The following is a 115343-nucleotide window of genomic DNA, read 5'->3' on the forward strand; positions in this document are numbered from 1 at the left end:
ATTTTGTCAGCCTTTCCTCAGGGAACTGCAAGGTTGGGTATTTATAATAGGCAATATCCAAGGAGCCAGTCCGCTCCCAACCTTTTGAAAGTTCATCCATGACCTATCCGGCGTTTCATGCCAGTGTGCGCAGCGCGGGCCTTGCCCGGCGCCCCGCGCCACGACGCGCACGCGGTTTCACGATGGCCGAGTTGCTCATCACCGTCGTCATCGTCGGTGTCGCCACCGCCGTCGGCTTGCCGCTCATGAAAGATTTTGTCGATGACTCGGCGGTGTCGGCCCAGGCCGAGCAACTGCTGGCCTCGGTCAACTACACCCGTTCCGAAGCGGTCAAGCGCAACGGCCGGGTCAGCATGTGCCGCAGCGCCGACGGCGCCGCCTGCGGCGGCGGCACCGCCGGCGACTGGCATGCCGGCTGGCTGGTGTTCGTCGATGGCGGCACCGTCGGCGTCAAGGATGGCGATGACGAGCTGCTGCGCGTGCAGCGCGGGGTGCCCGGCAAGGCGATGTTGACGGCCACCGGCGATGTTGCCAATTTCATTTCATACAACGGCAGCGGCCAGACCCGCACCGCCGCCAATGCCGGGCAAAACGGCACGATCTATTCCTGTCAGTCCTCGCTCACGGCCAAGCGCCGGGTGCTGGCCTTCCGCCCGGGCACGGGTTGGGTCGGGGTCACGATTGTTAATGGAGCAAGTTCATGTTCAGCTTAAGCAAGGAGAAAACAATGCGGCGCCAGCAGGGATTTTCGCTGATTGAAATTTTGATCACGATGTTGATCATGAGTGTGGGTTTGCTCGGCATTGCCGGCATCATCCTGACCAACCTGAAAAACAACCAGAGTTCCCAGGCGCGCGGCCAGGCCACGGTGCTGATCAACGACATCATCGACCGCATGCGCGCCAACCGCACCACCGCCCAGACCCTGGTGGGCGGCGTGTATCCGTATGATCTTGCCATCAACGCCCAGGCGCCGACCGACACCAGCGTGGCCTCGGTCGACCTGACCCAGTGGCGCGCGGCGGCGGCGCAGGCGATACCGAACGGCACCGGTTCGGTGAGCTACACCCCCGCCACCCGCAAGTTCGTCATTGTCGTGCAATGGGACGATTCGCGCGTCAAGGCCAGCGCCACGACGAACGGCCTGGCTGCCCAAGCAATTTCCGTGGAGACGAAGTTATGACCGGTCCTATGTACTCGCCGCCGTTCAGGTCGCCGCTCGCCGGCGCCCGCGGTTTTGGCCTGATCGAGGTGCTCGTCGCCATGACCCTGGGCCTGGTGTTGCTGGGCGGGGTAGGTTACCTGTTCATCGGCAGCAAGCAAATGTCCGTGGCCCAGAGCGATGGGGTGCGCATGAATGAATCAGTGCGCAATGCCATGGATGTCATGGGGCGGGCCTTGCGCCAGGCCGGCTACAAGCTCAACGTGGACATGCCGCTCGTGCCGGGCCCGCTGAGCGGCGCCGATGGCGGCGGTGCGGCGCAGACGGCCGGCTCGGATATCCTGATTGTGCGGCATGACCCGGCATGGACGGCGACCTCGGCGGCCACCGGCTTGCGCAGCGGATCGGAAGTCAATTGCGAAGGCGTGACGGTGGCGTCGAACAATCCGAATGCCACCGGCACCGGCGCACCCGGCCCCAATGTGGCGCAGGTGGTTTACCAGTTCCGCGTGGTGGGCACCCAGCTCAAGTGCTTCGCGACCGACAACCAGGCGGTCAACCTCACCGGCGGCGTGGTGGTGGCCGAAAATGTCGAAAACATGCAGGTGTCTTACGGGATCGGCAGCGGCAACGAAGTCGTCACTTCCTATGTCAACAATCCGACCCAGGCCGAATATGGCCAGGTTTCGGCGGTACGGATCACCCTGCTGGTGCGCGGTCCTTCCACCAAGGGCGTGGTCGGGGTGCAATCGATCAATTTCAACGGCGGCGTTCTGGCCATTGCCGATGGCCGTCTGCGCAGTGTCGCTACCAGCACCTTCATGGTGCGCAACCAGACAAGGTGGGATTAATGAGAACAAATAACACGCGGCGCACGCACGCCTCGCAACAGGGCGCGGTGCTCGTCAGCGGCCTGATTTTCCTGGTGGTGCTGACCATGTTCGTGCTCGCGCTGGTACGTGGCGGCACGCTCGAAGAACGCCTGGCGCGCAACTCGCGCGACCAGCAAGTGGCGCGCGAAGCGGCTGAAACGATGCTGCGCTTTGCCGAAGAAACGGTGTTCAACCAGGCCCCGTTCGACCCGTTCGACAGCACCCAGTTCAGCGTGGCGTGCACAAACGCGCGCTGCCGCAACCAGGTGGAAGCCGACAATTTCCTCACCGTCAATTGGAAGGACGACAAGGTGACGTCCAGCTTCATCAACGCCGTCGATCACACCAAACTGACGGTGCAGCCGCGTTACATCATTGAATTGATCAAGGCGCCCGAATTTATCAATTCGGACACGCCATGCTCGCCCGGGATCGCCAAAGTGACGGCGCGCGCGACGGGCAATGGCGGTGCGGTCGCGATCGTGCAATCGACCTACCGTTTTCGTGTTTTCAGCAAAATTTGCGACTAGTGCAGTACTCACAACCGTCGGAGAATCATCATGCAACTAAGAACTAAATTACTAGCGGGTGCAAGCCTGGTGGGCCTGGCTGTCGCCGCGCTCGTCGCGGTGAACGCGGCCGACCGGTTTGAGCCGACGCAGCAGCCGGTCGGTTACATCGGTCGCCCAACGCCGTCGAACATCGATGTCTCGAACGGCACCGAAAAGATGTTTTCGATCGACTATAATTCCTTCGATTGGAGCGGCAATCTGCACGCTTACCCGATCACCAAAACCGGTTCCATCGGCACCGTCGATTCCTGGACCGGCGGCGCCGGCACCAAGATCCGTGCCCAGAGCGCGACACAGCGCATCATCGTCACCCGTAACGACGCCAGCGGCGCGGCCGGCATCCCGTTCCGCTGGGCCAGTCTGGCCAAGGGCGACACCGGACACCGCGCGCTGCTCGACAAGCCTGCCATGGATGCGACCAGTTCGGACATCCTCGACTATGTGCGCGGCGATTCGGCCAAGGAGATCAAGAACGGCGGCACCCTGCGTACGCGTTACAGCGGCTTGGGCGACATCATCCACTCGACCCCGGTTTACCATGACGACGGCACGAATAAAACCGTGTTTGTTGGCGCCAACGATGGAATGTTGCACGCAATCAACGCGGCCGACGGCACCGAGCGTTTCGCCTATATTCCCGGCGCAGTCATGGGCGAGCTGGCGAAGCTGGCGAGTAAAGACTATACCCACCGCTATTACGTCGATGGCGGCATTGCCTTGCGCACCATGGACAAGCAGACGATTCTGGTCGGCGCGCTGGGCGGGGGCGGCAAAGCCCTGTTCGCGCTCGATGTGACCAGCATGCCCACGGATGAGGCCTCTGCCGCGTCGAAGGTCATGTGGGAAGTAAACAACCAGAAAGCCGGTTTCGAGGACCTGGGCTACACCTACAGTGCCCCGGTCCTGGCCAGGGTCAAGCCCAACGCCACCGACGCCGCCATCCCGGTGGTGGTGGTCGGCAATGGCTACAACAGCGACCATCCGAGCGCCACCGGTCATGCCGTTCTCTACGTGATGAACGCCAAGACCGGTGCCATTATCCGCACGATCGACACTGGCGTGGGCGCCAAGGCGACTCCGAACGGCCTGTCCTCGCCTTCCGTGCGCGACACCGATAACGACGGTTACAGCGACACCGCGTTTGCCGGCGATATCGAAGGCAATATGTGGAAGTTCGACCTGGTCAACGGCGGTACGCCGAAGAAACTGCATGCGGGAGGCACCGCCGCGCGCGCCATCACCATGGCGCCGGCCCTGGCGGCCCATCCGGCTGGCGGCACGATGGTACTGTTCGTCACCGGGCGCCTCCTGACGCCGACCGATATGGTCTTGAGCCCGGCCGATACGACCAATCCGCACTATGCGTATGGCGTGTGGGACCTTGCCGACGTCACCAAGGCAAGCTACGTCGAGCAGACCTTGAGCGAGTTGGAGTATCAGCCGACGGGTGCGAAATTGCGGGTTCGCAGCGTGACCAATAAACCATTGAACTACTCGAATGATGTCAACAAGGGCTGGCAAGTCGCCTTGCCCCCGGGCGAACGCGTGGTGGGCAATGGCGCCTACGTGAACGGCAATGTGTTCCAGTTCTTCAGCACCAACCCGACCGTCACGCCGACTATCAAACCGCCGGGCGAGAACTGGTGGATGCAATTGAACTACCTGACCGGTGGCGACACCCGCGCGGTGGTATTCGACTTGAACGACGACCGCAAATTTACCGCCGACGACCTGATCGATGTGACCGTGGGGACCACCACCACCACCATGTACCCGGTCGGACGCCACATGGGCGGCGGCGTGCGTTCGCAACTGGTTGGCGTAGCGGCCGGCGGCGTTGACGTATTCCAGGCAAGTTTCGACCGCAATGGCGCGGCCACGCCACCGATCATTACCGAAGTCGATCCGATCGTCATGAAGGGTGAGCGCGGCGTGTCCGGCGGCCACTTCGATACCGACTTTTTCTGCTACACCCTGTGCGGCGGCGCCCAGAGCAACGATAAAGGTACGGCGCAGTACGGCTATCTGAAAGTCGCTGGCGGTTACTACGGCTTAGGTCGCGCCTCCGACACGGCGTCGGTGGGTGCCAAGCTCAATTACATTCACGTGCATGAATACGATGATATCTACGATGTCACCGGCATCAGCATGATCAATCCGAGCCAGGATCTGCAGCGTCTGCACAAGGCGTTCAGCGCCACCAGCACGAGCACCACGTACTCGGTCGATACGCCAGGTTATAAGGCGACGAAGACGTATCCGTCCAGCGCCATAGTGACGGCCGGCCCGACCAAAACCGAGACCCTGGTGAACTCCGACAATCAGAAAAACCAGATCAGTTACAACGCCGATACGGCCTACGAGTATGTGTCGGGACCGGTACCGGCTCTGGTTGGCGGTAAGTTTGCCATGGTGACGACGAGAAAATACACATCGACCGTGGTGTTGAACAACTACAGCTTCGCGCCTTCCGGCAACAGCAAGTATCCGTACAAACAAACCCGCGAGAGGATCGAGAAATCGTGGGACACCGTCGTAACGGAGAACGTGTTCGCGGAGAACAAGGAGTTCAAGTTGTTGATGGCAAACCAGGAAAATTCGCCGGCAATCAACTTCAATGTCCTCGGTGCGCTGGTGGCGGGCAAGCAGGCGGAGTATAACGGCAGGGTCACCGGATTCCAGACTGAGGACAATTTGAAAGTGTCTGAAATGACGAAATATTCGATGGCGACCGTGAAAGAGATGATGTGGTCGATGCCCTTGAATGCGTTTAACGTCAAGGAATGGGTGCCGGGTCCGGTCCGTACCGGCGTCCATCCGATGAGTCCAGTCTGCGCCGGTATCAGCGTGGCTGAGCCGCGCGAGGGCAAGGATAAGTCCTGGCGCAATGGCGCGCTGACGCTGCAAGTGGTCTCGGCCAACATTACCCAGGACGACATCCAGATGAATGTGCCTGGCCAGCCGGCGCTCGGCTACCGCCTCAAGTCAACCAGCTACGGCGAAAGCAAAGGCAAGCTGATTGCGGAGTACCTGATCTATTGGCACCATCCAATCGTTACCTGCATGACCGATGCCGGCTTTACGATGGCGCCGGAAAAGACCGACAAAATCGTGGGCGCCGTCGCCGTGGCCGCCAGTCCGGCGCAGGGCTCGAAAGATCCGCACGGTGTATTCGTTCCAGGCACCGGTGAAACACCGTCGACGATTCCACCGCCTCCGGAGAATACCGTGATCAAGAACGACAACGGCAGCATCACCACGATCGTCTGGCGGCATGAGGCGTCGGGGCCGGATGGCGGCTACATCCGCACGGGCACGCAGACGATTTCGTGGCCGAATGGCGGTCCTGGCACGGGAAGCGGTGGCGAGGCGCCTGGCGCGTCGGACGGTGGTGGCATCCTGGTCGGTGGCGAGCAGGTCCCGCCTGCCAAAGCATGCAAGGACGATTGCGAGCAGGTCGATAAAGATGGCGGCAATGCACAGTCGCCCAACATTGGCCGCATCAACTGGCGGGAGCTGCAGCGATGATGGCAACAGCACGCATGATGCCGGGGCGTCGCCGCTCCGGCGGCTTCACCCTGATCGAGTTGATCGTGGCGTGCGCCGTGGTGGGCATCTTGTCCGCCATTGCGTACCCGTCATATACCCAGTACGTGTATTCCTCGCACAGGTCGACCGCCAAGGCCATCCTGAGCGAGCAAGCGCAGTTCATGGAGCGCTACTACACGACCAATTCGACCTATGTGGGTGCGACGGTCTTGGCAGCGCAGTCGCCGAAAACGGGGCAAGCCAAGTATGTGATCGCGCTCACCCCGGTAGCGACAGCGACCACGTTCAGCGTGACCGCCACGCCGCAGGGGCAGCAGGCCAACGATAAATGCGGCGTGCTGACGCTCGACAGCACCGGCTTGACCAAGGTCAGTACCACCGCCACCGGCTGCTGGTAAGCCAGCGGCAGGCGGCAGTAACAGGCGCGGCTCCCCGCCGCGCCTGAATCAGTTCACACGAGCAGGGCAAGTATCGGTAAAATCGTGGGTTTTGTGCGAGGCCATGTTATGGCTGAGAATATGGCCAACGATACCGATACTTCCCTTCCCGCTTCAGACCTTCCCGATTCCGACACGCCCGCACCCGGCGCGACGCTCGCCCCGGCGGCGATTGCCCGCGAAGTGGCGCGCCGTCGTACCTTCGGCATCATTTCCCACCCCGACGCAGGCAAGACCACGCTGACCGAAAAGCTGTTGCTGTTTTCGGGCGCGATCCAGATGGCCGGCACGGTCAAGGCCCGCAAAAGCGGCCGTCACGCCACCTCCGACTGGATGGAGATCGAAAAGCAGCGCGGCATTTCCGTGGCCAGCTCGGTGATGCAGTTCGAGCACCGCGACCACGTCATCAACCTGCTCGACACCCCCGGCCACCAGGACTTTTCGGAAGATACCTATCGTGTGCTCACGGCGGTCGACTCGGCCCTGATGGTGATCGACGCGGCCAAGGGCGTCGAAGCGCAGACCATCAAGCTGCTGGCGGTGTGCCGCATGCGCAACACCCCGATCGTCACCTTCATGAACAAGATGGACCGCGAAACGCGCGATCCGCTCGACCTGCTCGACGAACTCGAATCGGTCCTGAAAATCCAGTGCGCCCCGGTGACCTGGCCGATCGGCATGGGCAAGAACTTCCGCGGCGTGTACCACCTGCTGCGCGACGAAATCATGCTGTTCAAGGCCGGCGAAGAAAAGGCCGACGGCGCCTTCGAGATCGTCAAGGGCATCGACAATCCGAAGCTGGCGGCCATGTTCCCGCTCGAAATCGAGCAGCTGAAAATGGAAGTGGAGCTGGTGCACGGCGCCTCGCACCCGTTCGACCTGGATCAGTTCCTGGCCGGCGTGCAGACCCCGGTGTTTTTCGGTTCGGCGATCAACAACTTCGGCGTGCGCGAAATTCTCTCGGCGCTGGTCGACTGGGCCCCGGCTCCGCGCGAGCGCGACGCCACGGTGCGCGTGGTGGGCCCGGGCGAACAGCCGTTTTCCGGTTTCGTCTTCAAGATCCAGGCCAATATGGACCCGGCCCACCGCGATCGCATCGCGTTCCTGCGCGTGTGCTCGGGACGCTTCGAGCGCGGCATGAAGATCAAGCACCTGCGCCTGGGGCGCGACATCAAGGTCTCGTCGGTGGTCACCTTCATGGCGTCCTCGCGCGAACAGGTCGAGGAAGCCTATGCCGGCGACATCATCGGCTTGCCGAACCACGGCAACATGCAGATCGGCGACAGCTTCTCGGAAGGCGAGATGCTGCAATTTACCGGCATTCCGTATTTTGCCCCGGACTTCTTCCGCTCGGTGCGCATCCGCAATCCGCTCAAGATCAAGCAGTTGCACAAAGGCTTGCAGCAACTGGGCGAAGAGGGCGCGGTGCAAGTCTTCAAGCCGGTCCAGGGCGGCGAGCTGGTACTCGGCGCGGTCGGGGTGCTGCAGTTCGAAGTGGTGGCCAGCCGCCTGCTCAACGAGTACGGCGTCGACGCCGTGTTCGAAGGCACCAGCATCAGCAGCGCGCGCTGGGTCAGCGGCGAAGACAAGCGCATCCTGTCCGACTTCGAAGCGGCGCTCGGCCACAACGTCGCCTACGATGCGGCCGGCAACATGGCGTACCTGGCCACGTCCAACGTCAACCTGCGCCTGACCGAAGAGCGCTGGCCCAAGCTGACCTTCCACGCCACGCGCGAACACGCCGTCAAGCTGGCCTAAGCCGCCTGCCGGCGGCTACCCCCGCAACCGTCGTCCCGCATCGCCGCGGGCGACGGTTTTTGCGTTTACACCACAACGGTTGCGCCACAACCGCCCGCCGACGCTTACCTGGCCGGCGTGGCGAGCGGCTGCTTCCTGTCGACCATGAACACGCCGACCAGGCGCATGCCGGCGCTGCCCGGGTTGTGGGCGTCATGCACCACCCCGGCCGGCACCACGAAGGCGTCGCCGGCGCGCAACAGGCGCGCTGGCGCCCCGTCTATGAGCAACTGGCCTTCGCCTTCGAGCACGTAGCCGATTTCATCGCCCGGGTGGGTGTGGCGCCCGGCGCGCGCGCCGGGCGCCAGTTCGACCCGCATCACCACCGCATCGGTGCCGGGAAACGAGGATGCGGCCCGGTGCACCGGCGTGCGCACGATGCCGCCCGCCGCCGGGGTAGGCGTGGGCGTGGGCGCGGCGCAGCCGGCCAGGCCCAGGCCGAGCAGGCAAACCAGGGCGGGGCGCCTCATGGCGTCGCTTTCGCGTCGCGCGCGATGGCGCGCGCCAGCAGCCAGGCGTCGACCACGCTGGCCAGCCAGCACACCAGCATCACGCTGGCGGCCAGGTTCATCATGGGCGAGGCGGCGTCGCCCTGCTGGTGCAGGCGTTCGGCGATCAACACCGGATCGGCCGGCAGCGCGCCGCGCAGGACTTCATCGACCAGCGCCGAGGCGCTGTCCATCACCTTTTTGAAAAAATAGATGGCCGCCATCAGGGTCGGCACGATGAACAGGCAGGCGCGCGCGCGCCGGCGCAGGTAATACTGGCCGGCGCCCGGAAACACCAGGCCTGACAATAACAGGGCGACAACTGAACGATCCATCTCTCTTCCTAGACTGGTTGGCGCGGTCCGCACGATTGATCCTGCGCAAACCGGCGCCCCGCGCGAACGCGTAAATTTACCTATGCGCTCAGGAAACATTGCGCAAACTCATTTTGCGCAGGCCGGCGGGCAGACAATGATACCTGCGCCGGCGCCGGAATGCGCGTTCATCGACGTTGAAGGACATCATAGTGAAGATTCTCATCAAGGCTGGCGTCTGGCTGGCCTGTTTCTGGGGCGCGGCGGGGGCATGCGGCGTGACGGCGGCGGCCGAACCGAGCGAAAAGGATGCGGTCGCGCTGGCCGAAAAGGGCGCGCGCTTCATGCGCCTCAAGGGGAAGGAAGAAATGATCCGCCTGATCATTTCCCGTGACCCCGAGTACAACCAGGGCTCGCTGTACCTGGCCATGCGCGACCTGGGCGGCATCACGGTAGCCCATCCGACCGTGGCCCTGATCGGCAAGGACCTGCGCGATGTCCCGGACGCCGATGGAAAACTGTTCCGCCACGAGATGATTGCGGTCGCCAACGGTCCGGGGCGCGGCTGGGTCGACTACAAGTTCAAGAATCCGGTCAGCGGCAAGGTCGAGGCCAAGACCACGTATGTGTTGCGCATTGGCGACGTGGCCCTGGAAGCCGGCGTCTACAAGCACTGACATGCTCGAGCGCCTGCGTATCGGTCCCAAGCTGCTGCTCGCACCGTGCATGGTGCTGATGCTGCTGATCGCCTCGTCCGGCAGCGCGTGGCATGCGATGGCGCGCCAGAACCAGGCGTTCGAGATCATCGTCAACGAGCGCGCCGCGCGCATCCGCGAGGCCGGCGAACTGGCCAGCGACGCCCAGCAGGCGCACGCGCGCATGTATCAGCTGCTGACCTGGATCGGCGCCAGTTTTTCGGCGCCGCGCATCGATGGGCTGGGCCAGGATATCTATCGGCGCCACGCCGCCATCGAACACAGGTTCGCGGCCCTGACGCGGCGCACCGGCGGCCATGGTCCGGAGCAGCGCTTCATCGCCCAGGCCGGGGCCGCGCACGCCACCTACGTGCGCGCCATCCTCGACGTGATCGAGTTTTCGCCGGTCGATCATTCGATGAGCGCGAACGCCATGTCCAAGGCCGAACAGGCCTTCGCCGTGGTGACGCAGCGACTGGCCGAACTGGCGCGCTTCGAGCAGGAACTGAGCGAGCAGGCGGCCAGCCGCGCGGCCGCCGATCTTGCCGCCTTGTCGGTGCTGATGCCGCTGCTGGTGGCGCTGTCGATGGTGGCCACGTTCGGCATCAGCATGCTGGTGCGGCGCGCGCTGTTGCGCGGCGTGGCGGGCATCAGCGCGGCCGCCGGCGAACTGGCCAGCGGCAACCTGACCCCAAAAAACCGCAGCTACGGGCGCGACGAAATCGCCGACAGCGCGCGCACGCTCGACGCGGCCGTCGGCGCCCTGAACGCCACCCTGAAAAGCATGCTGGCCTCGGCGCGCTCGATCGACACGGCCTCGCGCGATATCGCCACCGGCAGCGCCGGACTGTCCACCCATGCCAGGGCCCAGGCCGGCGTGCTGCGACGCGCGGCCGGCACGGTGGGCGCGCTTGGCGCGGCGGCCGGCGGCGCGCTCGAGGGCGCGCGCGGCGCCAACCGGCTGGCCGACGAAGCGTCGATGCAGGCCCTGTGCGGCGGCGGCGTGCTGGACCGCCTGGTCTTGTCGATGGCTGCGCTGCGCGGCAGCGCGCAGCGCATGGCGCAGGTGGCGGGGGTGATCGACAAGCTGGCTTGCCAGACCAATGCGCTGGCGCTCAATGCGGCGGTGGAAGCGGCCAGGATCGGGGAGCAGGGCAGCGGCTTTGCCGCGCTGGCGGGAGAAGTGCGCGCGCTGGCGCAGCGAACGGCTGGCGCCGCGCAGGAAATCGAGGGCCTGATCGCGCATTCGCTGGCCGACATCGACGGCGGCAGCGCCATCGCCTCGGAGGCGGGCGCGCGCATGGCCGGCATTGCGCAGTCGGTGCAGCAGGTGGGGGACATGGTCGGCCGGATCGGGCAAGCGAGCGTGGGCCAGGCCGGCGTGATTGGCGCGGTGAGCGAGGCGATCGTCGAGATCGACCAGATGACGCGCCACAATTCGGTGCTGGTGAAAGAGGCCGCAGCGGCGGCCCGAAGGCTGCAAGGCCAGGCTTCAAGCCTGTCGACAGCGGTCGGCGGGTTCCAGCTTGAGGACAGCGTGCCCGAGATGGAAGGGCCGCCGAAGAAAGCCGCGCCGCATCTGCGGCTCGCTTCCCGGCGGCCCTGACTTTACTCGTAGTCGCTGATCGGCGCGCAACCGCAGAACAGGTTACGGTCGCCGTACACATTGTCGGCGCGGCCGACCGGCGGCCAGTACTTCTGCTTGCGCAGCGACGCCACCGGGAAGGCGGCCGCCTCGCGGCTGTACTTGTGCTCCCAGACGTCGGCGGTGACCACTTCGGCCGTGTGCGGCGCACCTTTGAGCGGATTGTCCATGCGGTCGTACTCGCCGCGCTCGACCTTCACGATCTCGGCGTGGATGGCGATCATGGCGTCGATGAAGCGGTCCATCTCGGCCTTCGACTCGCTTTCGGTCGGCTCGATCATCAGCGTTCCCGGCACCGGGAAGCTCATGGTCGGCGCATGGAAACCGAAGTCCATCAGGCGCTTGGCCACGTCTTCGTTGCTGATGCCGGTGGCGTCAGTGATCGGACGCAGGTCCAGGATGCACTCGTGCGCCACCAGGCCGTCGTGGCCCGTGTACAACACCGGATAGTGCGGCGCCAGCCGGCGCGCGATGTAGTTGGCGGCCAGGATCGCCGTTTCGGTGGCGGCGGTCAGGCCTTCGCCGCCCATCATCGCGATGTACATCCACGAAATCGGCAGGATGCTGGCCGAGCCGAAGGGCGCCGCGCTGACCGCGCCGATGCCCGCTTCGTCACGCGTGTAGCCGGTCGAACGCTGGTTCGGCAAGAATTTGGCCAGGTGCGCGCCCACGCCGATGGGACCGACGCCGGGGCCGCCGCCGCCATGCGGGATGCAGAACGTCTTGTGCAGGTTCAGGTGGCTGACATCGCCGCCGAAGCTGCCCGGCGCCGCCACGCCGACCAGCGCGTTCATGTTGGCGCCGTCGATGTAGACCTGGCCGCCGTGCGAATGAATGATCTCGCACAGCTCGGCGATGCCTTCTTCGAACACGCCGTGGGTCGATGGATAGGTGACCATCACGCAGGCCAGGTTGGCGCTGTGCTGTTCGGCCTTGGCCTTCAGGTCCGCCAGGTCGACGTTGCCGCTGGCGTCGCAGGCGGTGACGACCACCTTCATGCCGACCATATTGGCCGACGCCGGGTTGGTGCCGTGCGCCGACGAGGGGATCAGGCAGATATTGCGATGGCCTTCGCCGCGCGATTCATGGTAAGCCTTGATCACCAGGAGGCCCGCGTACTCGCCCTGCGAGCCGGCGTTCGGTTGCAGCGACACGGCCGCGTAGCCGGTCAGCGCGCACAGCATGTCTTCCAGCTGGCCGATCATCTCGCGGTAGCCGACCGTCTGCGCGTCGGGTGCGAACGGGTGGATGTTGGAGAACTCGGGCCAGGTGACCGGGATCATCTCGCTCGTTGCGTTCAGTTTCATGGTGCAGGAGCCGAGCGGGATCATGGTGCGGTCCAGCGCCAGGTCCTTGTCGGCCAGGCCGCGCAGGTAGCGCAGCATTTCGTGTTCCGCGTGGTAGCGGTTGAAGGTCGGATGCGTCAGATACGTGCTGCTGCGCGCCAGCGCTTCAGGGAAGCCGTCCTGCGCGCTCGCATCAAACGCGTCGAAATCGGGCGACGCCGGGGCGTTCGGGACGCCTTGCGAGAAGATCGTCCACAGCAGCGCGATATCTTCGCGGGTGGTGGTTTCGTCGAGCGAGATGCCGACGTGCTTGTCATCGACCTTGCGCAGGTTCACGCCGTGTTCGATGGCGATGGTGTGCAGTTCGGCCGCGCGCGCGCTCTTGACGGTGAGCGTGTCGAACCAGGTCGTGTTGACGATCTCGTAGCCGAGCTGGCCGAGTTTGGCGGCGGCGATGGCGGTGAAGCGGTGTACACGTTGGGCGATGCGCTGCAAGCCTTTGGGGCCATGGTAGACGGCGTACATCGAGGCCATCACCGCCAGCAGGACCTGCGCGGTGCAGATGTTGGAGGTGGCTTTTTCGCGGCGGATGTGCTGCTCGCGCGTTTGCAGCGCCAGGCGGTACGCCTTGTTGCCTTGCGCGTCGATGGTCACGCCCACCAGGCGGCCGGCCATGCTGCGCTTGAATTCGTCGCGCGTGGCCAGGTAGCCGGCGTGCGGGCCGCCGAAACCGAGCGGCACGCCGAAGCGCTGGCTGTTACCGACGACCACGTCGCAGCCCCAGTCGCCCGGAGGCGTCAACAGGGTCAACGCCAGCAGGTCGGCGGCGGCGACGACCATGGCGCCGGCCGCGTGCAGTTTTTCGACGGCGGCGCGGTAGTCGCGCACATCGCCATTGACGCCCGGGTACTGGATCAGCACGCCGAAGCAGGGCTCGGTCAAGGCGCCGATGTCGGCCGCCGCGATCGTGCGCACTTCCACGCCGATCGGCTGGGCGCGCGTCTGCACCACTTCCAGCGTTTGCGGCAGCACGTCGTCGGCGACGTAAAACACGTTCGAGGCCGACTTGCCGACGCGCTGGATCAGGGTCATGGCTTCGGCGGCGGCGGTGCCCTCGTCGAGCATCGACGAGTTGGCGATGCCCATGCCGGTCAGGTCGGTGATCATTTGCTGGAAGTTCAGGATCGCTTCCAGGCGGCCTTGCGAAATCTCGGGCTGGTAAGGCGTGTAGGCGGTGTACCAGGCCGGGTTTTCAAAAATATTGCGCAGGATGACGCCCGGCGTGTGGCTGTTGAAGTAGCCCTGGCCGATCATCGACTTCATGACCTTGTTCTTGGCGGCGAGCGCCTTGAGTTTGCCCAGCGCCGCCTGCTCCGGCATCGGCTCGAAGAACTGGCCCAGTTCCAGCTTGCTCTTCTTGCGGATATTGGCGGGCACGATGGCGTCGATCAGCGCCGCGCGCGACGGATAGCCGAGCGTGGCCAGCATGGCTGCCTGTTCGGCGGTGGACGGGCCGATATGGCGCGGGATGAACGAGTCGCGTGCTTCGAGTTGGGTCAGGCTGGTGCGGGTCATGGTAGTTGGGGGCCGGTAGTGGAGCCGAAAAAGGGACTGCCGCCGCTGGACGCGGCGGCGGACTGAAAAGAAAGGCCGCCGCGATGGTCATCGGGGCGGCCAGGAGTTTTACTCTGCGGTGGCTTTGCCGTAAGCGGTGGCGTCGAGCAGGCCGTCGATGGCGCCGGCGTCGCTCGGCTTGATCTTGAACAGCCAGGCCGCGTAGGCGTCGGTGTTGATCGAGTCCGGCGCGTCGGCGACACTGTCGTTGACGGCGATGCACTCGCCCGACACCGGCGAATAGATGTCGCTCGCTGCCTTGACCGATTCGACCACGGCGGCGTCGTCGCCGGCGGTGAAGACCTTGCCCACTTTTGGCAGTTCGACGAAGACGATGTCGCCCAGCGCGTCCTGCGCGTATTCGGTGATGCCGACGGTGAGGGTGCCGTCAGCTTCGGCGCGTACCCATTCGTGGGACTCGGTGTATTTCAGGTCGGCTGGGATGTTCATAGTGTTTGCTCCAAAAGGTCGCGGTCGATGTAAATACTGCTCATTAGTGTAGGTGCCAGGAATCAGGCAGCGAGGATTTTACCGTTTCGCACGAACGGCAGCTTGATCACGCTGGCGGCCAGCTTCTTGTCGCGGATTTCGACGTGCACGGTGTCGCCTACGGCCACGCCCATCGGCACGCGCGCCAGCGCGATCGCTTCCTGCATGGTCGGGCTGAAGGTGCCGCTGGTGATCTCGCCGGTGGTGCCGTCGGCGGCGAGCACTTTCTGGTGCGCGCGCAAGATGCCGCCTTTTTCGCGCAGGATCAGGCCCACGTACTGGGCATTCTGGCCCATCGCCTTGAGCGCGGTCTTGCCGATGAAGTCGCGCTCGGCGGCCAGGTCGATGGTCCACGCCAGGCCGGCGTCGAGCGGGTTGACCGTGTCGTCCATGTCCTGGCCGTACAAATTCATGCCCGCTTCCAGGCGCAAGGTGTCGCGCGCGCCCAGGCCCGCCGGCTTGACGCCGGCCGCCACCAGCGCATTCCACAGGTTCTCGGCCTGCGAAGCGGGGAAGGCCAGCTCGAACCCGTCTTCGCCGGTGTAGCCGGTGCGCGCCACCATCACGTCGCCGAAGGCGGTGTCCTTGACGATGACGGCGTTAAATGGCTTGAGTGGCTCGGAGGCGGCCTGGGTGGTTGGCAGTACCTGCCACACCTTGGCGCGCGCGTTCGGGCCCTGCACGGCGATCAGCGCCATTGGTTCGTTGCCGTCGCGGCGCTCGGTGATCGTCACGCCGCTTTTGGTGGCGTCGTTCTGGGCGCTGATCCAGGCCACGTCTTTTTCGGCGGTGCCGGCGTTGACGACCAGGCGGAACCAGGTCTCGCTGAAGAAGTAGACGATCAGGTCGTCGATGACGAAGCCCTGCGGATTGAGCATGCACGAATACAGGGCCTTGCCGGCCACTTGCAGCTTGTCGACGTTATTGGCCAGCAGGGCGCGCAGGAAAGGGCGGGCGTTCTCGCCTTCGATATCGACCACGCACATGTGGGAGACGTCGAACATGCCGACATCGCCGCGCACGGCGTGGTGTTCTTCGATTTGCGAGCCGTAATTGACGGGCATGTCCCAGCCGCCGAAATCGACCATCTTGGCGCCGGCGGCGCGGTGTGCGGAATTGAGCGGGGTCGCTTTAAGCGTCATGGAATCCTCAAGGCAGAGTGAATGGGGGTACGACGAGCAGACGTGGCGCGCCCAAGGGAGTACCTTTGGCCGTTCCGTCTTGCTTCGCGCCCCTCTGTCCTTGGTACCTGAGAGATAGCGGATGATGCTCCGCCTGCCCCTTCGGTGGGCCGCCGGCGTGGTGCCGCGGCCGCTCTCCAGAGTTCAGTCGTTGGCGCTGTGCGCCGCCGACCCCTGACCGGTCCTTTTGCCTGAGAGTTTTTGGGTGATGCCCCTTCGGCGGCAGCGTGCGCTGCCCTCTCCCGATCAAGACTGTGGAGGATATGCCAGCAGGGCGGAACTGTCAACCTTGCCAGGGGTATGCGCGGGTGCGCACGAATGAGATGCGCGGAAAACCATGCTTGGCCCGATTTGTTAAAATAATTCATCTACTTTGCGAGCAGACAGCCATGAGCGAAGAAAAAACGACCCCATCGACGGATGCCTGGTTCACTTTGTCGGGCGATGTCAACAGCGATATGGTGCACCGCGTGTTCGATGCGGTGGCCGGCATGAGCGAAAACGGCGTCGAAACGGCGCACGTCTTGATCCAGTCGAACGGCGGCTATGTCAGCGACGGGCTTTGCCTGTACAACTTCCTGTCGAATGCGCCGGTTAAGTTTGTGATGTACAACGCGGGAGCGGTGGCGTCGATCGCCGTGATCCTGTTTTTGTCCGGCACGCGGCGCTACGCCAGCGAAACGGCGCGCTTCATGGTGCACAAGTCGCATGCCACGGCCTCGCCGGGGGCGCGTCCGGATGCGCTCAACATCATTGTCGAAGGGTTGCGCGCCGACGACGCCCGCACCGAATCGATCTTGCGCAAGCATATAGAACTGTTGCCCGAGCAGTGGGCGATCCACCAGTATTCCGACCTGCACCTGACCGCGCGCGACGCCAAGGTGGCGCGCATGGTCAATGACGTGGCCGACTTTTCCCCGCCCAAGGGCGCGCGCATCCGCAATATCTAGGCCGGTGCAGCCGGTCGCCGGGCCGGTGTGCGCCCCAGGGCCGCAAGCGCGCAAAAAAAAGAGCCTGTCAACGGCCAGGCCGAGGCAGACTCTTTCTATTGCTTCCTGTTGGTTTGGTGCATGGCGCCGCCCGGAAACCCGGCGACGCCAGCCGGGGTCACGCTAATCAGCTTTTGCTGCCGCTGCCGCCGCTTTTGCTGCCGCTGCCGGAAGACGTACCCGACTGTTTGCTGCCCGAGCCGGAACCGGACTGTTTCGAATTGCTGTCGTCATTTTTGTGGCTTTGACGGCCCGCTTCCACATGCTGCTCATGGGTACCGCCCTGGGTGCCGCCGCTTTTGCCGCCCGAGCCGCTGCCGGAGCCTTGCGAGCCCGATTGCTTGTTCGAGCCGGAGCTATCGCTTTGCTTGTTGCCCTGACCGCTTTTCTGATTCGAGTTCATGTTCATTCCTTTTCAAAGTTTGAAAATGTCGTGCTCGCCGGTGGAGCTGAAGAGGCGCTCTCGTCTGCGTTTCCGGTGACACAATCATGCGAGCCGCACTGTTGAAGAGGTATCGGAATGCGCCTTGAACTCGTGTAGGATTAGTTCCTACAAAATTGAAACAAATGCTGACAGGAATGGTCTTAACGATTCGGCGGCATGCGGCTGCCGCGTTGCGCCTCGACGGCGGCGTTGACCGCCAGCAGGGTGGTCTGGAACGCCAGGTTGTCGATGATGCGCGCCAGCCGCACCGAAGTCTCTGCCGAGCACGACGATGCCGGCCGGCTGCGGATGGCGGCGCGCGGGGCGCTGTCGATACAGGCGCCGTGCGCGCCGCCGCTTTGCATTGCCCGTTCGATCAGGTTGCCGCGCGGCGCCGGCAGCGTTGCGGGCAGGCGGCGCGCGGGGGCGGCCGGGGCGCTCATGCTGGCCCTGAGCCACAGGCCGAGCAGGGCCACTCCGGCGCCGTTGGCCATGATACAAAACCATACCCACAGGCGCGCGGTGGTGTAGCTCGCTTCGGTCCCGGTGGCGATCGTGCCGGAGGCGGCGAAGCGCAGGGCGTCGCTATTGTCGGCTAAACTTTGGGCGGCCGGCGCCGTTACCGGTTCCATCAGGGCAAGCTGGCTCAGCAGTACCACGGCCAGCCAGGCGCTGAGCGCGACCAGGATGGCGAAGCAGAGCGTCAGGGTCAGCTTGAGGTGGGCACGGCGGCTGCTTATCATGGCATGGTCCTTGAGAAAGGGGTTGCTCTATGGAATTGTTATTATGTTAGAGAAACTCTCAGGCTCGGATTTGTTTTTAATCAACAGTTGAAATGACGATTTGGAGCTCCTTATTGAGGGAAAAGCAAGAATGAGCATACTCACCATGCGATTAAACAAAAAATAACACTTTGTTTCAAACTTTCCGGTTGCCGGTCGGCAATAATGTGAGAGAATGTTTGTTATGGCAAAAGATCTTTAACCCCGAACGAGCAGACAATGGCTCCACCTTCACCCTCCACAGCTGCTAGGAAGACAGGTCCGTCACGCCACGAGTTGCTGGAAACGCTGCTGGGTAGCGTGACCAAGCACGTCAATGACCAATTGATGGCGGTAGCGACACGTCTCGTTGCGGCGTTGCTGGATGTGACCGATCCCGCGCTCGATGCGCGCACGGTATTCCTGCGGGTGAAGTCGGGCAATCTGCTGAAAAACAACACTTACGCCTTCTTTCATGTTGCCGCTTCCGGCATCGTGCGTTCCATGCGCGCCGAAATCGAATTACTGGCGCCATCGCCCAAGAAGACCTTGGCAAGCTTGCCAACCACGCTCGAACTGGTGCCCTACGAAGAGATGGACAGCCGGGTCGCGTTCGACGCCATCAGCCGCCCCTTCGAAATGCAGTATGCGACCCAGATCGCCACGCTCAATGTCCGGCTCGGTTTCCTGCTCGAACGCGACGTGCTGCGCATCAGCCAGAATCCGTTCCGGCCCGAGATGTTCCTGTCGGCGCTACAACAGGCCTGGCGCGAGTTCGAACCGGATATCGAGGCCCATGGCCTGATCCTGCCGATGCTGCGCCCCTCCTTGCTGTTCGACTTCGCGCCGATGTACGACGCCCTGTGCGACGTGCTGATCAACAAGAACGTGCAGCCAGGTTCGGTGGAAGCGTTCAAGATCAAGAAAACCGAAAGCGCGGTCGCCGCCAAAAAAGCGCGCGCCAGCAGCCAGGCCGAGCTGGCCAAGCAATTGCGCCAGTTCCTCAGCGATGAAGAAGAAGCGCCGGCCGCGTCGTTCGACATTCCGATGATCCCCGACCTGCCGGCCATGGCGCCGGCCGCCGGCGGCTGGCGCCCGAGCGGCGCGGCCGCGTTCCAGGGCGCGCCCGGCGCCGACAGCGTCGCGGCCAGCGTGCCCGCGCCGTGGCAGGGCGGCGCGCCGGCCCATGGTGGAGCTGCAGGGCCGGGCGCGCATGCCGCCGCCGGCTTTGCGGCGCCGCAGTTTGCCGGTGGTGGTGGTATCGCCGCGGGCGCTTTCGGCCACCCGGCCGAGGCAGGCCAGGTGATGGTGCCGGCCTCGCTGATCGAGGTGCTCAAGGGCTTCCAGGGTTTCCAGGGCGGCTTGCCGGCCCAGTTCAGCAACGTCGCCCCGACCCCGGTGGAAGCCCAAACGGGGAATCTCTTCTATTTGCCACGCTTGAAGGAAAGCATTCCAAAAGGAACACTTTCGCGCGGCGACGAGAGCACCATCGACCTGCTGTCGAAGATTTTCGAGACGGTGTTCCTCGACCCTAACATTCCCAAGGATTCGCGCGACCTGATCCAGTCGCTGCAAATTCCGGTGCTCAAGGCCGCGCTGGCCGACAAGAATTTCTTCTTCGAAGAAACGCACCCGGCGCGCCGCATGATCGACCTGATGTCGACCATGGGCCTGGAGCAGCGCTCCGGCCCGGACGATCCGCTGTTCCAGGTGATGCAGCGCGGCGTCGAGCGGGTCGGGCGCGACCAGGACGAGGGCAGCGAGCCGGCCGATGTGTTTTCGGAAGTGGTGGCCGAGCTCGAAGAAACCATCAAGGCCGAGGAGCACGCGGCGGCCACCGCCATTGCCGCCCCGATCGCGGATGCCTTGCGCAAGGAAAAAGTCACCGCCGCCACGCGCTCGGCCAGGACCGCGGTCGCGGCCCGGGTCGGCAGCGGCCAGGTGGTCGCCATGCTGGAAACCTTCCTTGAAAAGAAGTGGACTTCCGTGATGACGGTCGCCTACAGCGTCGAGGACGACAAGCCGGGGGCGGTCGGCAACGCCACCAAGACCATGGATGAGCTGATCTGGAGCGTCAAGCCGAAGATCACGCACGAACAGCGGCGCGACCTGATCGGCAAGCTGCCGAGCCTGCTGGCAACCCTGAACAAATGGCTCGACGTCATCAAGTGGCAAGACGCCGACCGCATCCAGTTTTTCGCCGACCTGGCCGAGTGCCACGCGTCGATCGTGCGCGCGCCTCTCGACATCACCCCGGAGCGCCAGCTCGAAATCGCCGTCGAAGTTGCCCAGCAAGACGCGATGCGCCGGCTGGACAAGGAGAACGAAGCGCTGGCCGAGGCCGAACAAGCCGCCCATGCCGAGCTGGACGACGCGGAACTCGGCGTCGACGCCCTCGAACGCAATATGTGGATCGAATTTACCGATCCGGACGGCAGCATCCGCAAGGTCAAGCTGGCCTGGATCAGCCCGCTGCGCACGCTTTACATTTTTTCGACCGGGGCGCGGCAGGAAGCGTTTTCGCTCTCGTCCGACAAGCTCATCGAAGCTTACCGCGCCCAGCGGGTGCGCGTGATGACGGTCGAAGGCGTGGTCAGCCGGGCGCTGTCGCAAGCCATGGACGAGGCGCTCAGCGACTCGGAGAAGGCGCAATCGGTCGCCGCCTGAAGAGGTCGCGCACGCGAGGGTGTTCCGTTAGTATCCGCACATTGTTAACATTCGCGTATCATTCGGGCCGGGCTTGTGCCGTGCTGCGGCGCCGGCCTTGCCCGGCTTTATTCACTTCCGGCTTTTGTCTATGAATTGGTATCACCTTAGTGCGCTGGGCGGCATTGCCGTCACCGCACCCCTGGGCGTGGCGATCGCCGTCTGGCTGGCCGCCGCCCATTGCCGCCGCCGCGCCCTGTACTGGTGCCTGCTGTTCGGCGCCACCCTGCTGGTGGTCATCGGCAGCAAGATCGCCTTCCTCGGCTGGGGCGTCGGCATCGAAGCGGTCCATTTCGCCGGTTTCAGCGGCCACGCCACGCGCGCCGCCGCCGTGTTCCCGGTGGCCGCTTACCTGGCGCTGTGCGGACGGACCAAGGCCTGGCGCTACGTGGCCGTCGCCCTGGGCGTGGCGCTGGCCGTGGCGGTGACGCTCTCGCGCGTGATGGTCGGCACGCACAGCGCTTCGGAAGCGATCCTCGGCTGCCTGCTGGGGCTGGCCTGCGCGGCCGCTTTCATCGCCCTGGTGCGCTCGAACCGCCAGTTCCAGCCAAGTCCGGTCCTGATCGCCGTGAGCCTGGCGCTGCTGTGCATTCCCTACAAGGGCGAGGCGCACAGTTCCCAGCAATGGATGACGGGCCTGGCGCTCGGCCTGTCCGGCGCCGACCGCGTCTACACCACGGCCACCTGGGGGCCGACCCGCAATCCCTACTCGCCGCCATGCCCGAAGGCTGAACGCTACTTCAATTACGTGTGTTTTTGACGCCGCAGTCGCAGGCCCGCCCGGCGGGCGCCGCGCAGGGGTGGTTTCGCGGGCCGTACCGACGGCTCATCCCCGAAAACATGACAACAAATGGTATGATGGACACCTTTAAGATTCCCGAGCTATCTATACAACGTGCGCCTGTCTTCCATTAAATTGTCGGGATTTAAGTCATTCGTCGATCCCACCAATTTCCAGGTGCCGGGGCAGCTCGTTGGCGTGGTCGGTCCTAACGGTTGCGGCAAGTCGAACATCATCGACGCGGTGCGCTGGGTGCTGGGCGAATCGAAAGCATCCGAGCTGCGCGGCGAGTCCATGCAGGACGTCATTTTCAATGGCTCGACCCACCGCAAGCCGGCCGGGCGCGCCTCGGTCGAACTGGTGTTCGACAATAACGACGGCAAGGCGTCCGGCCAATGGGGCCAGTACGCCGAAATCGCCGTCAAGCGCACCCTCACGCGCGATGGCACCTCGACCTACTACATCAACAGCCAGCCGGTGCGCCGGCGCGATATCCAGGACATCTTCCTCGGCACGGGCCTGGGTCCGCGCGCCTACGCCATCATCGGCCAGGGCATGATCTCGCGCATCATCGAATCGCGCCCGGAAGAACTGCGCGTGTTCCTGGAAGAAGCGGCCGGCGTATCGAAGTACAAGGAACGCCGGCGCGAGACCGAAAACCGGCTGGGCGACACGCGCGAAAACCTGCTGCGCGTGGAAGACATCTTGCGCGAACTGAACGCCAATCTCGAAAAACTCGAGGCCCAGGCGGTCGTGGCCAACCGCTTCCACTCGCTGCAGGCGGACCAGGAAGAAAAACAGAAGCTCCTCTGGCTGCTGCGCAAGAACGAAGCGCAAACCGAGCAGAATCGCTACTTCCGCGAGATGGAACAGGCCCAGACCGACCTGGAAGAGCAGACCGCCAAGCTGCGCCACGTCGAACTCGATCTCGAACACCTGCGCCAGGCGCACTTTTCGGTGGGCGACCGCCTGCATACCGCACAGGGCCACCTGTACCAGACCAACTCCGAAATCGGCAGCCTGGAAGCGCAGATCAAGTTTGTGATCGAATCGCGCAGCCGCCTGCATAACCAGTTGCTGGCGCTGAACGCCCAGCGCAACCAGTGGCAGGCGCAAAGCGGCGACTACCAGCAGCAGATCGAAGAAGCCGAGTACCTGCTCGAAGAACTCGGTGGGCGCGTGGAGCAGTCGCAGATGAACGCCGAAGCGCAGGGCGAACGCTTGCCCGAGCTCGACGCGGCCTGGCGCGCGGCCCAGCACAAGACCACCGAATCGCGCGCCCGCATCATGCAGGCGCAGCAGCAGATCGAACTCGAATCGGCGCACCAGCGCAACGCCTCGAATATCCTCAATGGCCTGCAAACGCGGCGCGAGCGCCTGCAGCAGGAAAAGAACGGCCTCAATCTGCCCGACAGCAGCCACCTGGCCAACCTGCGCATGCAGTTGGAGGAAAAGCAGCAGGCGCTGGAAGAGCAGACCATGTTGCTGGAAGAAGCGAGCGAACAGCAGCAACGCACCGAGGAAGAACGCGCCGCCGCCCAGGCCCAGGTGAACGCCGAGACGGCCGCCAACGCGCAGCTCGAAGCGCGCCTGTCGGCCCTGAAGCAGCTGCAGGAACGCGTGCAAACGCAGGGCAAGGTCCAGCCCTGGCTGCAAAAACACGAACTCGATGCGCTGCCGCGCCTGTGGCAAAAGCTGGGCATCGAACAAGGCTGGGAAACGGCGCTCGAATCGGTGCTGCGCGAGCGCACCGGTGCGCTCGAAATGTCGAACATCGAATGGGCCAAGGCTTTTTTCAGCGATGCGCCGCCGGCCAAGCTGGCGCTGTATGCGCCCTCCATCGCCAGCGTCGCCGTGGCGCCCGATACGCCGGGCATGAAACCCTTCGCCAGCCTGCTCAAGCTGAACGAGCCGGGCCTGCGCGGCTTGATGCAAGACTGGCTGCACAATGTGTTCGCCGCCGACGACACGGCCAGCGCCTTTGCCGAGCGCGCGCGCCTTCCCCAGGGCGGCGCCTTCATCACGCGCCAGGGCCATATGGTGACGCAGTCGAGCGTGCGCTTTTACGCGGCCGATAGCGAACAGGATGGCATGCTGGGACGCCAGCAGGAGATCGACAACATCGGCAAGCAGCTGCGCGCGCAGACCATGCTGGCCGACGAAGCGCGCGCCCGCGCGGTGTGCGCCGACGCCGCCATGTCGGACCTGACGCGCCGCCTGCAGGATGCGCGCCAGCGCGTCGCCACGCTCACCCAGGGCGTGCACGCGCTGCAGATCGAGGTGGTCAAGCAGTCCGAAGTCGAGGCGCGCTTCAACCAGCGCAGCACGCAGATCCACGCCGACCTGGCCGAGATCGCGGCGCAGGAAGAAGAGCAGCAGCAGATCCGCATGGAGTCCGAAGAAAAATTCGAACAGCTCGACATGGAACTGGCCGAACTGCAGGGCGCGCACGAAGATGGCCAGACCGAATTCCTGGCGCGCGAACAGGCGCTGGCCGACGCCCGCGAAAAACTGCGCGAGCTCGAACGGGCCGCGCAGGAAGCGCAGTTCGCCGAAAAATCCCAGCGCAGCAAGATCGAAGAACTGCGCCGCAGCATCGCCACCGCCACGCAGCAGGCCAGCCAGGTGGGCGAATCGATCGCGGTCGGCCAAATGGAGCTCGAAGCGCTGGAAAGCGGCGCCGCCAGCGACGGCCTGCAAGACTTGCTCGAGCGCCGCACCAACCAGGAAAAGGCGCTGTCGGACGCGCGCCATGAACTCGACCAGATCACGCAGCAACTGCGCGCGGCCGAAGACGCGCGCACCCAGTCCGAACGCAGCCTGCAACCGCAGCGCGACAAGATCATGGAAATGCAGCTCAAGGAGCAGGCCGCGCGCCTGAACCAGGAGCAGTTCGCCGACGCGTTGAAGACGGTCGACGCCGACGAAGCCGCGCTCAGCGAAAAGCTCCATCCCGACATGAAACCATCTTACCTTCAGGGCGAGGTGACGCGTTTGACGAATGCCATCGCGCTGCTCGGGGCGGTCAACCTGGCCGCGCTCGACGAGCTGGCGCAGGCGTCCGAGCGCAAGAATTTTCTGGACGCCCAGAACAACGACCTGGTCGAGGCGATCAACACGCTGCAAGACGCGATCGCCCGCATCGACAAGGAAACGCGCGAACTGCTGCAAGATACCTTCGACAAGGTCAATCACCATTTTTCGGAACTGTTCCCGATCCTCTTCGGCGGCGGCAACGCCAAGCTGGTGATGACGGGCGACGAGATCCTCGACTCCGGCGTGCAGGTCATGGCGCAGCCGCCGGGTAAAAAGAACGCCACCATCCACTTGCTGTCGGGCGGCGAAAAAGCGCTGACCGCGACCGCGCTGGTGTTCTCGATGTTCCGCCTCAATCCGGCGCCATTCTGCCTGCTCGACGAGGTCGATGCGCCGCTGGACGACGCCAACACCGAGCGCTTTTGCCGGATGGTGAAACGGATGTCCGACCATACTCAATTCCTTTTCATCTCGCACAATAAAATTGCGATGGAAATGGCCAATCAACTGATCGGTGTGACGATGCAGGAGCAGGGCGTATCGCGCATTGTGGCGGTGGACATGGAGTCCGCCGCGAATTTTGCTACCGAGGCACAAGCAGCATGACAGATTTACAAATGAGCCTGATCGGCGCGGCCGGCGTATTCGTCGCCGGCGTCTTCGCGTATAACAAATGGCAGGAGCACAAGGCCAAGAAGAGCGTCGAACGCGCCTTCGCGTCCGAGCACGACGACGTGCTGCTGCGACCCGGCGACATCGTGCGCAACGAACCGACCCTGGACCCCAATCCGGCGCCGGTGCTGACCGACGTCGTGGCGCCGGTAGCGGCGCCTGTTTCGGCTCCGGCTGGCGCCAGCGCGCCGGTGGCGGCGCCGCCCGCCGCGCACGCCGACGACGCCCCCGTGGCGCCCCCCGTTCCGATGGCGCCCGTGGCGGCGCCGGTGGAGTTGATCACGCCGGCCGCCGAACAGGCCACCAGCCTGGTCGACCCGCTGATCGATGTGCTCATTCCGCTGGCGCTGGAAGCGCCCGTGCGGGGCGATAAAATCCTGCCGATCCTGCAGACTTTGCGCCACGTCGGCAACAAGCCGGTGCACTTCATCGGCCTGCACGTCAACGGCGACTGGGAGCCGATCGTCCACGGCGGCGTCTACACCAAGCTGCAGGCCGGCGTGCAGATGGCCAGCCGCACCACGGCGCTGAACGAACTCGAATACTCCGAACTGGTCACGCGCCTGCGCGCGCTGGCCGACGATATCGGCGCCGAGCCGGAAATTCCGGACATGATCGAAGTCATGGGCGAGTCGCGCACCTTGCACCGCTTCGTGGCCGGGCACGACGCGCAATTGGGCGTGAACCTGATGTCCTACGGCGCGCCGTGGTCGATCGCAACCCTGATCGGGGCGCTCGAAAAGCAGGGCTTCGACGTGCGTCCCGACGGCCGCTACATCATGCCCGACGGCGATGGCGGCCAGCTGTTCACCCTGACCACCAACGTCACCCTGGGCGCCGACACCACCTCGCGCCTGACGCTCCTGCTCGACGTGCCGTGCGTGGCGCCGGCGCGCAACGGCTTCGGCGCCATGCTCGATTGCGCCCGGGCGCTGGTGGGCCGCCTGGACGCCGTCATCGTCGACGACAGCGACCAGCCGCTGACCGACCAGGCGCTCAATGAAATCAACAGCCAGGTGCTCGATTTCTACCAGGAGATGGACGCGGCCGACATTCCGGCCGGTTCGACGCGCGCCATGCGCTTGTTCAGCTAACAGAAGAAGATCATTGTGACCACAACAACAACAACGACAACAACGCAGGACAGCGATTACCTCGGCCGCATGGCGCAGCTGACGGCCGAATTGAATCGCCATATTTTCTCGTATCACGTGCAGGACGCGCCGACCATCCCGGACGCCGAGTACGACCGCCTGTTCCGCGAACTGCAGGCGCTCGAAGCGGCCCACCCGGAAGCGGTATCGGTCGATTCGCCCACCTACCGCGTGGGCGCGACCCCGCTGCCGGAGTTCAAGCAGGTCACGCACAGCATTCCCATGCTGTCGTTGAATAACGGCTTCGAAGACGACGACATCGTCAACTTCGACCGCCGCGCGCGCGAAGGGCTGGAGGCGGACGACGTCGAGTATGCCGCCGAACTCAAGTTCGACGGCCTGGCGATCAGCCTGCGCTACGAAAATGGCGTGTTCGTGCAGGCCGCCACGCGCGGCGACGGCGCCACCGGCGAAGACGTCACCGCCAACATCCGCACGGTGCGCGCGATTCCGCTGCGCCTGCACGGCGAGACGGTGCCGGCGGTGCTGGAAGTGCGCGGCGAAGTTCTGATGTACAAGGCCGATTTCGCCAAGCTCAATGCGCGCCAGCGCGACGCCGGCCAGAAAGAATTCGCCAATCCGCGCAACGCCGCCGCCGGCAGCCTGCGCCAGCTCGACTCGCGCATCACGGCCACGCGCAGCCTGCGCTTCTTCTCGTACGGCGTGGGCGCGCTGGAAGGCGCCGACATGCCCGAATCGCATTCGGCCCTGCTGGACTGGTACCAGACGCTCGGCCTGCCGGTATCGAGCGAGCGCGCCGTGGTCACCGGCGCCCAGGGCCTGATCGACTACTACCGCGACATCGGCAAGCGCCGCCCGACCCTGGCCTACGAAATCGACGGCGTGGTCTATAAAGTCAACCGCCTCGAACACCAGCAAAAACTCGGATTCGTGTCGCGCGCGCCGCGCTTTGCCATCGCCCATAAATTCCCGGCCGAAGAAGCGCTGACCCAGGTGCTCGACATCGAAGTGCAGGTCGGCCGCACCGGGGCCATTACCCCGGTGGCGCGGCTGGCGCAGGTCAATGTGGGCGGCGTGAACGTGACCAACGCCACCTTGCACAACGAAGGCGAAGTGCGGCGCAAGGATATCCGCATCGGCGACACGGTCATCGTGCGCCGCGCCGGCGACGTGATTCCCGAAGTGGTGTCGTTCGTGGCCGAGCGCCGCCCGGCCGACGTACGCGAGTTCGTCATGCCGGCCAATTGCCCGGTGTGCGGCTCGCCCATCGTGCGCCTGGACGACGAAGCCGTGGCGCGCTGCTCGGGCGGCTGGACCCATTGCAGCGCCCAGAAGAAGGGGGGCCTGATGCACTTCGTGTCGCGCCGCGCGATCGACGTCGAAGGGCTGGGCGACCAGTTGATCGAACAACTGGTCGACAAGGGCCTGGTCAACACCGCCGCCGACCTGTACACGCTCGACAAGGCCAAGCTGGCGGGCCTGGACCGCATGGCCGCCAAGTCGGCCCAGAACGTGATCGACGCGCTCGAAAAATCGCGCGACACCACCATGGCGCGCTTTATCTACGCGCTCGGTATCCGCAACGTCGGCGAGTCGACCGCCAAGGCGCTGGCCCAGCACTTCGGCAACCTGGAGGCGCTGCTGCACGCGGCCAGCTTCGAAGCCGGCCTGCAACTGCTGGAAGTGCCCGACATCGGCCCGATCGTGGCGCGCTCGATCAGCGAATTCTTGACCGACGCCGACAACCTGGCGCTGGTGCGCACCATGGCCGGCGTGCTGCGCTGGAAGGAAGGCGAGCATGTGATGAAAAACACCGGCGCCATGGCCGGCAAGACGTTTGTCATCACCGGCACCCTGCCGACCCTGTCGCGCGACGAAGCCGGCGCACTGGTCGAAGCCGCCGGCGGCAAGGTATCCGGCTCGGTATCGAAAAAAACATCGTACGTCGTTGCCGGGGCGGATGCCGGCAGCAAACTGGCCAAGGCGCAGGAGCTCGGCATCACGCTCCTCGACGAAGCGGCCCTTCTTTCACTGCTGGCGACAGCATCTTCCACGGAACCGAATCAAGATGAATCCAGTTAGAAAAGCAGTCTTTCCCGTAGCCGGTCTGGGTAGCCGTTTTCTGCCGGCCACCAAGGCCCAGCCGAAGGAAATGCTGCCGATCGTCGACAAGCCACTGATCCAGTATGCGGTCGAAGAGGCAGTCGCCGCCGGCATCACCGAAATGATCTTCATCACGGGCCGTAACAAGCGCGCCATCGAAGACCATTTCGACAAGGCCTACGAACTCGAATCGGAACTCGAAGCGGCCGGCAAGGAAGCGCTGCTCGAGTTGGTGCGCAACGTCATCCCGAAGAACATCAACTGCATCTACATCCGCCAGTCGGCGCCGCTGGGCCTGGGACATGCGGTGCTGTGCGCGCGCCCGGTGGTGGGCGACGAGCCGTTCGCGGTGCTGCTGGCCGACGACTTCATGGACACCGATCCGGGCGAGCGCCCGGTGCTGGCCCAGATGACCGACGTCTACGCCTACGAGCAATGCAGCGTGCTGGCGGTGCAAGAGGTACCGCGCGCGAACACGCGCCAGTACGGCATCGTGAAAGCCACCTCGTACCGCGAAAACCTGGAGCTGGTGTCGCAGATCGTCGAAAAGCCGATGCCGGAAGTGGCGCCGTCGACCCTGGCGGTGGTGGGGCGCTATATTTTGTCGCCCAAGATTTTCCGCTACCTGGAGCACATCGGCACTGGCGCCGGCGGCGAAATCCAGCTCACCGACGGCATCGCCGCGCTGATGGCGGCCGAACGCGTGCTGGCCTACCGCTATGCGGGCCAGCGCTACGATTGCGGCTCCAAGCTGGGCTACCTGACGGCGATGACGGCCATGGGCCTGAAGCACCCTGAAACCGGCGAGGGCTTCCGCACCTTCCTCGAACAACTTCACCGCGAGCAGAACTTCTCATGACGGTCCGCGAAATTCTCAAGATGGGCGATCCGCGCCTGCTGCGCGTGGCCGAACCGGTCACCGAGTTCGGCACGCCGGCCATGGACGCCCTGATCGCCGACATGTTCGACACCATGCACCATGCGAATGGGGCCGGGCTGGCGGCGCCGCAGATCGGCGTGAACCTGCAGCTGGTGATTTTCGGCTTCAAGGACAATGGCCGCTATCCCGACGCGCCGGCGGTGCCGCAGACGGTGCTGATCAATCCCGTGCTCACGCCGCTCTCCGACGAACAGGAAGAGGCTTTCGAAGGCTGCCTGTCGGTGCCGGGACTGCGCGGCAGCGTGCCGCGCTTTACCCGCCTGCGCTACGAAGGCGTGGACCAGCATGGCAATCGCATCGAGCGCGAAGTCGATGGCTTCCATGCGCGCGTGGTGCAGCATGAAGTCGACCACCTGCTCGGCATCCTGTATCCGATGCGGATCACGGATTTCAGCAAATTTGGCTATACGCAGGTCATGTTCCCCGACCTCGATCCCGACGAAGACGATTAATCACCATGATATTGAAAAATTTGACAGCCCTTGGCCTGGCGCTGCTGGCCTGCGCCCCGGCGCTGGCGGAGGATGCGGCCACGCCCGAGGCCAAGGCGTTCGACGGCAGCGCAAAACGCAGCCAGCTGTGGCTGACCAGCGGCTTTGCGACCTACCACTTCCAGAGCGACAAGGACCTGAACGGGCGCAATCCCGGGCTTGGCGTCGAGTATCGCCTGTCGGAAGACTCGGCGCTGACGGCGGGGCGCTTCTTCAACAGCGACCGCCAGCACTCGAAGTACGCAGGCGTGTATTACCAGCCGCTGTCGTATATGGGCGTGCGCTTCGGCGCGGTGTTCGGCGGCTTTGACGGCTATCCCAAAATGCGCGACGGCGGCTGGTTCCTCGCTGCGATTCCGACCGCCACGTTCGAATACAAGCGCGTGGGTGTGAACGTGGCGGTGGTGCCGACCTATAAAGACCGGCTGCATGGCGGGATTTCGGTACAGCTCAAACTCAAGCTGTTCGAGTAAGCCTTACTTGAGATGCTGCGCGAAAAATGCCCGCGTCCTGTCGTTGGCCTGCGCTGCCGCTTGCGCGTCGAAGTGCATCCCGTTCCAGCGCGCGAAGGCGTGGTTCTGGCCGGGATAGGTAAACAGGTGCACCAGCGGGTTGCCCTCGGCGGCCCTGGCGATGGTGGCGCGCGCGTCCGCCGAAATGTATTCGTCGGCTTCGCCCAGGTGCATCATGAGCGGGCAGGCGAGCGTCTTGAAGGCGTCGACGTGCTTCTCGGTGCCGCCGCCGTAGTAGGCCACGGCGGCGTCGGGTTTGGCGCGGGTGGCCGTGAGAAAAGTCAGCAAGCCTCCCATGCAAAAGCCCATCACGCCGGCCTTGCCGGTCGCACCGGGCAGCGCGCGCGCCGCCGCCAGCGTGGCGGCGATGTCGTCGACGCCCTTGTCGATGTCGAACGCCTTGTACAGCGCCATGGCTTTTTTCCATTCGGCGTCGCTTTTGTCGGTCAGTTGCACGTTCGGTTCGAGGCGCCAGAACAGGTCGGGGCAGACGGCGATGTAGCCTTGCGCGGCCAGCCGGTCGCAGGTCTCGCGCAGGTCGGCGTTGATGCCGAAGATCTCCTGCAGGACGACGATGATTGGTGCCGGCGTGGCGGCCGGGCGGGCGACATAGGCGCCAAAACCGCCATCCGGCGTGTCGATGGTGATGCGTTCGTTCATGTGCTGCCTCCTCTCGGTAGTGAGGAGGCGATCATGGCACAAACCGGCAAATCGGCTCGCCCGCCTAGCAGGCGGGAATCCTAGGCCAGCGTTATGCAGACCGACTTGGGTTCCCGCCTGCGCGGGAACGACGCTCTAGCGCTTGGTTCGCCCCAGTGGATCGCCCTTGTTCCAGGTCGGCATGCTTGCCGCATTCGCCACGTCGTATCCCAGGTTGAGCGTGAACTGCGCCTGCTGCACCATGCCGCGCAGATCCCAGGCCGGGTTGTACTCGTCGCTGACCTGATGGTAGTGATCCTTGAAGCCCACCATCTTCGCGCTGGACGCGCCGTGGTCATGATCGAACTCGAAGCTGCCGTCGCCCGAGAACACGGCCGATCCCACATTAAACGCCGGCACGCCCGCTTTCGCGAAATTGAAATGGTCGGCGCGGAAGTACGCTCCTCCCAGGTCGGGCATCGGCGGCGCCAGACGCAGCCCCATCGCCCGGGCCACCTTGGCGGCGCTCGCTTGCAGGCTGCTGCGCTCCGCGCCGGCCACGCCGATGTCGCGCGTGAGGCCCACAAAATTCATGCTGTCCAGGTTCAGGTCCGCCGCCGTTTTCGCCAGCGGCCAGAGTGGCTCGCGCACGTAAGCGAGGCTGCCGATCAGGCCTTGTTCCTCGGCGCACGGCCACAGGAAAATCTGGGTGCGCCTGGCCGGCTGGCGCACCGCCGCCTGCGCCATCGCCAGCAGCGCCGCCGAACCGGAGGCGTTATCGACCGCGCCATTCCAGATGTGGTCTGGCTTGCCGTCACCGCTGTCGATGCCGAGATGGTCCCAGTGCGCCGAGTAGATCACGGCCTGCTCCTTGAGCTTGGGATCGGTGCCGGGCACGATGCCGGCCACGTTGAACTGTTCGACCGGGCGGATCGCGCTGTCGACGGCGACCTTGGCGCGCGCGTTCAGTTCGACCGCCTTGAAGCCGCGTACTTCGGCCTTGGCCCGCAGCGCATCGAGATCCTGGCCGGCGGCGGCGAACAGGGCGCGCGCGGTGTCTTCCTGCAGCCAGCCTTGCAGCGCGTTGCCGGCGCCGGCCAGGTGGAACTGCTCCTTGCTCATGCCGTTGGCGGGCACGCTCCACGGGTAAGATGCCGACTCGGTGGTGTGGATCAGCAGCACGCCGGCCGCGCCACGGCGCAGCGCCTCGTCGTACTTGTACATCCAGCGCCCCGGATAGGTGAGCGACTTGCCGCCGAAGCGGTTCGGTTCCGCCGCCGTCGGCTTGGGATCGTTGACCATGATGATCAACAGCTTGCCCTTGACGTCGACGCCTTTGTAGTCGTCCCAGTTTTCATCGTCGGCGCTGATGCCGTAGCCGACGAACAGCACCGGCGCATCGAAGCGCACCCTGGACTTGCCGCTGGCGTTGTTGAAGACGATCTCCGTACCCAGTTTCGGCGCGAGCGTCTTGCCGCCCACCTCGAAGCTGACCGCGCTGGTCGGCAGCGTCCTGGTGCCGATCATTTTCACGGACTGGCGGTAGCTCTTGCCGGCGCCGGGCAACAGGCCAATGGCGGCGGCTTGCGTTTCGAGGTAGCGCACGGCCAGTTCGCCGCCGCGCTGGCCGGTGCCGCGCCCTTCGAGCATGTCGTCGGCGAGGAAGGACAGGTGCGCGCGCAGCGGCGCTTCGGCGACCGTCGGCGTGGCGGCCGCGCCGGCGGCGCGTTTCTGGGCGAGGGCCGGGGCGCTGGCGAGGACGAGGCCGATGGCGAGTGCGGAAACGCGGCGCATTGATGCTCCAATGAAAATGTACAGGGAAAGCATCCTGCCATGAATGTGGCAGGGAAGCAATGCGGGTTCGCCGCAGGCGCGGGTCGCCATGCGGGACGCTACGCAACTTGGTATTTACTTACGCGTCGTTTATCAATTACAATTTTGCAACTTTGGCGGCCCGTGGGCATGCCAGGAGATTGCCCCATTCCCTTGTCGCCATTTATGCCGTAGCCAGCCTGATCGGAAAACCCGCATGATTCATCTCTCCGCCGCGCTCGTGACGACCTACGGCCTGCTGGCGCTCGCTGTCTGTTCGCTGTGGCTCGCGCCCGTCAAGCTGCGCTCCGGATGGAGCGTGGCGCCGTGGCTGTGCTTGCTGGTACTGGCCTGCGCCAGCGGGGTGGTGACCGGCCTCTTGTCGCTGCCAGCGATCGGGGCCATCGTCGTCCTGGGCGCGCTGGCGTATGCCGCGCGGCGCAGTCGAAGCGGGCCGCCGCAGGTGCTGTTGATGGTGGCGATGGGGTGCATGATGGTGGCGATGTCGATGCACCTTTTTCCGGGTTTCGTCAATCCGCCGCTGGTGACCGACCTGCTGATCAGCGCGGCGGCCAAACCAGTGACGCAGCGGCTCAATTTCGATACGGCCGCCGCCGGCCTGATCCTGTTCGCGCTGTTTTGCGTGCCCGCGCGCACCCGCGAGCAGTGGCGCGAAGTCGGGCGGCATTACTGGATCATCCTCGGCACGCCACTGCTCGTGCTGCCGGTCGGGCTGCTGGTCGGTTATGTCGATGTCGACTTCAAGCTGCCCGCGTACACGCCGCTCTTCGTTGCGCTCAATCTGCTGTTTACCTGCGTGACGGAGGAAGCGTTTTTCCGTGGCTTGATCCAGGGCCAGTTGACGCGGGCGCTGGGCCGCTGGAAGGCGGGTCCGCTCATCGCCATGTGCGTGGCGGCGCTCCTGTTCGGGCTTGCGCACGCGCGCGGAGGGTGGCTGTTCGTCGGCCTCGCGACCCTGGCCGGGCTCGGCTACGGCTATGCCTACCTGCGCTCGCAGCGCATCGAAACGGCAATCCTGGCGCACTTGGCGCTCAACAGCATTCATTTCCTTGCATTTACCTACCCACGGCTGGAGGCGGTGTGATCTTGCGGGCTCGCGCGACGACCCGTTTCGCATGATCAATTCCCCAATTTTATTGTTGCGATAATTCTTTATCGCTGGCAACATGCTTTCTAAGCGGGCACTGCTTTAACTGTCGCGCCGGATGCCTTTTTTCGAAACCATGTCAGTGATAAGGATAATTTTATGAAACAGTACAGCGCCGAGTTTCTCGGTACATTCTGGCTCGTGCTCGGCGGTTGCGGCAGTGCCGTGCTGGCGGCGGCGTTTCCGGGCGTCGGCATCGGCTTGCACGGCGTCTCGCTGGCCTTCGGCCTGACGGTGCTCACCATGGCCTACGCCATCGGCCATATCTCGGGCTGTCATTTGAACCCGGCGGTGTCGATCGGCTTGTGGGCCGGTGGGCGCTTTCCGGCCTCCAAACTGCTGCCGTACATCGGCGCCCAGGTCATCGGCGCCATTGCGGCCGGTGGCGTGCTGTATATCATCGCCAGCGGCGCCGCCGGCTTTGATGTCAGCAAGGGTTTTGCGTCGAATGGCTACGGCGCGCATTCGCCGGGCGGTTACTCGATGCTGGCCGCGCTGGTGACGGAAGTGGTGATGACGATGTTCTTCCTGATCGTCATCATGGGTGCGACCGACAAGCGGGCGCCGGCCGGCTTTGCGCCACTGCCGATCGGGCTGGCATTGACCCTGATTCACCTGATTAGTATTCCGATCACCAACACCTCGGTCAATCCGGCGCGCAGCACCGGCGTGGCGCTGTACGTGGGCGATTGGGCGGTCGGGCAACTGTGGCTGTTCTGGGTCGCGCCGATCGTTGGCGCCGTGCTGGGCGCGCTGGTCTACCGCTTCATTGCGAGCGAAGAGCCGCAAGCCGCCGCTTCCGCGGCGAACAAGCCGGCCTGATCGCCAGCCTCCTCCCGCTTGCGCCTGTGTTGCCGCGATCGATGCCGATCAACAGCCGCGCACAGGAAAACAGCCCAACTGTTTGACGATGCGTTGCGGTTTTCGTTATCGAATCACAGAACACTGGGGTGAGGAATCAAAAACCGATGCTGGTCTTGCGCGCGATAATTGACGCGGCCATCCAGTGCGGCATCCGCCTCGGATACGCCGTTCTGCCCAGAACGTTTCCTGCAGTTGCACAGGCAGTAGCGAATCGGATGCACGCTTGTGGCGTACACCCGCGGTTATTTCATAGGTGGAATTGGTTGATGACTACGAGCTTTCAAATAGTTTGCGGTCCAGTTATGCGAACCGCATTGCGCGAAGCGAGGTCGGCGCTTGCGTTTGAGGTGGAGGGCGGTTCGGCGATGCGATGAGTGGAACCGGGTATCATTCCGCCAGGGAGCAATAACGCACCGCGAACAAGAGATTGGATTTTTTATGGTCATAGTGACTCACAGCGGCAAGTTTCACGCCGACGACGCATGGGCTGTTGCAGTGCTGAAGATATTGTTTCCGCAGGCGGAGGTTGTACGCACGCGCGATGCGGCACGGGTCGAGGCGGCTGACTTTGCCGTCGATGTCGGCGGTATCTGGGACGCCGCCACGGGGCGCTTCGACCATCACCAAAAGGGTTTCAGCGGCGCGCGCCAGACGGGCGTGCCCTACGCAAGCGCGGGATTGGTGTGGAAGGAATACGGGGCACGCTGCGTGAGCGCGCTGGCGGCGGCGCATACGGGCCATCGCTTGTCGGATGACGAGGCGGCCGAGATGGCATGTTCAATCGACGCCGATGTCGTGCAGTACCTGGACCTGTCCGACGTGGGTGCGGCCAAGAATGCGCCGGGCGGCTATGGCCTGTCGGCGGTGGTGTCCGGGTTTAATCCGAACTGGCTCGACGAACAAAGGCTGGGCTACGGCGACGCCGATGATGCCTACCGGCTCAGTCAATTTACCCGCGCCATGGACATGCTCACCGACATCATGACCAATGCCGTGAAATACCGCGTCGGCGTTTTGCTCGCGGTGGAGCAGGTGAGGCAGGCCGAAGTGCTGGAGGAGGGCAGGGTACTGTTCCTGCAAAATGGCGCAGTGCCATGGGGGCAAGTGGTGCGCGAGGAAATGCCGGCACTGCTGTTCGTCATGAGTCACAATATTGCCGAGCAGCGCTACATGATCCACACAATTCCGGTCAGCCCCGACAGCTTCAAGGCGCGCGCGGATTTGCCGGAGGCATGGGCCGGCTTGCGTGACGCGCAGCTGGCCGCGGTGACCGGGGTTGAAGATGCCGGCTTCTGCCACAATGGCCGGTTCATTGCGTCGGCCAAGTCGTATGAAGGTATACGCCGCATGGCGTCCCTGGCGCTCGAAGCGCTTAAGCACCAGCGCGACGTCTAAGTAAGTGCGCATAAATTCTTGTAATTTCTAGCTTCCATAAGCGGCGCCTTGCTGCGTTGCCCACCGCTAGCAGTGCTCGCACTGCGTCGCGGCGTGCGCCTTGCAAGGCATCCGCTTCTGTTCGCTATAAATCACAATAATTTCTGCACACTTACTTAGCACTTCACCATGGCTGCCACGCAATTGCTCGATCGCGTCAGAACTGCTCGTCGGGCCGCAGGTAACGCCACTGCCCGACCGGCAAATCGCCGAGCTTGACCTTGCCGATGCGCACGCGCTTGAGGCCGATTACTTTCAAGCCCACCATGTCGCACATGCGGCGGATCTGGCGCTTCTTGCCTTCTCGTAATGTGAAGCTGAGCTGGTCGTCGTTCTGCCAGCGCACCTTGGCCGCCAGCAAGGGTTTGCCGTCCATCCAGAGTCCGAAGCACAGTTTCTTCAGGTCCGATTCGGGCAGCTTGCCTTCCTTGGTGTACTGCACGCGCACCAGGTATTCCTTTTCGATGGCGGTATCCTGCCCGATCAGGGTCTTGGCCACGCGCCCGTCCTGGGTGAGGATCAACAGGCCGACCGAGTCGATGTCGAGCCGTCCGGCCGGCACCAGCGAGCGCAGCTGGGTCGGGTGGAAGGTTTCCGGCGACGGGTCGTCGGCCCAGCGGTTCTCGGCCTTGATCAGCGCGATCGCCGGTGTGTAGCCGTCCTCGGCCTGGCCGCTGACATAGCCCATCGGCTTGTTGATCAGTACGGTAACGCGCTTGGATTGCTCGGCCGCGGCCTGGCGCTCGACCGTGATTTTCTGGTGCGGCAGCACTTTGCTGCCCAGTTCGGAGATGACCTGGCCATCGACCCGCACCCAGCCGCGTGCGATCCATTCATCGGCTTCGCGGCGCGAAGAGAGCCCGAGTTCGGACATGCGTTTGGAGAGGCGTACTAATTCAGTCATGGCTTGCTTTGCTAAGGTTACGTAAAAGGGTTTCTGGAAAGGGAATTCTGCAACGCTACACGCGCAGCACGTCGATCAGGTCGGTTTCGAGCTGGATCTGGTTGCGCGCGTTGTTGAGCACGGCGCCATCGACCAGGAACACGTCTTCGACCCGCTCGCCCAGGGTCATGATCTTGGCCGTGTGCAGGTTGATGCGGTAGCGCGTGAGCACGTTGGCGATCGCGTACAGGAGCCCGGTGCGGTCGTTGGCCGCGATCGAGAGCAGGTAATACTGGCCGCGCTCGTCGGGCCGCAAATCGACCGTCGGCGTGATCGGGAAGGTGCGCGACAGGCGCGACAGGCGTCCGCGCGTCGGGGCCGGCAAGGGCGCCTGCGAGGTCAGCAGTTCGCAGATTTCGTGCTCGATCAGGTTGATGATGTCGCGGTAGCTCTTGGCGAAGCTTTGCTCGGTCACCATGAAGGTATCGAGCGCGTAGCCGTGTCTTGTCGTGTGGATCTTGGCGTCGAGAATGCTGAAATTCTTGCGGTCGAAATAGCTGCAAATGCGCGCGAACAGGTCGGGCTGGTCCTTGACATAGACCGCCACCTGCAAGCCTTCGCCGATCGGCGCCAGGCGGCATTTGACGACCGGCTTGCCGCTGTTGAACTTGTCCCACAGGCAGCGCGTCTGCCAGGCGATGTCGGAGGCGTCGTGGCGCAAGAAATAGGCGACGTCGAGTTGCTTCCAGAAGTCGACATGGGCGATGTCGGGCAAGCCGTACAGGCGCAGGGTGGCCATCGCTTCTTCCTGGCGGTTCTTCAGTTCGCGGTCGGCCGAGTGCGGCTCGCCGCCCAGCACGCGCAAGGTGATGCGGTACAGGTCTTCGAGCAGCTTGGCCTTCCACGCATTCCACACCTTGGGGCTGGTGCCGCGAATGTCGGCCACCGTCAGCAGGTACAGCGCGGTCAGGTGGCGCTCGTCCTTGACCACTTTGGCGAAGGCTTCGACCACGTCCGGGTCCGACAGGTCCTGCTTTTGCGCGACCTGCGACATGGTCAGGTGATTCTCGACCAGGAACACCACCAGTTCGGTGTCTTCCGAGCCGATCGCGTGTTCTTCGCAGAACTGGGCGGCGTCGACCGTGCCGAGCTTGGAATGGTCGCCGCCGCGGCCTTTGGCGATGTCGTGGAACAAGGCCGCCACATACAGCAGCCAGGACTTGCGGAAGTTGGCGATCAGCTGGCTGCAGAAGGGATACTCGTGCGCGTGCTCGGTCATCGTGAAGCGGCGCATGTTACGCACTACCATCAGGATATGCTGGTCGACCGTGTACACATGGAACAGGTCGTGCTGCATCTGGCCCACGATGCGGCGAAAGTTCGGCAGGTAGCGCCCCAGGATGCTGGTGTCGTTCATGCGCCGCAGCGCGTGCACCAGGCCCACCGGCGCTTGCAAGATGCGCAGGAAGAGGGCGCGGTTGACCGGGTCTTCGCGGAACTTGGCGTCGATCTCGAAACGCGCATGCCACAGCGCGCGCATGGTGCGCGCCGTCATGCCCTTGAGGTGCGGGTGCCCGGTCATCAGCACGAACACTTCCAGCACCGTCGAGGGCTGCCGGGTGAAGGTGTCGTCGTGGGCGATGTCGATCAGGCCGTTGACATCGTTGAAGCGCTCGTTGATCGCCTCGGCCTCGTTGGCCTCGGGGAATAGCTGCGCTTCGATATTTTGCAGCATGATGGTGTTGAGCTGGGTGACCGTCTTGGCCGCCCAGTAGTAGCGCTGCATCAGGTATTCGCTGGCGCGGCGCGCGTTGATGCCTTCGCCGGTGGTTTTCAGGCCGAAGCTTTCGGCGATCGGCGTTTGCACGTCGAACACCAGGCGGTCTTCGCGCCGGTTGGCGTGCAGGTGCAGGCGCACACGGATATCTTTAAAGGCGCGTTCCTTTTCCATCAACTGGCGCGCTTCGGTCTGCGTGATCAGGCCGCGCGTGGCCAGCTGGCTCCACGAGTTGGCCAGCCCGGCCGCCTTGGCCACCCACAGGATCACTTGCAGGTCGCGCAGGCCGCCAGGGCTTTCCTTGACGTTCGGCTCCAGGCTGAAGGCCGTGTCTTCGTACTTGGCGTGGCGCAGGCGCATTTCGGCCGCCTTGGCGTGGAAAAACGCTTGCGGGTCGAGCGCGTCAAGGTAGCGCTCCTGCAACCGCCCGAACAGGAGCGCATCGCCGCACACCAGGCGCGCCTCAAGCAGGCTCGTTTGCACGGTGATGTCGGCCTTCGACTCGCTCATGCACTCGTCGATGGTGCGGATGCTCGAGCCGATTTCCAGGCCCAGGTCCCACAGCATCTGCACCAGCTCTTCCAGCTTGGCCTGGGTGATGGCGTCGGCCGGTTCCGACAGCAGGATCAGCAGGTCGACATCGGAAAACGGGAACAGTTCGCCGCGCCCGTAGCCGCCCACGCCCACCAGCGCGGTGGAGGCGGGCAGGCCGATCGTTTGCCACGCTTCGCTGAGCACCTCGTCGACGCTGTGGCGCAGGCCGCGCAGCAGCTTTTCGGGCTTGCCGTCGGCGCGGAAGGCGGCGATCAGCAGGGCCCGCTCCGCCTTCAGCCTTTGCTTGAGGAGGTCGCGGGACTGCTTCTTGAGCGCGGCGGCGGGCATGGCGGTGGGCGCTTTACGCCACTGCGGGCGCGGCGGCCTGGGTGATGAAGGCCGGCGGCGGCGGCGAGCCGGCCGAAACGGTCAGCACTTCATAGCCGGTCTCGGTCACCAGGATCGTGTGTTCCCACTGGGCGGACGGCTTCTTGTCCTTGGTCTTGATGGTCCAGCCATCACCCATTTCCTTGATTTCGCGGCGGCCGGCGTTGATCATCGGCTCGATGGTGAAGATCATGCCCGCTTCCAGGCGCTCCAGGGTGCCCGGACGGCCGTAGTGCAGCACCTGCGGCTCTTCGTGGAAGACCTTGCCGATGCCGTGCCCGCAGAATTCGCGCACCACGCTGTAGCCATTCTTTTCGGCGTGCTGCTGGATCACGTGGCCGATGTCGCCCAGGTGCGCGCCCGGCTTGACCTGGGCAATGCCGAGCCACATGCATTCGTAGGTGACTTCGTTGAGGCGCTTGGCCAGGATCGACGGTTTGCCGACCAGGAACATGCGGCTGTTGTCGCCGTGGTAGCCGTCCTTGATGACGGTGATGTCGAGGTTGACCATGTCGCCATCCTTGAGCGCCTTGTCGCCCGGGATGCCGTGGCAGATCACGTCGTTGACGGAGGTGCAGATGGCTTTCGGGTAGGGCGTGTAGCCCGGCGGGCAATAGTTCAGCGGGGCCGGAATGGTGCCCTGCACCATCACCATGTATTCATGGCAAAGACGGTCCAGTTCGCCGGTGGTGACGCCGACCTTGACGAAGGGCGTGATGTAGTCGAGCACTTCGGAGCCAAGACGGCCGGCGATGCGCATGCCTTCGATGTCGGCGGGGGTTTTGATCGAGATGTTGGACATAAGTTGGCAATCAGCAATGAAACAGTAAGATTGAGTAACAGCGGGACGATGCGGCGAAAACCCGTGCAAATATGGCGACCATTATAAGGGATAACGACCGCTTCGTTCCCGCACGCCCGTCGTCTCTGGCATTGCCAGACCCGACTTCCCGCGCCAAGGCGGCCCTCGGCGGGAACCTAAGTTGTCGCGCAGCCACTCAATTGCGAACTTGGGTTCCCGCCTGCGCGGGAACGACGGGGCGAATAGGCTGCGTGGGACTTGAAAAATTCCCACATTCCGGTTAGAATCTCGGGTTGCTTGAATTCGCTTTCGAGCAACGTTGTTTAAGTAATGCCACAAATCTTGTTAAAATCGCGAATCCGGTCGCAAAGGGTGCCTGTATGGTGACTGACCGGATTCCAGACCCAACCCTGGAGAATTACATGTCCGTAACAATGCGTGAAATGCTGGAAGCCGGTGTCCACTTCGGTCACCAAACCCGTTTTTGGAACCCAAAAATGGCGCCGTTCATTTTCGGCCACCGCAACAAGATTCATATCATCAACTTGGAAAAGACGATGGGTATGTATCAGGAAGCCATGAAAACCATCAAGCAAGTCGCGTCCAACCGCGGCACGATCCTGATGGTCGGCACCAAGCGTCAAGCGCGCGAAATCATCGCCGCTGAAGCTGCACGCGCCGGCGTTCCTTTCGTCGACCAGCGCTGGTTGGGCGGCATGCTGACCAACTTCAAAACCATCAAGACCTCGATCAAGCGCCTGAAAGACATGGAAGCGCAAGTTGAAGACGGTTCGGTTGAGAAGCTGTCGAAAAAAGAAGGCCTGATGTTCCAACGCGAAATGACCAAGCTGCAAAAGGCCATCGGCGGTATCAAGGACATGGGCGGCGTTCCTGACGCAATCTTCGTCGTCGACGTCGGTTACCATAAAGGCGCGATCACCGAAGCCGGCAAGCTGGGCATCCCTGTTATCGGCATCGTCGATACCAACCACTCGCCAGAAGGCGTGACCCACGTCATTCCAGGCAACGACGATTCGTCCAAAGCGATCATGCTGTACGCCCGCGGCGTTGCCGATGCGATCCTGGAAGGCCGTGCAAACGCCTCCAACGAAATCGTTGAACTGGTTAAATCGGCTGGCGACGAATTCGTCGAAGTCTCCGAGCAAGCGTAATTGCTTCAGGCGCCCCTGAGGCGCCGCGGAAATCAAAAGGGGTAGCAGCAGCTCCCCCTTTTTTTTAAACAGAATATGTCACAAATTTAGGAGAAACACATGGCAGCGATTACAGCAGCGATGGTAGGCGAACTGCGCGCGAAAACCGACGCACCGATGATGCAATGCAAAAAGGCACTGACCGAAGCCGATGGCGACATGGCGCGTGCGGAAGAAATCCTGCGCGTCAAACTGGGCACCAAAGCGACCAGCAATGCTACCCGCATCACCGCTGAAGGCGTTGTAGCAACCTTCATCGCTGGCAATATCGGCGCCCTGGTTGAAGTCAACAGCGAAACCGACTTCGTCGCCAAGAACGACGACTTCCTGGCCCTGGCGAACAATGCCGCGCGCCTGGTTGCCGAAAACAACCCGGCCGACGTCGCCGCCCTGCTGGCCCTGCCACTCGATGGCAAGACCCTGGACGAAGTGCGTATCGCTCTGATCGGCAAGATCGGCGAGAACATGACGATCCGCCGCTTCCAGCGTTTCGAAACCACCGCCAAGCTGGCCTCGTACCTGCACGGCACCCGTATCGGTGTCGTGGTCGACTTCGATGGCGCCGACGAGCAAGTTGGTAAAGACGTGGCCATGCACATCGCCGCCATGAAGCCAGTGTCGCTGTCGTCGGAGCAGGTTCCTGCCGAACTGATCGAAAAAGAGCGCTCGGTTGCTGCTCTGAAAGCTCAGGAAGATGCGGACAAAGCCGTTGCCGAAGGCAAGCCGGTACAATCGGCTGAAATCCTGGCCAAGCGCCTGGAAGGCTCGATCCAGAAGTATCTGAAAGAAGTCTCGCTGCTGAACCAATCGTTCGTCAAGAACGACAAGCAGTCGATCGAACAGATGCTGAAAGAAAAAAGCACCAGCGTGAAAGCATTCACGATGTATGTTGTCGGTGAAGGCATCGAGAAAAAGCAAGACGATTTCGCTGCAGAGGTTGCGGCGCAAATGGCTGCTAACAAGCAGTAAGTGTGAAAGCGGGCCGGAAGGCCCGTTTTTTTAATCTGCGCACATGAAAGTGTGCGCACGGCAAGACCGAATACAAACCGTCATTTTTTGGAGCCCACCCCCATGTCGAAACCAGCCTACAAACGCGTACTCCTGAAATTGTCTGGCGAAGCACTGATGGGCGATGATCCTTACGGCATCAACCGCGCCACGATCGAGCGCATGGTCGCCGATGTCGCGGAAGTGGCGAACCTGGGCGTGGAACTGGCCGTCGTCATTGGCGGCGGCAACATCTTCCGCGGCGTCGCACCCGGCGCCCAGGGCATGGACCGCGCCACCGCCGATTACATGGGCATGCTGGCCACCGTGATGAACGCGCTGGCCCTGGCCGACGCCATGCGCCACGTCGGCATCGTCGCCCGCGTCATGTCGGCGATTGCCATCGAACAGGTGGTCGAGCCCTACGTGCGCCCGAAAGCGCTGCAATACCTGGAAGAAGGCAAGGTTGTCGTGTTCGCCGCCGGCACCGGCAACCCGTTCTTCACCACCGATACCGCCGCCGCCCTGCGCGGTTCGGAAATCAGCGCCGAAATCGTGCTCAAGGCCACAAAGGTCGATGGTGTCTACACCGCCGACCCGAAAAAGGACCCGAACGCCACCCGCTACGAGTCGATTACCTTCGACGAAGCCATTTCCAAGCACCTGCAGGTGATGGATGCGACCGCGTTCGCGCTGTGCCGCGACCAGAAACTGCCGATCAAGGTGTTCTCCATCGTCAAGCCGGGCGCGCTCAAACGCGTGATCATGGGCGAAGACGAAGGTACACTGGTACACGTTTAATTATCATTACGAGCTACAGGAGAGCAGCATGACTATCGCTGACGTCAAGAAAAACGCGCAAGAGCGCATGAACAAGTCGATCGACACCCTTAAAAGCGATCTGGCCAAGGTCCGTACCGGCCGCGCCCACACCGGCATCCTCGATCACGTGATGGTCGATTACTATGGTTCGGCCACCGCGCTGACCCAGATCGCCAACGTGACCCTGATCGACGCCCGCACCATCGGCGTGCAGCCGTGGGAAAAGAAGATGCTGACCACCGTCGAAAAGGCGATCCGCGACGCCGACCTCGGTCTGAATCCATCGTCGCAGGGCGACATGATCCGCGTGCCGACCCCGCCGCTGACCGAAGAACGCCGCAAGGAAATGGTCAAGCTGGTCAAGAGCGAGGCGGAAGATGCCAAGATCGCGATCCGCAACATCCGCCGCGACGCCAACGAATCGCTCAAAAAGCTGGTCAAGGACAAGGCTTGCTCGGAAGATGACGAGCGTCGTGCATCGGAAGAAATCCAGAAACTGACCGACAAGTTTGTCATCGATGTCGATAAACTGGTTGCTGAAAAAGAAAAAGAAGTCCTGACAGTGTAGAGTCGGGGAAAGCGCGAAGGCAGGGTCTGCCCACGCTGAGGCGGACCCGGCGTCCGCTTCCCATGCATTTGTTCAAGATAGTCTGGATTTATGATCTATAAAAGTTCGACGACAGCAGTACCCGAAGTGGCCCGCGTGCCGCGTCACGTTGCGATCATCATGGACGGCAACGGCCGCTGGGCCACCAAGCGCTTCCTCCCGCGCGTGGCCGGCCACGTCAAGGGCGTCGAAGCCGTGCGCGGCTGCGTCGAAGCCTGCATCCAGCGCGGCATCGAGTACCTCACCCTGTTCGCCTTTTCCTCCGAAAACTGGCGCCGCCCCGAAGAAGAAGTCTCGCTCCTGATGCGCCTGTTCGTCACCGCGCTCGAACGCGAAGTGGCGAAGATGCACGCAAACAATATTCGCCTGAAAGTCGTCGGTGATTTGTCGCGCTTCGATTCCAAGCTGCAAGACATGATCGCCTCGGCCCAGCGCCGCACCGCCAACAACACGCGCCTGACGGTGACCATCTGCGCCAATTACGGTGGCCGTTGGGACATCATGCAGGCCACCAGCAAGATGGTTGCCGCCAATCCCGGCCTGACTGCCTTCCGCGAAGAACAATTGGCCGAGCACCTGGCCATGGCCTACGCGCCCGAGCCGGACCTGTTCATCCGTACCGGCGGGGAAGAGCGCATTTCCAACTTCCTGCTGTGGCAACTGGCGTATTCCGAGCTGTATTTTACCGATACCTACTGGCCCGATTTTTCGATCGAGTCCCTGGACGCGGCCATCGCGTCCTATCAAAACCGGGAGCGCCGTTTCGGGCGCACCGGCGACCAACTGGCTGGAAAGAAAAGCTGATGCTAATTACCCGGATCATCACCGCTGTCGTCTTGCTTGTCGTCTTGCTGGCGGTGCTGTTTGGCGGGTATTACCCCGCCTTTGCCGCGGTGGTGCTGCTGTTCCTCACGGCCGCCGTCACCGAAAGCTTTCAGCTGTTCAAGTCTTCGCGCAAGCAAGCCTTCCTGGTCGCCCTGTTCTGGAGCGCCGCGTTCGCCTACGCTTTCCTGTACAAGGACAACAGCGCGGTCAAGTTCTGGTTCGGCCTGTCGACCCTGCTGTGGCTGTTCCGTTTCGTGCCGGCGCTGAAAACCGGCTTGCCGCCGCCCGAAGGCGGGCGCAACACCATGCTGGCGACCATGTACGCCGTTTCCATCGTCGCCTGTTTCGCCGCCATCGTGCTGTTCTTCAAGCATTCCGCCGTGTACTTGCTGTCGGTCATGGCGCTGGTCTGGATCGCCGATATCGGGGCCTATTTCTCCGGCAAGGCTTTCGGCAAGCGCAAGCTGGCGCCGACTATTTCCCCAGGTAAATCGTGGGAAGGCGCGATCGGCGGCGGCATTGCCGTGCTGATCCTGTCGAGCCTGTTGATCATGTTCGCCGGCCCGCTGCTGGCCGATACCTTCCCGGTTCACCTGCACGCCAAACTGGGCTGGGGCGGCGCCCTGGCGGTGCTGGTGGTGCTCGTTGCCGCCAGCGTGGTGGGCGACCTGGTCGAATCGCAGCTCAAGCGCCGCGCCGGCGTCAAGGACAGCAGCAACCTGCTGCCCGGCCATGGCGGCGTGCTCGACCGTATCGATGCGCTGGTACCGGTCATGCCGCTGGCCGCCCTGATTTACACCGGGATGCTGTGAACGTAGTTTGATAAAAAGTTTGAAAGAACGCCTATGCAACGCATCACCATTCTAGGCGCGACCGGTTCGATCGGCGTGTCCACCCTGGACGTGCTTGCACGCCATCCCGACAAATACCAGGTGCTTGCGCTCAGCGCGCATGCCAGGGTGGAAGAACTGGCGGAACAGTGCGCGCAGTTCCGTCCGGCGCGCGCCGTGGTCGGCAGCGCCGACGCGGCAACGCGCCTGAGCGCCTTGCTGCGCGCACGCGGCCTCGATCATATCCAGGTCGAACACGGCGAAGCGGCGCTCTGCTCGATCGCTTCCAGCGCTGAAGTCGACACGGTCATGGCCGCCATCGTCGGCGCCGCCGGCCTGGCGCCGACCCTGGCGGCGGCCCGTGCCGGCAAAAAAATTCTTCTCGCCAACAAGGAAGCGCTGGTCATGTCCGGCCAGTTGTTCATGGACGCGGTGCACCAGCACGGCGCCACCTTGCTGCCGATCGACAGCGAGCACAACGCGATTTTCCAGTCGCTGCCGCAAGCGTATGCGCGCCAGCCCGGCGCGGCCGGCGTGGCCAAGATCTTGCTGACCGCGTCCGGCGGCCCGTTCCTGAACCGCGCGGTCGAGACGCTCGAACACGTCACGCCCGACGAAGCCTGCAAGCATCCGAACTGGTCCATGGGGCGCAAGATCTCGGTCGACTCGGCCACCATGATGAACAAGGGCCTGGAAGTGATCGAGGCGCACTGGCTGTTCGGCGCGCCGGCGTCCTTGATCGAAGTGGTGATCCATCCGCAAAGCGTGATCCATTCGATGGTGTCGTACGTGGACGGCTCGGTGATCGCCGAACTGGGCAACCCCGACATGCGCACCCCGATCGCCAACGCGCTCGCATTTCCTGAACGCATAGAATCCGGCGTGGCCCAGCTCGACCTGACCAGCATCGGCACCTTGCAGTTTTACAAGCCGGATTTTGCGCGTTTTCCCTGCCTGGCGCTGGCCTTCGAGTCGCTTGAAGCGGGCGGCACCGCGCCGGCCCTGCTCAACGCCGCCAATGAAGTGGCGGTGCAAGCCTTTTTGGAGCGCCGCATCGGTTTCCGTGATATCGACCGCGTGATCGCGCGCGTCATGCACGAGAACGCGCACCACGCCGCCAGCAGCATCGAGGCCGTGATGGACTGCGACGCCCGCGCCCGCGCCGCCGCCCAGGCCATCGTCGCCGGCCTCGCCAGATGACTTTATTCACCACCATCCTGGCGTTCCTGTGCTCGCTGGGACCGCTGATCATCTTCCACGAACTGGGCCACTACACGGTGGCCCGCCTGTGCGGCGTCAAGGTGCTGCGCTTTTCGCTCGGCTTCGGCAAAGTGATCTGGTCGCGCCGCTTCGGCGCCGACCAGACCGAGTGGGTCATCTCGATCCTGCCGCTGGGCGGCTACGTGCGCATGCTGGACGACCGCGATCCCGGTACCCGCGCCCTGTCCGAGGCCGACCAGGCGCGCGAATACACGCGCAAGAGCGTCTGGCAGCGCATCGCCATCGTGGCCGCCGGCCCGGTCGCCAATTTCCTGCTGGCGATTGCGGTGTTCGGTGGCCTGTACATGGTTGGCATGGACGAGATCGGCACCCGCGTGCGCGGCATGGAAGCGAGCACGCCCGCTTACCAGGCCGGCCTGCGCGGGGGCGACCGCATCGTCGCCGTCAATGGCGCGCCGGTCGCCACGTACGCCGAACTGCGCTGGGAAACCCTGAAGGCCGTGCTCGATAAAGGCGGCGTGCGTTTCGACGTGGCCCAGCAGGGCGGGGCGCGCTACAGCGCCACCTTGCCGCCGGCTGCGCTGGCTGGCAAGAATGTCGAAGGCGACCTGCTTGGGGAACTCGGCATTTCCACCTTCCTGAGTCCGGTAACGATCGGCAAGATTCCCGATCCGGCCGGCCCGGCGGGACGCGCCGGCATGCAGCCGGGCGACCGCGTGCTCAGCATTGACGGTCAAGCGGTGCCGGACGGCGCGGCGCTGATGAAACTGGTCGGCCAATCGTGCGGGCGCACCCTGCAATTCGTGATCGAACGCGGCGGCCGCAGCTTGAGCCTGACGGTCACGCCGGAACTGAACAAAGCTACTAATATCTCGCGCATCAATGCCCAGATCATCTCGTCGCCGGAGATGGTGAAGGTCACCCTGGGGCCGCTTGACGCCATCGCCGCCGGCGCTGCGACCACCTGGCAGCAAAGCGTGATGAGCCTGAAGATGATCGGCAAGATGGTGACAGGGCAGGTCTCGCTGGCGAACCTGACCGGCGTGGTCACGATTGCCGACTACGCCGGCAAGACCGCGCGCCTGGGCCCGATTGAATTTTTAAGCTTCATCGCCGTCGTCAGCGTCAGTCTCGGGGTGATGAATCTGTTACCAATTCCGGTTCTGGACGGTGGGCTTTTGCTGTATTATTCGCTGGAAGTTTTGACCGGGCGCCCCCTGCCGGGCCGGATAGTCGAGCTGGCGCAGTATGCCGGCATGGCGTTGCTGGTGATGCTGATGGGCCTTGCGCTCTTCAATGACGTGAACCGCCTGACGCAACCGGCGCCCACGCCTCCCGCGAATACATATATACGTTGTCCAAACGATTGACCATTGAATAACCCCAATGAAATTAAATTCTGAACGTTTTGCCTTGCCTTTCTTTCGTCGCAGCTTAATCGGCGCTGCCGTCCTGGCGCTGTGCGCCGGACAAGCCCTCGCAGTGAACCCGTTCGTGGTCAAGGATATCCGGGTCGAGGGCATCCAGCGTACCGAAGCCGGTACCGTGTTCAGCTACCTCCCGGTGCGCGTGGGTGAAACGTTCAACGACGAAAAGAGTATCGCCGCCATCAAGGCCCTGTACGCGACCGGCTTCTTCAAGGACGTGCGCCTGGAAGAAGAAAAGGGCGTGCTGGTCGTGCTGGTCGAAGAACGGCCGGCGATTGCCACGGTCGACTTCACCGGTACCAAGGAATTTGAAAAGGACGTGCTGGTCAAGGCGCTCAAGGAAATCGGCGTCGGCGAGACCAAGATTTTCGATAAGGCGTCGGTCGACCGCGCCGAGCAGGAGCTCAAGCGCCAGTACCTGTCGCACGGCCTGTACGGCGTGAAGATCACCACCACCGTCACCCCGATCGAACGCAATCGCGTCACCGTCATGTTCAATGTCGACGAAGGCGAGGTCGCGCGCATCAAGCAGATCAGCATCGTCGGCAACAAGACCTTCTCGGACAAGGAACTGCGCGAAGTGCTGCAACTGGGCACCTCCGGCTGGTTCACCTGGTACACCAAGGCCGACCAGTATTCCAAGACCAAGCTGACCGGCGACATCGAGTCGATCAAGTCGTTCTACCTGAACCGCGGCTACCTGGAAGCGAACGTCGAATCGACCCAAGTGTCGATCACGCCCGACAAAAAAGACATCTACCTGACGATCAACATCACCGAAGGCGAGAAGTACACCGTCTCCGGCATCAAGCTCGAAGGCGAAATGTTCGGCCGCGAGGACGAGCTGAAAGAACTGGTGCGCCTGCGCGAGGGCCAGACCTACTCGGGCGAGCTGCTCACGCTGAGCAACAAGCTCATTTCGGACCGCATGGGCACCTTCGGCTATGCGTTCGCCAACGTCAATGCGAACCCGGAAATCGACCGCGAAAAGCGCCAGGTGGCGTTTACCTTCTTCGTCGACCCGGGCAAGCGCGCTTACGTGCGCCGCATGAACATCGCCGGCAACACCACCACGCGCGACGAAGTCATCCGCCGCGAGTTCCGCCAGTTCGAAGGCTCCTGGTACGACGGCAACAAGATCAAGATGTCGCGCGACCGCGTCGACCGCCTCGGCTACTTCAAGGAAGTGACCATCGACACGCCGGAAGCGCAGGGCACCTCCGACCAGGTCGACGTGAACCTGACCGTGGTCGAAAAACCGACCGGTAACTTCCTGATCGGCGGTTCGTTCTCGCAGGCGGAAAAATTCACCTTCACCGCGTCGATCCAGCAGGCCAACTTTGCCGGCAGCGGCAACACGGTCGGCATGGAGCTCAACACCAGCGACTACAGCCGCACCATCGCGCTCTCGCACACCAATCCGTACTTCACCGAAGACGGCGTGTCGCAGCAGTTCGAACTGTATTTGCGCACCCTGAACCCGCCGGCGCTGAACCAGGGCACCTACAAGGTCAAGCAGACCGGTGGCCGCGTGAGCTACGGCGTGCCGTTCTCCGAAACCGACACCGTCTACTTCGGTATCGGCATCGAACGCACCACCATCGAAACCGATATCACCAGCCCGACCCGTTACCAGGACTACGTGCGCCAGATTACCGGCATCGAGAGCGGCATCGGCAGCGCCACCACCAACGCCTTGCCGCTGACGGCCGCCTGGCAGCGCGACAGCCGCGACAGCGCGATCACGCCATCGGCCGGCCGCTACCAGCGCGCCAACCTGGAACTGGACGTGGCTGGCGACACCAAATACTACCGCATGATCTACAACCATGAATGGTTCCGTCCGTTGACCAACAAGATCACCCTGGCGCTGCGCGGTGAATTCGATTACGGCCACGGCATCAAGGGTAGCCCGTACCCGGTCTTCAAGAACTTCAACGGCGGCGGTATCGGTTCGGTGCGCGGCTACCTGAGCTCCTCGCTCGGCGTGGTCGACCGCAACGGCGACGCGGTCGGCGGCGCCAAGCGCATCATCGGCAATGCCGAACTGCAGATGCCTTTCCCCGGCAGCGGCACCGACCGCAGCCTGCGCTGGTTCGGCTTTGCCGACGCCGGCCAGGTCTACAGCGAAGACCAGAAAATGCGCCTGAACGAACTGCGTTATTCGGCAGGTCTGGGCGTGAGCTGGATTTCGCCGGTCGGCCCGCTCAAGTTGAGTTATGCTAAGCCTTTGAACGCGAAACCTGGCGATCGCCTGGAACGCTTCCAGTTCCAGATGGGTACCGGTTTCTGATCGCTAACGCGACCGTTTCCATTTTAGATTGCGGAGAACTATGTTGAACACTGTGACTGCCTCCTGGCCCAAGCATCTTGCCCTGCTGGCTTTGTGCGCGTGCTCGCTGGCCCAGGCGCAAACCGCGCCGAGCAGGATTGGCTACGTTTTCACCGAGCGCCTGATGACCGAGTCCAAGCTGGCCAAGGCCGCCGACGCCAAGATCGAAGCCGAGTTTTCCAAGCGCCAGAAGTCGATCCAGGACACGGTAACGCGCTTCAAGTCGATGGAGGCGAAGTTCGAGACCGAGGCGCCGACCCTGCCCGAACTGGAACGCACGCGCCGTGCGCGCGAACTGCTCGACCTCGAAAAAGACGTGCAGCGCACCCAGCGCGAGTTCCGCGAAGACCTGATCCAGCGTAAGAGCGAAGAGCGCGCCAACATCGCGCAAAAGGCGTACAAGCTGATTGAACAGATCGCCGAGCAGGAAAAGCTCGATATCGTGCTGCAGGAATCGGCCTGGACCAGCCCGCGCATCGATATCACGGACAAGATCCTCAAGCAGCTCGACAAATAACACCAATACAAACTCAAGACAGGACTAAAAAGATGGGCACTCGACTAGGTCAATTGGTCGAACGCTTGGGAGGACAGCTGATTGGCGACCCGAATACCGAGGTATCCGGGGTCGCGCCATTGGCTGACGCAGGCGTTTCGCACATCAGTTATCTAAGCAACAGCAAACTGCGGGCCCAGGCCGCGCAGAGCGGCGCGGCGGCCATGATCGTATCAAGCGCCGACGACGAGATCGTTGGCGCGACCTACCAGGGCGCGCGTATCGTCGTCAAAAATCCGCACGTCTACTTCGCCTACGCCGCCCAGTATTTCGCCTCGCTCGACCCGATCGTGGCGCCGGCCGGCATCGACCCCAGCGCCAGCGTGCATCCGACCGCCAAGGTCGACCCGAGCGCGCATATCGGCCCGCAGGTGACCGTGGAAGCCGGTGCGGTGATTGGCGCGAACGCCGTCATCGACGCCGGCAGCTTCGTCGGGCGCGACGCCGTCATCGGCGAAGGCACCCACCTGTTCGCGAACGCCACCTTCCATGCGCGCTGCCAGATCGGCAAGCGCGGCATCATCCACTCGGGCGCCGTGATCGGCACCGACGGCTTCGGGTTTGCCAACGAAGGCGGCGTGTACATCAAGATTCCGCAGACCGGGCGCGTGATGATCGGCGACGACGTCGACATCGGCGCCAACACCACGGTCGACCGGGGCGCCATGGCCGACACCATCATCGAAGACGGCGTCAAGCTCGATAACCTGATCCAGATCGGCCATAACTGCCATATCGGCGCGCACACGGCGATGGCCGGCTGCGTCGGCGTGGCCGGCAGCGCCACCATCGGAAAATACTGCACCTTCGGCGGCGCGGCCATGGTATCGGGCCACATCACCATCGTCGACAAGGTGTACGTCACCGCCGGCAGCCTGGTTGCCAACTCGATCAAGGAAGCGGGCCAGTACACGGGCTTTTACCCGATCGCCAAGAACAGCGACTGGGAAAAGAACGCCGTCCTGCTGCGCAACCTGACGTCGATGCGCGAAAAAATCCGCGCGCTCGAAAAAGCCGTCAAGGCACTCACAGAACAAAAATAGAAGACATATGACCATTACCGACAACAAAGGCGTACCCGGCAAGACCCTCGACATCTGCCAGATCAAGGAATACCTCCCGCACCGCTATCCGATGCTGCTGGTGGACCGCGTGCTGGACTGGGAAGCGCACAAGTCGATCAGCGCGATCAAGAACGTCACCGCCAACGAAGAATTCTTCAACGGGCACTTCCCGCACAAGCCGGTCATGCCGGGCGTGTTGATGATCGAAGCGATGGCGCAGACCGCGGCGATTTTGTCGTTCATGTCGATCGGCGTCAAGCCCGACGCCAATTCGGTGGTCTATTTCGTCGGCATCGACAACGCGCGCTTCAAGCGCCCGGTCGGCCCTGGCGACCAGCTGCGCATGGATATCGAGATCATTCGCTGCTCGCGCGGCATCTGGAAGTACAAGGCGGTCGGCAGCGTCGATGGCGCCATCGCCCTCGAAGCGGAGCTGATGTGCACCATCCGCAGCGCGGTCGACGCGAGCCAGCCGATGGGGAACTAAATGGCCACGATCCATCCCAGCGCCATTGTCGATGCGCGCGCGCAGCTCGACTCCAGCGTCGAAGTCGGCGCCTTTTCGATCATCGGCCCGCACGTGTCGATCGACGCCGGCACGGTGGTCGGCCCGCACGTGGTCATCGAAGGCCACACCACCATCGGCAAGGACAACAAGTTCTTCCAGTTTTCGTCGATCGGCGCGCCGCCGCAAGACAAGAAGTGGGATGGCGAGCCGACCCGCCTCGAAGTAGGCGACCGCAATACGGTGCGCGAATTTTGCACCTTCAATACCGGCACCGTCCAGGATGAAGGCGTCACGCGCCTGGGCCACGATAACTGGATCTCGGCCTACTGCCACTTGGCGCACGACTGCCAGGTCGGCAGCAACACGATTTTCTCGAACAACGCGCAACTGGCCGGGCACGTGGAAGTGGGCGACTGGGCGATTTTGTCGGGTTTCGTCGGTGTGCACCAGTTCTGCAAGATCGGCGCGCATGCCTTCCTCGGCATGTACACCAGCCTCACGCAAGACGTGCCGCCGTTCGTGCTGGTGTCGGGAAATCCGGCCAGCGCCCACGGCGTCAACATCGAAGGCATGAAACGGCGCGGCTTTACCCGGCCGCAGATCGACGGCGTGCGCGCGGCCTACAAGCTCATTTACCGCTCCGGCATGACGCTCGAACAAGCCAAGGCGGCCCTGGTCGACCAGCAGCACGAGTCGCCCGCCGCCGCGCTCGATATCGGCGCCATGCTCGCTTTCCTGGGGACTGCGTCCCGTGGCATTGTCCGCTGATCCACGGCCAGGCGCCGGGGCTGCATCGACCGGGGTATCTGTTGCACTGGTGGCGGGCGAAGTATCCGGCGACATGCTCGCCGCGCGCCTGCTGGCCGGCCTGCGCCCGCACCTGCCCGAGGCGCGCTTTCACGGCATTGGCGGCCCGCGCATGATGGAGCAGGGTTTTGTGTCGGACATCGAGATGGACCGCCTGACCGTGCGCGGCCTGTTTGAAATTATTCCCCGCTACCGCGAAATCAAGGGCATCCAGAATACGCTGCGCGACCGCCTGCTGGCCGAGCGCCCGGACGTGTTCATCGGCGCCGACTATCCCGGCTTTAACCTCGGGCTGGAACAACAGCTGAAAGAAGCCGGGATACCGACCGTGCACTTCGTCAGTCCGCAGATCTGGGCCTGGCGCGGTGGGCGCATCAAGAAGATCATCAAGGCCGTCTCGCACATGCTGGTGATCTTTCCGTTCGAGGAAGAGATTTATCGCAAGGCTGGCGTGCCGTGCACCTACATCGGCCATCCGCTGGCCGAAGTCATTCCCATGGAGCCAGACGTGGCGGCGGCGCGCACGGCGCTCGGCATGCCTTTGGGGGCGCGCGTGATCGCGCTCATGCCGGGCAGCCGCATGGGCGAACTCAAATACCTGGCCGAGCCCTTTGTGGGCGCGGTCAAGCTGCTGGCCGCGCGCGACCCGGACCTGCGCTTTGTCGCGCCCATGGCGGGCGAGCGCCAGCGTCAATACTTTACCGAATTGATCGCCAAGGCCGGCTTGCAGTCGGTGCGCATCGACCTGCTCGACGGCCGCTCGCACGACGCCATTGCCGCCGCCGACGCGGTGCTGGTGGCGTCCGGCACGGCGGCCCTGGAAGTGGCGCTGTTCAAGAAGCCGATGGTCATTGCGTACAAAGTCATGCGCGCCTCCTACGAGATCATGCGCCACATGGGCTACCAGCCGTGGATCGGGCTGCCGAATATCCTGGCGCGCGAATTCCTGGTGCCGGAAATCCTGCAGCATGACGTCACGCCGCAAAAGCTGGCCGACGCCATGTGGGAACAACTTAATAACGCGGCCAACCGCAAGCTGCTGGTGCAGCGCTTCACCGAGATGCACCACAGCCTCTTGCGCAACAGCGCGCAGGAAAGCGCGGCCGCCGTCATGCGCGTGATCGCGGCATCGAAAAAGTCATCATGAGAACCAAAAAAGTCAATTTTTATCCGGGGCTGAAAAAGAACGCCTATCCGTTCACGCCCGACGATATCGTCTGCGGCGTGGACGAAGCAGGGCGCGGCCCGCTGGCCGGCCCGGTGTTCGCCGCCGCCGTGATCTTGCATCCGGACCGCCCCATCGAGGGCCTGCGCGACTCCAAGAAGCTGACCGCCGAGAAGCGCGAAGCGCTGGCGCCGCAGATCAAGGAATATGCGCTGGCCTGGGCGATCGCTGAATGCTCGCACGAAGAAATCGACAGCATCAACATTTTGCAAGCGACCATGCTGGCCATGCGGCGCGCGGTGGAAGCCCTGTCGACCATGCCGACCATTGCCCTGATTGACGGCAACCGCAGTCCGGTGATGCAGGTGCGCTGCCATCCGATTATCGAAGGCGACGACAAGGTGCACGCCATTTCGGCCGCGTCGATCCTGGCCAAGACCGCGCGCGACGCCGCCCTGGTGGCGCTGCACGCACTGTATCCGCAATACGGCTTCGACCAGCACAAGGGCTACGGCACCGCGCTGCACCTGGCGCGCCTGCGCGAGCATGGCGCTTCGCCCGTGCACCGGCGCTCGTTCGCGCCGGTGCGCGCCACCTTGCCGGTGTCGGTGGCCAACACCATCGTCGGCATGGACATGTCGTTCGATTTTGGCGAGGCCGCATGAAAACCATCACCTCGCGCGACAATCCGCTCTATAAAGACCTGAAGCACCTCGCCGGCAGCTCGCAGGCGCGGCGCAAGGCTGGCCAGACCCTGCTCGACGGCGTGCACCTGTGCCAGTCGTATTTGCAGCTGCGCGGCGCGCCGCTGCACTGCCTTGTTTCCGAAGGCGCGCTGGCCAACCCGGAAGTGGCCGACATCGTGATGCAGTGCGAAACAGCGCGCGCGCATGTCACCGCCATGCCGGACGCGCTCTACAACGCCTTGAGCCAGGTCGAACACGGCGTCGGGCTGATGTTCCTGATCGCCACCCCGGCGCTGGCCGCGCCGGGGGTGCTCACCGCCTCGGCGGTCCTGCTGGACAACCTGCAAGACCCTGGCAATGTCGGCTCGATCCTGCGCAGCGCGGCGGCGGCCGGCATCACCCAGGTCTATTGCAGCGGCGGCACGGCCTTCTGCTGGTCGCCCAAGGTGCTGCGCGCGGCCATGGGCGCGCACTTCGTGGTCGACATCCACGAAAACGTCGACCTGGCCGACCTGGTGAAGGCGTCGGCGATTCCGGTGCTGGCCACCAGCGGCTACGCCACGCAGCGCCTGTACGACGTGGACCTGGCGCGCCCGGTGGCCTGGCTGCTGGGGCACGAAGGGCAGGGCGTGGCGCACGACCTGCTGGCGTTGGCAACTCATCAAGTCGTCATTCCGCACATGGGCCAGATCGAGTCGCTCAACGTGGCCGCGTGTGCGGCTGTCTGTTTTTTTGAACAGTTGAGGCAGATTCAATCAAAGTAAGGCGAAACAGTTTCTTGACAGCATAGACGAGGCTGCTTTCCGGGGGTAATGTCAATACCACGACTTCAGCGGAGGTATGATGGACATCGCCCACTTGCATTTTATGGTCGCCGACGGCGACGCAGCGCAGCGCCAGACCCTGATCGACATGCTTGGCCGCCTGGGCGCCACCCGCATCAGCGTGGCGGCCGACGGCGAGGCCGCGCTGCGCCAGATCGAAGCGCCGGGCGGGCCGCCGATCGACATCGCCGTGATCGACCTGGCCCTGTCCGGGCGCGACGGCCTGGAGCTGATCCGCGACATCACCGTGCTCAATGCCGGCACGCGGGCGATTATCACCGGTTCCTGCCACGCCAGCCTGCTGTTTTCGGTCGAAAGCCTGGCGCTCGCGTATGGGCTCGACCTGCTCGGCACCATCCCCAAGCCGCTCACCAGCGGACATCTGGAAGCGGTGCTGTCGCACTACACGCCGCCTGTCGCCCAGGTACAGGAGCGGCGCGCGCTGCCGCGTTTCAGCTTTGCCCAGGTGGGCGTGGGCCTGCAGGCGCGCCAGTTCGAACCGTTTTTCCAGCCCAAGATCGAACTGGCCAGCGGCGAGGTGAAGGGGCTGGAAGTGTTCGCGCGCTGGATCCACCCCGAGCACGGCGTGCTGGGGCCGGCCGCCTTTATCGATGCGCTGGAACAGAACCACCGCATCGATTTTCTCGACTGGACCATGATTGAAAGCGCGGCCGAACATTGCCGCGCCTTCCAGGACAAGGGACTTCCCGCCGCGATCTCGCTCAACCTGTCGGCCGAAACGATCGGTCACCCGGACTTCTTGCGCCAGATTGGCGTGTGCACCGGCCGCCACGGCGTGGCGCCATCGCTGCTCACGTTTGAATTGCCCGAATCGGCAGTGCTGACCAACGATCCGAGTTTTCTGGAACGCCTGCTGCGTCTGCGCATGATGGGTTACGGACTGGCGGTGGACGACTACGGCACCGGGCGCTCGAACGTGCAGCAACTGGCGCGTGTGCCGTTTTCGGAGTTGAAGATCGACCGCAGCTTTGTCGACGGCGCCTCGCGCAAACGCTCGCTGGCGACCGTGCTCAGTTCCTGCCTGGGACTGGCGCGCAGCCTTGACCGCAAGTCTTGCGCGGTGGGCGTGGAGACGCGCCAGGATTGGGATTTTTTGCAGGGGCTGGGCTGCACGTATGCGCAGGGCCACCACATCGCCCGGCCGATGGAGGCGGCGCGCTTTCCGGACTGGCTGGCCGACTGGCGGCAGTTTTTTTAGCTGTTACGTGAGCTCAGCGCGAGGGTTGGGAGTATACATCCGCCGTGCGATACACTATACCGATACTGGCATTCACCTGATCGGAGGTCTGTTATGGCAACCTTGAAGCACTCACGCGATAAGCCTCGTGTTATCGCTGCGACCGGGCCAGCCGACGCAGTAGCCGACGCAGTAGCCGACGCGGTAGCGGAAGAGCCGATCGAAAAACGCCGTGCCCGACGTATGGCTGCTCTAAAGAAGATTGCAGGTATTTGGGCGCAGCGCCCGGATATCCCGGCGGACGGCTTGGACTATCAAAGAGAGTTGAGATCCGAATGGCGGGATTAGTTCTGTTCGACACCAATATCCTGATCGACTGGAGCAAGGGCTACGCGCAAGCGCTAATCGAACTGTCGCATTGGGACAATCCGGCCATCAGCGTGATTACCTGGATGGAGCTGTATGGCGGCGCCGACTTGACCGACGTACCGCGATTCGACGAATTCATGGTCGATTTCGGCTTCGAAATTATCGAGATCGACGCTGTGATCATGCAGGCGGCAGCAGCCATCATGTCCGAGCGTCGACGCTTGGGTCCTAAAATTGGATTGGCGGACGCGATCATTCAGGCAACAGCTGACATCAAAAAGCTGACGATCATCACACGCAATACGAAGGATTTCCGGCGGCAGGACGTGCGCGTGCCTTACGAGCTAAAAACGACATCGACGGTGACGATTATAAACGTCGACCCTCCTGGAGACACGCCACTCCCGCCACGATCAAGACGGAGTGCGCTGAAGCGTACCAAATAATCGCTTTGCCCAAAAGCGGTGTACGGCGGAGGATGACTAATTAAGAAGGTAGTCCGCCTCCTGCCGGACTTGGGCCCGTAATAGACTTCCCCGCTGGTTCGCTCTTACGCCACCATCGACTTCATATCGATGACAAACCGGTAACGCACATCGCTCTTGACGACGCGCTCGTAGGCGTCGTTAATCATTCCGATATCAATGAGTTCGATATCCGAGGTGATGTTGTGCTTGCCGCAGAAATCGAGCATTTCCTGGGTTTCCTTGATCGAGCCGATCATCGAGCCGGCCAGGGTGCGGCGCGCGCCGATCAGGTTGAAGGCATTGACCGGCGGCGTGGCCGCGTCGGGCACGCCCACCAGGGTCATGGTGCCGTCGATCTTGAGCAGGCGGATGTAATCGTTCCAGTCGACGGCAGCACCGACCGTATTGATGATCAGGTCGAACTGGCCGGCCAGCTTTTTGAACGTTTCCTTGTCGCTGGTGGCGTAATAGCTGGCGGCGCCGAAACGCAAGCCGTCTTCCTGCTTGGACAGCGACTGGCTCAATACCGTTACCTCGGCGCCCATTGCGTGCGCGATTTTCACGCCCATGTGGCCCAGGCCACCCAGGCCGATGATGGCGACTTTCTTGCCCGGACCGGCTTTCCAATGGTTCAGCGGCGAATACAGCGTGATGCCGGCGCACAGCAGCGGCGCGGCCTTGTCCAGCGGCAGATTGTCGGGAATCGACAGCACGTAGCCTTCCTTGACGACGATGTGGTTGGAATACCCGCCGAAGGTGGGCGTGACGCCGTCAGCCTCCACGCTGTTGTAGGTCTGGACCAGCCCTGGCATGTATTGCTCCAGATCCACGTGGCGGGTGCCGCAGGTGGTGCAGGAGTCGACGAAGCAGCCGACGCCGACATGGTCGCCCACTTTGAATTTGGTGACATCGGCGCCGACGGCGGTGACGACGCCGGCGATTTCGTGCCCCGGCACCATGGGAAAGGTCGCACCGCCCCATTCGTCGCGCGCCTGGTGGATATCGGAGTGGCAGACGCCGCAAAACTTGATGTCGATGGCCACGTCATCGGCGCGCGGGGCGCGGCGCTCGAATGAGAAAGGGACCAGTTTTTCCTTGGCGGCCAGCGCCGCGTAACCTCGTGCGAGTGTCATGGGTGATAATCCTGTTTAGATGAGAAGAGGGATGCGTACGGGGGCATTGCGTATCGCCGCGCCGGTCCGCAGATCGGCTACAGGAACAATATACGCGCTGCCGGGCGATTCGACAGGACTGCACGATGCCCGCGTTCTCACGTCCCTCCATTTTTTGAAGATGGTAGGGATGGCCTGGCTGGTGTTTGACGGTCACAGAAAGTCGAAAGCGCTGAACAGCCTTTTCCACCCGGCGCCGTCGTGCAGGCAAGCGCCGTATGGGCCGGCGGTCAGGAGGAATTTGCCATCGGGAGTGACGTCGAGCCGGCCGCTGTTGGTCGCATTCGGCGCGTCGCTCTCCGTGTCGGCCAGCGGCACCAGTGTTTTGTGTTCGGCGTCGATGAGCCACACGCCTTCCTGGCCACCCAAATACAGCCGGTCGTTAAACCATGCCGAATCGACCGGTTGAAAGCCGGCTGCAATGTCGGACGTCGCGACGCGGGTCCATTTGCCTTCGCGGCCTGCCCACACGCTTCCATTCAATTCCGTGATATAGACTTGCCCGTCGCCGGCGCAGCAGACGGTGTACAGCGGCGCCTTGGTCGGCAAGCGACAGTCATGCCAGGTTTTTCCATCGAATCGCCAGGCATCGCCATCGCCGCCGACGGCGTACATGTCGTCCGGCGAAAAGGCGCTCATGTCGCGGAATCCCATGCTCATGAAGTAGCTCGACCTGGTTTCGATATCGGGCGGCATGGGGACGCCTTTGCCTTCGCTTCCCAGCTCGATCCATTGTTCGACGCCGATGCGGCGATAAATCTTGCGGTAGCTCCCCAGGGCAAACACCTGGCCGGCGGCGCGCACCATTTTCCTGACAACGCCGACGCCGTTTTGATGCGTGCGCATATCGATGACTTCATCGATCGCTCTTTCCGTGTTGTTGCGCTGGGCGCTACCAGAATAGACATTGCTTCTGGTGTCGACAGCGACATATTCGGCAGGGCTGGTGCCGCGAACAACGGTGCAAAAATTGAAATCTCCCACTTCAACCATGGGCAGCGAACCGACCGTTATCGGCTTGTCGTACATGACGCTGAGAAGCCGGGTACGCGGCAAGAGATCCCGGTTTTCCTTTTCTTCGATCAGGACCAGGAAAAATCCATGCTCGCGAAAAATGGCGCAGTCGTGGATTGTGTAGCCGCGCAGGTATTTGTTCCAGGTCGACTCGTTGAAAATGGAATTCATTGTGTTGTAGATGCCGTAGTCAGGGAAATGCGTCGTTTGGGCAGGCGCGTCAAAAGAACAGGTAAGGCGCCAGATTGGCCATATTGCGCGCGTCGTCGATCCCGCGGTGCGGTTGCCCTTCAAACTCAAGTCCGACTTTGGCCAGCGCCTGTTCGAGTCCGCACGGCTTTCGCATGCTCATATTGTCGGCGAAGCGCTTCTTGATGTTGATGTGTTCATCGCCGAACGGATAGCGAACGTCATGGTACGCACAGTCTTGTCGCAACTGATGCTTGTCGTAGTCGCCCCAGCTGCAAAAAACCGCATCATCGAATGAGGCTATCCAGGTGGAGAAACGCTCCATGACGGCGCCAAAGGCGTCGGCGCTGTCCACTTCTTGCTGCGGGATGTTTGTCAGCTGCTTGCAAAAGGCGGTCAGCTGCGTGTGCCGGACTGGTTTGACGAATGACTGGAACTCGCCGAGCGTGAACGGGCCATTGCCGTGCAAAGCGACCGCACCAATCTCGATGATCTCCATTTCATCCCGCGCAATCTGTTCGGTGTTGCAGCAGGTTGCCTCGAAATCGACAATGATGTAAGTCATGATGGTTCCAGGTTGTGCCGTGCGCGCGTGTCGTCGGCTTGGCCGGCTAGCGTGCACCAGCGGGTGTTGAGCATGTGAGCGAGCCAGAAGAGCGGGGCACGTCATGGCACCACCAGAATACAAATCGGCACCAGTAGCACCGAGAAAAACAGGCGGTTTCCCTCCCGGCGGTCAACGGCATGCCGGGCAGCGCGGTAAAGACGGCGGGGACTGTATTCGGCAGCTTGCCTCGCCTGAGGAGAGCAAGGATAGCGCTGTAGCATAATTCACAGATAACAACATTGACGCTTGGTAAACTTCCAGTTGTTATGTATAATACAATTATAGCAACATGTTGGCGAGGCGGACGACATCGCTAAAACCCAGGCTATCGGCTTTTGCGCGGTCGATCTGGTGCGCACGATACCTCCTCGGGTAGGGCAAGAAATCTGGTACATCTGTGCAGTTTTCCTCGTGCAAGAGTGATCACAGTCCAGAGCGATGAGCCAGCATCGCTCAGCTGCACAAGATGGCCGCCGCGATGCAGCATCGTACGTGCTTGGATCTCTTGCCATCATCTTCCTCGACAACATCACGTTGACCTGCGCAGCCAGTGAAAAAGTCGTCACGTCGCTGCGCAGTCAAGTTCCATCGCGGGTTTAGCCCCCCACCTATTCTACCAACGATAAACACAGCAATGAGCCAATACAATATCGACGAAGCCAGCTTCGAGCTGCATCCCAGCTTGAAAGACCGCACGGTCAATCAATTCATCATCAATGACTCCGGTCCGAGCGATTTCTCTTTCGTTATCTCGCGCGCCGAGGCCTTCACCGAAACGACCGTCGATGCTTTCGCCGATACGCTTGCCAACGAGATGCGCAAGGCATTGCCAAAGTTCGAACTGCTCAACAAGCGCGCGCTCGTCGTCGACGGCTCGGCGGCGATGGAATTGTACTTTTCCTGGCGCAACGGCGATACCGAAATGCATCAGCGCCAGGTCGCTGTCTTTGTCCAGGCCGCCAGCGCTGACCGTAGCAAGGCATTGCTGCTGACCGGCACCAGTTATGGCGCCTTCAAGGACGAGTGGAATCTGGCGTTCGAGACCATGCTCGGCAGCATGCGCCTGCACGCGCCAGTGCCAGCTGTGGCCCAGCCGGCGCAGGAGTCCTGATTGGGCGCGGCGGCCGGACGTATCGACGATCCCATTGCCCATAGCCATGCCATGGCCGGTCTGGTGGTCGGTTTGGCGCTGGGCGCGGTCGCGGGCGTGGTGGCGGCCGCGCTGGTTGGTGTCGCCGTCATCGCCACCGGCGGCCTGGCCCTGGTCGCCGTCGCTGGGGTGGTGGCGGCAGCGGCCGGTGGCGCTGGTGTCGGGGAAGTGATCGGTTCGATGGACATAACGAGCCAGATATTCGGCGCCAACGTGACCGGGCTGGTCAAGACCGGCTCGCCGAACGTGTTTGCGAACGGCAAGGCGGTGGCACGTGCCCAGGTCGATGTCGCCGCCTGCTCCAGCCACGCCCCCACGCCCCAGCTTGTGGCGGAAGGCTCGTCCACGGTGTTCGTCAACGGCAAGCCCTTTGCCCGCGTGGGCGACATGATTCTGTGCAGCGCAAAGATACAGTCCGGCTCGCCCAATGTCTTCGTGGGCGGCCCGACGGACACCACGATGGCAGAACTGATCACGCCCGAGGTCTCGGACGAGGTGCATATGGCACTGCTGGTCGCAGGCGTGGGCGCCGGCTTGTTGGTGGCCGGCCCGGTGGTCGTGGGCGTCGCACTGGTGGGCGGCTACGTGGGCGGTGCGGTCGGCGCTTGGGCCGGTGGCGTGCTGTTCGGCAAAGGTTCGGACGGCCAGAAGGCGATGATGCTGCTTGGCGCCTGGCGCGGGGGCGCGTGGGGCGCCAAGTTAGGGACTGGCGTTGGCAACAGGGTCATTGCCGATCCGAAGACACCGGCCACTGCCTTTATTAAAGAAGGCTTGCCCGGCATGAAGAAATTCAACGCCGCCAAGGAACGGCCGGACGAGACCATCTGCAAGTGCGGCGATCCGATCGACGTCGTCACGGGCAATGTCATCCTGGAACAGCCCGATATTGCCTTGCCGGGCGCATTGCCGATCGTTCTGCGCCGCCTGCACAACTCGGGCAATCCGAGTGGCACGGTATTCGGCAAAGCCTGGGCCAGCACCTGGGGCCAATGGATCGAAGTCGTCGGCGAGGCGGAGCTGGTGTTCCATGCCGAGGACGGCGCATCGATGCGTTTCGACATGCCGGAGCCGGGCGCGAGCGTCACCCATTGCGTCTATCAAGCTTACAGCGTGACCCGGCGTGACGACCACTTCTTGCTCGAGCAGCGGCACCAGCCTACTTTGCGTTTTGATCAGCGCAACGCGAGCCACTGGCATCTGTCGGCCATTACTGACCGCAACGCCAACCAGATTGGGCTGGTCTACGACGGCGCGGTGCTGACCGAGGTGCGCCACAGCGGTGGCACGCGGCTCAAGGTCGATGCCAGCGAGCACGCCATCAGCCGCATCAGTTTGCTGGAAGCGAACGGCGCACTGACCACACTGGTCAGCTACACTTACCATGATGATGGCGAGCTGTCAGCTATCGTCAACAGCAGCGGCTTGCCGCTTACCTACACCTATGACGATGCCCATCGCCTGACGCGTTGGCAAGATCGTAATGGCGTGTGGATTGGCTACCGTTACGATGCCAAGGGGCGTTGCGAGCAGACCAGCGGCGGTCGAGGCGGCCACATGACCGGCGGCTTCGTCTACGACGACGAGCGCAAGGTCAACACGTACACCGATTCACTGGGTCACCCGACCGAATTCCACTACAACGACGCACTCCAGGTCATCAAGCAAGTCGATGCCCGCGGCGGAGTCAGCCAGTTCGACTACGACGCGCACTACAACCTGGTCACTGCGCTCACGCCGGGCGAGGCGGTTCTGCGCTGGGCATACGATGCGCGTGGCAATATGGTCGGGCACATCGATGCGTTGAGCAAAGAAACGGTGGTGAACTACAACCAGCTCGACTTTCCGGTCGCCGTGACCTCGCCGGATGGCAAGCGCGTTGAGCGCGTGTACGATGAACGCGGCAACCTGGTCCAGGTCGGAGAGAGCGGCGCGTGGACGCGCTTCGAGCATGACGCGCACGGTAATGTGCTGCGCGTCATCAATCCAGCCGGTGCCACGGCCGCCTTCGCGCACGATCAGCGCGGTTTGCTGACCAGTGCCACCGATTGGCTGGGCAACCCGACCCGGCTCACGCGCGACGCCTTTGGCCGCGTTACCGCGCGCACCGACCCGCATCAAAATACCAGCCACTATGTTTACAACGTCGAAGGGAAGGCGCTGGAGATCGCTTTGCCGGACGGTGCGCGTCACCTCGCCAAGTACGATCCCGAAGGCAATTGCATCGTCCGTACCGATGCGCTGGGCAATGTGACACGCCATGCTTATGGCGCCTTCGACAGGCTGACACAGACCACCGAGGCCAACGGCGCCGTCACGCGCTACGAGTACGATACCGAGCTGCGCCTGGTTGCCGTTATCAACCCGACCGGCGAGCGCTGGAGCTATGCGAGAAACGCTACCGGCGATGTGATTGCGGAAACCGATTTTGCCGGTCGCAAGGTCGAATACGACGTCGATGCCGACGGTCTGGTTATCGGGAAACGCACGCCTTCGGGCCAGCACACGCGTTACCGGCGCAACCACGCCGGCCAGTTGCTTGAGCAGATCGCCAGCGAGGGTAGCACCCACTATACTTACGATGCGCTGGGTCGCTTGAGCAGTGCCGTCAACGCCGACAGCGACATCCGCTTCGAGCGCGATGACCAGGGCCGCGTTGTCAGGGAAACCCAGAACGGCCGCAGCATCACCAGCGATTACGACCTGATGGGCCGGCGCACCGAGCGCGCCAGTTCCTGCGGGCATAGCAGCGTTTGGGAATTCGACGCCAACAGCCTGCCGATTGAGTTGACGCTGCCGGATGCGCAGACGTTCAGTTTCCTTCATGACAGCAGCGGGCGCGAAACGGGTCGTCAATTGCCGGGTGGCGTCCGTATCGACCAGCAATATGATCAGCTCAATCGTCTGACCCGTCAGTGGACTGGCATCGGGGCGGACAAAGGCGGTCAGGCGCGCACGCTGCAGGAACGCGCGGTCAATTACGACGGCAACGGCAACCCGCGCAAGCTGGGCGAGCGCAGCGCCGGCGTCATCGATATCGGTTACGACAAGGTTGGCCGGGTTACGCAAGCGAGCCGCGACAAGGGCGGCGAGCAGTATGCCTATGATCTGGCGGGCAATCTGATCGACGCCATCAAGCAAAAGGCGCTGCTCGGCAGCGACGAGAGCAATGCCGATGCGAGGGGGCAACGTGTTCATCGGCGCGGCAGGCTCATGCAAGCTGGCAAGGTCAAGTATGAGTACGATCTTGAAGGCCGCGTGATTACCCGCATGGAAGGCAAGCGCTGGGGCCGGCAACAGCATTGGCATTATGTCTGGAACAGTGAGAACCGCCTCAAGCGCGTGATCACGCCCGATGGCGATGCCTGGGAATACACGTACGATGCCTTGGGCCGCAGGCTGAGCAAAAAGCAGGTTCCGAGCGATGGCACTGCGCGCTTTACGGAAGTCGATTACCTGTGGGATGGTCACACGGTCGCGGAAGAGCGGCGCTTTGGCAGGAAGCCCGATGGCAATGGCGGATCGGAGCTCATCGAGGAGATTTGCGCCACCTGGGACTACGAGCCCGACAGCTTTAGGCCACTCGCCAAAACAGAGACGATCCGGCGCAAGGGCAAGGAAACCAGCCAGACGTATGCGGTGGTGCTGGACCATATCGGAACGCCAAAGGAGTTGATCGATGCCGACGGCGGTATTGCGTGGCAAGCGAAAAGCAATTTGTGGGGCGAGGTCGAGGAAACGATGGTCAGCAAGACCGACTGCCCGATCCGCTTCCAAGGGCAGTATTACGATGACGAATCGAAGCTGGCCTACAACTGGCATCGCTATTATGATGCGAGTACCGGGCGGTATCTGACGCCGGATCCGTTGGGCTTGGAGGGTGGGCCCAATCCGTATGCCTATGTCGATAATCCGTTGAGTTCCACTGATCCGCTAGGGTTGATGGATGAATGTAAGCCGGCAAATTCAGGCGCCAAATCTGCAGATGGGCAAGATGAGGGACCGCTGCTTCCTGACAAGTACTGGATTGATAAGCGACCGCTCACGCAGGTAACGCCGGGTATAAGGAAAATAGATTTAACGAAGGCAAGTTCCGCTGGGGGAGAGTATCATCAAACTATTCATTACGATAAGTATGGAAGGGAGATTGCTCGCACTGACAGGACAAGTCACGGATACAATAACCCGAATGATCCCCATTATCACCCTAATCCGCACCATCATCGGGTTCATCCGGTTACAAGAGAGCAACTAAAAGACCCTGCAAGCGGTAAACGACTTTGGCCGGGTGTATTTGATGATTAAATTAGGGAAAAACATGGACTCAATCACCATTGCGCTTTTCGCAATTATTCAAGCAAAGTATGTTAATGTGGATTTCTTAAATAGCTGGGCTATTAGGATGCGGTGTAAATTACCCGAACATACCGATTGGCTGGGTCAACTGGAGGTTTGCCAGAACCTTGAGTGTGCTGAAGGCGTGCTCAGAGAAGAAGTGATAAATTCTGGGATTGATGTAAGTAAAACTTTGCCAAAACTATTTGTGGGCTTCCTATATTTGCGACTGAAGAAAAAAGAGTTGACCTTGCAGGAGTTTGAAAGTGAGCTGATCGATATTGCCGATGCTTACGATATAGCGGGACTGGAAATTGAGCGCATCAAAGTCGCACTTCCTGAATTGGAAGCGAATTTTGAATTTCAGAAACTACTCGACGAGATGGCGTGCCAGAGTTTAGACCACTTACGCCAGGTTGAAGCGTTAGCGATTTAGTTTTCAGTGCGTCGTGGTGGCTTGGGCTAATTAATGTAGCCGCCGTTACGGAGCCTTGATCGAAAGCGTTGGACGATGTTTTATAGAATTAGGTTCAGCGGCGCATGCTAAGGAGGTGCTGCCTTAGTCGATTTCTAAGAAATTCGGAGACGAGTTTTCCGGCGCGACTTAACGGCTTCGGCTTTTAGAACGAATTCATGCCAACACACACGTTACCGGCGCAATCACGCGGGACAGTCAATCATCACGCTTATATCGCGTCACAAATCATCAATTGAATTGGGGGATTGATTGTGGCTAAGTTTTCGTTAATCAGAGGGTGGTTGGAATGTTCTTTTGAGGATATTCCTCAAATAAGAGTAGCGATAGATGAGCATTGGAAATATTATGAGCCTTACGCTCTGACGGAAAAGCAGGCGGAATTATATAAAAACGGCTGGATTTTCCCTTCCGCTCCGATCAACTGGATCAGTCTCGTATTTTACGGCGGCAATGTGAACGAACGAGCCACTCAGTTCTTGAAGGAGTGTCTCGAAAAAATATCACGCATGGAGTTGGAGGTCTGCGGGACATTTTTTGTTGATGACGAAGAAAGTGAAGATTTGCGTGTATGGACGTTAAGTGAGGGAGTATTTCATGACGTTAAGCGAGATCTTTCTGTAAAGCCGAAATTCATTGGGTAAGTGATGATATTCAGTTATCTATTAAATAAGTTATTGGTCGTTGATGGCAGGGCTTGCTTTGTGGATTGAACGGGCGCGGTCGGATTCTTGAGTCTGGCGATACCGACGGTGAAAGGTAGAGCCGAGTGGCCTTGCGACATGAATCGCGCGGCGCTATTTTTTTGATTCCGATTTCTATCCGCAGCACGAAGCACGGTAGCTTCCGTGAGTATGCACTTGGATTGGCGAGGTGCAGTAAAGAAATAGTGCGTGGGTCATCGGGGCATCTGAACAGACTGCTGCTATGCTCTATGAGTGGTATGCGCAAGTAGTTAGTACTCAATCGAGCAACAATCGAGGACGCCCTCGCGACATTTCGGACAAGCCTGGCCGTGCGCAAAATCGAGAACCATCGTTCCCTCGCGCTTGCAATGCGTGCAAATAATGTGGTCGGTAGAATAGTCCACTCCCCGCTCTCCCGCACTTTCAGCAATCAGGAATTCGACGGTCGGTTCCAGGCGATACGTGATGCGTGGTGGTTTCTTTTTATGAAACACATGAACCTCCCGTATGAGCTGATGCACAACGATGAGTTCGTCAACACGCGGGCCCCACCGATTGTCTGTTGGCAGCGCGAACGCTGTCACGCAAGCATGACAGAGCATCTCGCTATAACCCTCATGATGGGAGTGACCGCTGTAAAAGTCGAAATCGCACGCCCTGCATGTGCAGTGCTGACCCCAACTCATGCGTCGGTTACCGTGTCTGTCACATTGGTCTCTGTTGCCGCCCGCCCTTGCCGGCGCCGATTGAGCGAATGCGCGACCCACAGGAGCAGGGCAGGCCAGAGCGACACCCCGATGCACCACAGCAGACATGGAACCAGGCCCATCGTCATGTCACTTAAGCGCGGCATCCCCGCGACGACGGCAAGGCCCAGCGCACTGGCAAGGAAAAAAATTGCCGAGAACAGCCAGCGGTTGCCCTTTCCTGCCACGGCAAGCATGATGCCGGGAGAAATAGCCGACCCCACCACCAAAAAGATCCCCCCGCCCAGCTTTACGAGCATAAAGTAAGCCGTGACCAGCATGAACACCATCAAACCGACATGGAAATACCAGGGAAGGTACTTCGGGTGTTGCGCCAGTGAAGGTGACGTGCTTTCGGCGTGCGTGTTCATGAAGCTTCTTTCAGGTGAGCGACGGATTCGTCGCGACATGCGGTGTTGGCCGGCCGAGATGACCTTGAACGCCTACGTAACAGCGCTGCGCGCAGTGACCACAGCTGCCGTCTCGCTCTCCGGCTGTCGATTCGCATGCGCGTCCACGCCCTACAGCGAGCGCACGTGGTCCGACAGCACCAGCACCGGCCCGCTCGCCACCAGTACCATTTCGCGCACCATCAAATTGAGCCGCATCTGCACCGCGTCGCGCAAAGGTCCCTGGATCGGTTTAAACCCGAACATCTTCAGCACCCCCTTCACGATCTCTTCCTGGCTGGCGCCGAAGTGGCGTTCCACCACCTGGATGATGGCCACCTCAATCTCTTTCGGCGGCAGCATGTCCGCGCGGCGCAGCCCTTCCGAATCGACAAAGGTGCGGTCGCGCGGCGTCACCGGGCTGCCCGGCTTCCACACAAAGCCGTTCAGGCGCGCCACCAGTCCCTGTGCCACGGCCGCATCGACCGCGCGCTCGGTGGCCGCCGCCATGCGCGGGCCGACCCGCTGCAAGCCCCAGGTATTGCGCAGCCGGACCACGATTTCGTCCAGGTGCACCGGCCCTTCGATGTAGACGATCTGCTCGACCAGGTCGACCAGCACATCCAGCGGTGCGTCGTGCAACTCGTAGTCGCCGCCCGGCTTGACCAGCACCGCTTCCACATAGCGGTTCCTGCGCTGCGGCGCTTCCTCGGCCGGCGTGATCGCCACTTCGGTGAGGATCTCGCGTTCGATCTGCACCCCTTGCGGCGGTGGCGGTTTGTGCAGCTTCTTGCTTTCTTCGGCGCGCAGGTCGAGCGTCTTGCGCGCTTCGTTGATGGCGACGATCGTGCGCTGTAATTGCTCCTGCGGGCGCTGGAACCAGTCGGTGCTCCAGATGCGGTGGATGATCCAGCCGTGGTCTTCCAGCACCGCCTGGCGCAGGCGGTCGCGATCGCGCGCGGAACTCGACGAGTGATACGCCGCGCCGTCGCATTCGATCCCCAGCAGGTAGCGCCCCGGACGGTCCGGGTCGGGAATGGCCAGGTCGATAAAGAAGCCGGCGATGCCTACCTGCGGATGGACCTCGAAGCCGCGCTCCTGGAGTGCGTTCGCAACTTCGACTTCGAACAGGCTGTCGTAATCGCGCCCGCTGCGCACGGCCATGCCCAGCTGCCCTGTGCGCGCATAGCGCAGGAACAGTTTGAAGGCCTGCACGCCCTTGCCCTTGCCGCGTTCGAGGTCGATGTCTTCGTCGGTGATCGACGCGAACACCTCGCAGCGGCGCTTGGCGCGGCTGATCAGCACATTGAGGCGTCGTTCGCCGCCGTCCGCGCTCAACGGCCCGAAACGCATGTTCACCGTGCCGTTGGCATTGCGTCCGTAACCGACCGAAATGAGGATTACATCGCGCTCGTCGCCCTGCACGTTTTCGAGGTTCTTGATAAAAAACGGCTCGCTCGGATGCGACTGGAAAAAACTCTCGGCGCGCTGGTCGGCGCGCCGCAGCACTTCCAGCTGGTCTTCGATCGCCTTGCGCTGCGCCACCGAGAAGGTGGCCACGCCCAGCGAATGCTGCGCCGACTGCAGCGCGTGCCGCATGATGGCCTCGGCCACCGCCTTCGCTTCCTGCTCGTTGGTGCCGGTGTTGCCGCTGTCGAAAACGCCGTCCGCCACGTGCGTGAACGACAGGCCCATGCCCGCTTCCTGCGTGTACGGACTCGGTACGATGAACAGTTTGTTCTCGTAGAACTGGCTGTTCGATACCGCGATCAGCGACTGGTGGCGGCTGCGGTAGTGCCAGCGCAGCATGCGCTGCGGCAGGCCGCGCGCGGTAAACAGCCCCAGAATGCTTTCGATGTCGGACACCTGGGCTTCGCCGCCGTCGGTTTCCTCTTCGCTGGCATTGTCGTCGGTCAGCTTGGCGAAAAAGCGCGTCGGCGGCAGCTGGCGTTCATCGCCCACCACCACCACCTGGCGGCAGCGCGCGATGGCGCCGAGGGCGTCGACCGGCTGGATCTGGCTTGCTTCATCCATCACCAGCAGGTCGAAGGTGAGCAGGCCCGGTGGCAGGAACTGCGCCACCGACAAGGGGCTCATCATCAATACCGGCTTGATCGCCTGGATCGCCGGCGCTGCCTTGAGCATCAACTGGCGAATCGGCATGTGGCCGCGCCGGCGCGCCAGTTCGCCGCGCAGCACGCCCAGCGGGCCGATCGCGCTGCCGCCTTGCGGAATGCGCTGGAAGTGCGCACGCGCCACCTGCAGGCCGGCGGCGCGGATGCGCTGGTGGTCCAGTTCCACGAACTGCTGCACTTCGCTGTCGTGCACCTGGCCGTCGAAACTGGCCAGGGCCGGTTCGGCGCGCACCTGGGATGCGTACAGCGCTTCGAAATAGCTCATGTTGAACGAGGCCGGGGCCGCGCCGGTGGCGAGGCGGCCGCTTTCCATCTCGTCGACGAAGCGCGCCATGCCCATCAAACGCGCCATGCCGCTGCGCTCGCGCCAGGTGACCCAGCGCGACAACTGCTCGGCGTAGGTGATCCAGTCGGCAAAGCGCACCAGCAGGTCGGCAATCGGCACCTGCGCCGCGCTGTCGGCGCCGAACAGCGACTGGGCGTCGGCGCACAGCGTTTCGAACAAGCCTTCGAGTTCGTTGTTCCAGGTGATGTAGCCCTGTTCCAGCGCCAGCGCGCGCTGCAAGGGCAGGTTGCGGTCGTCGTGGCGCGCCACCATCGCCGGCAGCGCCGGATTGGCATTGATCCACTGCGCCGCGCCGATCAAAAAGCTCCAGTCCGAGGCCGCGCCTTGCCAGTGCGAGCCGAACGCCTGTTCGCCCAGCACGCGCGCGTCGTCGATGCTGGCCGCGATGCGCTGCGCCGTGATCAGGGCGTCCAGCACCGGCAGCAGGTCGGACAAATGGGCCGGCCGGAACGCCAGTGCGCTGCGCACCGTGCCCAGGGCCGCGTCGAGGGCGACGACAAAGGTGCCCACTTCGGCCAGGTTGGCATGTTCCACCGTCAGGATGTCGGGGAACATGTGGCGGATCGCCGCGCCGCAGTCGTTCCAGCAGTCGCGCAGCAGGGTCAAGGTGTTGTCGAGCGAGCGCTGGACGTGGTCCACGCGCACGCCGAGGGCAGGGCGGTCGCTCACGCTGGCGGCGATCAGGCGCGGTTCCGGCCCCATGCCGCGCAGGGTGCGCATCCACGCCACCAGGGCGCGCAGCGGCACCGGCGACGAGCGCTCGGCGCGCCAGTCGCCGCCGAAGGCGGTGCGTCCCAGCTGGTCGTTCTCGCGCAAGAAGCGCATGGTTTTCTGGCCGGCCGAGAGGCGGTCCAGGATGTCGATCTGGCTGACCAGCTCAATGTCCGGATTGCGCAGCACCGATTTGATCAGGCCATTGGCGCGCCGCCAGTCGTCGCGCAAAAAGCGCAGCATGCTGCTGCCGTGGATGGCCAGTGTCTGGCGCACGCCGGTCAGGTCGGTGTCCCAGGCTTCGTCGAGCACCTTGTCGGCCAGGTACGCGCGGGCCTCGTGCAAGGTGGCCACCGCCTCGGCCAGGTCGGCGGCCTGCTCGATGCCGTGGTCCCAGACGCTGGCCGACAATACCTCGGCGCTGACGTCCGGCGCGCAGGCGATGCGCTGGCCCAGCACCAGCGCCTTGCCGATTTCGGACAGGGTATCGGTACGCGCCGCGGCGCCCAGGTGTTCGCGCAGGCGTTCGGTGTCTTGCAGCAGCGTCGGCAACTGCACCGCCAGGCGCGCCAGGCGCCCGAAGGCGGCGTCGCTCATGCCGGCCGGCAGGGGGCGCAGCGCGTGACGCACCGGTTTCAGGTCGAGGTGCCAGGCGTCGGGCGTGGCTTTGCCTTCCAAAAAGGTGACCAGTTGCGCATATTGCGCGCCCTGTTCCACCAGGTTGGTCATGTCTTCGCGCTGCGTGGTCCACACCGGCGACGACAAGGCCTGGCGCGACAGGCGCGGCGCGCTGGCCACCCGCTGCGCCATGTCGGCGATGCGGGCAAAATCGGCGCAGCTGTCGGGCGGGCCCATGTCGAGCGCGGCGGCCAGGGTGGTCTGGCTGGCCGCCAGTTCCGACAAGCCGCTGCTGGCGCGCGTGATGCGTTGGGCGAGGCGCTCCATTTCGGTCGGCGAGATATTCGTCATGCGCACGCCGCGCCACGGGTGCTGCGAGGGCAGGCCCATCTCGGCCAGGCGCTGCGCCAGTTCGCTCACCAGTTGGTAGCGCTGCGCGCGTTCGTCCGGGGTCCAGGTTTCGGGCTGGTCGAACGGGTTGTTCAAGGGCGCCACGCGCTGGCGCTGCAGTTCGGTGATGTGGCCGATCACCTGGTAGGGCGTCAGGCGCGCCACCGGATGCTCGGCGTGCATGCGGTCCGCATGGCCGTTGAGGGTGTCGCGCGCCAGTTGCAGGCGCGCGTTGAGGGTGGGGGGCAGTTCGCCGCGCGGCGCGCCCAGGTCGGCGGTGCGGCGCAGTTCTTCCAGCAGCACGCGCTTGTTGGCCTTGTTGCTGTGCAGTTCGAGGCAGGCGTCGCCCACGCCGGCATGATCGAGCCGGCGCTTGACCACGTCCAGCGCGGCCATTTTTTCGGCCACGAACAGCACGCTCTTGCCATCGGCGACCGCCGAGGCGATGATGTTGGCAATCGTTTGCGACTTGCCGGTGCCGGGCGGGCCCTGGATCACCAGGTTGCGCCCGCTGCGCACGTCGTGCACGGCCAGCGCCTGCGAGCTGTCGCAGTCGACGATGTGCAGCAGTTCGGCGGGCGGGATGACGGCGTCGATCGGGGTGCCGTCCGGGATCGTCAAGGTGTCGCTGCCAAAGCCGTCCGACAGCAGGCCGCGCATCAGCGGCTGGCCGAGCAGGCCTTGCTGCACCGGCCACACCGACGGATCGAGGTCGCGGTACATCAGGAATTTGGCGAACGAGAAAAAGCCCATCACCACGTCGTCGGCGAGCACCTTCCAGTTTTCTTTCGAGGCGATCGCCTGCGCGACGTCGTTGATGTAGGCGGTGGGGTTGAAGTCGTCGCCGGCCTCGAAGGCGGGCAGGGTGATGCCGTGCACGCGGTGCAAAAACGCTTCGAGCGAGAGGTTGGCCGACAGTTCTTCCTGGCGCCAGCGCAGCTTGAACTGTTCGGCCGCGTTGCCGCGCTGGAGACTGACTGGTATCAGGATCAGCGGCGCGTAGCGGATGTTCCTGGCGTTGGCCGGGTCGATCCATTTCAGGGTGCCGAGCGTGAGGTACAGGATATTGACGCCCTGTTCTTCTTCCAGGGTGCGGGCGTCGTTGTACAGGTCGAGCAGGCGCTTTTGCAGGCCCTTGGAGGTCAGCTTGGTCTGCAGCTTGGTGTCGTTATGGCGCAGCATGACGCCGTTTTCATCGACTTCCTCGTCGGGCTGGGCCAGTTCGTCGAGCACGCCGGCGTCTTCGGCCAGCTGCGCCGCGGTGGCCACGAAGGCCGCGCTGTGCCCGGGCAGGAAGGTGAGCGCGCGGTTTTCCGTGACCAGCATGCGGAAAATATCGCTCGAACGCTCGTCGATCACGTCGATGATGCGGGTCGACTTGGCCGAACGCGGGATGTTCAGCAGCCGGTTGCGGGCCGACAGGTCGAGCAGCTCCATGCGCGCGCGCTCGAGCTTGTCGTGCGCGCTCAGGTTGCGATCAAGGAATTCCGAGATCTTTTCCTGCGCCGCATCGGGCGCCGCGCCGGCCACCGGTTCGGGCGCAGCATCGGCCGTGCCCTCGACCACGCCATCAGTCACGGGATCGATCTTCTTGCTTTCAGCTTCACTCATGAATTAATACTCGCGCCGATCCGGTTTGATTTCCTGCAAAATGGTGGTGGCGATTTCCTCGATGGACTTGGTGGTCGACGACAGCCAGCGGATGCCTTCGCGCTTCATCATCAGCTCGGCCTCGTTGACTTCGTAGCGGCAATTCTCGATCGACGCGTACTTGCTGCCGGCGCGCCGCTCATGGCGGATTTCGGACAGGCGCTCCGGCGTGATCGACAACCCAAAAATCTTGTCGCGGAACGGCGGCAGCGACGAGGGCAGGCGGCCGCGCTCGAAATCGTCGGGAATGAGCGGATAGTTGGCCGCTTTGATGCCGTACTGCATCGCCAGGTACAAGCTGGTCGGGGTCTTGCCCGAGCGCGACACGCCCACCAGAATCACGTCGGCGGCCGACAGGTTCTTGTGCGACTGCCCATCGTCATGCGCCAGCGAGAAATTGATCGCTTCGATGCGGTTCTTGTACTCTTGGCTGTCGACAATATTGTGCGAGCGCCCGATGGTGTGGGTCGACTTGACGCCCAGTTCCTGTTCCAGTGGGGCAACAAAAGTCTGGATCAAGTCCATATGCATGCCGCGCGACTGCCGAATCACGTTCGACAGGTCGGGCTTGACCAGGGTCGAAAACACGATCGGCCGCTGGCCGTCGGTGGTCAAGGCCTCGTTGATCTTGCGCGCCGCGTCGTACGCCTTGTCGAGCGTATCGATAAACGGCAGGCGTACCTGGCGGAAACGCATTTCGAACTGGGTGAGGACGGCGTGGCCGAATGTCTCTGCGGTAATACCTGTGCCGTCGGAAACGAAAAACACGGTCCGGGCGGAGGTGGGCAGGGGTGGGCGTGGTTCTGTGGTCATATTTGTCGTGTCGGCTTCCTGTGCTGCCAATGTTTCAAGTTGTGCGCTGTAAATTCGCGGCGCAAGCTGTAAAATGCTCTGCAACGCATCAATTGTGCGGCACGGCCCCAAGAATAACAAGAAAACATAGTCAGTTCCGCCCTGCGACCAGATTTCTACTATCAGTAAGGGTGTTTGTTATGACCAACTTGTCTACCGCAGCATTGAAGGAACCGGATCGCACTGGCGTCTACGTGGCATCGTTCGAAACATTGCGCATGACGGATGTCGAATCCGTCGGCGGCAAAAACGCTTCGCTCGGTGAAATGATCAGCCAACTGGCTGGCGCCGGCGTGCGCGTGCCGGGCGGCTTTGCCACCACGGCCGACGCCTTCCGCGACTTCCTGGCGCACGGCGTCGACGGCGGCCCATCGCTGGGCGACCGTATCGCGACCCGCCTCGAAGGCTTGAACATCGACGACGTGCGCTCGCTCGCCGTCGCCGGCGCCGAGATCCGCAAGTGGATCGTCGAAACGCCGTTCCAGGCCCGCCTGGAAGAAGAAATCCGCACCTTCTACGCGCGCCTGGTGGCCGATTCCGAAGTCGAAATGTCGTTCGCCGTGCGTTCCTCGGCCACCGCCGAAGACTTGCCGGATGCGTCTTTCGCCGGCCAGCAGGAGAGTTTTTTGAACGTGGTCGGGATCGACAATGTCTTGGAGGCGATGAAGCACGTGTTCGCGTCGCTGTACAACGACCGCGCCATTTCCTACCGCGTGCACAAGGGCTTTACCCACGCCGAAGTGGCCTTGTCGGCCGGCGTGCAGCGCATGGTGCGCTCGGACCTGGGCGCCGCCGGCGTGATGTTTACCATCGATACCGAATCGGGTTTTAAGGACGTGGTGTTTGTCACCTCCAGCTATGGCCTGGGCGAGACGGTGGTGCAGGGCGCGGTCAATCCCGACGAATTCTATGTGCATAAACCGATGCTGGAACAGGGCAAGTCGCCTGTGATCCGCCGCAATATCGGCTCCAAGCTGGTGAAGATGGAATTTACCAGCGAGGCCAAGGCCGGCCGCTCGGTCAAGACCGTCGACGTGCCGATCGAAATGCGCAACCGTTATTCGCTCAATGACGCCGAAGTGGTGGAACTGGCCAAGTACGCCGTCATCATCGAAAACCACTACGGCCGTCCGATGGACATCGAGTGGGGCAAGGATGGCCGCGACGGCAAACTGTACATCCTGCAAGCGCGTCCCGAGACCGTCAAGTCGCAGCAAAAAGCCACCGACGCCCAGCAGCGCTTCAAGCTCAAAGGCAGCGGCACGGTGCTGGCGCAGGGCCGCGCCATCGGCCAGAAGATCGGCGCGGGCCGCGTGCGCGTGATTCACGATCCGTCCGAAATGGAACGGGTGCAGCCGGGCGACGTGCTGGTGGCCGACATGACCGACCCGAACTGGGAACCGGTGATGAAGCGCGCATCGGCCATTGTCACCAACCGTGGCGGGCGTACCTGCCACGCGGCGATCATCGCGCGCGAACTGGGCGTGCCGGCCGTTGTCGGTTGCGGCGACGCCACCGAAACACTGAAAGACGGCATGCTGGTCACCGTCTCCTGCGCCGAAGGCGACGAGGGCATGATCTACGACGGCTTGCTGGAAACGGAAGTGTCGGAAGTGGCGCGCGGCGAACTGCCGCCAATCGCCACCAAGATTATGATGAACGTCGGGAACCCGCAGCTGGCCTTCGACTTCCAGTCGATTCCGAACGGCGGCGTGGGCCTGGCGCGCCTGGAGTTCATCATCAATAACAATATTGGTGTGCACCCGAAAGCGATTCTCGAGTATCCGAACATCGATGCGGACCTGAAAAAAGCGGTGGAGTCGGTCGCGCGCGGGCATGCCTCGCCAAAGGCGTTCTACGTCGACAAGCTGGCCGAAGGGATTGCGACGATTGCCGCCGCCTTCTGGCCGAAGCCGGTCATCGTGCGCCTGTCCGACTTCAAGTCGAACGAGTACAAGAAGCTGATCGGCGGTTCGCGCTACGAGCCGGATGAAGAAAACCCGATGCTCGGTTTCCGTGGCGCCGCGCGTTACCTGTCGCCGGACTTTGCCGAGTCGTTCGAGATGGAATGCGCCGCCATGAAACGCGTGCGCAACGACATGGGCCTGACCAACGTCGAGATCATGGTGCCGTTCGTGCGTACCCTCGGCCAGGCCGAAAAAGTGGTCAACCTGCTGGCCAAGAATGGTCTCAAGCGCGGCGAAAACGGCCTGCGCCTGATCATGATGTGCGAAGTGCCGTCGAATGCGATCCTGGCTAACGAGTTCCTGCAGCACTTCGACGGTTTCTCGATCGGTTCCAACGACCTGACCCAGCTGACCCTGGGCCTGGACCGCGATTCTGGCATGGCGCTGCTGGCGGCCGATTTCGACGAGCGCGATCCGGCGGTCAAGGCGCTGCTGTCGATGGCGATCAAGGCTTGCCGCGACCAGGGCAAGTACATCGGCATCTGCGGCCAGGGGCCGTCCGACCATCCGGACTTTGCGGCATGGCTGATGGGCGAAGGCATCGAGTCGATGTCCTTGAATCCCGATTCGGTGATCGATACCTGGCAGAAGCTGGCCGCGTTGTAATACATCGGTACCCGGCGTGACTGCGCCGGTGCGACCATCGAACCCGTCGTTTCTGTCAATTGCGGAAACGACGGGTTTTTCGTTTCAGGCCCGCGCCAGCCGCTCCAGGTACGCGCAGAACATATCGGCCATGGCATCGGCATAGGCTGCGATTTCCGGCAAGGTGCGAGGGCTTTCCGAAAAATCCTTCCCCACGGTACTCATTGTCGCGGTGACCAAGTCGCAGGCCAGCGCGCGGCTGGCGTGAGCGGCATGCGGCAGCAGCTCCTGCATGAAGTCCTGGAAGATGTTGCCCCCGGCAGTCTTCGCCGCCTGCGCTTCCGGCGCATCGCGGTAGAGCGGCGCCGCGTCGCCCAGCGCCACGCGCATGCCGGCTTCCTCGCACTCGGAGCGGATGAAGGCGTGTACCAGCGCGCGCAGCCGTTCGGGCGCCGGCTTGTCGCGCTCCTCCAGGATCGTGCGCAGCATGTCCGTGGTCTGCTGCCATTCGTCGCCTTGCAGCCGGAACAGGATGGCCGCCTTGTTCGGGAAATACTGGTACACCGAGCCGATACTCACGCCCGCCCGCTCGGCCACCCGCGCCGTCGTAAACCGCGGCGCCCCTTCCTGCTCCAAAACCTGAACAGCCGCTTCCAGGATTGCCGACACGAGTTCGGTCGAACGGGCCTGCTTGGGCGCCTTGCGCGAGGAGATTTGCGGGGTCGGACGTTTGCTCATGGGTACCCCTGGAAGCGCAAAAAAATGCGATTAGAAAATGTGACTGATTCCTCATATTATAACAACACGACGAACTAGTCGCATTTCTTAACCGGGCGCCGAGCGCGTCCACATTCGGATTGGACCCATCATGACCAACACATTGACTACCGCTCCGCTGCCGGCCTTGCTGGAGCGCCTGTTCGCCCAAGCGGCATCGGCCACCAGCCCCGCGCTGGCAAGCATGTCGCAGGAAGAGCGCGAGCGTCTCATGCTCAGCAAAACCGGTTACGTGGAGTTGTACAGCCGCCTGAAGGACCTCTGGCTGCCCGTCTCGCGCGACACCGGCACCTTGCTTTACATGCTGGCGCGCAGCACGCGCGCCCGCTCCATCGTCGAATTCGGCACCTCCTTCGGCATCTCGACCCTGCACCTGGCCGCCGCCCTGCGCGACAACGGCGGCGGGCGCCTGATCACCAGCGAATTCGAGCCGTCCAAGGTGGCGAAGGCGCGCGAGCACCTCACTGAAGGCGGCCTGATCGATCTGGTAGAGATCCGGGAAGGCGATGCGCTCCACACCCTGGCCGCCGGCCTGCCCGATTCGGTCGACCTGCTGCTGCTCGATGGCGCCAAGGCGCTGTACCGCGACGTGCTGGCGCTGCTGGAAGGACGCTTGCGGCCGGGCGCCCTGGTCATCGCCGACAACGCCGATCACAGCCCGGAATACCTGGCGTACGTGCGCGCGCCCGGCAGCGGCTTTTTGTCGGTTCCGTTTGCGGGCGATGTGGAAGTGTCGCTCAAGCTGGGCTGAGGCGACGAGGCGCGGTATTCTGTAGTTGACACTTCCCCAGAACCCGCTAGACTAAGCGCATTAAAGTCAATCCAACGAACCCACTATAAAAACCGACTTTTCAACAAATTCGCACCCTCGTCGTCCATCCCGGGCCACGGGGGTTTTTGCTTTTTTTAACTTGAAGTCCCTCTTGGAGGAGTGTCATGGCTGACTGGACTTGGTGGCTGGCGCTGTCTGGCGCACTGGTAATGCTGGAGCTCTTCACGGGCACCTTCTACCTGCTGATGATCGCCATCGGCGTGGCGTGCGGCGCGATCACGGCGCTGATGGGCTACAGTACCGCTGCCCAGGCCCTGACCGCCGCCGTGGTCGGCGTGATCGCCACCGGGCTGCTGCACCGCAGCCGCTTCGGCGCGCCCGCTCGCCAGGATGCCGCGCGCGACCCGAACGTGAACATGGACATCGGCCAGAGCGTCGTCGTCGCCACCTGGACCGACGGCAAGGCGCGCGTCATGTACCGCGGCGCGCCCTGGGATGTGCAACTCGGCCCCGGCGCACTGGCTGAAGCGGGCAGTTTCAGGATAGTGGAAGTGCAGGGCAGCCGCCTGATCGTCGCCAACAACGAACTAACAGCTAACTAACAGCTAACTAACAACAAAGAGGAGAAACAGGCTATGGAAGGTTTCGGAATAATGACACTCATCGTTCTCGGCGCGGCGGTGGTGTTCGTCGTCATGGCGGTCAACGTGGTGCCGCAGCAGCACGCCTGGGTGGTCGAACGCCTCGGCAAATACCACAAGACCCTGGTGCCGGGCCTCTCCATCGTGGTGCCGTTCATCGACCGCATCGCGTACAAGCACATTCTCAAGGAAATTCCGCTCGACGTCCCGCCGCAGGTCTGCATCACGCGCGATAACACCCAGCTGCAGGTGGACGGCATTTTGTACTTCCAGATCACCGATCCGATGCGCGCCTCGTACGGCTCGTCGAACTACCTGGCGGCCATCACCCAGCTGGCCCAGACCACCCTGCGTTCGGTGATCGGCAAGATGGAGCTCGATAAAACCTTCGAAGAGCGCGATCACATCAACGTCACCATTGTCAACGCGATCGACGAATCTGCCGCCAACTGGGGCGTCAAGGTGCTGCGCTATGAAATCAAGGACCTCACCCCGCCGCAGGAAATCCTGCACGCGATGCAGGCGCAGATTACCGCCGAACGCGAGAAACGCGCGCTGATCGCGGCCTCGGAAGGGCGCAAGCAGGAGCAGATCAACATCGCCACCGGCGAGCGCGAAGCGGCCATCGCCCGCTCGGAAGGCGAGAAGCAGGCCTCGATCAACCGCGCCGAAGGGCAGGCCAAGGCCATCGTGGCGCTGGCCGAAGCGAACGCCGAAGCGCTGCGCCAGATCGCGGCCGCCATCCGCGAGCCGGGCGGGCAGGATGCGGTCAACCTGAAGGTGGCCGAGCAGTACGTGCACGCGTTCTCGGAACTGGCCAAGACCAACAATTCGATCATCGTGCCGGCCAACCTGGGCGAGATGAGCGGCTTGATCGCCAGCGCCATGCAGATCGTGAAAACCCAGAAATAGGAGCGGCCATGCGCGTGATCGTCATTACCGGCAGTTCGGACGGCATCGGCGCCGACATGGCGCGCCAGCTGGCCGCCCGCAACGGCGCCGGCGTGGCGCTGGTGCTGGCCGCCCGCAATGGCGCCATGCTCGATGCGGTGGCGGGGCAGTGCCAGGCGCTCGGCGCGCAGACGCTGGCGGTGCCGACCGATGTATCGGTGCAGGGCGAGTGCATCGCCCTGATCGACGCGGCGGTGGCGCGCTTCGGCCGCATCGACGCCTTGATCAATAATGCCGGGCGCTCGGCCCACGCCTTGTTCGAGGACGTGCAGGACCTGGGCTGGTACGAAGACCTGATGCGGGTGAACCTGTGGGGCAGCGTGTGGTGCACGCATGCGGCCCTGGCGCACCTGAAGGCGTCGCGCGGGAGCATCGTGGCGGTGTCGTCGCTGGCGGGACTGGTCGGCGTGCCGGGGCGCACCGCCTACGCGGCGACCAAGTTCGCCATGGCGGGTTTTTTCGAAGCCTTGCGCACCGAATTAAAGGGCGCGGGCGTGAGCGTGACGACCGCCTATCCGGGCGTGGTAGCCACCCAGATCCGCCATCACGGTTACAACGCGGCTGGGCAGCAGCTGGGCAAAAGCTTGCTCAAGGAAGAGGGCGCGATGTCGGTGGAAGAATGCGCACGCCTGATCATCGCGGGCATGGAGGGGCGCCGCCGCGAGGTGGTCATGACGGCCAAGGGCAAGGCCGGGCGCTTTCTCAAGCTGGTCGCGCCGGGCCTGGTCGAGCGGATGGCGCTGGCGGCCGTCAAGGAATTGTAGGGACTTGCGAGCTGATGCCGGCGCCCGTCATCGACATTGCTAGTCTTTCTTCCGAGTGCTTTTCATCATGCAGGGCGGGCGGGCCGGCCTTATCGGCAGGCGCGCGCGACGCGCCGTTCGGCTTCGGTGATCGCGGCATCGCGCTGCGGGTCCGAAATGAAATTGCGATTGCCCTTGTTGTCGACGGTATGAACGCCGCGCCCATCCCTCACGACGGCCAATTGCTGGCGCTCGTTGTTGCAGTCAATGGACTTGTTCCTGGCGCGGATTTTGGCATTGTCGGCTTCCAGCTTCTCAGCAGCCAGTTTTTGCTCATACTCGCTTTTCGAGGAGCCTCCCGGCGCAGCTTTCTGGGTGGCTGCCGGCTTTGCTTGCGCCTGTACGCCTGGCTGGACTGGCGCCGTGACATGCACCGGCGGTGGCATCGACGCGGTCGGCTTGCGGCTCGGGTCCCAGTTCGCGCCGGGACGGTCGTCGGCGTAGCGCTCATTCTTCTCTGCCAGCTTTTGCTGCCTGACCAAGGCATTGCGCTCGGCCAGGGTCGGCATCTTTTTCGCGTAGGCGCTGGCCGGTGGCGGGCACGGCGCGTTCTGATAAATCGGGTGGCTGTTCGGACCTTTGCATTTATACAGGCCCGCGTGGGCGCCGCTGCACAGGCTGGCAAGGATGAGCGTAAGGTAAAGCGAACGTGTCTGCATGCTGGTCGGGATAATGGGATGTCTGAAAGTGGAAGCGCGAGGGGCTTGGGCCTGCGTGGCGTCGCAGATTCTGGCAGCAATGGTTTTATTACGCAAGTAATCTTGCTCAAACAGTCAGGCCGCTGCCGGCGTTAAGCATCGCTAAAGACGTGCCGCGTATAACTTGCTCACCACTTACACAGGAGGCTGAGATGAAAAAACTGGTGCGCGAGAACAAGGGTTGGCTGGTGTTTTTGTTGTTATTCGGACTGTTCCGGACCGCGGTCGCGGACTGGAATCCGATTCCATCGGGCTCGATGCGGCCCAACCTGCTCGAAGGCGACGTGGTCTTCGTCAACCGCCTCGCCTACAACGTCAAGATTCCCCTGACCGACGTGGTACTGGCGCGCGTCGGCGAGCCGCGGCGCGGCGACGTGGTGACGTTTTCTTCGCCGGCGGACGGCACGCGCCTGATCAAGCGGCTGGTCGCGCTGCCGGGCGACATCGTCGAAATGCGTGACGAGCAGCTCATTATCAATGGCCAGCCGGCCAGTTACGCCGCCGCCGGCACGGCGCTCGAGCCGCTCGGCGACGGCACCCGGGTCGCCGCCCAGAACGTCGACGAAACCTTCGCCGGCCACCGGCGCCGCATCCAGGTCATTCCGGAACTGATGGCGCCGCGCAACTTCGGACCGGTAACCGTACCCAAGGACCAGTTCATGATGCTGGGCGACAATCGCGACCGCAGCGCCGATTCGCGCATGGTGGGCATGGTGCCGCGCCATCTGCTGATCGGGCGCGCCGAGCGCATCCTGGCCTCGGCCGCTATCGACGGCAACTGGATGCCGCGCACGGAGCGCTTCGGCATGAAGATGCCGTAAGCCGTGTTGTTACTGGCTCTCCGGTAACTTTTCACGAATGCCGGTAAAATTGCGGGCTCGGTTGGCCGCATGGTGCGCTGCCGTCTTTACATAAGGCTTTACCGCATGCAGCGTATGTTAACAGTGATCCTGGCTTGCCTGGGGATGGTCGGCGCCCTCGCCATCGATACCTATTTGCCATCCATCCCGGCGATCGGGCGCGAATTTGCCGTCGGCCCGGGGGCGGTGCAGCAAACGCTGAGCGTGTTCCTGTTCACCTTTGCTTTCATGATGCTGTTCTACGGCACCTTGTCGGACTCCTTCGGGCGCCGCCCGGTGATCCTGATCGCGCTGGCGGTGTACACGCTGGCCTCGCTGGGCGCGGTGTTCGCGCCCAGCTTCGGCGTGCTGCTGGCCTGCCGCGCCCTGCAAGGGCTGGCGGCGGGAGCCGGCTCGGTGATCGGGCAAGCCATCGTGCAAGACCGTTTTTCGCACGACCAAGCGCATGCACAGCGCATCATGTCGCACATCATGATGGTGTTCGGGCTGGCGCCGGCCATCGCCCCGGTGCTGGGCGGCTACCTGCACGTGCACTTTGGCTGGCGCTCGACCTTTGTATTCCTGGCCATGTTCGGCGCCTTGATGATGCTGCTCGTGTATCGCGGTCTGCCGGAAAGCTTGCCCAAGGCGCAGCGCCACGCTTTTCATGGCCTTGCGATCGCAAAAAACTATCTGAAGGTGCTGCGCCATCCGCAATTCCTGCTGTTGTCGCTGGCGGCCGGGCTGGCGTTCAGCGGTTTGTCGCTGTATATCGGGTCGGCGGCCAATTTCGTCATGTATATTCTTCACCTGCCGGAAACCGCGTTCGCGTGGCTGTTCATTCCGATGATCGGCGGCATGGTGGTCGGTTCGGCGTGGGGCGGCAAGGCGGCCGCGCGGATTTCCCCGGCAAAGATGATGTGGCTCGGCTTCGGCATCATGGCGGCCGGGAGCGTGATCAGCATCGGCTACAACCTGCTGTTCGTGGCCGCCATCCCGTGGGCGGTGCTGCCGCTGGCGGTGTACACCTTTGGCCTGGCGGTGGCCATGCCGGCGATCCAGGTGGGCGCCTTGTCGCTGTTTCCGGATAACCGGGGCCTGGCCTCGTCGATGATGTCGTTCATCCAGATGATGGCGTTCGCGCTGGTGTCGGGCATGCTGGCGCCGTTGCTGTTCGACAGCGCGCTGAATCTGGCGTACGGGGTGGGTGGCTCGCTGGTGCTGAGCTTTTTGTGTTGGCGCTTGAGTTTGCTGGTGGCGCGGCCCGCGGTGCGGGTGGCGTAAGCGCCGCCGTTCCCGCCCGGGGCGGTAACGGCGGTGTGACAGGCTGTCAGCGGCTGTGCGTCTTCATGGCGGCGGCGACCTCGCGCTTGCCGTCGCGTTCTTTCTCGGTGGCGCGCTTGTCGTGCTGCTTCTTGCCTTTGGCAAGGCCAATCTCGCACTTGACGCGGCCACCCTTGAAGTGCAGGTTGATCGGCACCAGGGTATAGCCGGAGCGCTCGACCTTGCCGATCAGCTTATCGACTTCGGCGCGGTGCAGCAGCAGCTTGCGCGTGCGCACCGCTTCGGGGTGGGTAAATGACGACGCGGTCGAGAGCGCGCTGATGTGCGCGCCGAACAGGAACAGTTCGTCCCCGCGTACGACCACGTACGCCTCCTTGATCTGGACGCGCGAATCGCGAATCGCCTTGACTTCCCATCCTTCGAGCACGATACCGGCTTCGTAACGGTCCTCGATGAAGTAGTCGTGGAATGCTTTTTTATTGTCAACAATACTCATGAAATGGCTAAAGTGCGCGGTTCGGTTAAACTACTGATGCAACATACCCAACATCATAGCAAACGGTTGATTAATGGCAGTAGTACACAAAACAGTATTTTTGGCTTACAGCGCCGAACAGATGTTCGACCTTGTGGCCAAAGTGGAAGATTATCCCAAATTCCTGCCCTGGTGCGGCGGCGTGAAGCTCATCGAGCGGACCGACGACTCACTGACGGCCAGCCTGGCGATTCACTTCCACGGTGTGAAGCAAAGCTTCACGACCCGCAATATCAACACGCGGCCGACCCAGATGAAAATGAAACTGGTCGACGGCCCGTTCAAGTGCATGGACGGCACCTGGACTTTCAAGGCGCTGCGTGCCGATGCCTGCAAGGTCGAATTCGACCTGCACTACGAATTTTCAAGCATGATACTCGAACAATTGATCGGGCCGGTGTTCGGCGTCATCGCCAACAGCATGGTCGACTCGTTCTGCAAGCGCGCCGAGACGGTCTATGGGTGATTCCGTGGCTGATTCCGTGGTTGATGCCAAGCCTGATCCGGCGGGCGGGACGTTCACCGTCGAGGTCTGCTACGCCACCTCCCTGCGCGAGTACCTGCGGGAGCTGACGGTGGAGCAGGGCTGTACGATCGAACAGGCGATCATCCGCAGCGGCGTGCTCGAGGCGATTCCGGGGATCGACCTGGCGCTCCAGCCGGTGGGCCTGTACGGCAAGAAAAAACCGCTGGACACCGTGCTGCGCCCGCGCGACCGCATCGAAATCTACCGGCCGCTGGTGGCCGACCCCAAGGAATCGCGCCGCAAGCGGGCCGAAAAGAAGGCGCAGCCGACCTGAGCCGCCGCGCCCGCAACGCCTATTTGCAGGCCTGGGCGATGTTTTTGTTGGCGCGCGCCACTTCGGCCGCGCGCTGGGCGTCGTCCATGTACGACGCGTCGCCATTCTTGTCGGTGGTGGTCACGCGCGTGCCCTGGTCGAGGTTGCGCTTGTAGGTGCGCGCGCCTTCGCAGGCAGCCTTGTTGCGGGCCTTGTCGGCCGCCGCGGTGCCAGCCTTCTTGTCCGCCTCTTCCTTGGCCTTGGCGCGCTTGCGGTAGTCCGCTTCGCGGTCGGCCAGGCTTGGCGGCACCTTGTCGTCGGCGGCGGCGGGCGTCGTGCTCGGGACGCTGATCGCAGGGGCCTCGCCGGCTTTGGCCGCGCTGCCGCCCGGCTGCTTGAGGATGTTCTTGGCCGGGATGCCCGGTGGTGGCGGACGATCCGAGAATTGCTTGGTGCCATTGGCGTCGACCCATACGTATTGCGCGTAGGACACAGAGGCGAACAGCATCAGCGCGCCTCCGGCCAGCAGCTGCAATGTTCGTTTTGCGATAAGGTTGGCCATGTGAATCTTTCCGTTAGTAATCAATCCCCGATTTCACCGTGATTTGTCCGGCTTGTCAACGAACTTGGCGGGATTCCGGGCATTTTGAGGGCTTCACGAGACGGCGCACGGGAACTTCTGTATAATTCACTTTTGCGCCAATAGGAAAATGCTATGCGTCTACTTCAAAAAGCACTCACGTTCGATGATGTGCTGCTCGTCCCGGCTTACTCGAATGTCCTCCCAGCCGACACCTCCCTCAAGACCCGCCTGACCCGTAATATCGCCTTGAACATTCCCTTGCTGTCGGCAGCGATGGATACGGTCACCGAGGCGCGCCTTGCCATTGCCATGGCGCAGGAAGGCGGGATCGGCATCATTCACAAGAATCTGTCGCCCAAGGACCAGGCCCGCGAAGTAGCGCGCGTAAAACGTTTCGAGGCCGGCGTGCTGCGCGATCCGATCACGATCCCGCCGAGCATGAAGATCCGCGACGTGATCGCCCTGACCGAGCAGTACGGCATCAGCGGCTTCCCTGTCGTCGAAGGCAAGACCGTGGTCGGCATCATCACCAACCGCGACTTGCGCTTTGAAGAAGAGCTCGACGCCGAAGCGCGCGAGAAGATGACCCCGCGCGACAAGCTGGTCTACGTCAAGGAAGACGCCGACACGGCCGAAGCGAAGCGCCTGATGAACAAGCACCGCCTCGAGCGCGTGCTGGTCGTCAACGACGAATTCGAACTGCGTGGCCTGATCACCGTCAAGGATATCCAGAAGTCGCACGAGCACCCGTTCGCCTCGAAAGATGCGCAGGGCAAGCTGCTGGTCGGCGCCGCCGTCGGCGTCAGCGCCCGCGACGAAGAGCGCATCGAGCTGCTGGTCGCCGCCGGCGTGGACGTGCTGGTGGTCGACACCGCCCACGGCCATTCGCAAGGCATCCTCGACCGCGTGAAGTGGATCAAGGTGCGCTTCCCGCACGTGGACGTCATCGGCGGCAACATCGCCACGGCGGCCGCCGCGCTGGCGCTGGTGGAACACGGCGCGGACGCGGTCAAGGTCGGCATCGGCCCGGGCTCGATCTGCACCACCCGCATCGTCGCCGGCGTCGGCGTGCCGCAGATCACCGCCATTTCCAACGTGGCCGAAGCGCTGGCCGGCACCGGGGTGCCATGCATCGCCGATGGCGGCATCCGCTTCTCGGGCGATATTTCCAAGGCACTGGCGGCGGGCGCATCGAGCGTGATGATGGGCTCCATGTTCGCCGGCACCGAAGAAGCGCCGGGCGAAGTGATCCTGTACCAGGGCCGCAGCTACAAGTCGTACCGTGGCATGGGTTCGCTGGGCGCGATGGCGGACGGCTCGGCCGACCGTTACTTCCAGGACGCGGCGGCCAAGGCCGACAAGTTCGTCCCGGAAGGCATCGAAGGCCGCGTCGCCTACAAGGGCAGCGTGCTGGCGATCATTTACCAGCTGGTCGGCGGCGTGCGCCAGTCGATGGGTTACTGCGGTTGCGCCTCCATCGACGAGCTGCGCGAAAAAGCGGAGTTTGTCGAGATCACCTCGGCCGGCATGCGCGAATCGCACGTGCACGACGTGCAGATCACCAAGGAAGCGCCGAACTACCGTTCCGGCGAGTAAAGGCACACACAACGCGGCGACCGGATCGCCGCGTTGTTCGCAGCGCGGGCGTCCGTTGCCCGCGAGCGCCGCGTAGTGACACCAATCGGCACCAATTTTGCAATTTCTCCTGGCCCTCCATGCACTCTAAAATTCTCATCCTCGATTTCGGTTCCCAAGTCACCCAGCTGATCGCCCGCCGCGTGCGCGACGCCGGTGTGTTCTCCGAAGTATTTCCGTATGACGTCAGCGACGAATTTGTGCGCAACTACGGCGCCGCCGGCGTGATCCTGTCGGGCAGCCACAGTTCCACCCTGGAAGGCGACGCCCCGCGCGCGCCGCAGGCCGTGTTCGAACTCGGCGTGCCCGTGCTCGGCATTTGCTACGGCATGCAAACCATGGCGGCCCAGCTGGGCGGCAAGGTCGAAAACGGCCTGGTGCGCGAATTCGGCTATGCCGAAGTTCGCGCGCGCAGCCATACCGCGCTTCTCAACGGCATCAACGACTTCGTCACCGACGAAGGCCACGGCATGCTCAAGGTGTGGATGAGCCACGGCGACAAAGTCCTCGACATGCCGCCCGGCTTCAAGCTGATGGGCGACACCCCGAGCTGCCCGGTGGCCGCCATGGCCGACGAGGAACGTCGCTTTTACGCGCTGCAGTTCCATCCGGAAGTGACCCACACGGCGCAGGGCAAGGCGATCATCGGCCGCTTCGTGCATGAAATCTGCGGCTGCAAGTCGGAATGGAACATGCCCGACTACATCAGTGAAGCGGTGGCCAAGATCCGCGAACAGGTCGGCAGCGACGACGTCATCCTCGGCCTGTCGGGCGGGGTCGATTCGAGCGTGGCGGCGGCGCTGATCCACCGCGCCATCGGCGACCAGCTCACCTGCGTGTTCGTCGACCACGGCCTGCTGCGCCTGAACGAGGGCAAGATGGTGATGGACATGTTCGCCAAGAACCTCGGCGTCAAAGTGCTGCGCATCGATGCCGAAGAACAGTTCCTCGGTCACCTGGCCGGCGTGGCCGATCCGGAAGCCAAGCGCAAGATCATCGGACGCGAGTTCGTCGAAGTGTTCCAGGTCGAAGCGGGCAAGCTGAAGAACGCCAAGTGGCTGGCCCAGGGCACGATTTATCCGGACGTCATCGAAAGCGCCGGCAAGGGCAAGAAGGGGCAGACCATCAAGAGCCACCACAACGTGGGCGGCCTGCCGGAAACCCTGAACCTGAAACTGCTCGAACCGCTGCGCGAGCTGTTCAAGGATGAAGTCCGCAAACTCGGCGTGGCGCTCGGCTTGCCGCACGATATGGTGTACCGCCATCCATTCCCGGGTCCGGGCCTGGGCGTGCGGATTCTTGGTGAAGTGAAGAAAGAGTTTGCCGACCTGTTGCGCCAGGCCGACGCGATCTTCATCGAAGAACTGCGCAATACCCCGTGCGAGCTGCCGGCGCTGGAAAGCATCGACGCCGGCGCGGCGCCGAAGAACTGGTACGAAGCGACCAGCCAGGCGTTCGCCGTGTTCCTGCCGGTGAAATCGGTGGGCGTGATGGGCGATGGCCGCACCTATGAATACGTGGTGGCGCTGCGCGCGGTGCAAACGCTGGACTTCATGACGGCGCAATGGGCGCACTTGCCGCACAGCTTGCTGGGCAAAGTTTCCAACAGGATCATCAATGAAGTGCGCGGAATCAATCGCGTGGTTTATGATATTTCCGGCAAGCCACCGGCGACCATCGAGTGGGAGTGATGATGTCGTGCCCGGGCCGGCAGGCGCGGGCACTAAACGCGTACTAAGCCAGTAAGGAGCCTCTGATTCCAGGGGCTTTTTTTCGCCTGGATGGCAGGGGTCGGCAGTAGAAGGCGGGGTCGCCGCTTCCCCTGTCGGCCGCTCGCCCGCTACAAGAACGCCAGCTCGGCCTGGCCTGAATGGGGCGCTGCGGCGTGTTCGCCGCCGTGCGCGTGGCGGCGCTCGTCCTTGAATTGGTAGGGTGGCAGGGCGCCGCTGGCGCGCCAGATGCCGGGAAGATGGGCTGAACTGGCCGTCAGGTCCGGTAGCAGCAGCGCGGTGGCGTGGCACACGACGTCATAGCACTCGCAGACATGCGCGTGCAAGCCGCTGCGGCTGAGAACGGTGACATGGCCGCGGCGCCAGCGGATGATGCCCAGTTCCTGCAGCCAGCGGGCGGCATCGGTCACGCCTTCGCGGCGCACCCCGATGATGCCGCCGATTTCCTCCTGCGTTGCGGCCAGCTCGTTCGATGATGAGCGATCGAGCATTTGCAGCAAATAGCGGCACAGGCGCTGCTTGGTGCTGTGGTGGCTGTTGCATGCCGCCAGCTGCGAGACCTGCATCAGGCGCGCCTGGGCATAGCGCAGCAGCAGGCGCAGCAATGGTCCCTTGTGGTAGAACTCCGCCATCAGTCGCGCCGCGCTGAGCCGGTAGGCGTAGCCGCTGGTCTGCACGACGGCGCGACCGGCGGACCTGTCGCCGCCCATGAACAAGGGGACGCCGAGCATGCCTTCATTGCCGACCCGATTGATTTCCGACGTGCCGCCGTTTTCCAGCAGATAGTCGATCGACATGGTTGCCGTGACCGGGAAATAGACGTAGTCCATTTTGCCGTCCACCTGGTACAGCACATCGCCGCGCTCGAGGGCGATCAGTTCCAGATAGGGCGACAAGCGGTGATACTCGGCGCGCTCGAGTTCGGCCAGAAGGCGATTTTTGGTCGGACTCAGTATGGTAAGCATGGCAATGTTCCTGATAGGTGGCGCACGCGACCGTGCGCAAACCATCACCTTGTGCTTGTGTGGTCAATAAGTCCGTGCGCTGGCGCACATTCATTCTCGCGCCAACGCCCTGGCAAGGCGCCCTTGCGCGCCGGTCCCGGCAGGCGGGAGCCGCCCCGGCGCGCCCGCGTTCAGTCCGCGATCAGTTTGAACTCCTTGAGCAGATCGCTGATTTCTGTTCCCTCCAGCTTTCTCAGGAAATACTCGCGCACGAAGGCCGGCCCCGGAATGTCGAGCTGCTTGCCATCGCGCAGTGGCGTCACCGCCGCCAGCAAGGTGCGGATGTCATAGGTCGAATTGAACACTTCCGGCACCCCGCGCTCGACATCGAGCAGGGTGTAGACCGCTTCCATCGCCGTGCGCACCGAGTATTCGGTGGTGAAAATGCAGTCGCGCTCGCGGGTCTGGGCAAACTGGCCGATGAAGGCGAAGTTGGCGGCATCCGCCGGCACGATGGCGGGCCGGTCGCCGGCCTGGCGCGGCATGAAGAAGGCGGTGATGTAGGGCATCATGACCGGCACCGTGCTGGCGGCCGTGGCAGCGAGCTCGGCAATATCCTCGACCGGTACGCCCAGGTGGTACAGCCATTCCTGGGTGATTTCTTCGCCGCTGCAATCTTGCATGGGCTTTTTGACGTAGTCGCCCGGCACGTCGACGAACAGCGCGTACAGCCAGCCGACCAGCTGGTGTTTCGGCTGCTGCTTGAAGTGCGGCTGGCGGCTCATGGTCCAGCTCATCAGCCAGGCCGAATCCTTGACCGTGACGATCCCGGCGGTGACAACCTTGCCGCTGAACGGATCGCGCTTGGCGATTTTCTCGATGTAGGGAGGAATGCGCGCATCGAGCGTGGTGATGGTGGCCGATTCCCACTTGGTCTGGGCGATGTGCGCGCCGAACACGTCGGGCCGGCCGAACGCCCCATCCTTTGCCGCGATGCGCCGCCACAGGTCCCAGGCCGGCGCCGGCCCCTCATTGAGTCTGGCTGGCGTATGGTGGTCGCCATTGTCGGAATTTTCCGTCAGGGAGCCGATGGTGACGAAAAGCAGGTCGTCGGCGCCGAGGTCGACGCCGCCGGCGACGCCGTGTTCGCGCCAGTCGATCCTGGTCGCCTGCTTGCGCCCGGGCGCGATGTCGAACTGTACATCGGTGACCTCGACCCCGTAACGGAAAACGACGCCGTGTTCGTGCAGCCATTTCACCAGCGGCAGCACCATCGATTCGTACTGGTTGTAGCGGTTGAATTTAAGCGAAGAAAAATCGGCAAGACCGCCGATATGATGGATGAAGCGGTGCAGATACAGTTTCATTTCGAGGGCGGAATGCCACTCCTCGAACGCGAACATGGTGCGCCAGTACAGCCAGAAATTGCTTGACAGGAAATCCGCGCCGAACACCTCGTCGATGCGTTTGTTTTCCATGGATTCATGACTGGCCAAGAACACCGAGAGCAGATTCTTTTGTGCCCGTTCATTCAAGGTCAGCAGCGCCTTGTCGGCGACATCGCCGCCGCAGTCCTGCGTGACCCGCTGCAGCGACACATTCGGATCGTCCCTGTCGAGACGATAGAACTCGTCGAGGACACTGGCGCCTTCGATCTCGAGCGAGGGAATCGAGCGGTACAGATCCCACAGGCATTCGAAATGTTGTTCCATTTCCCGTCCGCCGCGGATGACGAAGCCCTTCTCGGGCACCTTCAGGCCATCGAGCGCGCCGCCCGCGATGTCTTGCTGTTCGAGGATGGTGATGCGTTGACCGGCCACGCCCGCGTCGCGGATCAGGAAGGCGGCGCCGGCCAGGCTGGCCAGCCCCGAGCCGACGAACCACGCCGACTTGTTGTCGGCGCCCGCGGCCTTGCGCGGACGTACGAAGGCTTCATAATTTCCGCTGCTGTAATGCATGTCTGTTCCCTTGTCGTGTTGTTTGCACTGCCGGCCAAGCGACGCTTGCCGGACAGGCTGCGCTGATCGCGCCTTGCACCGTGCCTGCGATCGCACAAGGCGCGGCGGTGTCGCCACAGCTTGCGCGTGGCCACTCGGGCTGTCAGTGTGTTTGCGCGCTTTCGACCCCGTGCGGACCGTCCGCGCCCGTATTGTTCGCGCGCGGCCGTTTTTTCGCCGCAAAAAGCGGCCAAAGCGCGGCGCCACGCACAGCAATCGCGATCGCGGGCGCACTATCGACGCGTCCGGCGCACCTTGCCCGGCCATGTCGTCGAACCGACTGGTCCCCGGTTCACCCGACCTTCGACGCATTTGCGTCAAGGCAATTCATCTCAGGAGTAATTCATGTCAAAAACCATGCAGGCCGCTTTCGTCGAGCAATATGGACAAGCACTGGTGTTGAGGGACGTGGCCATTCCCGGACCCGGGCCCGGCCAGATCCTGGTCAAGACCGAGGCGTGCGGCGTTTGCCATACCGACCTGCACGCCGCCAGCGGCGACTGGCCGATCAAGCCTGCGCTGCCGTTTATTCCGGGGCACGAGGGCATCGGCATCGTCACCGCACTCGGTGCGGGCGTCACGGCAGTCAAAGAAGGCGACCGGGTCGGCGTGCCCTGGCTCTACTCGGCATGCGGGCACTGCGAACACTGTCTTGCCGGGCATGAGCCGGTATGCGCCGACGCCCAGTTTGGCGGCTTCAGCAAAAACGGCGGCTTCGCCGAGTACATCGTGGCCGATCCGAATTATGTGGCGCATATCCCGGCGGGCCTGGCGGCGCGCGACGCGGCGCCGCTGATCTGCGCCGGTATCACCTCCTACAAGGGCATCAAGGAAACGCAGGCCAGGCCAGGGCAGTGGATCGTCATTTCCGGCATCGGCGGCTTGGGCCACCTGGCGGTGCAGTATGCCAAGGCCATGGGTTTGCGCGTCTGCGCGGTCGATATCGATGAAGGCAAGCTGGCGCACGCGGCACGGCTGGGCGCCGACGCGATGGTCGATGCGCGCAAAGCCGACGCTATCGACATGGTGAAAAGCGTGACCGGCGGCGGCGCGCACGGCGTGCTGATCACGGCGCCTTCGCTGGTGGCGTTCCGGCAGGGCGTGGGCATGACGCGCAAGTTCGGCACGTGCGTGTTAGTCGGCTTGCCTGCGGGGGAATTTCCGACGCCGCTGTTCGATGTGGTGGCCAACTGCATTACGATCCGCGGCTCGTTTGTCGGCAGCCGGCTCGACATGGCCGAGGCGCTGGCCTTTGCGCTGGACGGCAAGGTCAAGGCCGATATCGAGTTGCAGCCACTGTCGGCCATCAATGACGTTTTTGACCGCCTCAAGCGCGGCGACGTGCCGTCGCGTGTGGTACTCGACTTCGGCGCCTGACGCCCGCTTTGGCGGCGGCATCGCCGGTGATGCCGCTGTGGGGGCGCGGGGCGGCGCTTCGGTCCTGGACTGCGTCGTCTCTGAATGCGCGGACCTCAGCGCCGCGTCAGTACGCCCGCCAGCTCACTGGCCTTGCCCGACACAAGGCAGTGCAGCGGGTTGCCGGGCTGCGGATCGAGTTTGACGTTACCGCTATTTTTTTGTACTGCGACTGACCCATGCCCACTGCCATTGACACATACATAAAGAACAACTTCTCCGCGTTGTCGTTCTAGGTCGCCACCAGGGCTCGATCGCGAAGTTCAACAATTCGCCGTAAGCTTGCGGACGTCTTCTCAATCACCGCGGTGCTGTCCTGTTGAATGAAAAAGTGGTCTCCCGGAAACCAGGTCAGCTCGAATTTTCCGCTGGTATGCTCATGCCAGGCTTGCGCTTTGACGGCGTTGACGTGTTCATCGCGCATACCGCCAAAGACGCTGACCGGCGTAGACAAAATAGGGCCGGGAACGTACAGATAGCCCTCGACCAGGGCGAAATCGGCACGGATGGTCGGCAAGACGAGCTCCATCAATTCCCGATTGGCCAACAGTTCGGGCGGCGTGCCGTTGTAGCTCGCAAGCGTTGCGATCAGTTCTTCATCGGCCAAACGGCTGACATTGCGCCCGGGCGTGCGGTGGCCCGGCGCCGCACAGCCGGACAGGAACAGGTGCTCGGGAAGCGCCATCTTGTGACTGACTAAGTAGCGCGTCAATTCAAAGGCAAGGAGCGCGCCCATGCTGTGCCCGAAGATGGCAAATGGCAGGTCCGATTGCTGCGCGATCACGCGTGCCAAGTCGGCTACCAGGCGGGGCAAGGAGCTGACCGCGGGTTCCGCGATGCGACCGCCGCGACCGGGAAGCTGGAAGCTGCAGACTTCAATTTCCTGTCCCATCTTTGCCTGCCATGGCGCGAAAGCAGCGGCGCTACCACCGGCGAAAGGAATGCAAAACAAGCGGATGCGCGCGTTGGCTGAGCGTCGGACGATCAGCGATGGATCCAGCATTGGCATAAATAGTTCCCTCATGGTCGTTGAAAATCTGGGTGCAATGGTAAGTCCGTCCATCCTTGATTTTGTGGAAAGATTGGCAATTGTATAGGAGATTCCTGGCGAAACCGGGGTGGCTCGCGCCATTTTTTTGGGACGCCAACTCCGTAGAGAAAGTTGTCCGTATGGCAGCCTTACCTTTTGCAGAATCTTTTCATAAAGATAAATAGCTGTGATATTCTTCGCAGCCCATTATCGACAATTGCGTTAATCGGTTCCGGCCCGATCGCAGAAACCTATGCCAAACTATCGCGCGTGCGCGTTTGCCGCACTTCCCGCTTTGCTCGCCTGTCCCGCTTACGCCGCCGATGCCCCGCAAGCTACGCCGCAATCCGTGGAAATCAAGGGTGAGGCAGGCAAATACAATGCACGCAGGGACGATACCGCTGCCAAAGTCGTGGTGACCGAGGCTGAGATTGCGAAATATGGCGATACCTCGCTAACCGATGTGCTTAAGCGCCAGGCGGGCATTACCCTGGACGGGGCGCCGGGGCAGGGCGGCGGGATCCGTATGCGCGGTTTAGGCAATGGTTACACACAGATCCTGATCAACGGCGAAGCAGCGACTCCGGGTTTCAGTATTGACTCGCTGGCGCCTTCCTTGATTGAGAAAATCGAAATTTCGCGCACCGCGACAGCCGATACAAGTACCCAGGCGATTGCCGGGAGCATTAATATCATTCTGCGCAAGAGCGTCAAGGCCGGACGACGCGAGGCAAAGGTGACACTGGGTACGGCGGATGTGGCAAAGACGCTCAATTCGAGCCTGATGATTGCGGACAAACTGAAAGATTTTTCTTATTCGGTGGGCGCGAACTTCAATGCACTCAATTTTAATCAAGATCCCGACATAGTCGAGCAAGAGGACGATGGGCAGGGACATCTCACGGCATTGCGACGCGCGACGCGCGCGGACGCCACGCAGCGGCGCATGATGTCGCTCGCGCCGCGCCTGCAATGGGCGCTCGATGGCGGAAGCACGCTCGTGTCGCAATCGCTGTTCAATTTCTCGCGCGTCACGCGCAATGCTCCGCGCAGTTGGAATATTGAACTCGGGGAGCCGCCCCAGATCCTGCGGGACAAGCTCAACTCCCGCGTGGATCAGACTTTATTGAAGTCGGATCTGACCTGGACGCGTCGTATCGATCCGCAATCGCAACTCGAGCTAAAAGGCGGAGGCACGCTGTTGGACGGGGATGCGCGCTTCGCGGAGCTGGGATTCGGTGGAAATGGTGCGACCGTGTTGGATCGCATCAGCACTGTCGATGAACGGCAGTCGGGCGGGACGTTCGGCGGAAAATACAGGACCCAGCTCATCGACAAGCATACGTTTGTGGCAGGCTGGGACCTGGCGCGCACCAAGCGCCATGAAACCCAACTCCGTACTGAACGGCAGCTCGGGCAGGCGCTCAGCGACGCCACGCAATACCGCTCTGTCGTTGATCGGGCAGCGCTCTTCGCGCAGGACGAGTGGACGATTGACCCAAAACTTTCCTTCTACCTCGGCCTGCGCTGGGAGTCGATTCGCACGCGCAGCACAGGAAACGATTTCTCTCCGGTTGAAAACCGTTCGAATGTGATCAGCCCGATCCTGCAGACGCTGTGGAAACTGCCGAATAGTGACAAGGACCAGGTGCGCCTGGCCCTGAGCCGTACCTACAAGGCCGTAGAACCGGCGCAGTTGGTTCCGCGCCTGGTCCGCGCCCTGGAAAATAGCAGCGTTACACCGGATCTGAGTGGCAACCCCCTCCTGAAACCAGAACTGGCATGGGGACTGGATGCGTCCTACGAACATTACTTCACAGAAGACTCACTCATCAGTATTTCGGCGTACACCAAGCGCATTGATGACTTTATCCGCCCCAATCTCCGTTTCAACGGCGAGCGGTGGGTGCTGGCGCCGACTAACGATGGACGGGCCCGTACCCATGGCGTGGAAATCGAAACGAAATTCCCTTTGAAGTTGATGTGGAATCAAGCTCCGGCCATCGACGTGCGTTTCAGCCTGGCGCGCAATTGGTCAAGCGTGGACCAGGTGCCCGGTCCGGATAACCGCTTCGCCGATCAGACACCGGTTTCGGCCACCACCGGCTTGGATTATCAAGCCAGTCCGACTTTTAGCGCGGGTGGCACTTTTACCTTCAGTAACGGCGGACCGCTCCAAATTTCGCGGACCCAATTTACCTATGCGACCGTCCGGCGCGACCTGGATCTGTATGCGCTCTGGAAGCTCAATCCGCGCTACCAGGCGCGCCTTTCCGTCATGAACCTGCTTGGTCAATCATATCGATTCGTTAATGGGTATCGGGATGGTTCGGGGAGCCATCAGCTGTCCACCGAATATCCGGTTTCCCCCTTGCTGCGCATTACCTTGGAAACGGTCTTCTGATCGTTGTGAACCAGTCGCCCGGTGCTCACCTGGGCGGATGCTGGCGCGCCTTGGCGGGCAATCCTGTCCAGGGCGCCGCATGGGCGCTGGACAGTCGCCATGGAGGCTAATAGGCCCCGGATTTTTCCAGCTGGGCAAACAGCTCATTGACGTTTTCTTCCAGAAAACCCTCTTCGCCATTGCGCTCAATAAATTCGAAACTCAAGCCTGAATTCTTGTCGCGTGTGGAAAAGACCTGGCGCAGCCCGGCGCCGTGAATGACAGACGTATCAAACTGCAGACCCTGCAATGCCATTTGTTGGCTGGCTGCCTCGGCGCTATCGACCGCCAGCGCGATGTGCGCAACACCCGGACCAAAATTGTCGATCAGGCGCGACACTTGCGACTGCGGATCAGTGCCCTGACACAACACGAACTTGATCCCATTGTGTTCGATCTCGGCCGAGAGCATGCCGCTGCGCTGCCCGGTGATCGTGCGCTTACGCTTCAGTTCAAAACCAAGCACGTTCACAAAAAAGTCGATTCCTTCCTCCAGGTCGCGCACGGCAATGGCAATATGGTCGATTTTATGGAATTTCGATTTGGCAGGGGCAAGCTGATGCGCGACGTTTTTCATGAACGGAGAACCTTGTATCAATAGGTGGGGATGGCGGTCGAATACAGGCCGCAAATGCGGTTAATTTCATACCTCTACGGTTATTCCGCGATGGCGAAAGCGGGCACGCGCGGCTTATCGCGGATCTCGCGAACCTGTCCGCTTTCCATGATGACGAGGCGGTCGGCAATGTCGAAGTAGCGATCATCGTGGCTGATGACGACAATGGCCTTGTTCCGCCCGCGCAGATCCGGCAAAATCTTTCTATAAAAGACTTCCTTGAAGACGGGATCTTGATCGGCCGCCCATTCGTCGAAAACGTACAAATCCCTGTCCTCCAGGAGCGCAACAAGCAGCGCCAGACGTTTGCGTTGCCCGTCCGACAGTGCAAGCGTTGAGAATTTGCCGTTGGTGATCTTTACTTTGTTATCCATGTCGAGCGCGCGCAGGTACGCGCGCAGTTGGTCTTCATCTGCCCCGGGGAAGTCGAATACGCGATCGAACAGATAATAGTCCGTGAAGACTGCGGCAATGTGCTGGCGTAAGCTCTCGCGGGTGGCATCGCCGACCGGCGCTGTGCCGAACTGAAGAGTGCCCTTGGTCGGGGCGTAGTGCAGTGTAAGAATTTTCCCGAGGGTTGACTTGCCCGAACCGTTGCCCCCGACGATAAACGTAATCTGTCCTTTGGCGATGCTCAGGTCAATCGGGCCGATCGAAAATCGATCCACGTGTTCGCTGGCCGGGTGCGCGTACTCCAGCGCCGAGCAGGTGATGACGTCCCAGTGCAGTTGGACAGGGGCAGGCGCCGTATTTTCCGGCGCAATATGCTTGAAGACATTTTGGACATTGCGCAGCGACGCCTTCGCCACCGCAATTTCGGGCAGGGCGACGATAATCGCGGCAACCGGCCCGGCGACGTAGAGTAAGGTCATGAAGATGGCGAGCAAGTCCGCGTTGCTGACCGCGTGATAGTTAACAAAAACGAAGGCGACGATGCCGATCACGAAAAAACAGATCAGATCACCATAGCTGGCCGCGCCGATATAGATCGTGGCGATACGCTTGTCCGTTTGCAGTAAAGCGCTCTCGTGCGCGTGCAAAACCTGCTCCAGATACTGTTCCCTGCGTCGGGCATTGAGTTTGAGCTCTTTCATCCCGAAGATAATCCCGCGCACAGCTTCCTGGGTGGTATCAAAGAGCTGGCGCGAGCGCATATACATGCGCCGCGCAAAATAGATCGGAACCTGGTAGGTGATAATCCCGCAGGCAATGGCGCATAGGACCAGCTTGAACGCCGCGACATTGAGGTACAACAGAAAACCGAGCATACCGACCAGCGTGACCAGATTGGTCAGCAGTGCCGGCAGCGCCTGGCCACCCATCACAATACGTCGAACATCTTCTGTCAGCAGTGCATGCAAGCGGGCCGGACCCAGCTGTTCCAGCGCCGCCACGGAAGCGCTCAAGATCCGCTCGCACAGTTCGATCCGCAATTGCGAGCTGATATCCATGGCGACGCGCGCCAGGATGACGCGCGAAAGCGTCCTTGCGAATAGAATGAACAAGCACATGGACAGGAAGATGGCGGCGAAACCAGCATGGCTGACCTCGACGAATAAGATGGTGCGTGTCGTACTTTCCGCCGCGGCCAGGCCCTCGGTCTCGCTCGACAAAGAACTGATGACCAATGGGATCAGGAAGGCATAGCAGAAGCCAGCCAGAGAGCCCAGCAGCATCGAGAAGAAAACCTTGTTCGGGGCTTTTTTCCCCAACGCGTCGAACAGGTTCATTGGCCCGTCTCCTGACGCGGCGCACGGGGCGACAGGGTGAGTATGCTCAACTGCGATCGCGGCCGCATGGCGCGCAATTGTGCCTCTTGAAACGGCTGGACCATATCGGCATAGTGCTGGCTGATGATATTGCCCGATTGGCCTGTGGAGTTCATATACAGGTGGCCGCGATCCGGCGACAGCGCCATGATTTGCCGGAAGCCGGCGCCAAACGTTTTCTGATAGCCGTCCGCCGCATGAAACACATAGTTCGCGACGTCGATCGTGTCCTCCGAGCCACCGCTTTCGATACGCTTTTCAAAGTACGCATTCAGCGGTTTGACGTTGCTGAACGGCACGTGGCGGTAAACGCTGCCATGCAGGCTGCCCCAGGTCCATCCACGCATGTCCGCACCTCCCAGTTTGGTCAACTGCAAAATTGCATCGTCCAGCGCGAGCGACATCAGGCTGGTGCAGGATGCGGGCGCTACGGCCGGTTGCGGCGCGCACCATGTCTGGGTTGGGTCGGTGAGCGCGGCCCGCACCTGCTCCAATGAGGTGTCGGCAACAAAAGCGTCGAGATAGTGCGCGACGCCGCGTTGATTCCAGTCGCCCTGCAGTTTCTTGGCGAAAAGGCGTTTGCGCAGGTGCATCATCCAAACGTTGAAGATGGATGCCGCCTGGCTGTCCACGGTCATGGCGCCTTTCCATGTGTTGAGAAAAGCCAGCGCCTGCGCTTGCTGCGGGGTTCGTGGGGGAAATTGCTTGAGTAGCGGCAGCACCTTGAGGGCGGATACGCTGACGAGGTCCGCTTGCATGGTCTGCATGTCGTCCATTGTCAAGCCGCCGGCATGGCTGCGCCGTTCCTCGATCAGTTGGGCGATGCGCTGGGCCCGGCCTGGCGGCGCCCAGTCGTTGGATATAAAGTAAGGATAGCCCGGTTCCAGGAGGTTGTCGTTGGCCGAGACGATATACCCTGCCGGTGGGTTATAGCGGCGCGGCAGTTCGTCGAACGGGATGTAGCGCTGCCAGTTGTACTCGTCGCTCCAACCCGGCACCGGCGCTGCGCCGTCGCCCTTGGCGCGCATCGGTATGCGGCCCGCGCCGATGTAGCCGATGTTGCCGCCATTGTCGGCATAGAGCATGTTCATGGTGGGGGCGACGTGGCTGCGCAGCGCGTCATTGAAGCCACGCCAGTCGGCGGCATAGTTCAGCCGAAAAAATGATTCATAGGTTGTATCGTCGGCACTGAGCGCCGTCCATTGCAGCGCGATCGGCTGGCCCAGTAGCCCGAGCGCATCGCTGACCACCGGGCCGTGGCGTGTATGCCGGATCGTCAATGCGATGGGCGCGATCGGGGTGCGCAAAGCCGTCGGGAAGTCGGGTTTGACGTGAATCGTCTCCTTCCGGTAGCGAAACGTTTCCCATGTCTCGCCCGTACGGTAGCGCGAAGGGGTCGAAGGATCGACTTGTTCGAAGTACAGATCTTGGGTGTCGGCAGGCAAGTTAGTCCCTGTCCAGGCGATCTGGGCGTTGCGGCCGAAGACCACGAGGGGCAAGCCCACCAGGCTCATGCCCGCGGAATCGAGGCGTGCCCCGCGTTGGGTGACGGGATACCAGAGCGAGGGGATTTGCAGACTCAAGTGAGGGTCGCCTGCCAGCAGGGCGTGACGATCCTTGCCCAAGGTTCCCGAGATCGCCCAGGCATTGCTGCCGGCGTAGCGCCCTCCGATGCCAAGCGCTTGCTGGAAGGCCTTGTTCATATTACCGAGCTCCGCGATCTGGGCCGCCGTGGCCTGCGGCGTGGCCGACGCGCGCGCGCTAGCGGTCACCGTTGTCGGAAACAAGAATTGTTGCTCCTGTGACGTCAATGCGGCGCCTGCCAGATAGCGGGTCATTTCCAGATTGAGGTTGCCGGCAAGGTTCAAGGCAAAAATCTTAGTCCACGCCAATGAATCGATGGGATCCCAGCGCTGCATCGGCGTGCCCGTCAGTAAAAACTCCGGAGGCAGGTTGGGATGGCTGTCGATCCATGCGTTCACGCCATTCGCATACGCGGTCAACGATGCCTTCGCATCGTTGCCCAGGCTGTTCCAGGATGCCTTGGCCGATTCCTGGATACCCAGCGTGCGTAACCAGACATCATTGCTGATCATCGAGCGTCCGAAGACCTCGCTCAGCCGGCCCTGTGATGTACGACGCTGCAATTCCAGCTGCCACAGACGATCCTGGGCGTGCACATAGCCCATTGCAAAAAACACATCGTGGTCGGATGTGGCGCTGATATGCGGCACCCCGCTGGGATCGCGTTCAATGGATACGGCCGCGTCAAGTCCTGGCACCTGGATTGTCCCCGACTGTTGCGCCAAGCTGAGGCGCAGCACATAGACTCCGCCCGCGCCGGCCAGGCAGGCCGGCAAGACGATCAGGATCAGCAGGCGCTTGAGCAGGGGATGAGCGTTTTTCAAAAAAATTCCTGGGCGGGTTGAGCGGATTTGCCTGCCGAAGCAGCGCGTGATGCGCGCGGCGGGATGGTTTTGCTTGTCTATCCAATATGGTGAAGTAAATGTTAAAAATAATCAATTGATATTGTTGGCTATAAGGATATACTGGCGCATCTTTTTCGCGAGAGGTCGTTCAATGCTTGCAAGACTGCTGCTCCTTTGCCCGATCCGGCCATTCCCTCAATCGGGTCGGCGACATGCGCGAACGCGCATTCCCGGCGCCACGCCGGATTAATCCGTACGCGCGGATCGCCACCGACGAATCCGATTCCGAACTGCCAAGCACACCATCATTATTCCTGTCCCTAAAGCGTCATGAATTCAATTGCCGATGTATTGCAAAGCCGGGCCACCGAAAAACCTTTGAGCACCGCTTTTACTTTCCTGGGGGAGGGTGAGGGCGGCACTGCGAGCGTGACATTTTCAGCGTTAGACCTGGCGGCGCGCACGGTTGCAGGGCATTTACAGGCGCGCACGGCGCCTGGAGACCGGGTGTTACTGGTTCTGCCTCCCGGGCTGGACTACATCATCGGTTTTTTTGCTTGCCTGTACGCCGGCGTGATCGCCGTGCCGGCGTTGCCGCCGTCAAATCCGCGTCATCTGCCGCGTTTACGAAACATTGCTGCCGACGTAGCCCCGCGCTTGATTCTTTCCGATGAAAAGATCATTGACCGATACGCGCACTCCGCCGCTTTGCCTCTGGGGCAAGACGTTGCCTGGTTCCCGCTCGCGCCCTTGCTCATGGCCGGACCTGCCTGGCGTCATCCAGGTCATGACGATAACGGTAATGCACTCGCATTCATCCAATATTCATCGGGGTCGACTGGTGCGCCCAAGGGGGTGGAAATCAGCCACGCGAACCTGCTTGCCAATTCCAGCCTTAGCCAGCGCACGTACGGTTTGCAGTCGGGCGACGTGATGGTGTCATGGCTGCCTCCGCATCACGACTTTGGACTGGTTGGCGGGATTTTGCTGCCGGTCTTCGTCGGCGCCCACTGCGTGCACTTCGCTCCCGCCGCTTTCCTGATGCGGCCCTACCGTTGGCTGAAGGCGATCTCGGACTACCGCGCGAAGATGACCGGCGCGCCAAATTTTGCTTATGAACTGTGCGCGCGCAAGGTAACACCTGAGCAGAAGTCCGGTTTGGACTTGAGTGTTCTCGAGGTCGCTGTCAGTGGCGCCGAGAGGGTGCGCCCAGAAACGCTTTCGGCATTCGCCCAGGCTTTCGCCGCTTGCGGATTTCGGCCGGAAGCGTTCACGCCCGCCTACGGACTGGCCGAATCGACGCTTCTGGTCTGCGCCGCAACCGCGCGCGTCAGCAATGCCTTGCCGAAGGTAATGCGGGTTGATCGGGATGCCTTGGGGCGTGGTGTGGCCCTGCCTTGCGTGGACCAGGCCCAGTCGCTCGAGTTCGTTGCGGTCGGCGCGGATGAGAAGCAAGCGCCACGCTTTGCGATTGTCGACCCCGACACCCGGCAGGCATTGCCCTGCGGCCGGGTCGGCGAGATCTGGATCCGGGGTGCGTCGGTGGCGCACGGTTACTGGCGCAAGCCGGAAGAAAGCCAGGCGGTCTTCGGCGCTTCCATCGACGGGATTGGTGGACATTTCCTGCGCAGCGGCGACCTCGGATTCATGGCGGAGGATCATCTGTTTATCGTTGGCCGCTCGAAAGAAGTGCTGGTGTTCGATGGTCGTAATTTGTTTCCGCAGGATATAGAGGCGAGCGTCGAGGCGCTTGACGCGGCATTCCGTCCCGATGCGTGCGCGGCCTTTTCGGTCGAACGTGACGACGGCGAGCACCTCGTGATTTTCCAGGAACTCGACTCGCGCGCGGCACCCGTTGCCGCCGGGCTGGAGGAGCGCGTGCGTGAAGCGTTGGCCGATGAGCATGGCGTGATGCGGCTCGAAGCAATGTGCTTGCTCAAGGCCGGGCAGCTGCCGCGCACCTCGAGCGGGAAAATCCAGCGCAGCGAATGCCGCAAGTTGTACAGCGCCGGCTCGCTGGCCTATCTGTGGAGTTGGCATGCCGAACAGCGGTTGCTCGCTGAGCCAGGCCGCGCCCCGGCGGGCGTGACGGAAGTGACGGTGGCCGCCATCGCGGCCGACGTACTGCAACTGCCGAACGTGGCAGCGAACGTCGACCTGTTCTTGCTGGGTGCGCACTCGCTGTCGGCATCGCAAATGTTGATCCGGCTGCATGCTGCCTTTTCTCCGCGCGCAGATGGACTGACTCTGCATCAGTTATTCGAGGCGCGTACCGTGGAAGAGATTTCGCTCAAGATCGACGCTTTGCAGGATCAGATCGAATCGTTCGAAGTGTAATCCGATCCCTTATTGCGCGACGTATTCATTCACCTTCTTACGCCTATGACAATTCCTGAATTGATCGATCTGTTCACCGCGCGTGCCATCGACGTGAAGGTGGTAGACGGTAACATTAAGATCCACGCGGCCAAAGGCGTCGTCGATGACGAGTTGCTGGCGCAGATAAAGAAGCATAAGCAAGCGTTGATTGCCGCCCTGGGCGTCACGGGCGGCGGGGCCATCGTCCCGCGCCGGGACGATGGCATGATCGACTGTTCGTTCGCGCAGCAGCGCCTGTGGTTCCTGGACCGGCTCGACCACGCGGCCGGGGCGGCGTATCACATGCCGGCCGGACTGCGCCTGTCGGGCCAACTGGACACGGACGCGCTGGTGCGCGCGCTGGACCGTATCGTGGCGCGCCACGAAAGCCTGCGCACCTGCTTTGTCGAGGTCGACGGCATGCCTTGGCAGCGCGTCGGCGCGGCGGGGCAGGGCATGGCGCTGGCGCGCCACGACCTGTCGCATTTGCGCGGGCATGAGCAGGAACAGGCTTTGGCCGCGCAGGCGCAGGATGAGAGCGCGGCGCCGTTCGACCTGGCGCGCGGGCCGCTGATCCGCGCGCGCCTGCTGCGCCTGGGCGAGCGCGAGCACGTGCTGCTGGTGACCCAGCACCACATCGTTTCCGACGGCTGGTCGGTGGGCGTGCTGGTGCGCGAATTGACGGCGCTGTACAGCGCCTTCAGCCAGGCGCTGGAGGATCCGCTGGCGCCGCTGTCGATCCAGTACCCCGATTACGCACTCTGGCAGCGCGCCTATCTGCAGGGCGAACGACTGGAACGCCAGCGCAGCTTCTGGAGCGCGCACCTGGCCGGTGCGCCGGCGCTGCTGGAACTGCCGACCGACCATCCGCGTCCGGCCCGCCAAAGCCATGCCGGCGCCAGCGTGGCGTTCGCGCTGCCGGCCGCGCTCACGGCGCAGCTGCAGGCGCTCGGCCAGCGCCACGGCGCCACCCTGTTCATGGTGCTGCTGGGGGCGTGGTCGGTGTTGATGAGCCGCTTGAGCGGACAGGACGATGTGGTGATCGGCACCCCGGTGGCAAACCGCCAGCGCGCCGAGGTCGAGCCCTTGATCGGCTTTTTCGTCAATACCCTGGCCGTGCGCGTGCGGCTGGACGCCGATCCGAGCGTGGCGCAGTTGCTCGAACAGGTCAAGCACACCATGCTGGACGCGTACGCGCATCAGGACATCCCGTTCGAGCAAGTGGTCGAGGCGGTCAAACCGGTCAGGAGCCTGGCACACAGTCCCCTGTTCCAGGTGATGCTAACGCTTAATAACACGCCACAAGGCAGCGAGCTGTCCCTGCCGGGCTTGCGGCTGGCGAAGCTCGAGCAAACCACCACCACCACCCAGTGCGATTTGTCGCTCTCGCTGACTGCGGTCGATGGTGCTCTCGATGGCGAGCTGGTCTTCGCCAGCGACTTGTTCGAACCAGCCAGCGCCGAACGCGTGCTGCTGTACTGGCGGCGCATTCTGACGACGATGGCGGACCCGGCGTACCAGCAGCACGTTGGCCGTATCCCCTTGCTGGCTGCGCCGGAACGCGATTTTGTACTTGCCGGATTGAATAGCCAGCAGACGGTGTCTCCCGCGAGCGAGTTGGTGCATCAACTATTTGAAGCGCGGGTGCTGGCCGCGCCGGCCGCGCCGGCGATCGTGTTTGGTGAGCAATCGCTGAGCTACGACGCGCTGAACCGGCGCGCCAACCGCTTGGCGCACTGCCTGATCGCCCAAGGCGTGAAGGCCGACGACCGGGTTGCGCTGTGCATGGCGCGCGGCCCGGACCTGGTTGTGGCGATGCTGGCCATTCTCAAGGCCGGCGCCGGCTACGTGCCACTCGACCCGGCCTATCCGGAGCAACGGCTGGCCTGGATGCTCGACGACAGCGCCCCGAGCGCGCTGGTCACCGACGCCGATGGCGCCGCGCGCTGGGATGGACGCTTGCCCGGCTGTCCGGTGATCGCCCTGGCCGGCCCTGGCAGCGGCGCGCTGGCGGGCCAGCCGGACGGCAATCCGGACCCGTCCAGCCTGGGACTGGGGCCGTCCCATCTTGCCTACGTCATCTATACCTCCGGCACCTCCGGCCAGCCCAAGGGGGTGATGGTCACGCACCGCAATATCGCGCAGCATATCGCGGCCTCGATCGCGCACTACGGCATCGGCGCCGGCGATTGCGTGCTGCAATTCACCTCGATCAGCTTCGACCCGTCGGCCGAACAGATCCTGTGCGCGCTGGGCGCAGGCGTGCGCCTGCTGCTGCGCGGGGAACACGTATGGACACCGGAGGAACTGGGAACGCTGCTGCGCACCCATGCGGTGAGCGTGGCCAACATCGCGCCGGCCTACTTCGCCAGCCTGGGCGACACCCTGGCCCAGGCCGATTCGCTGCGGCTGCTCATTGTCGGGGGCGACAAGCTGGGGCAGGCCGCGCTGGAGAGCTTGCCGGTCGGCTGCACGCTGCTCAACGCCTACGGCCCGACCGAAACGACGGTCACCGCGACCACGTTCGCGCTCGCGGCGGGCGGGCCGGTTCCCGCCGCCATCCCGATCGGTAAGCCATACGGCAATACCCGCGTCTACGTGCTGGACGCGTATCTGCAGCCGGTGCCGCTGGGCGTCAGCGGCGAGATCCACATCGGCGGCGCCGGCGTGGCGCGCGGCTACCTGAACCGGCCGGAGTTGACGGCCGAGCGCTTCGTGGCCGATCCGTTCAGTCCCGAGCCCGATGCGCGCATGTACAAGACGGGCGACCTGGGGCGCTGGCGCGCCGACGGCCAGCTCGAGTACCTGGGGCGCAACGACTTCCAGGTCAAGCTGCGCGGCTTTCGCATCGAGCTCGGCGAAATCGAGGCGCGCCTGGTGGCGTGCGCGGGCGTGCGCGAAGCGGTGGTGCTGGCGCTGGCGCCGCCACAAGGGAAGGGCGACGCGCGCCTGGTCGCGTACCTGACGGCCAGGCCGGAAGGCGACGCCTCCGCGCTCGAGCCGGGCGCGCTGCGCCAGGCCTTGCTGGAGCACCTGCCCGAGTACATGGTGCCAGGCGCGTTCGTGACGCTGGCGGCGCTGCCGCTCACGCCGAACGGCAAGCTGGACCGCAAGGCCTTGCCGGCGCCGGATGGCGCGGCACTGGCGCTTGCGCGCTACGTGGCGCCGCAAGGGGCCACCGAACAAGCGCTGGCCGCCATCTGGCAAGAACTGCTGGGGGTTGAGCGGGTCGGCCGCGAAGACCATTTCTTCGACCTGGGCGGGCACTCGCTGCTGGCGGTGCAACTGGCCTCGCGGGTGCGCCAGCGCATGGGGGCCGAGCTGCCGCTGCGCACCCTGTTCGCGCGCCCACTGCTGCGCGAGCTCGCTGGCAGCCTGGCGCAACTGGCGTGCGCGCCGCTGGCGCCGATTGCGGCGGCCAGCCGCGCCGCGCCGCTGCCACTCTCGTTCGCGCAGCAGCGCCTGTGGTTCCTGGACCAGCTCGACCACGTGGCCGGGGCGGCGTACCACATGCCGGCCGGGCTGCGCCTGTCGGGCCAACTGGACACGGACGCGCTGGTGCGCGCGCTGGACCATATCGTGGCGCGCCACGAAAGCCTGCGCACCTGCTTTGTCGAGATCGACGGCGTGCCGTGGCAGAGCTTCGGCGCGGCGGGGCAGGGCATGGCGCTGGCGCGCCACGACCTGTCGCATTTGCGCGGGCATGAGCAGGAACAGGCCCTGGCCGCGCAGGCGCAGGATGAGGGCGCGGCGCCGTTCGACCTGGCGCGCGGGCCGCTGATCCGCGCGCGCCTGCTGCGCCTGGACGAGCAAGAGCACGTGCTGCTGGTGACCCAGCACCACATCGTTTCCGACGGCTGGTCGGTGGGGGTGCTGGTGCGCGAATTCGCGGCGCTGTACACGGCCTTCAGCCAGGCGCTGGACGATCCGCTGGCGCCGCTGGCGATCCAGTACGCCGATTACGCGCTCTGGCAGCGCGACTATCTGCAGGGCGAACGACTGGAACGCCAGCGTGGCTTCTGGAGCGCGCACCTGGCGGGCGCGCCGGCGCTGCTGGAACTGCCGACCGACCATCCGCGTCCGGCCCGGCAAAGCCATGCCGGCGCCAGCGTGGCGTTCGCCCTGCCGGCCGCGCTCACGGCGCAGCTGCAGGCGCTCGGCCAGCGCCATGGCGCCACCCTGTTCATGGTGCTGCTGGGGGCGTGGTCGGTGTTGATGAGCCGCTTGAGCGGACAGGACGATGTGGTGATCGGCACCCCGGTGGCAAATCGCCAGCGCGCCGAGGTCGAGCCCTTGATCGGCTTCTTCGTCAATACTCTGGCTGTGCGCGTGCGCCTGGACGCCGATTTGAGCGTGGCGCAGTTGCTGGAACAGGTCAAGGGCACGCTGCTGGACGCGTACGCGCACCAGGACATCCCGTTCGAACAAGTGGTCGAGGCTGTAAAGCCAGTCAGGAGCGTGGGTCATAGCGCCTTGTTCCAAACCATGCTTGTTCTTAACAACACACCTGGCGCCGTTCCAGCCGCGCTACCGGGGTTAACGCTCTCCCTGATCGACAGCGCCACGACCACCTGCAAGTTCGACATGGCGCTGTCGATGGTGGAAACCGGTGCCAGGCTGGAGGGAAACCTGACATATGCCAGCGATCTGTTCGAATCAAGCACCATCGAACGCTTCTTGGGATACTGGAGGACCTTGCTTGATGCCATGGTTGGCGATAAGCCGGGACAGGTCGCGCGCCTGCCCTTGCTCGACGCCGCCCAGCAGCGGACGCTGTTAACGGCGTGGAGCGCAAGGACCGATTACCGGGCTGACGCGTTGATCCATACGGTGTTCGAAGAGCAGGTCGCCGCCAATCCGGATACGCTGGCGATCGCCCACCAGACGGAGCGTTTGAGTTATGCCGCCCTGAACGCGCGCGCCAACCAGTTGGCGCAGCGCCTGTACCGGCTTGGCGCGACAGCCGACTCGGTGATCGGACTGCATGTCGAGCGCGGCGTGGCGATGGTGGTCGGCATTCTTGCCATCCTCAAGGCAGGCGCGGCCTATCTGCCGCTCGACGCGGCCCTGCCGGACGCCCGGATCGGATTCATGATCGAGGATGCGGGCGCCCGGATCGTGCTGACGCAGCGCAGCCTGGCAGGCGCCCACGGTCAGGACTGCGTGGCGCTGTGCCTGGATGATGAACAACTCCTGGACGGATGTCCGGACAGCGCGCCACCGTGCGCGGCCACGCCGGCCAGCCTTGCGTATGTGATCTATACCTCCGGCTCGACCGGGCAGCCCAAGGGCGTCATGGTCGAGCACCGCGCTGTCCTCAATTTGTGGCAGGCGTTGGCGCGCACGGTGTTCGATGGGTGCCAGCGGCCCGCGCGGATCGCGCTGAACGCCGGCATTGCGTTCGACTCTTCCGTCAAAGGGCTGGTGCAACTTCTCTCTGGCCACAGCCTGGTGGTGGTTCCGGCCGACGTACGCGCCGACGGGCATGCCATGCTGGCCTTCCTTGCGCAGCAGGGCATCGACGCTGTCGATTGCACACCGGTTCAGCTCGACATTCTGCTGGCCGCCGGCCTGCTCGACGCCGAACGCCGTCCCGAACGCATCCTGATCGGCGGCGAGGCGATCAATGCGGCAAGCTGGGAGCGCATTCAAGCCGATACCCGGACCCGCTTTTACAATGTGTACGGTCCCACGGAGTGCACGGTCGATGCGACTGTCGGCTTGATCAATGGTGCGCCAACGAGCGTGCACATCGGCGTGCCGATCGCCAATGCGCGGGTGTACGTGCTGGATCGCCATTTGCAGCCTCAGCCTCCCGGCGTCGTGGGCGAAATCTACATCGGCGGGGCGGGTGTGGCGCGCGGCTATCTCAATCGAAAGCAGCTGACGGCGGAACGCTTCTTGGTCGACCCCTTCAGCGAGCAAGCGGCGGCGCGCATGTACAAGACGGGCGACCTTGGCCGCTGGCGCGCCGATGGTCGCCTTGGCTACCTCGGGCGCAACGATTTCCAGGTCAAGGTGCGGGGCATGCGCATCGAGTTGGGCGAGATCGAAGCCGCACTCGCCCAGCAGCCAGGGGTGCGCGCTGCCGTGGTGGTGGCGCGCGAGGATACGCCCGGTAACAAGCGCCTGGTGGCGTATCTGGCTCCCCTGGACGGGGCCGCGCCCGAGGCATTGCCCTTACGCCAGGCCCTGTTGCAAAGCTTGCCGGAATTTATGGTGCCCAGCGTATTCGTGACGCTCGCTACCTGGCCGCTCACGCCAAACGGCAAACTGGACCGCGATGCCTTGCCGGCGCCCGGCCAGGCCGCGCTGGTGCAGTCGCCTTTTGAGCCGCCACAGGGCGATGTCGAGCAGTTCATCGCGCGCATCTGGCAAACCTTGCTCGGTGTCGAGCGGGTCGGGCACAACGATCATTTCTTTGAACTGGGCGGCCACTCGCTTGCGTTGGTGCAGACCCGCTTTCAATTGGAGGAAAACTATTCCGTCAAACTCAATATCAGCCAGCTCTATTCGTTGCCGCGTCTGTGTGAAATCGCCGGTCATGTAGAGCAGCTGCTCGCGCTGCGCAAGGGCTCCACGGGGCGCAGACAGACAGTGTCACTCGATCTTTAATTGCAAGCGCACATGAAAAAACTCCATATTGGCTTGATCAATATCATGCCGAACGCTGTCGAATACGAATGCCTGTTGCGCGCAGCGCTGGAAGACCACCAGCAAGATGTCGAGATCCATTGTATTCGGCTGGAAACCCATCGTTACCACAGCAGTCAGTCCGGATGCATGCCTTACCCGTCGTTCTTCGAGCTCGTTGAGCGTATCGATCTCGATCTTCTGATTCTCAGCGGAGCGCCAGTGGAACATCTGCCCTATGCCGAAATTAGCTATTGGCAAGAGTTGACGACGATCCTCGGTTTCGCTGAACGACGTGTCCGCTCGGTGATGGGGATCTGTTTCGGCGGATTGGCACTGGCAAAATATCTGGGCGTCAACAAGCGCGTGCTGCCGGAAAAGCAATACGGGTTGTTCAACTTCAGGCTGACGCCGGCGGGCGTGCGCAGCCTGGCTGGACAAGGTGCCGAATTTCATCTGCCTTACAGTTCCTGGGCCGAGCTCGACGCGGCCGACGTGGCGCGCTCCGGCCTGGAAGTGGTGGCCAGTTGCGATCAACTCGGCCCGGGCGTTTTGCAGTCGCGGGACCGCAAGTTCTTCATTGTGCTCGGTCATCCCGAATATACCGCCGATACCTTGCGCGCGGAATGGATGCGCGATCAGGCAAAGGCCCTGGCCTACACCCACGCTTTCGACCACGCCTCCTTCGAGCGCATGCGTCAACAACTGCGCGCCGAAGCAGGCAACTTGCTCGCCCACTGGGTGAGCACCCACCTCGTACCCTCCAATCAGCCAACAAGTCTCGTCCATGAATAATCTGCAAGATCGACCTCACGAACCTCGCTTCTATTTGCGCGCGGACGCCTATTCGGAACCCTTGATCCTGAACTGGTATGCATGGCCATACCTGCTTGCACCGGTCAGTTGCGCGATGCATTTCACGGGGCGTCATTATCGTCTGATGCGCTCCTTCGTCGCCAATTCGCATATCCATATCTCTGCCAGCAAAGAAAAGAGCCTGGTGGGCGGCGATTTCGTGAACTGCAGCGCGGACCAGGTTGAGCAAGTACAGGCATTGATCACCCAGTTAGAGGTCGATTACGCCGATTTCTTCGACGTGCGAAAGTCGATCACGGCCCTGAATGCGCTGCTGGAAAAGCAACAGGGTCATTCGCTCGAGAAACTCTATGGCGACATCCCCCCGAACTTGCGCGGCTACGTCGAGCTGATCTACGACATGCAACACCATGCCGATTTTCGCTTGATCGAAGGCTTGCTGTTCGAAGGCGATCTGTACAAGCCCGCAGCGCAGAGTCTGGCGTTCGGGCTGCTGTCGGATGAGGGCGAGCGGCCATTTGTGCTCAGTTCGCCGCGCCTGCCCGATCCGCACTCCCTGCATTTCAACACCGCCTTCGCCAATCCGACGATCGACCGGCTGTTCGCGGCCCGCACGCAGGGATTGACGCACAGCGAACTGCGCGCGCTGCTGGCGGAAATGCCCGCGCAAGGCGGGCTCGACGCGATGGCCCTCTTTACCGAGGCCGCACCGGAACGACGCGGTCAGTCCCGTTCCACGCCGATGCGTATCCGCTATCTTGGTCATGCCGGGCTGTTGATCGAGACGGACCAGTTGTGCGTGGCCATCGACCCGGTGATCGCCTGCCGCGCGTCCGGCGGGGAAGGGGGCGCGCCGAGTTTTGCCGATCTGCCGGACCGGCTCGACTACATCTGCATTACGCACACGCATATGGATCACATGTGCATCGAGACCTTGCTTGAACTTCGCCACAAGACCGGGCAAGTGCTTGTGCCCAAGAATAGCGGCGGGAATATTGCCGATCCTTCCATGAAACTGATGCTCAAGTCGCTAGGTTTTTCGGTGCAGGAATTTGATGAAATGGAAGAGATCACGGTGGGCGCCATGCGCATCAAGGCGATTCCCTTTCTTGGGGAGCATGCCGATCTGAACGTACGTTCCAAGACGGCGTGGTGTTTCACTTTCCAGGATTTCACGGTGTTTTGTGGCGCGGATTCTTCCTGTATCGATCCGGTCCTGTACGAGCGCATCGCCCGCGCGGTCGGCAAGATCGACCTGCTGTTTCTCGGCATGGAATGCGTCGGCGCTCCGATGAGCTGGCTGTACGGCGCCCTGTTTACCAAGCCGGTGGCGCGCGCGATCAATGAGTCCCGGCGCTTCAACGGGGCCGACTTCGCTTCCGCGCAACGCATGATCGACATCATGCGTCCCACTGAGGTTGCCATTTACGCCATGGGCATGGAGCCCTGGTTCAAGTACTTCATGGGCACCGATTATGACGTCAACACGCACCAGATCGAACAATCCGATCGCCTGCTGGCATATTGCAGCGCCGCCGGCATCCACGCCGAGCGCTTGTACGGCAGCCGCCAGTGGGATCTGGAATGCCGCGCTACCCCGGCATAAGCAGGTAACGCGGCGGCGCGCCACGATCCATACCCACCATCGCGGCGGTCGCATTTGACGTGCGGCCGTCCAGGCTATTCAGACCAGTTAGACCATTGAGTATAAGAGACCGACATGAAATTATATGAGCTGATTGAATACATCGACGAACACGGCATCGCCGTCAGCGTCATCAATGGAAAACTGAATCTGGAAGCGCCTGAAGGCGCGCTGACGGACATGGTGATGGATGCGCTGCGCGCAAACAAGGCAGCCGTCGCGGCGCATTTCGGGCGATCGCTGGCCGCGCTGGCAGGCGCCGACGCGCCAGTCGCGGCGGGTGACTATCCACTCTCGTTCGCCCAGCAGCGCCTGTTTTTCATCCAGCAGTTCGATCCCGCGATCGTGCACTTTAACCTGGCCACCGAG

At 62.8% G+C, this 115343-nt stretch carries 89 protein-coding genes and 2 riboswitches (1 of these 91 only partly in view); of the genes, 61 read left to right on the top strand and 28 right to left on the bottom strand.

Annotated features, from left to right (window positions below; all coding sequences use genetic code 11):
* The first annotated feature begins 98 nt into the window (after positions 1–98).
* The 7 genes from F0185_RS19505 to F0185_RS19535 all read left to right on the top strand — a co-directional run bounded on the left by F0185_RS19505 (position 99) and on the right by F0185_RS19535 (position 8350).
* On the top strand, positions 99–713 hold the full coding sequence (locus tag F0185_RS19505; RefSeq protein ID WP_167227204.1) for a GspH/FimT family pseudopilin: 615 nt from the start codon (positions 99–101) through the stop codon (positions 711–713).
* The gene (gene pilV, locus F0185_RS19510; protein WP_223164538.1) at positions 701–1183 is read left to right on the top strand and encodes a type IV pilus modification protein PilV; all 483 of its coding nucleotides are present in this window, start codon (positions 701–703) and stop codon (positions 1181–1183) included. The genes F0185_RS19505 and pilV overlap by 13 nt, the downstream gene beginning before the upstream one ends.
* Complete coding sequence (locus tag F0185_RS19515) at positions 1180–2013, top strand: PilW family protein (RefSeq protein WP_167227350.1); 834 nt, start codon at positions 1180–1182, stop codon at positions 2011–2013. Before pilV ends, F0185_RS19515 begins: the two co-directional genes overlap by 4 nt.
* Positions 2013–2564, top strand: coding sequence for a pilus assembly PilX family protein (locus F0185_RS19520; RefSeq protein WP_167227206.1), 552 nt, complete (start codon positions 2013–2015; stop codon positions 2562–2564). Before F0185_RS19515 ends, F0185_RS19520 begins: the two co-directional genes overlap by 1 nt.
* 30 nt (positions 2565–2594) lie before the next feature.
* Complete coding sequence (locus F0185_RS19525; RefSeq protein ID WP_167227208.1) at positions 2595–6134, top strand: pilus assembly protein; 3540 nt, start codon at positions 2595–2597, stop codon at positions 6132–6134.
* Positions 6131–6553, top strand: a complete 423-nt coding sequence (locus F0185_RS19530; protein WP_167227210.1) for a type IV pilin protein — start codon at positions 6131–6133, stop codon at positions 6551–6553. Before F0185_RS19525 ends, F0185_RS19530 begins: the two co-directional genes overlap by 4 nt.
* Positions 6554–6673: 120 nt before the next feature.
* Positions 6674–8350 carry a peptide chain release factor 3 gene (locus F0185_RS19535; protein ID WP_167227352.1) on the top strand — a complete coding sequence of 559 codons (1677 nt, stop codon included), beginning with the start codon at positions 6674–6676 and terminating at the stop codon, positions 8348–8350.
* Between the two features lie 104 nt (positions 8351–8454).
* Here the strand turns inward: F0185_RS19535 and F0185_RS19540 are convergent, their stop codons facing one another.
* Both F0185_RS19540 and F0185_RS19545 read right to left on the bottom strand, forming a co-directional pair.
* Entirely contained in the window at positions 8455–8859 is a 405-nt protein-coding gene (locus F0185_RS19540) for a cupin domain-containing protein (protein WP_167227212.1), read from the bottom strand.
* Positions 8856–9212, bottom strand: coding sequence for a hypothetical protein (locus F0185_RS19545; protein WP_166891081.1), 357 nt, complete (start codon positions 9210–9212; stop codon positions 8856–8858). The genes F0185_RS19540 and F0185_RS19545 overlap by 4 nt, the downstream gene beginning before the upstream one ends.
* Before the next feature lie 221 nt (positions 9213–9433).
* Here F0185_RS19545 and F0185_RS19550 point away from each other — a divergent pair, with 221 nt between their 5' ends.
* Positions 9434–9868: a cache domain-containing protein gene (locus F0185_RS19550; RefSeq protein WP_229477102.1), complete on the top strand. Its 435-nt coding sequence runs from the start codon at positions 9434–9436 to the stop codon at positions 9866–9868.
* 1 nt (position 9869) lies between these two features.
* The gene (locus tag F0185_RS19555; RefSeq protein WP_167227214.1) at positions 9870–11492 is read left to right on the top strand and encodes a methyl-accepting chemotaxis protein; all 1623 of its coding nucleotides are present in this window, start codon (positions 9870–9872) and stop codon (positions 11490–11492) included.
* A gap of 2 nt (positions 11493–11494) precedes the next feature.
* Here the strand turns inward: F0185_RS19555 and gcvP are convergent, their stop codons facing one another.
* The 3 genes from gcvP to gcvT form a co-directional block, all read right to left on the bottom strand.
* Positions 11495–14392, bottom strand: a complete 2898-nt coding sequence (gene gcvP, locus F0185_RS19560) for an aminomethyl-transferring glycine dehydrogenase (RefSeq protein ID WP_167227216.1) — start codon at positions 14390–14392, stop codon at positions 11495–11497.
* 108 nt (positions 14393–14500) lie between these two features.
* Positions 14501–14881: a glycine cleavage system protein GcvH gene (gene gcvH, locus F0185_RS19565; protein ID WP_167227218.1), complete on the bottom strand. Its 381-nt coding sequence runs from the start codon at positions 14879–14881 to the stop codon at positions 14501–14503.
* A gap of 62 nt (positions 14882–14943) precedes the next feature.
* Positions 14944–16062 carry a glycine cleavage system aminomethyltransferase GcvT gene (gene gcvT, locus F0185_RS19570; RefSeq protein ID WP_167227220.1) on the bottom strand — a complete coding sequence of 373 codons (1119 nt, stop codon included), beginning with the start codon at positions 16060–16062 and terminating at the stop codon, positions 14944–14946.
* Positions 16063–16146: 84 nt separating this feature from the next.
* A riboswitch (glycine riboswitch) is annotated at positions 16147–16252 on the bottom strand.
* Between the two features lie 18 nt (positions 16253–16270).
* A riboswitch (glycine riboswitch) is annotated at positions 16271–16356 on the bottom strand.
* A 134-nt stretch (positions 16357–16490) separates the two neighbouring features.
* Between gcvT and F0185_RS19575 the strand changes: the two genes are divergently transcribed.
* The gene (locus tag F0185_RS19575) at positions 16491–17051 is read left to right on the top strand and encodes an ATP-dependent Clp protease proteolytic subunit (RefSeq protein ID WP_167227222.1); all 561 of its coding nucleotides are present in this window, start codon (positions 16491–16493) and stop codon (positions 17049–17051) included.
* 166 nt (positions 17052–17217) lie between these two features.
* On the opposite strand, the gene F0185_RS19580 is transcribed toward F0185_RS19575, so the two are convergent.
* Together F0185_RS19580 and F0185_RS19585 are read right to left on the bottom strand one after the other, a co-directional pair.
* Entirely contained in the window at positions 17218–17493 is a 276-nt protein-coding gene (locus F0185_RS19580; RefSeq protein WP_167227224.1) for a hypothetical protein, read from the bottom strand.
* A 182-nt stretch (positions 17494–17675) separates the two neighbouring features.
* Positions 17676–18257, bottom strand: a complete 582-nt coding sequence (locus F0185_RS19585; RefSeq protein ID WP_167227226.1) for a hypothetical protein — start codon at positions 18255–18257, stop codon at positions 17676–17678.
* 258 nt (positions 18258–18515) lie between these two features.
* Between F0185_RS19585 and F0185_RS19590 the strand changes: the two genes are divergently transcribed.
* The 8 genes from F0185_RS19590 to F0185_RS19625 all read left to right on the top strand — a co-directional run bounded on the left by F0185_RS19590 (position 18516) and on the right by F0185_RS19625 (position 30592).
* Complete coding sequence (locus F0185_RS19590; protein ID WP_167227228.1) at positions 18516–20942, top strand: DUF1631 family protein; 2427 nt, start codon at positions 18516–18518, stop codon at positions 20940–20942.
* Positions 20943–21072: 130 nt separating this feature from the next.
* Complete coding sequence (locus F0185_RS19595; protein WP_187362596.1) at positions 21073–21741, top strand: phosphatase PAP2 family protein; 669 nt, start codon at positions 21073–21075, stop codon at positions 21739–21741.
* Positions 21742–21876: 135 nt separating this feature from the next.
* Positions 21877–25404 carry a chromosome segregation protein SMC gene (gene smc, locus F0185_RS19600; RefSeq protein WP_167227230.1) on the top strand — a complete coding sequence of 1176 codons (3528 nt, stop codon included), beginning with the start codon at positions 21877–21879 and terminating at the stop codon, positions 25402–25404.
* Positions 25401–26564: a cell division protein ZipA C-terminal FtsZ-binding domain-containing protein gene (locus tag F0185_RS19605; RefSeq protein WP_167227233.1), complete on the top strand. Its 1164-nt coding sequence runs from the start codon at positions 25401–25403 to the stop codon at positions 26562–26564. Before smc ends, F0185_RS19605 begins: the two co-directional genes overlap by 4 nt.
* A 69-nt stretch (positions 26565–26633) precedes the next feature.
* Positions 26634–28667, top strand: coding sequence for an NAD-dependent DNA ligase LigA (ligA, locus tag F0185_RS19610; RefSeq protein ID WP_167227357.1), 2034 nt, complete (start codon positions 26634–26636; stop codon positions 28665–28667).
* A complete protein-coding gene (galU, locus tag F0185_RS19615) occupies positions 28654–29547 on the top strand; it encodes a UTP--glucose-1-phosphate uridylyltransferase GalU (RefSeq protein WP_167082006.1) in 894 nt (297 codons plus the stop codon). Before ligA ends, galU begins: the two co-directional genes overlap by 14 nt.
* Positions 29544–30080 (top strand): peptide deformylase, encoded by a 537-nt coding sequence (gene def, locus F0185_RS19620; RefSeq protein WP_167227235.1) that lies wholly within the window; start codon positions 29544–29546, stop codon positions 30078–30080. Before galU ends, def begins: the two co-directional genes overlap by 4 nt.
* 5 nt (positions 30081–30085) lie before the next feature.
* On the top strand, positions 30086–30592 hold the full coding sequence (locus F0185_RS19625; RefSeq protein WP_229477100.1) for a hypothetical protein: 507 nt from the start codon (positions 30086–30088) through the stop codon (positions 30590–30592).
* A 3-nt stretch (positions 30593–30595) separates the two neighbouring features.
* Here the strand turns inward: F0185_RS19625 and F0185_RS19630 are convergent, their stop codons facing one another.
* Both F0185_RS19630 and F0185_RS19635 read right to left on the bottom strand, forming a co-directional pair.
* Entirely contained in the window at positions 30596–31291 is a 696-nt protein-coding gene (locus F0185_RS19630; protein ID WP_167227237.1) for a dienelactone hydrolase family protein, read from the bottom strand.
* A 135-nt stretch (positions 31292–31426) separates the two neighbouring features.
* On the bottom strand, positions 31427–33064 hold the full coding sequence (locus F0185_RS19635; RefSeq protein ID WP_167227239.1) for a M28 family peptidase: 1638 nt from the start codon (positions 33062–33064) through the stop codon (positions 31427–31429).
* 235 nt (positions 33065–33299) lie between these two features.
* Between F0185_RS19635 and F0185_RS19640 the strand changes: the two genes are divergently transcribed.
* The 3 genes from F0185_RS19640 to F0185_RS19650 all read left to right on the top strand — a co-directional run bounded on the left by F0185_RS19640 (position 33300) and on the right by F0185_RS19650 (position 36509).
* Positions 33300–34187 carry a CPBP family intramembrane glutamic endopeptidase gene (locus F0185_RS19640; protein WP_167227241.1) on the top strand — a complete coding sequence of 296 codons (888 nt, stop codon included), beginning with the start codon at positions 33300–33302 and terminating at the stop codon, positions 34185–34187.
* A gap of 162 nt (positions 34188–34349) precedes the next feature.
* Positions 34350–35072 carry an aquaporin Z gene (gene aqpZ, locus F0185_RS19645; protein WP_167227243.1) on the top strand — a complete coding sequence of 241 codons (723 nt, stop codon included), beginning with the start codon at positions 34350–34352 and terminating at the stop codon, positions 35070–35072.
* A gap of 480 nt (positions 35073–35552) precedes the next feature.
* A complete protein-coding gene (locus F0185_RS19650; RefSeq protein WP_167227246.1) occupies positions 35553–36509 on the top strand; it encodes an MYG1 family protein in 957 nt (318 codons plus the stop codon).
* Positions 36510–36705: 196 nt separating this feature from the next.
* On the opposite strand, the gene F0185_RS19655 is transcribed toward F0185_RS19650, so the two are convergent.
* From F0185_RS19655 to map, 3 genes are read right to left on the bottom strand one after another with little or no spacing between them, the layout of a single operon-like run.
* Positions 36706–37452 carry a pseudouridine synthase gene (locus tag F0185_RS19655; RefSeq protein ID WP_166891137.1) on the bottom strand — a complete coding sequence of 249 codons (747 nt, stop codon included), beginning with the start codon at positions 37450–37452 and terminating at the stop codon, positions 36706–36708.
* A 55-nt stretch (positions 37453–37507) separates the two neighbouring features.
* Positions 37508–40090: a [protein-PII] uridylyltransferase gene (locus F0185_RS19660; RefSeq protein WP_167227248.1), complete on the bottom strand. Its 2583-nt coding sequence runs from the start codon at positions 40088–40090 to the stop codon at positions 37508–37510.
* Between the two features lie 13 nt (positions 40091–40103).
* On the bottom strand, positions 40104–40931 hold the full coding sequence (gene map, locus F0185_RS19665; protein WP_167227250.1) for a type I methionyl aminopeptidase: 828 nt from the start codon (positions 40929–40931) through the stop codon (positions 40104–40106).
* Between the two features lie 422 nt (positions 40932–41353).
* Here map and rpsB point away from each other — a divergent pair, with 422 nt between their 5' ends.
* The 18 genes from rpsB (at position 41354) to F0185_RS19755 (ending at position 58816) form a co-directional block, all read left to right on the top strand.
* Positions 41354–42103, top strand: coding sequence for a 30S ribosomal protein S2 (gene rpsB / locus F0185_RS19670; protein ID WP_054262917.1), 750 nt, complete (start codon positions 41354–41356; stop codon positions 42101–42103).
* 99 nt (positions 42104–42202) lie between these two features.
* Positions 42203–43111, top strand: a complete 909-nt coding sequence (tsf, locus tag F0185_RS19675) for a translation elongation factor Ts (protein ID WP_167227252.1) — start codon at positions 42203–42205, stop codon at positions 43109–43111.
* A gap of 102 nt (positions 43112–43213) precedes the next feature.
* Positions 43214–43930, top strand: coding sequence for a UMP kinase (gene pyrH / locus F0185_RS19680; protein ID WP_054262915.1), 717 nt, complete (start codon positions 43214–43216; stop codon positions 43928–43930).
* Between the two features lie 28 nt (positions 43931–43958).
* A complete protein-coding gene (gene frr, locus F0185_RS19685) occupies positions 43959–44519 on the top strand; it encodes a ribosome recycling factor (protein ID WP_167227254.1) in 561 nt (186 codons plus the stop codon).
* A gap of 90 nt (positions 44520–44609) precedes the next feature.
* Positions 44610–45362 (top strand): polyprenyl diphosphate synthase, encoded by a 753-nt coding sequence (uppS, locus tag F0185_RS19690; protein ID WP_166891152.1) that lies wholly within the window; start codon positions 44610–44612, stop codon positions 45360–45362.
* The gene (locus tag F0185_RS19695) at positions 45362–46195 is read left to right on the top strand and encodes a phosphatidate cytidylyltransferase (protein ID WP_167227256.1); all 834 of its coding nucleotides are present in this window, start codon (positions 45362–45364) and stop codon (positions 46193–46195) included. The genes uppS and F0185_RS19695 overlap by 1 nt, the downstream gene beginning before the upstream one ends.
* A 33-nt stretch (positions 46196–46228) precedes the next feature.
* Entirely contained in the window at positions 46229–47413 is a 1185-nt protein-coding gene (gene ispC / locus F0185_RS19700; protein ID WP_167227258.1) for a 1-deoxy-D-xylulose-5-phosphate reductoisomerase, read from the top strand.
* Positions 47410–48804: an RIP metalloprotease RseP gene (rseP, locus tag F0185_RS19705; RefSeq protein WP_167227260.1), complete on the top strand. Its 1395-nt coding sequence runs from the start codon at positions 47410–47412 to the stop codon at positions 48802–48804. The genes ispC and rseP overlap by 4 nt, the downstream gene beginning before the upstream one ends.
* 16 nt (positions 48805–48820) lie before the next feature.
* Complete coding sequence (gene bamA, locus F0185_RS19710) at positions 48821–51154, top strand: outer membrane protein assembly factor BamA (RefSeq protein WP_167227262.1); 2334 nt, start codon at positions 48821–48823, stop codon at positions 51152–51154.
* Positions 51155–51194: 40 nt separating this feature from the next.
* Positions 51195–51710: an OmpH/Skp family outer membrane protein gene (locus F0185_RS19715; RefSeq protein ID WP_166891167.1), complete on the top strand. Its 516-nt coding sequence runs from the start codon at positions 51195–51197 to the stop codon at positions 51708–51710.
* Positions 51711–51742: 32 nt separating this feature from the next.
* Positions 51743–52792: a UDP-3-O-(3-hydroxymyristoyl)glucosamine N-acyltransferase gene (gene lpxD, locus F0185_RS19720; RefSeq protein ID WP_167227264.1), complete on the top strand. Its 1050-nt coding sequence runs from the start codon at positions 51743–51745 to the stop codon at positions 52790–52792.
* Between the two features lie 7 nt (positions 52793–52799).
* The gene (gene fabZ, locus F0185_RS19725; RefSeq protein WP_167227266.1) at positions 52800–53300 is read left to right on the top strand and encodes a 3-hydroxyacyl-ACP dehydratase FabZ; all 501 of its coding nucleotides are present in this window, start codon (positions 52800–52802) and stop codon (positions 53298–53300) included.
* Positions 53301–54089, top strand: coding sequence for an acyl-ACP--UDP-N-acetylglucosamine O-acyltransferase (gene lpxA, locus F0185_RS19730; RefSeq protein ID WP_167227268.1), 789 nt, complete (start codon positions 53301–53303; stop codon positions 54087–54089).
* 73 nt (positions 54090–54162) lie between these two features.
* Positions 54163–55275: a lipid-A-disaccharide synthase gene (lpxB, locus tag F0185_RS19735; RefSeq protein ID WP_167227361.1), complete on the top strand. Its 1113-nt coding sequence runs from the start codon at positions 54163–54165 to the stop codon at positions 55273–55275.
* Positions 55272–55958 (top strand): ribonuclease HII, encoded by a 687-nt coding sequence (gene rnhB / locus F0185_RS19740; protein ID WP_167227270.1) that lies wholly within the window; start codon positions 55272–55274, stop codon positions 55956–55958. Before lpxB ends, rnhB begins: the two co-directional genes overlap by 4 nt.
* Positions 55955–56743, top strand: coding sequence for a TrmH family RNA methyltransferase (locus F0185_RS19745; RefSeq protein ID WP_167227272.1), 789 nt, complete (start codon positions 55955–55957; stop codon positions 56741–56743). The genes rnhB and F0185_RS19745 overlap by 4 nt, the downstream gene beginning before the upstream one ends.
* 79 nt (positions 56744–56822) lie before the next feature.
* Positions 56823–58022, top strand: a complete 1200-nt coding sequence (locus F0185_RS19750; protein ID WP_167227274.1) for an EAL domain-containing response regulator — start codon at positions 56823–56825, stop codon at positions 58020–58022.
* 314 nt (positions 58023–58336) lie between these two features.
* On the top strand, positions 58337–58816 hold the full coding sequence (locus tag F0185_RS19755) for a PIN domain-containing protein (protein ID WP_167227276.1): 480 nt from the start codon (positions 58337–58339) through the stop codon (positions 58814–58816).
* A 104-nt stretch (positions 58817–58920) separates the two neighbouring features.
* Here the strand turns inward: F0185_RS19755 and F0185_RS19760 are convergent, their stop codons facing one another.
* From F0185_RS19760 to F0185_RS19770, 3 genes are all read right to left on the bottom strand, one after another.
* Entirely contained in the window at positions 58921–59970 is a 1050-nt protein-coding gene (locus tag F0185_RS19760; RefSeq protein ID WP_167227278.1) for an NAD(P)-dependent alcohol dehydrogenase, read from the bottom strand.
* 192 nt (positions 59971–60162) lie between these two features.
* Positions 60163–61194, bottom strand: coding sequence for a hypothetical protein (locus tag F0185_RS34910; protein WP_167227280.1), 1032 nt, complete (start codon positions 61192–61194; stop codon positions 60163–60165).
* Between the two features lie 49 nt (positions 61195–61243).
* A complete protein-coding gene (locus F0185_RS19770) occupies positions 61244–61777 on the bottom strand; it encodes a 3'-5' exonuclease (protein WP_167227282.1) in 534 nt (177 codons plus the stop codon).
* Positions 61778–62453: 676 nt separating this feature from the next.
* Between F0185_RS19770 and F0185_RS19775 the strand changes: the two genes are divergently transcribed.
* The 4 genes from F0185_RS19775 to F0185_RS19790 all read left to right on the top strand — a co-directional run bounded on the left by F0185_RS19775 (position 62454) and on the right by F0185_RS19790 (position 68420).
* Complete coding sequence (locus tag F0185_RS19775) at positions 62454–62930, top strand: DcrB-related protein (RefSeq protein WP_167227284.1); 477 nt, start codon at positions 62454–62456, stop codon at positions 62928–62930.
* On the top strand, positions 62931–67271 hold the full coding sequence (locus tag F0185_RS19780) for an RHS repeat-associated core domain-containing protein (RefSeq protein WP_167227286.1): 4341 nt from the start codon (positions 62931–62933) through the stop codon (positions 67269–67271).
* Between the two features lie 13 nt (positions 67272–67284).
* The gene (locus F0185_RS19785) at positions 67285–67737 is read left to right on the top strand and encodes a hypothetical protein (protein ID WP_167227288.1); all 453 of its coding nucleotides are present in this window, start codon (positions 67285–67287) and stop codon (positions 67735–67737) included.
* Between the two features lie 293 nt (positions 67738–68030).
* Positions 68031–68420 (top strand): hypothetical protein, encoded by a 390-nt coding sequence (locus F0185_RS19790; protein WP_167227290.1) that lies wholly within the window; start codon positions 68031–68033, stop codon positions 68418–68420.
* A 724-nt stretch (positions 68421–69144) separates the two neighbouring features.
* Here F0185_RS19790 and F0185_RS19795 read toward each other — a convergent pair.
* The 3 genes from F0185_RS19795 to ppsR all read right to left on the bottom strand — a co-directional run bounded on the left by F0185_RS19795 (position 69145) and on the right by ppsR (position 76260).
* Positions 69145–69579 carry a hypothetical protein gene (locus F0185_RS19795; protein ID WP_167227292.1) on the bottom strand — a complete coding sequence of 145 codons (435 nt, stop codon included), beginning with the start codon at positions 69577–69579 and terminating at the stop codon, positions 69145–69147.
* 150 nt (positions 69580–69729) lie between these two features.
* Positions 69730–75408, bottom strand: coding sequence for a DUF3320 domain-containing protein (locus F0185_RS19800; protein ID WP_167227294.1), 5679 nt, complete (start codon positions 75406–75408; stop codon positions 69730–69732).
* Between the two features lie 3 nt (positions 75409–75411).
* Complete coding sequence (gene ppsR / locus F0185_RS19805; RefSeq protein ID WP_166878825.1) at positions 75412–76260, bottom strand: posphoenolpyruvate synthetase regulatory kinase/phosphorylase PpsR; 849 nt, start codon at positions 76258–76260, stop codon at positions 75412–75414.
* A gap of 257 nt (positions 76261–76517) precedes the next feature.
* Here ppsR and ppsA point away from each other — a divergent pair, with 257 nt between their 5' ends.
* Complete coding sequence (ppsA, locus tag F0185_RS19810; protein ID WP_229477103.1) at positions 76518–78872, top strand: phosphoenolpyruvate synthase; 2355 nt, start codon at positions 76518–76520, stop codon at positions 78870–78872.
* An 84-nt stretch (positions 78873–78956) separates the two neighbouring features.
* On the opposite strand, the gene F0185_RS19815 is transcribed toward ppsA, so the two are convergent.
* Entirely contained in the window at positions 78957–79589 is a 633-nt protein-coding gene (locus tag F0185_RS19815) for a TetR/AcrR family transcriptional regulator (protein WP_167227297.1), read from the bottom strand.
* A gap of 130 nt (positions 79590–79719) precedes the next feature.
* Here F0185_RS19815 and F0185_RS19820 point away from each other — a divergent pair, with 130 nt between their 5' ends.
* The 4 genes from F0185_RS19820 (at position 79720) to F0185_RS19835 (ending at position 82756) form a co-directional block, all read left to right on the top strand.
* Positions 79720–80379, top strand: a complete 660-nt coding sequence (locus tag F0185_RS19820; protein ID WP_167227299.1) for an O-methyltransferase — start codon at positions 79720–79722, stop codon at positions 80377–80379.
* Positions 80380–80564: 185 nt separating this feature from the next.
* Positions 80565–81002, top strand: a complete 438-nt coding sequence (locus F0185_RS19825) for an NfeD family protein (protein WP_167227301.1) — start codon at positions 80565–80567, stop codon at positions 81000–81002.
* 51 nt (positions 81003–81053) lie between these two features.
* Complete coding sequence (locus F0185_RS19830) at positions 81054–81953, top strand: SPFH domain-containing protein (RefSeq protein ID WP_370664038.1); 900 nt, start codon at positions 81054–81056, stop codon at positions 81951–81953.
* Between the two features lie 8 nt (positions 81954–81961).
* The gene (locus tag F0185_RS19835; RefSeq protein WP_167227305.1) at positions 81962–82756 is read left to right on the top strand and encodes an SDR family oxidoreductase; all 795 of its coding nucleotides are present in this window, start codon (positions 81962–81964) and stop codon (positions 82754–82756) included.
* 89 nt (positions 82757–82845) lie between these two features.
* Here the strand turns inward: F0185_RS19835 and F0185_RS19840 are convergent, their stop codons facing one another.
* A complete protein-coding gene (locus tag F0185_RS19840) occupies positions 82846–83550 on the bottom strand; it encodes a hypothetical protein (protein ID WP_167227307.1) in 705 nt (234 codons plus the stop codon).
* Between the two features lie 95 nt (positions 83551–83645).
* On the opposite strand from F0185_RS19840, the gene lepB reads away from it, so the two are divergent.
* Entirely contained in the window at positions 83646–84314 is a 669-nt protein-coding gene (gene lepB / locus F0185_RS19845) for a signal peptidase I (RefSeq protein ID WP_166884098.1), read from the top strand.
* Positions 84315–84419: 105 nt separating this feature from the next.
* Positions 84420–85616 (top strand): multidrug effflux MFS transporter, encoded by a 1197-nt coding sequence (locus F0185_RS19850; RefSeq protein ID WP_167227309.1) that lies wholly within the window; start codon positions 84420–84422, stop codon positions 85614–85616.
* Positions 85617–85662: 46 nt separating this feature from the next.
* Here F0185_RS19850 and smpB read toward each other — a convergent pair whose 3' ends face one another.
* Positions 85663–86112, bottom strand: coding sequence for an SsrA-binding protein SmpB (gene smpB, locus F0185_RS19855; protein ID WP_054262876.1), 450 nt, complete (start codon positions 86110–86112; stop codon positions 85663–85665).
* Positions 86113–86185: 73 nt separating this feature from the next.
* On the opposite strand from smpB, the gene F0185_RS19860 reads away from it, so the two are divergent.
* Positions 86186–86617, top strand: coding sequence for a type II toxin-antitoxin system RatA family toxin (locus F0185_RS19860; RefSeq protein WP_166878796.1), 432 nt, complete (start codon positions 86186–86188; stop codon positions 86615–86617).
* A gap of 4 nt (positions 86618–86621) precedes the next feature.
* Complete coding sequence (locus F0185_RS19865; protein ID WP_370664039.1) at positions 86622–86951, top strand: RnfH family protein; 330 nt, start codon at positions 86622–86624, stop codon at positions 86949–86951.
* Between the two features lie 19 nt (positions 86952–86970).
* Here the strand turns inward: F0185_RS19865 and F0185_RS19870 are convergent, their stop codons facing one another.
* On the bottom strand, positions 86971–87492 hold the full coding sequence (locus tag F0185_RS19870; protein WP_167227312.1) for a DUF4124 domain-containing protein: 522 nt from the start codon (positions 87490–87492) through the stop codon (positions 86971–86973).
* A 153-nt stretch (positions 87493–87645) separates the two neighbouring features.
* Between F0185_RS19870 and guaB the strand changes: the two genes are divergently transcribed.
* Positions 87646–89109 carry an IMP dehydrogenase gene (gene guaB / locus F0185_RS19875; protein WP_166884105.1) on the top strand — a complete coding sequence of 488 codons (1464 nt, stop codon included), beginning with the start codon at positions 87646–87648 and terminating at the stop codon, positions 89107–89109.
* A gap of 119 nt (positions 89110–89228) precedes the next feature.
* A complete protein-coding gene (gene guaA / locus F0185_RS19880; RefSeq protein WP_167227314.1) occupies positions 89229–90839 on the top strand; it encodes a glutamine-hydrolyzing GMP synthase in 1611 nt (536 codons plus the stop codon).
* A gap of 149 nt (positions 90840–90988) precedes the next feature.
* On the opposite strand, the gene F0185_RS19885 is transcribed toward guaA, so the two are convergent.
* The gene (locus F0185_RS19885; protein WP_167227316.1) at positions 90989–91843 is read right to left on the bottom strand and encodes a Crp/Fnr family transcriptional regulator; all 855 of its coding nucleotides are present in this window, start codon (positions 91841–91843) and stop codon (positions 90989–90991) included.
* Between the two features lie 170 nt (positions 91844–92013).
* Positions 92014–93780 (bottom strand): oleate hydratase, encoded by a 1767-nt coding sequence (locus tag F0185_RS19890; RefSeq protein WP_167227318.1) that lies wholly within the window; start codon positions 93778–93780, stop codon positions 92014–92016.
* Between the two features lie 384 nt (positions 93781–94164).
* Here F0185_RS19890 and F0185_RS19895 point away from each other — a divergent pair, with 384 nt between their 5' ends.
* The gene (locus tag F0185_RS19895) at positions 94165–95196 is read left to right on the top strand and encodes a zinc-dependent alcohol dehydrogenase (RefSeq protein WP_167227319.1); all 1032 of its coding nucleotides are present in this window, start codon (positions 94165–94167) and stop codon (positions 95194–95196) included.
* Between the two features lie 271 nt (positions 95197–95467).
* On the opposite strand, the gene F0185_RS19900 is transcribed toward F0185_RS19895, so the two are convergent.
* On the bottom strand, positions 95468–96244 hold the full coding sequence (locus F0185_RS19900) for a thioesterase II family protein (RefSeq protein WP_167227321.1): 777 nt from the start codon (positions 96242–96244) through the stop codon (positions 95468–95470).
* Between the two features lie 274 nt (positions 96245–96518).
* Here F0185_RS19900 and F0185_RS19905 point away from each other — a divergent pair, with 274 nt between their 5' ends.
* Positions 96519–98669, top strand: a complete 2151-nt coding sequence (locus F0185_RS19905) for a TonB-dependent receptor plug domain-containing protein (protein ID WP_167227323.1) — start codon at positions 96519–96521, stop codon at positions 98667–98669.
* A gap of 106 nt (positions 98670–98775) precedes the next feature.
* Here F0185_RS19905 and F0185_RS19910 read toward each other — a convergent pair whose 3' ends face one another.
* The 3 genes from F0185_RS19910 to F0185_RS19920 form a co-directional block, all read right to left on the bottom strand.
* Positions 98776–99285 carry a VOC family protein gene (locus tag F0185_RS19910; RefSeq protein WP_167227325.1) on the bottom strand — a complete coding sequence of 170 codons (510 nt, stop codon included), beginning with the start codon at positions 99283–99285 and terminating at the stop codon, positions 98776–98778.
* Between the two features lie 80 nt (positions 99286–99365).
* Complete coding sequence (locus F0185_RS19915; protein WP_167227327.1) at positions 99366–101054, bottom strand: cyclic peptide export ABC transporter; 1689 nt, start codon at positions 101052–101054, stop codon at positions 99366–99368.
* On the bottom strand, positions 101051–103501 hold the full coding sequence (locus F0185_RS19920) for a penicillin acylase family protein (RefSeq protein WP_167227328.1): 2451 nt from the start codon (positions 103499–103501) through the stop codon (positions 101051–101053). Before F0185_RS19920 ends, F0185_RS19915 begins: the two co-directional genes overlap by 4 nt.
* Positions 103502–103852: 351 nt before the next feature.
* On the opposite strand from F0185_RS19920, the gene F0185_RS19925 reads away from it, so the two are divergent.
* The 5 genes from F0185_RS19925 to F0185_RS19945 all read left to right on the top strand — a co-directional run.
* Complete coding sequence (locus F0185_RS19925) at positions 103853–105859, top strand: AMP-binding protein (RefSeq protein WP_167227330.1); 2007 nt, start codon at positions 103853–103855, stop codon at positions 105857–105859.
* 45 nt (positions 105860–105904) lie between these two features.
* Positions 105905–112495 (top strand): non-ribosomal peptide synthetase, encoded by a 6591-nt coding sequence (locus F0185_RS19930; protein WP_167227332.1) that lies wholly within the window; start codon positions 105905–105907, stop codon positions 112493–112495.
* Between the two features lie 12 nt (positions 112496–112507).
* Positions 112508–113308 (top strand): homoserine O-acetyltransferase/O-succinyltransferase family protein, encoded by an 801-nt coding sequence (locus F0185_RS19935; RefSeq protein WP_167227334.1) that lies wholly within the window; start codon positions 112508–112510, stop codon positions 113306–113308.
* A complete protein-coding gene (locus tag F0185_RS19940; RefSeq protein ID WP_167227336.1) occupies positions 113301–114935 on the top strand; it encodes an MBL fold metallo-hydrolase in 1635 nt (544 codons plus the stop codon). The genes F0185_RS19935 and F0185_RS19940 overlap by 8 nt, the downstream gene beginning before the upstream one ends.
* Before the next feature lie 114 nt (positions 114936–115049).
* The coding region annotated (locus F0185_RS19945) for a non-ribosomal peptide synthetase (protein WP_167227338.1) crosses the window boundary (this coding region is incomplete at its 3' end): on the top strand, positions 115050–115343 show 294 of its 9374 nt. The annotated region continues 9080 nt past the right edge of the window.

This window comes from Massilia rubra, assembly GCF_011682065.1.
GTDB lineage: Bacteria > Pseudomonadota > Gammaproteobacteria > Burkholderiales > Burkholderiaceae_D > Telluria_A > Telluria_A rubra.

Bases quoted from the DNA above. Each gene is read 5' to 3' on its own strand.
- F0185_RS19825 (WP_167227301.1), top strand. From the start codon at position 80,565: ATGGCTGACTGGACTTGGTGGCTGGCGCTGTCTGGCGCACTGGTAATG.
- F0185_RS19540 (WP_167227212.1), bottom strand. From the start codon at position 8,859: ATGAGGCGCCCCGCCCTGGTTTGCCTGCTCGGCCTGGGCCTGGCCGGC.
- F0185_RS19755 (WP_167227276.1), top strand. From the start codon at position 58,337: ATGGCGGGATTAGTTCTGTTCGACACCAATATCCTGATCGACTGGAGC.
- F0185_RS19555 (WP_167227214.1), top strand. From the start codon at position 9,870: ATGCTCGAGCGCCTGCGTATCGGTCCCAAGCTGCTGCTCGCACCGTGC.
- ligA (WP_167227357.1), top strand. From the start codon at position 26,634: ATGGCGCAGCTGACGGCCGAATTGAATCGCCATATTTTCTCGTATCAC.
- lpxD (WP_167227264.1), top strand. From the start codon at position 51,743: ATGGGCACTCGACTAGGTCAATTGGTCGAACGCTTGGGAGGACAGCTG.
- F0185_RS19590 (WP_167227228.1), top strand. From the start codon at position 18,516: ATGGCTCCACCTTCACCCTCCACAGCTGCTAGGAAGACAGGTCCGTCA.
- F0185_RS19575 (WP_167227222.1), top strand. From the start codon at position 16,491: ATGAGCGAAGAAAAAACGACCCCATCGACGGATGCCTGGTTCACTTTG.
- F0185_RS34910 (WP_167227280.1), bottom strand. From the start codon at position 61,194: ATGAATTCCATTTTCAACGAGTCGACCTGGAACAAATACCTGCGCGGC.
- map (WP_167227250.1), bottom strand. From the start codon at position 40,931: ATGTCCAACATCTCGATCAAAACCCCCGCCGACATCGAAGGCATGCGC.
- tsf (WP_167227252.1), top strand. From the start codon at position 42,203: ATGGCAGCGATTACAGCAGCGATGGTAGGCGAACTGCGCGCGAAAACC.
- F0185_RS19640 (WP_167227241.1), top strand. From the start codon at position 33,300: ATGATTCATCTCTCCGCCGCGCTCGTGACGACCTACGGCCTGCTGGCG.
- pyrH (WP_054262915.1), top strand. From the start codon at position 43,214: ATGTCGAAACCAGCCTACAAACGCGTACTCCTGAAATTGTCTGGCGAA.
- F0185_RS19835 (WP_167227305.1), top strand. From the start codon at position 81,962: ATGCGCGTGATCGTCATTACCGGCAGTTCGGACGGCATCGGCGCCGAC.
- gcvH (WP_167227218.1), bottom strand. From the start codon at position 14,881: ATGAACATCCCAGCCGACCTGAAATACACCGAGTCCCACGAATGGGTA.
- smpB (WP_054262876.1), bottom strand. From the start codon at position 86,112: ATGAGTATTGTTGACAATAAAAAAGCATTCCACGACTACTTCATCGAG.
- ppsA (WP_229477103.1), top strand. From the start codon at position 76,518: ATGACGGATGTCGAATCCGTCGGCGGCAAAAACGCTTCGCTCGGTGAA.
- bamA (WP_167227262.1), top strand. From the start codon at position 48,821: ATGAAATTAAATTCTGAACGTTTTGCCTTGCCTTTCTTTCGTCGCAGC.
- F0185_RS19530 (WP_167227210.1), top strand. From the start codon at position 6,131: ATGATGGCAACAGCACGCATGATGCCGGGGCGTCGCCGCTCCGGCGGC.
- aqpZ (WP_167227243.1), top strand. From the start codon at position 34,350: ATGAAACAGTACAGCGCCGAGTTTCTCGGTACATTCTGGCTCGTGCTC.
- F0185_RS19515 (WP_167227350.1), top strand. From the start codon at position 1,180: ATGACCGGTCCTATGTACTCGCCGCCGTTCAGGTCGCCGCTCGCCGGC.
- lepB (WP_166884098.1), top strand. From the start codon at position 83,646: ATGAAAAAACTGGTGCGCGAGAACAAGGGTTGGCTGGTGTTTTTGTTG.
- F0185_RS19745 (WP_167227272.1), top strand. From the start codon at position 55,955: ATGAAAACCATCACCTCGCGCGACAATCCGCTCTATAAAGACCTGAAG.
- F0185_RS19695 (WP_167227256.1), top strand. From the start codon at position 45,362: ATGCTAATTACCCGGATCATCACCGCTGTCGTCTTGCTTGTCGTCTTG.
- F0185_RS19935 (WP_167227334.1), top strand. From the start codon at position 112,508: ATGAAAAAACTCCATATTGGCTTGATCAATATCATGCCGAACGCTGTC.
- F0185_RS19625 (WP_229477100.1), top strand. From the start codon at position 30,086: ATGATATTGAAAAATTTGACAGCCCTTGGCCTGGCGCTGCTGGCCTGC.
- F0185_RS19545 (WP_166891081.1), bottom strand. From the start codon at position 9,212: ATGGATCGTTCAGTTGTCGCCCTGTTATTGTCAGGCCTGGTGTTTCCG.
- F0185_RS19520 (WP_167227206.1), top strand. From the start codon at position 2,013: ATGAGAACAAATAACACGCGGCGCACGCACGCCTCGCAACAGGGCGCG.
- F0185_RS19650 (WP_167227246.1), top strand. From the start codon at position 35,553: ATGGTCATAGTGACTCACAGCGGCAAGTTTCACGCCGACGACGCATGG.
- lpxA (WP_167227268.1), top strand. From the start codon at position 53,301: ATGGCCACGATCCATCCCAGCGCCATTGTCGATGCGCGCGCGCAGCTC.
- uppS (WP_166891152.1), top strand. From the start codon at position 44,610: ATGATCTATAAAAGTTCGACGACAGCAGTACCCGAAGTGGCCCGCGTG.
- gcvP (WP_167227216.1), bottom strand. From the start codon at position 14,392: ATGACCCGCACCAGCCTGACCCAACTCGAAGCACGCGACTCGTTCATC.
- F0185_RS19850 (WP_167227309.1), top strand. From the start codon at position 84,420: ATGCAGCGTATGTTAACAGTGATCCTGGCTTGCCTGGGGATGGTCGGC.
- F0185_RS19915 (WP_167227327.1), bottom strand. From the start codon at position 101,054: ATGAACCTGTTCGACGCGTTGGGGAAAAAAGCCCCGAACAAGGTTTTC.
- ispC (WP_167227258.1), top strand. From the start codon at position 46,229: ATGCAACGCATCACCATTCTAGGCGCGACCGGTTCGATCGGCGTGTCC.
- F0185_RS19885 (WP_167227316.1), bottom strand. From the start codon at position 91,843: ATGCTTACCATACTGAGTCCGACCAAAAATCGCCTTCTGGCCGAACTC.
- F0185_RS19660 (WP_167227248.1), bottom strand. From the start codon at position 40,090: ATGCCCGCCGCCGCGCTCAAGAAGCAGTCCCGCGACCTCCTCAAGCAA.
- F0185_RS19925 (WP_167227330.1), top strand. From the start codon at position 103,853: ATGAATTCAATTGCCGATGTATTGCAAAGCCGGGCCACCGAAAAACCT.
- ppsR (WP_166878825.1), bottom strand. From the start codon at position 76,260: ATGACCACAGAACCACGCCCACCCCTGCCCACCTCCGCCCGGACCGTG.
- F0185_RS19870 (WP_167227312.1), bottom strand. From the start codon at position 87,492: ATGGCCAACCTTATCGCAAAACGAACATTGCAGCTGCTGGCCGGAGGC.
- F0185_RS19585 (WP_167227226.1), bottom strand. From the start codon at position 18,257: ATGATAAGCAGCCGCCGTGCCCACCTCAAGCTGACCCTGACGCTCTGC.
- F0185_RS19940 (WP_167227336.1), top strand. From the start codon at position 113,301: ATGAATAATCTGCAAGATCGACCTCACGAACCTCGCTTCTATTTGCGC.
- F0185_RS19715 (WP_166891167.1), top strand. From the start codon at position 51,195: ATGTTGAACACTGTGACTGCCTCCTGGCCCAAGCATCTTGCCCTGCTG.
- F0185_RS19595 (WP_187362596.1), top strand. From the start codon at position 21,073: ATGAATTGGTATCACCTTAGTGCGCTGGGCGGCATTGCCGTCACCGCA.
- F0185_RS19820 (WP_167227299.1), top strand. From the start codon at position 79,720: ATGACCAACACATTGACTACCGCTCCGCTGCCGGCCTTGCTGGAGCGC.
- pilV (WP_223164538.1), top strand. From the start codon at position 701: ATGTTCAGCTTAAGCAAGGAGAAAACAATGCGGCGCCAGCAGGGATTT.
- guaA (WP_167227314.1), top strand. From the start codon at position 89,229: ATGCACTCTAAAATTCTCATCCTCGATTTCGGTTCCCAAGTCACCCAG.
- F0185_RS19525 (WP_167227208.1), top strand. From the start codon at position 2,595: ATGCAACTAAGAACTAAATTACTAGCGGGTGCAAGCCTGGTGGGCCTG.
- F0185_RS19815 (WP_167227297.1), bottom strand. From the start codon at position 79,589: ATGAGCAAACGTCCGACCCCGCAAATCTCCTCGCGCAAGGCGCCCAAG.
- F0185_RS19505 (WP_167227204.1), top strand. From the start codon at position 99: ATGACCTATCCGGCGTTTCATGCCAGTGTGCGCAGCGCGGGCCTTGCC.
- F0185_RS19655 (WP_166891137.1), bottom strand. From the start codon at position 37,452: ATGACTGAATTAGTACGCCTCTCCAAACGCATGTCCGAACTCGGGCTC.
- guaB (WP_166884105.1), top strand. From the start codon at position 87,646: ATGCGTCTACTTCAAAAAGCACTCACGTTCGATGATGTGCTGCTCGTC.
- F0185_RS19830 (WP_370664038.1), top strand. From the start codon at position 81,054: ATGACACTCATCGTTCTCGGCGCGGCGGTGGTGTTCGTCGTCATGGCG.
- F0185_RS19890 (WP_167227318.1), bottom strand. From the start codon at position 93,780: ATGCATTACAGCAGCGGAAATTATGAAGCCTTCGTACGTCCGCGCAAG.
- def (WP_167227235.1), top strand. From the start codon at position 29,544: ATGACGGTCCGCGAAATTCTCAAGATGGGCGATCCGCGCCTGCTGCGC.
- F0185_RS19910 (WP_167227325.1), bottom strand. From the start codon at position 99,285: ATGAAAAACGTCGCGCATCAGCTTGCCCCTGCCAAATCGAAATTCCAT.
- frr (WP_167227254.1), top strand. From the start codon at position 43,959: ATGACTATCGCTGACGTCAAGAAAAACGCGCAAGAGCGCATGAACAAG.
- F0185_RS19760 (WP_167227278.1), bottom strand. From the start codon at position 59,970: ATGACACTCGCACGAGGTTACGCGGCGCTGGCCGCCAAGGAAAAACTG.
- gcvT (WP_167227220.1), bottom strand. From the start codon at position 16,062: ATGACGCTTAAAGCGACCCCGCTCAATTCCGCACACCGCGCCGCCGGC.
- galU (WP_167082006.1), top strand. From the start codon at position 28,654: ATGAATCCAGTTAGAAAAGCAGTCTTTCCCGTAGCCGGTCTGGGTAGC.
- F0185_RS19905 (WP_167227323.1), top strand. From the start codon at position 96,519: ATGCCAAACTATCGCGCGTGCGCGTTTGCCGCACTTCCCGCTTTGCTC.
- lpxB (WP_167227361.1), top strand. From the start codon at position 54,163: ATGCTCGCCGCGCGCCTGCTGGCCGGCCTGCGCCCGCACCTGCCCGAG.
- F0185_RS19580 (WP_167227224.1), bottom strand. From the start codon at position 17,493: ATGAACTCGAATCAGAAAAGCGGTCAGGGCAACAAGCAAAGCGATAGC.
- F0185_RS19635 (WP_167227239.1), bottom strand. From the start codon at position 33,064: ATGCGCCGCGTTTCCGCACTCGCCATCGGCCTCGTCCTCGCCAGCGCC.
- F0185_RS19930 (WP_167227332.1), top strand. From the start codon at position 105,905: ATGACAATTCCTGAATTGATCGATCTGTTCACCGCGCGTGCCATCGAC.
- F0185_RS19750 (WP_167227274.1), top strand. From the start codon at position 56,823: ATGGACATCGCCCACTTGCATTTTATGGTCGCCGACGGCGACGCAGCG.
- F0185_RS19785 (WP_167227288.1), top strand. From the start codon at position 67,285: ATGGACTCAATCACCATTGCGCTTTTCGCAATTATTCAAGCAAAGTAT.
- rnhB (WP_167227270.1), top strand. From the start codon at position 55,272: ATGAGAACCAAAAAAGTCAATTTTTATCCGGGGCTGAAAAAGAACGCC.
- F0185_RS19795 (WP_167227292.1), bottom strand. From the start codon at position 69,579: ATGAACACGCACGCCGAAAGCACGTCACCTTCACTGGCGCAACACCCG.
- F0185_RS19900 (WP_167227321.1), bottom strand. From the start codon at position 96,244: ATGCCAATGCTGGATCCATCGCTGATCGTCCGACGCTCAGCCAACGCG.
- F0185_RS19630 (WP_167227237.1), bottom strand. From the start codon at position 31,291: ATGAACGAACGCATCACCATCGACACGCCGGATGGCGGTTTTGGCGCC.
- fabZ (WP_167227266.1), top strand. From the start codon at position 52,800: ATGACCATTACCGACAACAAAGGCGTACCCGGCAAGACCCTCGACATC.
- F0185_RS19895 (WP_167227319.1), top strand. From the start codon at position 94,165: ATGTCAAAAACCATGCAGGCCGCTTTCGTCGAGCAATATGGACAAGCA.
- rseP (WP_167227260.1), top strand. From the start codon at position 47,410: ATGACTTTATTCACCACCATCCTGGCGTTCCTGTGCTCGCTGGGACCG.
- F0185_RS19800 (WP_167227294.1), bottom strand. From the start codon at position 75,408: ATGAGTGAAGCTGAAAGCAAGAAGATCGATCCCGTGACTGATGGCGTG.
- F0185_RS19605 (WP_167227233.1), top strand. From the start codon at position 25,401: ATGACAGATTTACAAATGAGCCTGATCGGCGCGGCCGGCGTATTCGTC.
- F0185_RS19860 (WP_166878796.1), top strand. From the start codon at position 86,186: ATGGCAGTAGTACACAAAACAGTATTTTTGGCTTACAGCGCCGAACAG.
- F0185_RS19535 (WP_167227352.1), top strand. From the start codon at position 6,674: ATGGCCAACGATACCGATACTTCCCTTCCCGCTTCAGACCTTCCCGAT.
- F0185_RS19770 (WP_167227282.1), bottom strand. From the start codon at position 61,777: ATGACTTACATCATTGTCGATTTCGAGGCAACCTGCTGCAACACCGAA.
- rpsB (WP_054262917.1), top strand. From the start codon at position 41,354: ATGTCCGTAACAATGCGTGAAATGCTGGAAGCCGGTGTCCACTTCGGT.
- F0185_RS19775 (WP_167227284.1), top strand. From the start codon at position 62,454: ATGAGCCAATACAATATCGACGAAGCCAGCTTCGAGCTGCATCCCAGC.